General features: G+C 62.0%; 103 protein-coding genes, 1 tRNA gene, 1 pseudogene and 1 riboswitch. Of the genes and pseudogenes, 49 read left to right on the top strand and 56 right to left on the bottom strand.

Going from position 1 to position 115,343, the window contains the following annotated elements; all coding sequences use genetic code 11:
* The first annotated feature begins 248 nt into the window (after positions 1-248).
* Entirely contained in the window at positions 249-758 is a 510-nt protein-coding gene (locus tag BSF79_RS06100; protein ID WP_090268964.1) for a DUF3576 domain-containing protein, read from the top strand.
* Between the two features lie 81 nt (positions 759-839).
* On the opposite strand, the gene BSF79_RS06095 is transcribed toward BSF79_RS06100, so the two are convergent.
* A complete protein-coding gene (locus BSF79_RS06095) occupies positions 840-2,099 on the bottom strand; it encodes a glycosyltransferase (protein WP_090268963.1) in 1,260 nt (419 codons plus the stop codon).
* Positions 2,100-2,276: 177 nt separating this feature from the next.
* Between BSF79_RS06095 and leuS the strand changes: the two genes are divergently transcribed.
* The 4 genes from leuS (at position 2,277) to BSF79_RS06075 (ending at position 7,044) form a co-directional block, all read left to right on the top strand.
* Positions 2,277-4,823 (top strand): leucine--tRNA ligase, encoded by a 2,547-nt coding sequence (gene leuS, locus BSF79_RS06090; protein WP_090268962.1) that lies wholly within the window; start codon positions 2,277-2,279, stop codon positions 4,821-4,823.
* Positions 4,810-5,307, top strand: a complete 498-nt coding sequence (gene lptE / locus BSF79_RS06085) for an LPS assembly lipoprotein LptE (RefSeq protein WP_090268961.1) — start codon at positions 4,810-4,812, stop codon at positions 5,305-5,307. The genes leuS and lptE overlap by 14 nt, the downstream gene beginning before the upstream one ends.
* On the top strand, positions 5,304-6,329 hold the full coding sequence (holA, locus tag BSF79_RS06080) for a DNA polymerase III subunit delta (RefSeq protein WP_090268960.1): 1,026 nt from the start codon (positions 5,304-5,306) through the stop codon (positions 6,327-6,329). The genes lptE and holA overlap by 4 nt, the downstream gene beginning before the upstream one ends.
* 130 nt (positions 6,330-6,459) lie before the next feature.
* On the top strand, positions 6,460-7,044 hold the full coding sequence (locus BSF79_RS06075; RefSeq protein WP_090268959.1) for a glutathione S-transferase family protein: 585 nt from the start codon (positions 6,460-6,462) through the stop codon (positions 7,042-7,044).
* Positions 7,045-7,214: 170 nt separating this feature from the next.
* Here BSF79_RS06075 and BSF79_RS06070 read toward each other — a convergent pair whose 3' ends face one another.
* The 4 genes from BSF79_RS06070 to BSF79_RS06055 all read right to left on the bottom strand — a co-directional run bounded on the left by BSF79_RS06070 (position 7,215) and on the right by BSF79_RS06055 (position 11,218).
* Positions 7,215-8,366, bottom strand: coding sequence for a TIGR03862 family flavoprotein (locus BSF79_RS06070; protein ID WP_090268958.1), 1,152 nt, complete (start codon positions 8,364-8,366; stop codon positions 7,215-7,217).
* A gap of 2 nt (positions 8,367-8,368) precedes the next feature.
* Complete coding sequence (locus tag BSF79_RS06065; RefSeq protein ID WP_090268957.1) at positions 8,369-9,682, bottom strand: mechanosensitive ion channel family protein; 1,314 nt, start codon at positions 9,680-9,682, stop codon at positions 8,369-8,371.
* Between the two features lie 184 nt (positions 9,683-9,866).
* Positions 9,867-10,475 carry an enoyl-CoA hydratase/isomerase family protein gene (locus BSF79_RS06060; RefSeq protein WP_090268956.1) on the bottom strand — a complete coding sequence of 203 codons (609 nt, stop codon included), beginning with the start codon at positions 10,473-10,475 and terminating at the stop codon, positions 9,867-9,869.
* Positions 10,472-11,218, bottom strand: a complete 747-nt coding sequence (locus tag BSF79_RS06055; protein ID WP_090268955.1) for an SDR family oxidoreductase — start codon at positions 11,216-11,218, stop codon at positions 10,472-10,474. The genes BSF79_RS06060 and BSF79_RS06055 overlap by 4 nt, the downstream gene beginning before the upstream one ends.
* A gap of 123 nt (positions 11,219-11,341) precedes the next feature.
* On the opposite strand from BSF79_RS06055, the gene BSF79_RS06050 reads away from it, so the two are divergent.
* The 7 genes from BSF79_RS06050 to lpxK all read left to right on the top strand — a co-directional run bounded on the left by BSF79_RS06050 (position 11,342) and on the right by lpxK (position 19,560).
* Positions 11,342-12,877, top strand: coding sequence for a DUF2125 domain-containing protein (locus BSF79_RS06050; RefSeq protein WP_090268954.1), 1,536 nt, complete (start codon positions 11,342-11,344; stop codon positions 12,875-12,877).
* Positions 12,878-13,012: 135 nt separating this feature from the next.
* Complete coding sequence (locus tag BSF79_RS06045) at positions 13,013-14,359, top strand: TldD/PmbA family protein (protein WP_090268953.1); 1,347 nt, start codon at positions 13,013-13,015, stop codon at positions 14,357-14,359.
* Positions 14,346-15,131, top strand: a complete 786-nt coding sequence (locus BSF79_RS06040) for an inositol monophosphatase family protein (protein ID WP_090268952.1) — start codon at positions 14,346-14,348, stop codon at positions 15,129-15,131. Before BSF79_RS06045 ends, BSF79_RS06040 begins: the two co-directional genes overlap by 14 nt.
* Positions 15,132-15,564: 433 nt before the next feature.
* Positions 15,565-16,698 (top strand): Fic family protein, encoded by a 1,134-nt coding sequence (locus tag BSF79_RS06035; RefSeq protein WP_090268951.1) that lies wholly within the window; start codon positions 15,565-15,567, stop codon positions 16,696-16,698.
* A 397-nt stretch (positions 16,699-17,095) separates the two neighbouring features.
* Positions 17,096-17,338, top strand: a complete 243-nt coding sequence (locus BSF79_RS06030; protein WP_090268950.1) for a DUF4170 domain-containing protein — start codon at positions 17,096-17,098, stop codon at positions 17,336-17,338.
* A 9-nt stretch (positions 17,339-17,347) separates the two neighbouring features.
* A complete protein-coding gene (locus tag BSF79_RS06025; protein WP_090268949.1) occupies positions 17,348-18,565 on the top strand; it encodes a 3-deoxy-D-manno-octulosonic acid transferase in 1,218 nt (405 codons plus the stop codon).
* Positions 18,565-19,560 carry a tetraacyldisaccharide 4'-kinase gene (gene lpxK, locus BSF79_RS06020; protein WP_090268948.1) on the top strand — a complete coding sequence of 332 codons (996 nt, stop codon included), beginning with the start codon at positions 18,565-18,567 and terminating at the stop codon, positions 19,558-19,560. Before BSF79_RS06025 ends, lpxK begins: the two co-directional genes overlap by 1 nt.
* Here lpxK and BSF79_RS06015 read toward each other — a convergent pair whose 3' ends face one another.
* Positions 19,561-20,055, bottom strand: a complete 495-nt coding sequence (locus BSF79_RS06015; RefSeq protein ID WP_090268947.1) for a L,D-transpeptidase family protein — start codon at positions 20,053-20,055, stop codon at positions 19,561-19,563.
* Positions 20,052-21,140, bottom strand: a complete 1,089-nt coding sequence (gene ribA, locus BSF79_RS06010; RefSeq protein WP_090268946.1) for a GTP cyclohydrolase II — start codon at positions 21,138-21,140, stop codon at positions 20,052-20,054. Before ribA ends, BSF79_RS06015 begins: the two co-directional genes overlap by 4 nt.
* A gap of 162 nt (positions 21,141-21,302) precedes the next feature.
* Between ribA and BSF79_RS06005 the strand changes: the two genes are divergently transcribed.
* From BSF79_RS06005 to BSF79_RS05980, 6 genes are all read left to right on the top strand, one after another.
* Positions 21,303-21,989, top strand: coding sequence for a response regulator transcription factor (locus tag BSF79_RS06005; RefSeq protein ID WP_090268945.1), 687 nt, complete (start codon positions 21,303-21,305; stop codon positions 21,987-21,989).
* A gap of 266 nt (positions 21,990-22,255) precedes the next feature.
* Positions 22,256-22,636, top strand: coding sequence for a BrnA antitoxin family protein (locus BSF79_RS06000; protein WP_090268944.1), 381 nt, complete (start codon positions 22,256-22,258; stop codon positions 22,634-22,636).
* Between the two features lie 114 nt (positions 22,637-22,750).
* On the top strand, positions 22,751-23,539 hold the full coding sequence (locus tag BSF79_RS05995) for an exodeoxyribonuclease III (protein WP_090268943.1): 789 nt from the start codon (positions 22,751-22,753) through the stop codon (positions 23,537-23,539).
* 54 nt (positions 23,540-23,593) lie between these two features.
* A complete protein-coding gene (gene trxA / locus BSF79_RS05990) occupies positions 23,594-24,499 on the top strand; it encodes a thioredoxin (RefSeq protein WP_090269103.1) in 906 nt (301 codons plus the stop codon).
* A 27-nt stretch (positions 24,500-24,526) separates the two neighbouring features.
* Positions 24,527-25,171: an LON peptidase substrate-binding domain-containing protein gene (locus BSF79_RS05985; protein ID WP_090268942.1), complete on the top strand. Its 645-nt coding sequence runs from the start codon at positions 24,527-24,529 to the stop codon at positions 25,169-25,171.
* Positions 25,168-25,350, top strand: coding sequence for a Trm112 family protein (locus BSF79_RS05980; protein ID WP_090268941.1), 183 nt, complete (start codon positions 25,168-25,170; stop codon positions 25,348-25,350). Before BSF79_RS05985 ends, BSF79_RS05980 begins: the two co-directional genes overlap by 4 nt.
* An 8-nt stretch (positions 25,351-25,358) precedes the next feature.
* On the opposite strand, the gene BSF79_RS05975 is transcribed toward BSF79_RS05980, so the two are convergent.
* From BSF79_RS05975 to thiB, 3 genes are read right to left on the bottom strand one after another with little or no spacing between them, the layout of a single operon-like run.
* Positions 25,359-26,054 carry a thiamine ABC transporter ATP-binding protein gene (locus tag BSF79_RS05975; RefSeq protein ID WP_090268940.1) on the bottom strand — a complete coding sequence of 232 codons (696 nt, stop codon included), beginning with the start codon at positions 26,052-26,054 and terminating at the stop codon, positions 25,359-25,361.
* Positions 26,041-27,594, bottom strand: coding sequence for an ABC transporter permease family protein (locus tag BSF79_RS05970; protein ID WP_090268939.1), 1,554 nt, complete (start codon positions 27,592-27,594; stop codon positions 26,041-26,043). Before BSF79_RS05970 ends, BSF79_RS05975 begins: the two co-directional genes overlap by 14 nt.
* Positions 27,570-28,547, bottom strand: a complete 978-nt coding sequence (gene thiB / locus BSF79_RS05965) for a thiamine ABC transporter substrate binding subunit (protein WP_090268938.1) — start codon at positions 28,545-28,547, stop codon at positions 27,570-27,572. The genes BSF79_RS05970 and thiB overlap by 25 nt, the downstream gene beginning before the upstream one ends.
* A 35-nt stretch (positions 28,548-28,582) precedes the next feature.
* Positions 28,583-28,694, bottom strand: a riboswitch (TPP riboswitch).
* A gap of 91 nt (positions 28,695-28,785) precedes the next feature.
* Between thiB and aroC the strand changes: the two genes are divergently transcribed.
* Together aroC and BSF79_RS05955 are read left to right on the top strand one after the other, a co-directional pair.
* Positions 28,786-29,901, top strand: a complete 1,116-nt coding sequence (gene aroC, locus BSF79_RS05960) for a chorismate synthase (protein ID WP_090268937.1) — start codon at positions 28,786-28,788, stop codon at positions 29,899-29,901.
* Between the two features lie 90 nt (positions 29,902-29,991).
* On the top strand, positions 29,992-30,882 hold the full coding sequence (locus BSF79_RS05955; RefSeq protein ID WP_090268936.1) for an extracellular catalytic domain type 1 short-chain-length polyhydroxyalkanoate depolymerase: 891 nt from the start codon (positions 29,992-29,994) through the stop codon (positions 30,880-30,882).
* On the opposite strand, the gene BSF79_RS05950 is transcribed toward BSF79_RS05955, so the two are convergent.
* The 3 genes from BSF79_RS05950 to BSF79_RS05940 all read right to left on the bottom strand — a co-directional run bounded on the left by BSF79_RS05950 (position 30,866) and on the right by BSF79_RS05940 (position 33,749).
* Positions 30,866-31,759 (bottom strand): DMT family transporter, encoded by an 894-nt coding sequence (locus BSF79_RS05950; protein WP_090268935.1) that lies wholly within the window; start codon positions 31,757-31,759, stop codon positions 30,866-30,868. The genes BSF79_RS05955 and BSF79_RS05950 overlap by 17 nt on opposite strands.
* An 85-nt stretch (positions 31,760-31,844) precedes the next feature.
* A complete protein-coding gene (locus tag BSF79_RS05945; RefSeq protein ID WP_090268934.1) occupies positions 31,845-32,132 on the bottom strand; it encodes an HU family DNA-binding protein in 288 nt (95 codons plus the stop codon).
* A gap of 132 nt (positions 32,133-32,264) precedes the next feature.
* Positions 32,265-33,749, bottom strand: a complete 1,485-nt coding sequence (locus BSF79_RS05940; RefSeq protein WP_090268933.1) for an AMP nucleosidase — start codon at positions 33,747-33,749, stop codon at positions 32,265-32,267.
* Positions 33,750-34,079: 330 nt separating this feature from the next.
* On the opposite strand from BSF79_RS05940, the gene BSF79_RS05935 reads away from it, so the two are divergent.
* Positions 34,080-34,931, top strand: coding sequence for an SDR family oxidoreductase (locus BSF79_RS05935; protein ID WP_090268932.1), 852 nt, complete (start codon positions 34,080-34,082; stop codon positions 34,929-34,931).
* 76 nt (positions 34,932-35,007) lie between these two features.
* On the opposite strand, the gene dxs is transcribed toward BSF79_RS05935, so the two are convergent.
* From dxs to BSF79_RS05905, 6 genes are all read right to left on the bottom strand, one after another.
* The gene (dxs, locus tag BSF79_RS05930) at positions 35,008-36,936 is read right to left on the bottom strand and encodes a 1-deoxy-D-xylulose-5-phosphate synthase (RefSeq protein ID WP_090268931.1); all 1,929 of its coding nucleotides are present in this window, start codon (positions 36,934-36,936) and stop codon (positions 35,008-35,010) included.
* 21 nt (positions 36,937-36,957) lie between these two features.
* Positions 36,958-37,827, bottom strand: coding sequence for a polyprenyl synthetase family protein (locus BSF79_RS05925; RefSeq protein ID WP_342741845.1), 870 nt, complete (start codon positions 37,825-37,827; stop codon positions 36,958-36,960).
* Positions 37,828-38,070: an exodeoxyribonuclease VII small subunit gene (locus BSF79_RS05920; protein ID WP_090268930.1), complete on the bottom strand. Its 243-nt coding sequence runs from the start codon at positions 38,068-38,070 to the stop codon at positions 37,828-37,830.
* Positions 38,067-39,002, bottom strand: a complete 936-nt coding sequence (locus BSF79_RS05915) for a histone deacetylase family protein (protein WP_090268929.1) — start codon at positions 39,000-39,002, stop codon at positions 38,067-38,069. The genes BSF79_RS05920 and BSF79_RS05915 overlap by 4 nt, the downstream gene beginning before the upstream one ends.
* A gap of 78 nt (positions 39,003-39,080) precedes the next feature.
* Complete coding sequence (locus BSF79_RS05910) at positions 39,081-39,782, bottom strand: response regulator (RefSeq protein ID WP_090268928.1); 702 nt, start codon at positions 39,780-39,782, stop codon at positions 39,081-39,083.
* Positions 39,779-40,276 carry a MarR family winged helix-turn-helix transcriptional regulator gene (locus BSF79_RS05905; RefSeq protein WP_090268927.1) on the bottom strand — a complete coding sequence of 166 codons (498 nt, stop codon included), beginning with the start codon at positions 40,274-40,276 and terminating at the stop codon, positions 39,779-39,781. Before BSF79_RS05905 ends, BSF79_RS05910 begins: the two co-directional genes overlap by 4 nt.
* 173 nt (positions 40,277-40,449) lie before the next feature.
* Here BSF79_RS05905 and BSF79_RS05900 point away from each other — a divergent pair, with 173 nt between their 5' ends.
* Together BSF79_RS05900 and BSF79_RS05895 are read left to right on the top strand one after the other, a co-directional pair.
* Positions 40,450-41,316 carry a branched-chain amino acid aminotransferase gene (locus tag BSF79_RS05900; protein ID WP_090268926.1) on the top strand — a complete coding sequence of 289 codons (867 nt, stop codon included), beginning with the start codon at positions 40,450-40,452 and terminating at the stop codon, positions 41,314-41,316.
* 150 nt (positions 41,317-41,466) lie between these two features.
* On the top strand, positions 41,467-43,023 hold the full coding sequence (locus tag BSF79_RS05895; protein ID WP_090268925.1) for an alkaline phosphatase D family protein: 1,557 nt from the start codon (positions 41,467-41,469) through the stop codon (positions 43,021-43,023).
* A gap of 109 nt (positions 43,024-43,132) precedes the next feature.
* On the opposite strand, the gene BSF79_RS05890 is transcribed toward BSF79_RS05895, so the two are convergent.
* From BSF79_RS05890 to BSF79_RS05870, 5 genes are all read right to left on the bottom strand, one after another.
* Positions 43,133-44,053, bottom strand: a complete 921-nt coding sequence (locus tag BSF79_RS05890; RefSeq protein WP_090268924.1) for an ABC transporter permease — start codon at positions 44,051-44,053, stop codon at positions 43,133-43,135.
* A gap of 3 nt (positions 44,054-44,056) precedes the next feature.
* Positions 44,057-45,352 (bottom strand): ABC transporter permease, encoded by a 1,296-nt coding sequence (locus BSF79_RS05885; RefSeq protein WP_245776331.1) that lies wholly within the window; start codon positions 45,350-45,352, stop codon positions 44,057-44,059.
* A gap of 89 nt (positions 45,353-45,441) precedes the next feature.
* The gene (locus BSF79_RS05880; protein ID WP_090268923.1) at positions 45,442-46,515 is read right to left on the bottom strand and encodes an ABC transporter substrate-binding protein; all 1,074 of its coding nucleotides are present in this window, start codon (positions 46,513-46,515) and stop codon (positions 45,442-45,444) included.
* A gap of 113 nt (positions 46,516-46,628) precedes the next feature.
* Entirely contained in the window at positions 46,629-47,729 is a 1,101-nt protein-coding gene (locus tag BSF79_RS05875) for an ABC transporter ATP-binding protein (RefSeq protein ID WP_090268922.1), read from the bottom strand.
* 227 nt (positions 47,730-47,956) lie between these two features.
* Positions 47,957-49,327 (bottom strand): aspartate aminotransferase family protein, encoded by a 1,371-nt coding sequence (locus tag BSF79_RS05870; protein ID WP_090268921.1) that lies wholly within the window; start codon positions 49,325-49,327, stop codon positions 47,957-47,959.
* Between the two features lie 182 nt (positions 49,328-49,509).
* On the opposite strand from BSF79_RS05870, the gene BSF79_RS05865 reads away from it, so the two are divergent.
* Genes BSF79_RS05865 through BSF79_RS05855 form a run of 3 tightly spaced genes read left to right on the top strand, consistent with a single transcriptional unit; the run spans position 49,510 to position 52,512 of the window.
* Positions 49,510-50,694 carry a M24 family metallopeptidase gene (locus BSF79_RS05865; RefSeq protein WP_090269100.1) on the top strand — a complete coding sequence of 395 codons (1,185 nt, stop codon included), beginning with the start codon at positions 49,510-49,512 and terminating at the stop codon, positions 50,692-50,694.
* Positions 50,691-51,857, top strand: a complete 1,167-nt coding sequence (gene argE, locus BSF79_RS05860) for an acetylornithine deacetylase (RefSeq protein WP_090268920.1) — start codon at positions 50,691-50,693, stop codon at positions 51,855-51,857. Before BSF79_RS05865 ends, argE begins: the two co-directional genes overlap by 4 nt.
* A complete protein-coding gene (locus tag BSF79_RS05855; RefSeq protein ID WP_090268919.1) occupies positions 51,850-52,512 on the top strand; it encodes a GntR family transcriptional regulator in 663 nt (220 codons plus the stop codon). The genes argE and BSF79_RS05855 overlap by 8 nt, the downstream gene beginning before the upstream one ends.
* A gap of 6 nt (positions 52,513-52,518) precedes the next feature.
* Here BSF79_RS05855 and BSF79_RS05850 read toward each other — a convergent pair whose 3' ends face one another.
* Complete coding sequence (locus BSF79_RS05850; RefSeq protein WP_090268918.1) at positions 52,519-53,916, bottom strand: aspartate aminotransferase family protein; 1,398 nt, start codon at positions 53,914-53,916, stop codon at positions 52,519-52,521.
* Between the two features lie 104 nt (positions 53,917-54,020).
* Positions 54,021-54,695, bottom strand: coding sequence for a GntR family transcriptional regulator (locus BSF79_RS05845; RefSeq protein WP_245776330.1), 675 nt, complete (start codon positions 54,693-54,695; stop codon positions 54,021-54,023).
* A 169-nt stretch (positions 54,696-54,864) separates the two neighbouring features.
* Here BSF79_RS05845 and BSF79_RS05840 point away from each other — a divergent pair, with 169 nt between their 5' ends.
* The 5 genes from BSF79_RS05840 to BSF79_RS05820 all read left to right on the top strand — a co-directional run bounded on the left by BSF79_RS05840 (position 54,865) and on the right by BSF79_RS05820 (position 60,174).
* Positions 54,865-55,950: a polyamine ABC transporter substrate-binding protein gene (locus tag BSF79_RS05840; RefSeq protein WP_090268916.1), complete on the top strand. Its 1,086-nt coding sequence runs from the start codon at positions 54,865-54,867 to the stop codon at positions 55,948-55,950.
* Positions 55,951-56,013: 63 nt separating this feature from the next.
* Positions 56,014-57,138 (top strand): ABC transporter ATP-binding protein, encoded by a 1,125-nt coding sequence (locus BSF79_RS05835; protein ID WP_090268915.1) that lies wholly within the window; start codon positions 56,014-56,016, stop codon positions 57,136-57,138.
* Between the two features lie 2 nt (positions 57,139-57,140).
* The gene (locus BSF79_RS05830) at positions 57,141-58,031 is read left to right on the top strand and encodes an ABC transporter permease subunit (RefSeq protein ID WP_245776329.1); all 891 of its coding nucleotides are present in this window, start codon (positions 57,141-57,143) and stop codon (positions 58,029-58,031) included.
* Positions 58,028-58,846: an ABC transporter permease gene (locus BSF79_RS05825; RefSeq protein ID WP_090268914.1), complete on the top strand. Its 819-nt coding sequence runs from the start codon at positions 58,028-58,030 to the stop codon at positions 58,844-58,846. Before BSF79_RS05830 ends, BSF79_RS05825 begins: the two co-directional genes overlap by 4 nt.
* Positions 58,843-60,174 carry an NAD(P)/FAD-dependent oxidoreductase gene (locus BSF79_RS05820; protein WP_090268913.1) on the top strand — a complete coding sequence of 444 codons (1,332 nt, stop codon included), beginning with the start codon at positions 58,843-58,845 and terminating at the stop codon, positions 60,172-60,174. The genes BSF79_RS05825 and BSF79_RS05820 overlap by 4 nt, the downstream gene beginning before the upstream one ends.
* Positions 60,175-60,231: 57 nt before the next feature.
* Here the strand turns inward: BSF79_RS05820 and BSF79_RS05815 are convergent, their stop codons facing one another.
* The 4 genes from BSF79_RS05815 to BSF79_RS05800 form a co-directional block, all read right to left on the bottom strand.
* Complete coding sequence (locus tag BSF79_RS05815) at positions 60,232-61,344, bottom strand: ABC transporter permease (RefSeq protein ID WP_090268912.1); 1,113 nt, start codon at positions 61,342-61,344, stop codon at positions 60,232-60,234.
* 4 nt (positions 61,345-61,348) lie between these two features.
* Positions 61,349-64,084 carry a ribosome-associated ATPase/putative transporter RbbA gene (gene rbbA, locus BSF79_RS05810; protein WP_090268911.1) on the bottom strand — a complete coding sequence of 912 codons (2,736 nt, stop codon included), beginning with the start codon at positions 64,082-64,084 and terminating at the stop codon, positions 61,349-61,351.
* Positions 64,081-65,151, bottom strand: coding sequence for an HlyD family secretion protein (locus BSF79_RS05805; RefSeq protein ID WP_090269098.1), 1,071 nt, complete (start codon positions 65,149-65,151; stop codon positions 64,081-64,083). Before BSF79_RS05805 ends, rbbA begins: the two co-directional genes overlap by 4 nt.
* A gap of 168 nt (positions 65,152-65,319) precedes the next feature.
* Positions 65,320-66,243 (bottom strand): DMT family transporter, encoded by a 924-nt coding sequence (locus tag BSF79_RS05800; RefSeq protein ID WP_090268910.1) that lies wholly within the window; start codon positions 66,241-66,243, stop codon positions 65,320-65,322.
* Between the two features lie 139 nt (positions 66,244-66,382).
* Between BSF79_RS05800 and BSF79_RS05795 the strand changes: the two genes are divergently transcribed.
* On the top strand, positions 66,383-67,888 hold the full coding sequence (locus tag BSF79_RS05795; RefSeq protein WP_090268909.1) for a malonate--CoA ligase: 1,506 nt from the start codon (positions 66,383-66,385) through the stop codon (positions 67,886-67,888).
* 148 nt (positions 67,889-68,036) lie between these two features.
* Positions 68,037-68,624, top strand: a complete 588-nt coding sequence (locus BSF79_RS05790; protein ID WP_090269097.1) for an outer membrane protein — start codon at positions 68,037-68,039, stop codon at positions 68,622-68,624.
* A gap of 70 nt (positions 68,625-68,694) precedes the next feature.
* Here BSF79_RS05790 and msrA read toward each other — a convergent pair whose 3' ends face one another.
* The 9 genes from msrA to BSF79_RS05745 form a co-directional block, all read right to left on the bottom strand.
* Complete coding sequence (gene msrA, locus BSF79_RS05785) at positions 68,695-69,195, bottom strand: peptide-methionine (S)-S-oxide reductase MsrA (protein ID WP_090268908.1); 501 nt, start codon at positions 69,193-69,195, stop codon at positions 68,695-68,697.
* Entirely contained in the window at positions 69,195-69,641 is a 447-nt protein-coding gene (gene msrB / locus BSF79_RS05780) for a peptide-methionine (R)-S-oxide reductase MsrB (protein ID WP_090268907.1), read from the bottom strand. Before msrB ends, msrA begins: the two co-directional genes overlap by 1 nt.
* A gap of 93 nt (positions 69,642-69,734) precedes the next feature.
* A complete protein-coding gene (locus BSF79_RS05775) occupies positions 69,735-71,735 on the bottom strand; it encodes a hydantoinase/oxoprolinase N-terminal domain-containing protein (protein ID WP_090268906.1) in 2,001 nt (666 codons plus the stop codon).
* 45 nt (positions 71,736-71,780) lie between these two features.
* Positions 71,781-72,827, bottom strand: a complete 1,047-nt coding sequence (gene queG, locus BSF79_RS05770) for a tRNA epoxyqueuosine(34) reductase QueG (protein ID WP_090268905.1) — start codon at positions 72,825-72,827, stop codon at positions 71,781-71,783.
* An 84-nt stretch (positions 72,828-72,911) separates the two neighbouring features.
* On the bottom strand, positions 72,912-73,577 hold the full coding sequence (gene fzlA / locus BSF79_RS05765) for an FtsZ-binding protein FzlA (protein ID WP_090268904.1): 666 nt from the start codon (positions 73,575-73,577) through the stop codon (positions 72,912-72,914).
* 61 nt (positions 73,578-73,638) lie between these two features.
* Positions 73,639-74,325 carry a monofunctional biosynthetic peptidoglycan transglycosylase gene (mtgA, locus tag BSF79_RS05760; RefSeq protein WP_245776328.1) on the bottom strand — a complete coding sequence of 229 codons (687 nt, stop codon included), beginning with the start codon at positions 74,323-74,325 and terminating at the stop codon, positions 73,639-73,641.
* A gap of 138 nt (positions 74,326-74,463) precedes the next feature.
* Positions 74,464-79,002: a glutamate synthase large subunit gene (gene gltB, locus BSF79_RS05755; protein ID WP_090268903.1), complete on the bottom strand. Its 4,539-nt coding sequence runs from the start codon at positions 79,000-79,002 to the stop codon at positions 74,464-74,466.
* A 4-nt stretch (positions 79,003-79,006) separates the two neighbouring features.
* Positions 79,007-79,456: a GFA family protein gene (locus BSF79_RS05750; protein WP_090268902.1), complete on the bottom strand. Its 450-nt coding sequence runs from the start codon at positions 79,454-79,456 to the stop codon at positions 79,007-79,009.
* Positions 79,457-79,578: 122 nt separating this feature from the next.
* Entirely contained in the window at positions 79,579-81,012 is a 1,434-nt protein-coding gene (locus BSF79_RS05745) for an NAD(P)-dependent oxidoreductase (protein WP_090268901.1), read from the bottom strand.
* 221 nt (positions 81,013-81,233) lie between these two features.
* Here BSF79_RS05745 and BSF79_RS05740 point away from each other — a divergent pair, with 221 nt between their 5' ends.
* Positions 81,234-82,037 (top strand): undecaprenyl-diphosphate phosphatase, encoded by an 804-nt coding sequence (locus BSF79_RS05740; RefSeq protein WP_090268900.1) that lies wholly within the window; start codon positions 81,234-81,236, stop codon positions 82,035-82,037.
* A 49-nt stretch (positions 82,038-82,086) separates the two neighbouring features.
* Here BSF79_RS05740 and BSF79_RS05735 read toward each other — a convergent pair whose 3' ends face one another.
* Positions 82,087-83,073: a complex I NDUFA9 subunit family protein gene (locus tag BSF79_RS05735; protein ID WP_090268899.1), complete on the bottom strand. Its 987-nt coding sequence runs from the start codon at positions 83,071-83,073 to the stop codon at positions 82,087-82,089.
* Positions 83,074-83,218: 145 nt separating this feature from the next.
* Here BSF79_RS05735 and BSF79_RS05730 point away from each other — a divergent pair.
* A tRNA-Leu gene (locus tag BSF79_RS05730) sits at positions 83,219-83,304 on the top strand.
* Between the two features lie 268 nt (positions 83,305-83,572).
* On the top strand, positions 83,573-84,250 hold the full coding sequence (locus BSF79_RS05725) for a Crp/Fnr family transcriptional regulator (protein WP_175545271.1): 678 nt from the start codon (positions 83,573-83,575) through the stop codon (positions 84,248-84,250).
* Between the two features lie 273 nt (positions 84,251-84,523).
* Here the strand turns inward: BSF79_RS05725 and BSF79_RS05720 are convergent, their stop codons facing one another.
* Both BSF79_RS05720 and BSF79_RS05715 read right to left on the bottom strand, forming a co-directional pair.
* A complete protein-coding gene (locus tag BSF79_RS05720) occupies positions 84,524-87,799 on the bottom strand; it encodes an AAA family ATPase (RefSeq protein ID WP_281248631.1) in 3,276 nt (1,091 codons plus the stop codon).
* Position 87,800: 1 nt separating this feature from the next.
* Positions 87,801-89,396, bottom strand: coding sequence for an FAD-binding oxidoreductase (locus BSF79_RS05715; RefSeq protein WP_175545269.1), 1,596 nt, complete (start codon positions 89,394-89,396; stop codon positions 87,801-87,803).
* A 383-nt stretch (positions 89,397-89,779) separates the two neighbouring features.
* Between BSF79_RS05715 and BSF79_RS05710 the strand changes: the two genes are divergently transcribed.
* Together BSF79_RS05710 and BSF79_RS05705 are read left to right on the top strand one after the other, a co-directional pair.
* Complete coding sequence (locus tag BSF79_RS05710; RefSeq protein ID WP_090268895.1) at positions 89,780-90,172, top strand: VOC family protein; 393 nt, start codon at positions 89,780-89,782, stop codon at positions 90,170-90,172.
* A 3-nt stretch (positions 90,173-90,175) separates the two neighbouring features.
* Positions 90,176-90,427, top strand: a pseudogene (locus BSF79_RS05705) (helix-turn-helix transcriptional regulator); the annotation flags it as partial.
* A gap of 48 nt (positions 90,428-90,475) precedes the next feature.
* On the opposite strand, the gene BSF79_RS05700 reads toward BSF79_RS05705, so the two are convergent.
* The 3 genes from BSF79_RS05700 to BSF79_RS05690 form a co-directional block, all read right to left on the bottom strand.
* The gene (locus BSF79_RS05700) at positions 90,476-91,360 is read right to left on the bottom strand and encodes an acyl-CoA thioesterase (protein WP_090268894.1); all 885 of its coding nucleotides are present in this window, start codon (positions 91,358-91,360) and stop codon (positions 90,476-90,478) included.
* 87 nt (positions 91,361-91,447) lie between these two features.
* Positions 91,448-92,425, bottom strand: a complete 978-nt coding sequence (locus tag BSF79_RS05695; RefSeq protein ID WP_090268893.1) for a cation diffusion facilitator family transporter — start codon at positions 92,423-92,425, stop codon at positions 91,448-91,450.
* A gap of 9 nt (positions 92,426-92,434) precedes the next feature.
* The gene (locus BSF79_RS05690) at positions 92,435-93,361 is read right to left on the bottom strand and encodes an ABC transporter ATP-binding protein (RefSeq protein WP_090269095.1); all 927 of its coding nucleotides are present in this window, start codon (positions 93,359-93,361) and stop codon (positions 92,435-92,437) included.
* 75 nt (positions 93,362-93,436) lie between these two features.
* Here BSF79_RS05690 and BSF79_RS05685 point away from each other — a divergent pair, with 75 nt between their 5' ends.
* Both BSF79_RS05685 and polA read left to right on the top strand, forming a co-directional pair.
* Positions 93,437-93,613 carry a zinc-finger domain-containing protein gene (locus BSF79_RS05685; protein WP_090268892.1) on the top strand — a complete coding sequence of 59 codons (177 nt, stop codon included), beginning with the start codon at positions 93,437-93,439 and terminating at the stop codon, positions 93,611-93,613.
* Positions 93,614-93,753: 140 nt separating this feature from the next.
* Positions 93,754-96,558, top strand: coding sequence for a DNA polymerase I (gene polA / locus BSF79_RS05680; RefSeq protein ID WP_090268891.1), 2,805 nt, complete (start codon positions 93,754-93,756; stop codon positions 96,556-96,558).
* A 13-nt stretch (positions 96,559-96,571) separates the two neighbouring features.
* Here polA and BSF79_RS05675 read toward each other — a convergent pair whose 3' ends face one another.
* The 3 genes from BSF79_RS05675 to BSF79_RS05665 form a co-directional block, all read right to left on the bottom strand.
* A complete protein-coding gene (locus BSF79_RS05675; protein ID WP_090268890.1) occupies positions 96,572-97,087 on the bottom strand; it encodes a DUF1203 domain-containing protein in 516 nt (171 codons plus the stop codon).
* Positions 97,088-97,162: 75 nt separating this feature from the next.
* Positions 97,163-97,546: a histidine triad nucleotide-binding protein gene (locus BSF79_RS05670; RefSeq protein ID WP_090268889.1), complete on the bottom strand. Its 384-nt coding sequence runs from the start codon at positions 97,544-97,546 to the stop codon at positions 97,163-97,165.
* Between the two features lie 8 nt (positions 97,547-97,554).
* Complete coding sequence (locus BSF79_RS05665; protein ID WP_090268888.1) at positions 97,555-99,132, bottom strand: DUF5928 domain-containing protein; 1,578 nt, start codon at positions 99,130-99,132, stop codon at positions 97,555-97,557.
* 143 nt (positions 99,133-99,275) lie between these two features.
* Between BSF79_RS05665 and BSF79_RS05660 the strand changes: the two genes are divergently transcribed.
* Both BSF79_RS05660 and BSF79_RS05655 read left to right on the top strand, forming a co-directional pair.
* Entirely contained in the window at positions 99,276-100,094 is an 819-nt protein-coding gene (locus BSF79_RS05660) for a sulfotransferase family protein (protein WP_090268887.1), read from the top strand.
* 107 nt (positions 100,095-100,201) lie between these two features.
* The gene (locus tag BSF79_RS05655) at positions 100,202-101,017 is read left to right on the top strand and encodes a phosphate ABC transporter ATP-binding protein (protein WP_090269094.1); all 816 of its coding nucleotides are present in this window, start codon (positions 100,202-100,204) and stop codon (positions 101,015-101,017) included.
* A 229-nt stretch (positions 101,018-101,246) separates the two neighbouring features.
* On the opposite strand, the gene BSF79_RS05650 is transcribed toward BSF79_RS05655, so the two are convergent.
* Both BSF79_RS05650 and nth read right to left on the bottom strand, forming a co-directional pair.
* On the bottom strand, positions 101,247-102,233 hold the full coding sequence (locus BSF79_RS05650; RefSeq protein ID WP_090268886.1) for an adenosine kinase: 987 nt from the start codon (positions 102,231-102,233) through the stop codon (positions 101,247-101,249).
* Complete coding sequence (gene nth, locus BSF79_RS05645) at positions 102,230-102,874, bottom strand: endonuclease III (RefSeq protein WP_090268885.1); 645 nt, start codon at positions 102,872-102,874, stop codon at positions 102,230-102,232. Before nth ends, BSF79_RS05650 begins: the two co-directional genes overlap by 4 nt.
* Before the next feature lie 130 nt (positions 102,875-103,004).
* Here nth and BSF79_RS05640 point away from each other — a divergent pair, with 130 nt between their 5' ends.
* Together BSF79_RS05640 and BSF79_RS05635 are read left to right on the top strand one after the other, a co-directional pair.
* Positions 103,005-103,844: a methylated-DNA--[protein]-cysteine S-methyltransferase gene (locus tag BSF79_RS05640; protein WP_090268884.1), complete on the top strand. Its 840-nt coding sequence runs from the start codon at positions 103,005-103,007 to the stop codon at positions 103,842-103,844.
* A gap of 117 nt (positions 103,845-103,961) precedes the next feature.
* The gene (locus BSF79_RS05635; RefSeq protein WP_483887644.1) at positions 103,962-104,630 is read left to right on the top strand and encodes a YiaD family glycine zipper/OmpA-like lipoprotein; all 669 of its coding nucleotides are present in this window, start codon (positions 103,962-103,964) and stop codon (positions 104,628-104,630) included.
* Positions 104,631-104,756: 126 nt separating this feature from the next.
* Here BSF79_RS05635 and BSF79_RS05630 read toward each other — a convergent pair whose 3' ends face one another.
* On the bottom strand, positions 104,757-105,155 hold the full coding sequence (locus BSF79_RS05630; protein ID WP_090268882.1) for a VOC family protein: 399 nt from the start codon (positions 105,153-105,155) through the stop codon (positions 104,757-104,759).
* 44 nt (positions 105,156-105,199) lie between these two features.
* On the opposite strand from BSF79_RS05630, the gene BSF79_RS05625 reads away from it, so the two are divergent.
* On the top strand, positions 105,200-106,006 hold the full coding sequence (locus tag BSF79_RS05625) for an HTD2 family dehydratase (RefSeq protein WP_090268881.1): 807 nt from the start codon (positions 105,200-105,202) through the stop codon (positions 106,004-106,006).
* A gap of 139 nt (positions 106,007-106,145) precedes the next feature.
* Here BSF79_RS05625 and BSF79_RS05620 read toward each other — a convergent pair whose 3' ends face one another.
* On the bottom strand, positions 106,146-107,180 hold the full coding sequence (locus tag BSF79_RS05620; RefSeq protein ID WP_090269093.1) for an NAD(P)/FAD-dependent oxidoreductase: 1,035 nt from the start codon (positions 107,178-107,180) through the stop codon (positions 106,146-106,148).
* 64 nt (positions 107,181-107,244) lie between these two features.
* On the opposite strand from BSF79_RS05620, the gene mnmC2 reads away from it, so the two are divergent.
* Both mnmC2 and BSF79_RS05610 read left to right on the top strand, forming a co-directional pair.
* A complete protein-coding gene (gene mnmC2 / locus BSF79_RS05615; RefSeq protein WP_090268880.1) occupies positions 107,245-107,922 on the top strand; it encodes a tRNA (5-methylaminomethyl-2-thiouridine)(34)-methyltransferase MnmC2 in 678 nt (225 codons plus the stop codon).
* On the top strand, positions 107,919-108,788 hold the full coding sequence (locus tag BSF79_RS05610; protein WP_090268879.1) for a DMT family transporter: 870 nt from the start codon (positions 107,919-107,921) through the stop codon (positions 108,786-108,788). The genes mnmC2 and BSF79_RS05610 overlap by 4 nt, the downstream gene beginning before the upstream one ends.
* 17 nt (positions 108,789-108,805) lie before the next feature.
* Here BSF79_RS05610 and BSF79_RS05605 read toward each other — a convergent pair whose 3' ends face one another.
* Positions 108,806-110,749, bottom strand: a complete 1,944-nt coding sequence (locus tag BSF79_RS05605; RefSeq protein WP_090269092.1) for a lytic transglycosylase domain-containing protein — start codon at positions 110,747-110,749, stop codon at positions 108,806-108,808.
* A gap of 156 nt (positions 110,750-110,905) precedes the next feature.
* On the opposite strand from BSF79_RS05605, the gene dapA reads away from it, so the two are divergent.
* A complete protein-coding gene (gene dapA / locus BSF79_RS05600; protein WP_090268878.1) occupies positions 110,906-111,781 on the top strand; it encodes a 4-hydroxy-tetrahydrodipicolinate synthase in 876 nt (291 codons plus the stop codon).
* 20 nt (positions 111,782-111,801) lie between these two features.
* On the opposite strand, the gene BSF79_RS05595 is transcribed toward dapA, so the two are convergent.
* On the bottom strand, positions 111,802-112,386 hold the full coding sequence (locus BSF79_RS05595) for a DUF2306 domain-containing protein (protein ID WP_245776327.1): 585 nt from the start codon (positions 112,384-112,386) through the stop codon (positions 111,802-111,804).
* A gap of 149 nt (positions 112,387-112,535) precedes the next feature.
* Between BSF79_RS05595 and BSF79_RS05590 the strand changes: the two genes are divergently transcribed.
* Positions 112,536-113,126 carry a TetR/AcrR family transcriptional regulator gene (locus BSF79_RS05590; RefSeq protein WP_090268876.1) on the top strand — a complete coding sequence of 197 codons (591 nt, stop codon included), beginning with the start codon at positions 112,536-112,538 and terminating at the stop codon, positions 113,124-113,126.
* 120 nt (positions 113,127-113,246) lie between these two features.
* On the opposite strand, the gene BSF79_RS05585 is transcribed toward BSF79_RS05590, so the two are convergent.
* Positions 113,247-114,431 (bottom strand): amino acid aminotransferase, encoded by a 1,185-nt coding sequence (locus tag BSF79_RS05585; protein WP_090268875.1) that lies wholly within the window; start codon positions 114,429-114,431, stop codon positions 113,247-113,249.
* A 3-nt stretch (positions 114,432-114,434) separates the two neighbouring features.
* Positions 114,435-115,292, bottom strand: coding sequence for a 3-mercaptopyruvate sulfurtransferase (gene sseA / locus BSF79_RS05580; protein WP_090268874.1), 858 nt, complete (start codon positions 115,290-115,292; stop codon positions 114,435-114,437).
* Positions 115,293-115,343: the final 51 nt, after the last annotated feature.

Genomic DNA, 115,343 nt, shown 5'->3' with positions numbered 1-115,343 from the left:
ATCAGCCCCAAAACGGGGAATCCGATTTGGGTATGAATGTTCTCTCGCTCTTTTCGGGGTCGCATTGCAAGCTCAGCCACCTTTCGTGCCACATTGCCGCCTCGGATGGTGCAGCTTTGCCACACTCTCTCCGTCGCGGCGGCGCAATTCTGCTGCACGACCCGCCCTATATAGCGTAACGCACTAAGTTCTTGCCCCTCGCCGGGCCGTTCGGTAGGACGGTACAAAAGCAGGATTTGGGCGGCGGCATGACCATAAATCGCATTTTCAAGGTAACTCTGGCCTGTCTGGCGCTGACGGCGCTGGTCGCATGTGGCGGGCGCGATCGCGCCCCCGGCGAGCCGCTGATTCCCGGCGACATCGAAGCGTATAACAAGCGCGACGACATCGGGAACCCGCAGAACCGCCCAGGCGAAACGTCGCTGTTCGATATGTTCAAGAAGAAAGACGGCGATACCACCGTCGCGGTGAACCGCTATATCTGGAATGCCTCGCTTGAGGTGCTGAACTTCCTGCCGGTACAGTCGATTGATCCGTTTACCGGCGTGATTGTCATGGGATACGGCACACCACCGGGCGGTGGTCGCGCCTATCGCGCTACGGTCTATGTCAAAGACCCCGCGCTCGAAGCCCGCTCTTTGATTGTTGCCATGCAGACCCGTGGCGGTGCCCCTGTCAGCGCAGGCACCCAGCGTGCCGTCGAAGACGCGATTCTGTCGCGTGCGCGTCAGTTGCGGATTGCCGACAAGAAATACTGATCCGTTCGAGGGCCGCGCCTGCGCCCGCACAACACTCAACGGCGAAGCGCGACAACAGCGCCTTGCCGCAAAGCCCGCGCATCAGTCCCCCACAGTGCCCGCCTGCGTTTGATACAGCCGCTCGATCCACTCCAGTTGCTTCGGCAGGCAGATTGACTTGAGGTCGTAATTCGCCACCACATGTGCCCGCGCCGCCCGGCCCAATGCCGCCCGCGCCTCTGCGTCCTGCAACAGTGCGCAAACCTCTGCCACCAAAGCGTCACCATCAAAGAAATCAACCAGCCGCCCGGTTTCCCCGTGGCGGATCGCCTCGTGCAAAGGCGCGGTATTGCTGGCCACAATCGCCGCCTGCGCGCTCATCGCTTCGAACAGCGACCAGCTCAGCACGAACGGATAGGTCAGATACACGTGCACCCGGCTGACCTGAAGCAGCGTCACGAACTGGTCATAGGGAATCCGCCCCAGAAAATGCACCCGGCTCCAGTTCGGCGTCGGAATGCGCCCGCGCACCTCGTCGATGAAAATCTGCTTCCAGGTCTGCCCCTTGGGCGGCCGCGCGCCATAACTTACGTCGTCGCCCCCCACGATCAGAACCTTCGCATTCGGCCGCTCTTTCAACAGCTGCGGCAGCGCCCGCATGAAGATGTGATAGCCGCGATAGGGCTCCAGATTGCGGTTCACGAAGGTGATCACCTCATCGTCGCGCGTCACCACCGACCCGTCCGGCAGGGTGAATCGCGCGCCCTCATTCGCCACCACATGGTCGGTGTCGATCCCGTCATGGATCACGCTGATCTTCTCGCGGAACTCGGGCGGAAACGTGCCCGCCTGAAACTCGGTCGGGCTGATCCCCAGATCGCCCACCGGAAAATGCACCCGGTTGTTCAGGTTCTTCAGCCGGATCCGCAGATGCTCGGCCTGCCCCACCTTCGCCTGAAACTCTGGGTCAAACCCCAGATGCTCGTCCGATGAGATGTGGTACAGTTCGTAATACAGACCAATCCGCGCCTCGGGCCAGACATCGCGCAGAAACATCGATTCGCCCCATCCCGGATGCGCCACGATGATATCCGGCGAAAACCCCTGCGCCCGCAACCGACAGGCCGCGTTGAAACAGGCCTCGCCCCGGATCACCTTGGTGTCGAAATCCAGTACCCAGGGATGCGCCCCCTGACCCTGCTTGCGCTGCACAGCATAGGGCAGCACCTTCACCCCCTGCCAATCCCCCGGCTTTTTCACCCGCAGCGTCAGCGCCACCACCTCGTGACCCGCCTTGGCCAACGCGGGTGCCAGATGCTTGAACTGACCGGGAAAGTTCTGGTGAATAAACAGGATCTTCATGAATACGCCCTTCTGCCACAATAAATCTCTTATACAGCCTCTGGCGATCCCGCCCAGACCCGCATTTTTCACCCAAACCCCTAGACCAACGCCCCGCGTCCGCCTATCACCCGGTGCGGTGACGCCTGCCCATGCAGTCATGACCACGCCCACGCAGTCAAGAAAGGTTCGCCCCACATGTCGCGCTATTCCGCCGCCGAGATCGAAGCCAAATGGCAAGAGGCCTGGTCACAGGCCGAACTCTTCAAGGCCGTGCGTTCGGCGGACAAGCCGAAGTATTACGTGCTGGAAATGTTCCCCTATCCGTCGGGGCGTATCCACATGGGCCATGTGCGCAACTACACGATGGGCGACGTAATCGCGCGCTACAAACTGGCCACCGGCCATAACGTGCTGCACCCAATGGGCTGGGATGCGTTCGGCATGCCCGCCGAAAACGCCGCCATGGCAATTGGCGGCCACCCCAAGGACTGGACCTACTCCAACATCGCTGACATGCGCGGACAGATGAAGCCGCTGGGCCTGTCCATCGACTGGTCGCGCGAATTCGCGACCTGCGATCCCGAATACTACGGTCAGCAGCAGGCGCTGTTCATCGACTTCATGGACAAAGGGCTGGCGTACCGCAAAAACGCCGTGGTGAACTGGGACCCGGTTGATATGACCGTTCTGGCCAACGAACAGGTGATCGACGGCAAGGGCTGGCGCTCGGGTGCCGATGTCGAACGCCGCGAGCTGACCCAGTGGTTCTTCAAGATTTCCGACTATTCCGAAGAACTGCTCGACGCACTTGATACGCTGGATAACTGGCCCGCCAAGGTCAAACTGATGCAGGCGAACTGGATCGGCAAATCGCGCGGCCTGCAATTCGCCTTTGGCCTGATCGACGGCCCGCATGGCACTGACCGGATCGAGGTGTATACCACCCGCCCCGACACCCTGATGGGGGCCAGCTTCGTCGGCATCTCGCCCGACCACCCGCTTGCCAAACAGCTCGAGCGTGACACCCCCGACGTCGCCGAGTTCTGCGCGCTCTGCCGCAAGGGCGGCACCACCGCCGAAGCGATCGAGACCGCCGAAAAGCTGGGCTATGACACTGGCCTGCGCGTGCGCCACCCGTTTGACACCGCATGGGAACTGCCGGTCTACATCGCCAACTTCATCCTGATGGATTATGGCACCGGCGCGATCTTCGGCTGCCCGGCGCATGACCAGCGCGACTTTGATTTTGCCACCAAATATGACCTGCCTATCAACCCGGTCTTTATCCCCACCGGCGCGGAAGAGGCGCCGCTGACGCAGGCGTTTACACCGCTGAAATCGGAAACCGTCCACTATGTCCGTGGCTTTGCCGGCGAAGCCGCGCAGACTGGCGATGACGCTGTCGCCACCGCCATTGATTTCTGCGAATCCAATGGCGTCGGCCAAGGCGTGACCAAATTCCGCCTGCGTGACTGGGGCCTGTCGCGGCAACGCTACTGGGGGTGCCCGATCCCGATCGTGCATTGCGACACCTGCGGTGTGGTCCCCGAAAAGAAAGAGAACCTGCCGATCGAGCTGCCCTATGATGTCACCTTCGACACCCCCGGCAACCCGCTCGACCGCCATCCAACCTGGCGCAATTGCAGCTGCCCGACCTGCGGCGAACCCGCGCTGCGCGAAACCGACACGATGGATACCTTCGTCGACAGCTCGTGGTACTATGCCCGCTTCACCGCCCCCCACGCCAGCACGCCCACCGATATGGCCGAGGCTGAGTATTGGATGAACGTCGATCAGTATATCGGCGGCATTGAACACGCGATCCTGCACCTGCTCTATTCGCGCTTCTTTGCCCGCGCGATGCAGATCACCGGCCACCTGCCGCCCAAAGCGATCGAGCCTTTCAACGCGCTCTTCACTCAGGGCATGGTCACGCATGAAATCTACCTGACCCGCGACGCAGCAGGCCGCCCGGTCTATCACCTGCCAGAGGACGTCACCGACGGCAAACTCGCCGATGGCACCGCGGTCGAGATCATCCCCTCGGCCAAGATGTCGAAGTCGAAGAAAAACGTCGTCGATCCCGATCAGATCATCGCCCAATACGGCGCCGACACCGCCCGCTGGTTCGTGCTGTCCGACAGCCCGCCCGAACGTGACGTGGAATGGACCGCCTCGGGTGCCGAGGCCGCGTTCAAGCACCTCGCCCGCGTCCACCGCATCGCGACCGAGGCCGCAAGCAGCGACACCGCCGCCAACCCGACCGAAGACGACGCCCTGCTGCGCGCGATGCACAAGGCCATCCACGATGTGACCGGCGGCGTCGAATCCTTCGGCTTCAACGCGTCGATCGCCAAACTCTACGCCTTCACCAACGCCGTGGCGAAATCCAAGGCCGGGGCCGCGACCAAACAACAAGCCGCGAAAACGCTGGCGCAGCTGATGTCGCCCATGACCCCCCACCTCTCCGAGGAACTGTGGCAACTGCTGGGCGGCGACGGCCTGATCGCTTCGGCCCCATGGCCGCAGGCCGACGAGGCGATGCTGGTCGACGAAACCGTCACCCTGCCGATCCAGATCAACGGAAAACGCCGCGCGGAAATCAGCGTGCCCGCCGATATGCCGAAGGAAGAGGTTGAAAAGCTGGTGCTGGCCCACGATGCTGTGATCAGAGCGCTGGACGGGGCCCAGCCGAAGAAACTCATCGTCGTCCCCGGGCGGATCGTGAATGTGGTTGTCTGACCGAAGAAACACCCTTCTGGCCCTCGTCGCGCTGGCGGCGTTGACCGCCTGCGGCTTTGCCCCGGCCTACGGCCCTTCGGGGCAGGCCGATAAACTGCTGGGCGCGATCCTCGTGGACGCGCCCGAAACCCGTGATGACCAATTGCTGGTGCGCCAGATCGAAACCCGGCTGGGCCGCGCCGACCTGCCGCGCTATGCGCTCGGCTATGACCTCAAGGTTGTCGAAGAACGGATGGCGGTTTCAGCCACCAACATCACCACGCGGTTCAACCTGGTTGGATCGGTCCGCTATGCCCTGCGCGATACCGACACCGGCGATATCCTGACCACCGGCACCGTCAGCCACTTCACCGGCTATTCCACCACCGGCACCACCGTCGCCACCCTTGCCGCCGAGCGCGACGCGCATGAACGTCTTTCGTCGATCCTCGCCGATCAGATCGTCGCCCGACTGATTGCCGCCTCGCCGGACCTGCCCGAATGAAACTGACCGGCCGTGATGCCAGCCGCTATTTCACCAAGCCGGACCCAAACCGCGCCGGCCTGCTGATTTCCGGCGTCGACCCGATGCGCGTGGCCCTGAAACGGCAAGAGGTGATCGCCGCCCTGATCGGCCCCGCCGGCGAAGAGGAAATGCGCCTGACCCGCATTCCCGCCTCCGATCTGCGCAAAGACCCCGCCGCCCTGCTTGATGCCATCAAATCCATCAGCTTCTTCCCCGGCCCCCGCGTCGCCTTCGTCGAAGACGCCACCGACGGGCTCACCGATCTGATCTCCGCCGCGCTGAAAGACTGGCAACAGGGCGACGCCCAACTGATCGTCAGCGCGGGCAACCTGACCACCAAATCGAAACTGCGCAAACTGTTCGAAGGCCACTCCAACGCCTTCGCCGCCGCGCTCTATGATGATCCCCCCACCCGCGAAGAGATCGAGGCAGATCTGGCCCGCGCCGGGATCAACGGGCTGGACGGCACCGCCATGACCGACCTGACCACCCTCGCGCGCGAACTGTCCCCCGGCGATTTCCGCCAGACGCTGGAAAAACTGACCCTCTACAAACTGGGTGACACCAGCCCCGCCAGTTCCGCCGATATCGCCGCCTGCGCCCCCGCCACGATCGAGGCCGCGCTGGACGATGTCCTCAATATCGTGGCCGAAGGCCGCTCGACCGAAATCGGCCCGATTCTGCGCAAACTCGAAGCCCAGGGCACGCAACCCGTTGGCCTGTGCATCAACGCCACCCGGCACTTCCGTACGCTCTATGCCGCCGCCTCCGATCCCGGTGGCGCGGCACAGGGCATTGCGCGAATGCGCCCGCCGATCTTTGGCCCGCGCCGCGACCGGATGCTGCGTCAGGCGCAAAACTGGGGCGCGCCCAATCTGGAAATCGCCCTGACCCTGCTCACCGATACCGACCTGCAACTGCGCTCCGCCGGGCAACACGCCCCCGCCATGGCGCTGGTCGAACGCGCCCTGATCCGGCTGGCGATGCTCGCCTCGCGCTAAACCGCCATTTCCCCGGCCAGTACCGGCGAATTGCACGCCATCACGACGCCCCAATCCGGGACTTGCCCGACGGGGCAGCGCCTGCGACACTCCGCTCCGGTCGCCATTTCGCGATGAACGGGAGGAAACTATGTACGAAGTCATTGGCAATGCGCAAAGCCGCGCATTTCGCGTCCTGTGGATGCTGGAAGAACTGGGGCAACCCTATACCCACACAAACGTCAAACCCCACAGCCCCGAGGCGCTGGCCTGCAACCCATCCGGCAAGGTGCCCTCGCTGCGCGACGGCGACGCGGTGCTGAACGATTCCACGGCGATTCTGACCTATCTGGCCGATAAGCACGGCGCCCTGACCTACCCCGCCGGCACGCCCGAACGCGCCCGTCAGGATGCCCTGATCCATGTTGCGCTGGACGAACTGGATGCCGTGCTCTGGACCGCCGCCCGCCACAGCTTCATCCTGCCACCAGACAAACGCGTGCCAGAGATCAAAGACAGCCTGAAATGGGAGTTTTCGCGCAACGCCACCCGGCTGGCCGATTGCATCAAGGGCCCTTTCCTGATGGGCGAGAAAATGACCATCGCCGATCTCATCACCGCCCATTGCCTGAACTGGGCCTATGCCGCGAAATTCCCGATCGAGGACGCGCGCCTGCTGACCTACGCGAAATCCATGCGCGCGCGCGACGCCTATAAACGGGCCGCAAGCAGATAACCCGCAGATCCCCCTGCGGCTTCTTTCTGAGGCAAATACTCAAACAGCGGGCCGTCGCAAAATAGAACGTCACCCAAAGCGGCACGCCACACTTGCAGCCCCACCCAATCCCTCCCTGCCGGATGCCTCCGGCGGGGAGGGATTGGAAAATGTGAAAACCGGGCGTCCGATCACCCCATGCGGCGTGCCGCGGCAATCCCGGCCCAACGCCCCGTGGCCAGACAGGCCGTCAGCAGATACCCCCCCGTGGGGGCTTCCCAGTCCAGCATTTCACCCGCGGCATAGGTGCCCGGGCAGGCGCGGATCATCAATGTATCGTCAAGCGCGTCCAACCGTATGCCGCCCGCCGTCGAGATCGCCTCGTCCATCGGGCGCGGCCCTTGCAACGGGATCGGCAGCGCTTTGAGCAGCGGCGCGATGTCGTCAGGCAGCGGACGGGCAAATTCCATAAGCAGCGCCTGCTTGACCGGATCCAGCTTCAGTGCCTTGCGCAGACGGCTGGACATACTTTGCTTCGCGCCGGTGCGCGCCAGGCGGCTTCGGATCGTGTCCACGTCCAGATCCGGCAGCAGGTCCAGCGTCAAAGCCGCTCCTTCGCGCAGCGGCCTCGACAGCGCATAAATTCCCCCGCCCTCGATCCCGCGCGCAGAGATCACGCATTCGCCCCGGACAGAAACCCCACCGGCGCTCAGCCGGATCGTTTTGACCGGCTGACCAAAGTGGCGCGCCATATGCGCCGACCATGCCACAGCGAACCCCATATTCGACGGCTGAAACGGCGCCAGCGGCACATCGTCCATCCAGTCGGCCCAGGCCCCATCCGACCCCAACCGCGCCCAGCTTGCCCCGCCACAGGCCAGAACACAGACATCAGGCCGCAGCACCTGCCGCCCCTGCGGCGTGTCAAAGGCAAACCCATCCGCCCAGCCGACCCACCGCCAGCGGGTGCGCAGCTCTACCCCCAGCCCCGCCAGCCGCACCAGCCAGGCCCGCAACAACGGCGAGGCTTTCATCGCCACCGGAAACACCCGCCCCGACGACCCGGTGAACACCTCTTGGCCCAGCCCGCGCGCCCAATCCTGCACCTCGCCCGGCCCGAAGGCCTCCAGCATCGGGCGCAACACCGGCGCCGCCGCGCCATAGGCCTTCAGGAACGCCTCGAACGGCTCGTCCTTGGTCAGGTTCAACCCGGATTTCCCCGCCATCAGCAACTTGCGCCCGACCGAGGGCTTGGCCTCGGCCACCACAACAGCATGCCCGGCCCGCGCCAGATGTTCCGCCGCCATCAACCCCGCCGGACCGCCGCCAATGACCAGTGCCATCCTCACGTCAAACTGCCCGATTTGATCTCGACCACGCGGTGCGGGTATGGGATCTCGATCCCGTTCTCCTTCAGCGCATTCCACACGGCGAACAGCACCTGAGAGGTGTATTTGTTGCGCCCGTCGTCAATCCCGTTGACCCAGAACTCCACAGCGAAATCAATGCCGCTGTCGCCAAACCCACGCAGCTCACAATCCGGGCCATCCGGGTCCTGCAACACAAACGGCAGCCGCGCCACCGCCGCCTCGATCAGCGCAGGCACCCGGTTGATATCGGTGTCATAGCTTACGGAAAACGCCGCATCATACCGGTTGGCTGACCCGCTGTCGGAATAGTTGACCACCCGCGTCACGATGAAATCTTCGTTCGGCACCACGATCCAGCGCCCGTCGAAGGTCTCCAGTATCGCCGCCCGCGCCGTCATCTTCACAATCGTGCCCGCCTCACCGCCATCCAGCGCAACATAATCCCCCACCGTCGCCTGCCCTTCCAGCAGCAAGATCACCCCGGAAATGAAGTTCGACGCGATCTTCTGAAGCCCAAACCCCAGCCCCACACCAATCGCCCCCCCCAGAACCGCCAAAGAGGTCAGCGAAATTCCCATGATGTTCATCAGCAACAGAAACGCGAGGCCGAAAATCGTGACCTCCGCCGCCTTCGCCGCCAACGTCCGCGTCGCCGGGCGCAGCTCCTCCTGCTTTCCGATATAAGCCGCCGACTGATCATTCGACCACCGCCCGAACCAGAACAGCAAACTGCCCGCAATCAGCCCCCGCACCAGCGACATCAGCGAGAAACTGATATTGCCCAGATGCACCACACTCTCATTCAGCTTGTCACTGACCAGATCCAGCAGGCCCACCGCATAAATCGCCATCAGCGGGATCAGCACATAGCGCCCCAACAGCTTCAGAAACGGGTCGCGGATGATCTCGCTCACAAGAATCCGCGCCGCCAGAAACAAAAACACCCGCTTGCCAAACGCAATCACCGCGCTCGACCCGAACAGCGTTGCCGTCACGCTCTCGCCGATGGCCGTGAACAAATAGGCCAGCAACGGCAGCAACAATGGCAGAAACGCCAGAACAAACCGCCGCACCGTGGCGATCAGCCCCTCCTGCCCCTCTGCCGGGGCAATCAGCCCCCTCAGCGCCGGGTGCAACCGCCGCGTCGCCAAAACCGCCGCCACATAGGCCACCAGCAACAGACCGAACTGCGACCACGCCGCTGGACTCAGCAGCCACTGCAGCGCCAGATCCCAGCCCCACTGCGCAAATTCCAGCGCCTTCGTCACAATCTCCGGCTGGTTTTCCATGGCTCACCCCTTGCCTTCTGATCCACTGACATTCCTCTTGCCCGCAAGGCCCTGCAAACTCAAGCGTTACCCAAAGCGCGCCACAGCGCCCCCTAAGCCAAGGCACGCCCCGTCCCGCTTCTTTCTGACCAAAATACTCCCGCCGGAGGCACCTCACCCCGCCTCCAGCGCACAGTTTAATGGATCAGCGGCACATCGCCTTGATCCCGGCCGCGATCGCAGGCTTCGCCGCCAGCGTATCGGCCGCAATCGCCCGCGCCTCGGCCATCAAATCGTCGGAGGCCACCACCCGGTCCACCAGCCCAAAGGCCACGGCCTCGTCGGTGCCAACCTTCTGCCCGCCCATCAAAATAAGCTTCGTCCGCGACGGCCCGATCAGCGCCGTCATCCGCGCCGGGTCCGAGGGCTGCGGCAAATATCCAAGCTTCATCACCGGATAGAAAAACTTTGCCCCCGGCACCGCCAGCCGGATATCACAGGCCAGCGCCATGCCATTGGCGCCCCCTGCCAGCGTGCCGTTCAACGCGGCAATCGTCAGCCCCGGCAACGCCGCAATCGCGCCTGACAAACGCTCCCACAGCGGGCTGGTCGCCAACCCGGCCTTGGCGGCCTCCAGATCTGCCCCGGCGCTGAACACCTTGCCACGCCCGGTCAGGATCAGCGCCCGCGCCTCGCCCGCGCTCTCGGCGATCTCGGCCAGTTGCTCCAGCATGGCCCCGGTCAGCGAATTCGCCTTCTCGGGCCGGTTGATCGTCACGGTCCACAGCCCGCCGTCTTTCTCCAGCTCGATCATGCCAGCCCCACCTGTGCCCGGATCCCTGCATCACGCAGCGAAATCTCCTGCCCGACATAGGCATCTGCCTCGGCGCCGCACATCCACAACAGGCACCGCGCCGGCCAGTCGGCGGGAATGTGATCCTCCCACGCCAGCTGTGCCACCGGGTTCACACCACTGGCCTTGATCTCGCGCTGCATCTGCGTCGCCACCGTGCCCGGCGACAGGCCCATGATCCGCAGCCCCTTGTCGCGCGCCTCAAGATCGGCACAGCGCGTCAGCATCGCCACCCCGGCCTTCGAGCTGCAATAATGGCTCCAGCCCTCCATCGGCCCATGCGCGGCACCCGAACTGATGGTCAGGATCGTGCCACGCCCCGCCGCAATCATCCCCGGCAGCGCCGCCCGCATCCCGTTGAAGACACCCTTCAGGTTGATGTCGATCGCCGTGCCCCAGGCCTCGGGATCGGCCTCGGCCAAGCTCGCGACCGGCTCGATCACACCCGCGTTGTTGATCAGCACATCCAGCCCACCAAACCGCGCCACCGTCGCCGCCACCGCCTGCTCCATATCGGCATAGCGCGCCACATCGCCGGTCACGGCAAGGCCACCGATCTCGTCGGCGATCGTGTCAATCTGCGCCCCCGAGCGCGCCATCAGCACCACATTCGCCCCCGCATCGGCAAAGACCCGCGCAGCCGCTTCACCGATTCCGCGGCTCGCACCGGTTATCAGCACAGTTTTTCCCTGAATTTCAGTCATCTTCACCTCCAGTTGCTTTCCCTGTCGTAAACCGCACCCCCATAGGGGTCCAGCAGCTTCGGCCTTGACCACGCCGACACTTCCGCCGAAGCTAGCGCCGATTTTGAAATGGAAAGGCCGATTATGAAACCTCGGACAGCATTTATTACGCCCACCGCAGCGGCCATTGTTATTGCCTCAGGAATTTTCTCCGGAACCACAGCATGCGCCGACGTCACACCTCAGCAGGTCTGGGAAAGCTTTAAAGCCCCCCTGGAAGGGGTCGGCTATACCGTCACCGCGACCGAAAACAGCACCGCCAACAACCTGACCATCTCTGACCTGGAAATGACCTTCCCGTTGCCCGAAGACGACGGCACCGCCCGCATCACGCTGGGCTCGCTGACCTTCCACGACAATCACGATGGCACCGTGGCGATCCAAATGCCCGCCTCGATGCCGGTGCTGATCAACAGCACCCCGCGCAAAAGCAAGCCCTTCAGCGCCAAACTCAGCCTCGACACCGCAGGGCTGGTCACGACCGTTTCGGGGCAACCCGACGATATGACCTACAGCTATTCCGCCCCGTCCCTTGGCCTGGCACTCGATCAGCTGATGGTCGATGGCGCCCCCGTCAAGGTCGATCAGGCGATGCTGTCGCTGACCAATCTCAGCGGCACCTCCGCCATGACCAAGGCCGCCCTGCGCACCGTGCAGCAATCCCTGCGCGCCGATGGATTGACCTATGTGCTCGAATTCACCGACCCCGAAGGCAAAGGCGGTCATGTGCTGATGCAAGGCGACCTGACCGGCCTCAACAGCACCGGCACCTCCGCGACCCCTGAAAACTTCGACCCCAACGACCTCAGCGCCGCACTCAAGGCGGGCCTTGCGATTGATGTCGTCATCACACACACCGGCGGCACCACCGCGTTTGCCTTCACCGATAACGAAGGTCAGGACACTGGCGGACAGACCAGATCAGGGTCAGGCCGCCTGAGCGTGCTGATGAATGCCGATCAGCTCAGCTATGCTGCTGCTGCGACCGACACCAGCGTGGATTTCCAAAGCAGCGACCTGCCGTTCCCCGTTGCGCTGGACATGGCCAAAACCGGCTTCAGCCTGCGGATTCCGGTCGGAAAATCCGACGAGCCACAGGATTTCGCCCTCTCGGTCACCCTTGGTGATTTCACCATGTCCGACGTGATCTGGAGCCTGTTTGACGCTGGCGCGCAACTGCCGCGCGATCCCGCCACCTTCGCCTTTGACCTTGCAGGCAAGGCCAGAATGCTGGTCGATGTCCTGAACTCGAAAGAGATGGAAACACTCGGCGACACCGCTCCGGGTGAACTGCACGCGCTGACCGTCAACAGCCTGACCCTGCGCCTCGCCGGGGCCGAGCTGACAGGCGAGGGTGATTTCACCTTCGACAACACCGACACGACCACATTTGACGGCATGCCCAAACCCACCGGCCTGCTGCATCTGGCCCTGACCGGCGGCAACGCCCTGCTTGATAAAATGGTCGCCATGGGTTTCATCCCCGAGGATCAGGCCATGAGCACCCGCATGATGATGGGCCTTTTCGCGGTGCCCGGCGATGGGCCGGACAGCCTGAAATCCACAATCGAGGTGAACGAGGCCGGTCATGTTCTGGCCAACGGCCAGCGCCTGAAATAAGCGCAACGATCGTCAAACCTGTGAAAAACAGGGCCGCGCGCATCTCGCACGCGGCCCTTTTGCCGACCCACACCTTGCGAAAAGCCCCCCTGAGGGCTACCTGACTGCAATCATATAAAGAATATACAGGCCCCCATGACACAATCGCTCGACACGCTGACCCACGCCCTTTTGCAGGCTGCCCAGAAGGCTGGCGCCGATGCCGCCGATGCCATGGCAGTCGCCAGCACCTCGATCTCGATCGACGTGCGCCACGGTGCGCTGGAACAGGCCGAGCGATCAGAAGGCACCGATATCGGCCTGCGGGTCTTTGTCGGTCAGCGGCAGGCCAATGTCTCTTCCTCCGATACCCGGCCCGAAACGCTGGCCGCCATGGCCGAACGCGCCGTCGCCATGGCCCGCGAAGCGCCCGAAGACGCCTTCATCGGGCTGGCCGACCCGTCGCAGCTGGCCCGTGACTGGGATCTCGACGCGCTCGAACTGTCCGACGCCACGCCCGAACCCGATCCTGCCGCCCTCGAAGAAGACGCCCGCCGCGCCGAAGCCGCCGCACTCGCCGTCACCGGCGTCACGCAGGTGCAATCGGCCAGCGCCGGCTATGGCCGCAGCCAAGTGCATCTGGCCGCGACCAACGGCTTTTCCGGCGGCTATTCCCGCACCGACCGCGCCTTGGGATGTGTGGCCATCGCGGGCACCGGCTCGGGGATGGAGCGTGACCACGACGGCGATATGCGCACCTTCCAGTCCGACCTGCGCAGCCCCGAGGACATTGGCACCACCGCCGCCACCCGCACTGTCGAACGGATCGGCGCGCGCAAGCCCAAAACCGGCAGCTTCCCGGTGCTGTTCGATGAACGCATTTCCTCGTCGCTGATCGGCCACCTGCTGGCCGCGATCAACGGCACCTCGATCGCGCGCGGCTCGTCGTGGCTGCTGGGCGCTCTGGGTCAGCAGGTGCTGCCCACCAGCCTCAGCATCACCGAAGACCCCCACCGCCCCCGCACCTCCGGCTCACGCCCCTTCGATGCCGAAGGCCTGCCCACGCAGCGCCGCCAGATCGTCGACGACGGCATTCTCACCGGCTGGACGCTCGACCTCGCCAGCGCCCGCAAACTCGGAATGCTGCCCACCGGCAACGCCGCCCGCGGCACCTCTGCCCCGCCCGCCCCCTCGTGCTGGAACATCGCCCTGACCCAAGGCACCGCCACCCGCGACGACCTGCTGCGCGACATGGGCACCGGCCTGCTGGTCACCTCGATGATCGGCGCCACCATCAACCCCAACACCGGCGACTACTCACGTGGCGCCGCCGGGTTCTGGGTCGAAAACGGTCAGCTCCAGTACCCGGTGAACGAATGCACCATCGCGGGCAACCTGCGCGATATGCTGCTCGGGCTGACCCCCGCCAATGATGCCCGCCCCTACCTCAGCCGCGTCGTCCCCTCGCTGCTGGTCGAAGGGATGACCCTTGCCGGCGCATGACCTCCAACTGCTGACCGACGCCGCCCGACAGGCTGGCCGCATCGCCACCCGCTACAGCGGCCCGACCGCCAAAACCTGGCACAAACCCGGCGACCTCGGCCCCGTGACCGAGGCCGACCTGGCCGTCAACGCCATGCTGCACGACACCCTCACCGCTGCCCGCCCCACCTACGGCTGGCTGTCCGAGGAGACCGAGGACACCACCACCCGCCTCACCCGTGACCGCGTCTTCATCATCGACCCGATCGACGGCACCCGCAGCTTCATCGAGGGCGCCGACACATGGGCCCACTCGCTCGCCATCGCCGAGCACGGACAGATCATCGCCGCCGCCGTCTTCCTGCCACTGCTCGATAAACTCTATACCGCCGCCAAAGGCTCCGGTGCCTTCCTGAACGGAGAGCCGATCCGCGCCTCCGCCCGAACCGCCCTCATCGGCGCCTCAATGCTGGCCGCCAAACCCAACTACGATGCCCGTAACTGGCGCGGCCCGGTGCCAGACGTGACCCGCGCCTACCGCCCCTCCCTCGCCTACCGCCTCAGCCTCGTCGCCGAAGGCCGCTATGACGCCATGCTCACCCTGCGCGATAGCTGGGAATGGGACATCGCCGCCGGAGACCTCATCCTGCAAGAGGCCGGCGCCATCACCTCCGACAAACGCGGCCACCCCCTGCGGTTCAACAACCCCCGCCCAATGGTCAAAGGCGTCATCGCCGCAGGCCCCGCCGTCCACCACGACCTGACCCAACACCTCGCCCAATGGCCCGGCTGAGCCCCTCCACAACGCTTGCTGCATCGCGAGCGTGAGAGGCGAACGGTCCGAAGTCGGCGTTCACGAGCGTTCACAATGCCACATTGCCGCTTCTCCGAAGCGGGCATTCACCGTGAGTGCAGAACTCAAAAGTGAATAGCTACGGCCTGATCTTTCAGGTTCCAAGTATTCGCACCCACATCTTGCAGTTATTCGACAGGTTATGCATTAACTCGGCGGCAGGCCTTATGACACAAAAACAGCAGAAAAGCTTCCACAACGTTTATTGTGTCGATTACATCTACCACAAAGACCGTTGCGTTGCACAATCAGGAAGATCCTTCACACAACATGTTTTGTAGCGCAAAATTCTTCCACAACCCAACTTGTGTTGCATAATTCCCAAAATTTGTTACACAAAATTCAAGGAAATATTCGAAACAGGGGCCGCACAATGTCGGTGAACATAGAAAATTATAACCTCAACAATGTTGTCGACTACCACTATGGCCGCTTTCCACCTAGTGATCTTAATCTCAGTCACTTGATCGAACCCCTGACACGGGCGCAAGACGCGATCTCGCGCTATGATCAAATGCTGTTATCCCTCCCCAACAGTGAACTTCTTTTGGCACCACTTCGCCAGAACGAGGCTGTTATTTCCTCTCGGATGGAGGGCACGATCTCGACCGTGGATGAGGTCATGATCTACGAGGCAGAAAACGAGGATGACGGAACATCCCGACTGGCGCGAGATGATGTCGTCGAGGTTGCGCTCTACAGTGCAGTGCTTCGCCGCGCCCAAACCGCCGTTGCCGAAGGTGAACCAATCAACGAAGGCCTGATAAAGAACGCACATCGCATGCTGTTGAGCTTCGGTCGCGGGGCCAGCAAATCGCCGGGTCAATACAAAGTCGAGCAAAACTATGTCGGTGATGATCGTCGCAAAATAATCTACTTTAAGCCGATCAGCCCAATACAGCTTCAGCCCGCCATGCATGATTTGCTGAAGTTCATCCAGACTTCACCGATGCTGCCTTTTTTCAAGGTTGCCATTGCCCATGTAGAGTTCGAAGCACTGCACCCCTTCAACGACGGAAACGGGCGTATCGGGCGTCTGCTGATAACCCTTTTGCTTTGGAAGTTTGGCCTAATTCACAAACCACATTTTTATGTCAGTGCGTTCTTCGAAACCCATAAGGAAGAGTACATTGAATTAATGCGTGCTGTATCGCGCGATGATGATTGGACAAGCTGGACGGCGTTTTTCTTGAACGCCATCGCCGAACAGGCTGCAAGCAATCTTCGAACAGCGAAAAGGATCACTGCGCTTTACGATGAGATGAAGGAACCCTTCAGAGAGATGTCTGGTTCGAAATGGCACATTGCGGCTCAAGACAGCATTTTTGAAAACCCTGTTTTCAAAAATAGCCAGTTGATCAAACGCTCTGGCATGCCCAAACATGTAGCCACAAGGATCACGAAACTGCTGCACGAAGGCGGCTTATTGCGAGAGCTACGTCCTGCAAGCGGTCGGCGCGGCGCGCTCTACATGTTCGAACCCTTGATGGAAATTGTGAGAGCGTAAGCCGAAGGCTAAGATTGCGACTTCTCCGGCCCGCGTGAAGCATCAATCCTTTCGAAGCACCGCCATCCGCTCTGAGTGGGCAGAACAGTGCTGGTACCACGAAAATTGGCTTCTGCCCAAACCTCCACGAACACGATCGCGAAACCGATGGCGGCTTCGCCCCGCTATGTAAACAAAACACCCCCACCGCACTCTTACCTCTCCTCAAAACCGCAAAGCCGACCCGGAATCTCCCCCTTTCAACACCCCGAATACACGCCTCGGGGCGTCACCATATCCCAAACCCCATATGCATCGGTTGTGCATGGGATGTGCATGTTCTGTGCATCCGTCTTTTGCCCGTCTTGCGGCGGCCTCGGCAAAGCCTTACCCTGCGCTCATCTGACAGGAGATCCCCATGACCCAGCGCCTGCATCTCGTCTTCGGTGGCGAGCTTGTGACCCCTTCCAAGAATGTTTTCAAGAACGTAGAAGACCTTCATATCGTTGGGATTTTTCCCGATTACGCCACTGCGTTCAATGCGTGGAAGGCCGAGGCCCAGCGCACTGTGGACAATGCCCATATGCGGTATTTCATCGCCCATCTCCACCGTCTGCGCGACGAAGAAGCCCCCGCCTCCTCCACCGAAGAGCTCGGCTAACCCACTGAAATGCCAAGAAACCTTAGCCTGAAAACCTACATGGCCCTCGCCCGCCGCGCGCCGCGAGAGAAGGCTGGGTTTCTTCGCCCCCGTCCCACAGGGGATCTGTTATGGGGGCATGCCACGTCGCTCCCAAAGGCTGCAGCGCTGTTGCAGTTGACGCAAAGGTTGACCGCACAGCGCCCCGGCCTGCACCTGCTGCTGACCACTCCCCCGGATCTGCCGCGCCCGGACCAGCTGAAGTCCAATGTGATCTGGCAAAGCATTCCTGCGGAATCTATTTTGGATATCAAAGACTTCCTGTCGCATTGGCGGCCCGACATCTGCCTTTGGACCGGCGGGTATCTGCGTCCGGCTCTGATCGCCAGCGCCGCCCAGACGGGCATGCCGATGTATCTTGTCGATGCCGAAGAGCCCGGGCTGGACGACGCCCGCTTTCGTTGGTTGCCGGATCTGACCGGCGGCACATTGCGCCTGTTTCGCGGCGTCATGGCCAGTTCCGCCAATGCGGCACAACGCCTGCTCAAACTCGGCGCAAGCGAAGATCTGATCTCGATCACGGGTCCACTACAAGAAGGCCCCGCAGCACTTCCGTGCGACGAGTCCCAGCGCGACGCACTAGCGTTGGGATTGGCTGGTCGCCCGGTGTGGTTGGCGGCTATGGCGCAGCCCGAAGAGGTCGAAACCATTGCGCAGGCCCACCGCGCGTCAATGCGCTTTGCCCACCGGCAGTTGTTGATCCTTGTGCCCGATGACGAAAGCGGCGGCGCGGAAATCGCTGATACGCTGCGCAGCGACGGCTGGTGTATCGCGGAATGGTCAAAGCGCGAATACCCCGAGGAAGCCACGCAGATTCTGCTGGCCGACACACGCGGAGATCTGGGGCTGTGGTACCGGCTGGCCCCGATCAGCTTCATGGCCAGTTCGCTGGCGCCGGGGCATGGCGGGCGCGACCCTTATGAACCTGCGGCACTTGGCTCGGCCATCCTTTATGGACCGAACGTCAGCCGCTATCTGTCCGCCTATTCGCGCTTTGCCAATGCAGGGGCCGCGCGGATCGTCAAGGATACACAAACACTTGCTGCCGCCATCATGCGGCTGTCCGCCCCGGATCAAGCGGCCTCGATGGCCAATGCAGCGTGGGAGGTCAGCTCGGACGGGGCCGAGGTTACGGATGCCCTGATCGAACTGGTGCAGGACGTGCTGGACCTGAAAGAGGTGTCTTGATGCAGCCCCCTCGCTTCTGGTTCACCCCCCCCGACCGCCCCGCGTGGCAGGCACGTATGCTGGCGCCGCTTGGATCAGCATATGCCGCCGCAACCGCCCGGCGGCTTGCCAACACCACGGGCTTTCGCGCGGATGTACCGGTGATCTGCGTCGGCAATCTGAACGCGGGCGGCACCGGCAAGACGCCAACTGCCATCGCACTGGTACAGCGCCTTCGTGATCTGGGGGCCGAACCGTTCGTTGTCTCGCGTGGGTATGGCGGCAAGATCGCGGGCCCGATCGAGGTCGACCCGGCGCGGCATTCCGCCGCTCAGGTCGGGGATGAACCGCTGTTGCTGGCGGCCTTCGCCCGCGTCGTTGTCGCGCGGGATCGGGCGGCTGGCGCGCGGCTGGCCACCTCGTTGGGCGCGGATGTGATTGTGATGGATGACGGGTTTCAGAATCCTGGCCTGCACAAGGATCTGTCGCTTGTGGTGGTGGATGCCGAACAGGGGTTTGGCAACGGCAGGTGCCTGCCTGCGGGCCCGCTGCGCGAACCTGTGGGCGTCGGGTTGGCGCGCGCCGATCTGCTGCTGTCCATCGGCGCCGCCGAGGCACAGGCCAGTTTCGCTGCGCAATGGCGGGAAAAAATCACCGTGCCACATTTGACCGGCCAGCTTGAGACGCTTGAAACCGGGATGGATTGGACCGACACGCCGTTTCTGGCCTTCGCCGGCATCGGCCACCCCGAGAAGTTCTTTCGGACCCTGCGCGGGCTTGGGGCGAACCTGATCCGGGCCGAGGCACTGGATGATCACCAGACGCTGACCCCCGCCCTGCTGACTCGCCTAGAAAAAGAGGCGCAGATGCGTGGGGCGCAACTGGTGACCACAGAAAAGGATGCAGTGCGGCTGCCTTTGTCGTTCCGACTGAAGGTGGTCACACTGCCGGTGCGGCTGGCAATTGCCCAACAAGACATGCTGGATATGCGGCTGAAAGAGCTGCTAGCGCGTTAGTTAACGCACGATCAGCCGCGCGCCGGGGCTCAGCCGCGCCGCGATACGCAACAGGTGGTCGCGACGGAACGCGACGCAGCCTTCGGTCGGGAAACCGGGACGCCGCCATTGATGCAGAAATATCGCCGAGCCTTTGCCCGGCACAGACAGCGGCCAATTCCAATCCGTCAGCAGCACCAGATCATACAGCGGATCGGCGCGCCGCAGCCTTTCGTGGCTGTGCGGATAAGGCGCGCGCACCAACTGATTATACCCCGCATCTGTTGCGTCATCGGACCACAGATCGCCGGGAAAGATCGGGGCCGCCCAATGTGCAGGCCGGGCGATCCGATCCGGGCGGTACAGCATACCCACAATCTGGTGAACTCCTTGCGGCGTGGCCCCATCGCCCTCGTATTTATGGGCAGACACCCCGCCCCGGCCAATACTGCAGGGGTAATACTCGCCGCGAAACCGCAAACCGCGCCCGGTCAGGACCAGATCATCCGGCGTCACAGCAGATGCCCCGACTTGGCGGCTTTTGTCGCCAGATAGCCACGGTTGTGGTGCGTCTCGCCGACCTTCAGCGGCACACGTTCGACCACCGCAATGCCGTTCTTTTCCATCATCGCGATTTTTCGGGGGTTGTTGGTCAGCAACCTCACGGCACTGAACCCCATCGAGGTCAGAATCCGCGCGCCAAGTTTGAAATCGCGCTCATCATCCTCGAACCCCAGGCGGTGATTGGCCTCGACCGTGTCAAAGCCCTGATCCTGCAAGGAATACGCCCGCATCTTGTTGGCCAGCCCGATCCCGCGCCCCTCTTGGTTCAGGTACAGTAGAACCCCGGCGCCCTCGGCCCCCATCTGCGCCAGCGCGCCGCGCAATTGCGGGCCGCAATCGCATTTCAGGCTGCCCATGACGTCGCCGGTGAAACAGGCTGAATGCAGCCGCGCAAGCACCGGTTTGTCACGCGCGGGCGACCCGATTTCAAAGGCATAGTGTTCCTCGCCGCCATCCTCGGGGCGGAAGATATGAAGGCGCCCGGCCTCGTGTGCCTCAACCGGCAGGCGGGCGCTGACCACTGGGTGCGGCTGAGGAGAGGCGGCCAGCAGCGGCCCCGCCAGCGCGGCATTCACCACCGTCAACGCGTTCGCCGCCGCAAAACCCAGCGGGTCGGTCAGCGGCAGAACAATCGCGGCGGGCAGCAGCCGGGCGGATTTGGTCAACGACAGCGCTACGCGGTGCAGGTCCGCCGGACCCTCGCGACTGGTGCGCAGCGGGCCTTTCATTGGCGATTTCAGGTCATCCGCCGGATCGGCCACGCCCAGCACCCACGGCAAAGACACATCCGGCGGCAGGATCACGCGCGCCAGATCATCGTCATAGGCCCGCGCCTTGAGCGTTTCGGCGCGGCGGGCGGTGATGGCCAGAACCGGTGCTCCTCCCAAGGCGCGCAGATCGGCAAGCCGCTGGGCTTCAAGCGTTTCGGCGGCCATCACCAATGCACCGTCTGGTCCGGTCAGCACGATCGGCACCCCCATGCGCAGATCGGCGCGGGCGCGGGCAATGATCTCGGTCACATCTGGGGCGAAGCTCATGTGGGTCTTTCCGGTTGTCTGAACGCAGATGTAGCCCTTTGTGTTGGAATTTGAAACATTACCCCTGCGATTTACACGTCCGCGTGAAACCATTGCAGCAAATCTTGTCGGAACCGGCAGGGGACCGCATGTGTTGATCACAAACCAAGGAGGACCCGCGTGATGGGACAACTGAAGAAAATCCTGCTCGTCGACGACGACGAAGACCTGCGCGAAGCGTTGAGCGAGCAATTGGTCATGACCGAGGATTTCGACGTGTTCGAGGCCGCAAGTGGGTCCGAGGCGATGAAACGCGCCAAAGAGGGGCTGTATGATCTGGTCATTCTGGACGTGGGCCTGCCTGACACCGACGGGCGCGAGCTTTGCAAACTCCTTAGGAAACAAGGCGTTAAAAGCCCAATCCTGATGTTGACCGGGCATGATACGGATGCGGATACAATTCTGGGGCTGGATGCCGGCGCCAATGATTATGTCACCAAACCGTTCAAATTTCCGGTACTTCTGGCCCGCATCCGCGCCCAGTTGCGCCAGCATGAACAATCCGAGGATGCCGTGTTCCAGCTTGGGCCGTACAGCTTCCGACCGGCGCAGAAGATGCTGGTGACCGAGGATGACAAGAAGATCCGTCTGACCGAAAAAGAGACGAACATTCTGAAATTCCTCTACCGCTCGACCGAAGGTGTTGTGGCACGCGAGGTGCTGCTCCACGAGGTATGGGGGTATAACGCCGGTGTGACGACCCATACGCTTGAGACGCACATTTACCGGTTGCGGCAGAAAATCGAGCCTGATCCGTCGAATGCACGGCTGTTGGTGACGGAATCCGGGGGCTACAAGTTGGTGGCGTAAGGTATTCCAGACTTATTTGCGTCAGATCAACGTGGTATTCTGACTGCATCGTTACTAAATACGTATCCCGTCGCATATGCGGGTTATCATATGCACCTCCCTGTTGGACTTACCCGGGCTTCGCGCCCGGGTATTTTTTTGCCCAAAATCGGCCTGCACGCCGCATGCACAGGACATGCACATCCGGTACGCACGCCGGTGCACGGATTTCTTAACGCGCGCGGCGGATGATCGGGGCTGACACAGCGGATCACGGGGCCTGAACCATGCCAAAACCCACAGCCAAAATGACCAGAAAGCAGATCGAATATTTCGACTATATGAAAACCATCATGGCCCAGTTGGAATGGGACATGCATGACGAGATTTATCGCAACGGGCGCATCCCGGCCGCGTGGCACGAGATCGCCCAGACCCGACACGCGGGCAAGAAGACCCGGATCACCCTGTGCGTCGAGGAAAACGTGGTGCGGTTTTTCAAATCGATGGGCGCGGGATATCAGACCCGGATGAACGAGGTTCTGGCGGCCTGGATGTATTCGCGCATGGCGGGCCTGCTGAGCGGGCGCGACACGCTGCCGGAGTTTGTAGATCAGGAGCGACCACAGTTTGCTGCGCCTTCGACGGAGGAGGAGCCGGGGCTGTGACGCCCTTGTTTCGGCTCTGATCGGCGGCGTTGGGCCCCATGCCACGGTTCGGTACTGTGCAATTGCACAGCCTCATGCTACCCCTCTGGCGAGCCTATAATCGCGGAGCCTGTCATGCCCTTTACCCTTGCCACATGGAACATCAACTCGGTCCGGCTGCGCGAACCGATCGTGCTGAAGCTGTTGCAGGAGGAAGCGCCCGATGTGCTGTGCCTGCAAGAGTGCAAAAGCCCGGTCGACAAGATCCCGCTCGAGGGGTTTGCGGCGCTGGGATACACCCACATGATTGCGCGCGGGCAAAAGGGATATAACGGCGTGGCGATCCTGTCGAAGCTGCCGATCAAGGAAGTGGGATCGGAAGATTTCGCCGCTCTGGGGCATGCGCGGCACATCGCGGGGCAGTTGGAAAATGGCGTGACGATCCACAACTTCTATGTGCCTGCGGGCGGCGATCTGCCGGACCGCGAGGTGAACGAGAAGTTTGGTCAGAAGCTGGATTACCTGACCGAGATGCGCGACTGGTTCCACGGTGCCGCGCCCGAGAAGGCGATTTTGGTGGGCGATCTGAATATCGCCCCGCGCGAGGATGATGTGTGGGATCACAAAAAGCTGCTGAAGATCGTCAGCCACACCCCGATTGAGGTTGAGCATCTGGCGCAGGTGCAGGACGCGGGCAACTGGGTGGACATCACGCGACAGGATATTCCCGAGGGGCTGCTGTATTCGTGGTGGTCCTATCGCGCCAAGGATTGGGTGGCGGCGGACAAGGGTCGGCGGCTGGACCATGTATGGGCCACGGGCGACATTGCCAACGCGGGGCATGGCAGCCGCGTGCTGCGCGATGCGCGCGGATGGGAGAAGCCCAGCGACCATGCACCGGTTTTTGCCAGTTTTGACCTTTGATTTCGCGGCGCGTGCCCTCATATATTGCGCAACACTGTAATTAGGATGGACCCGATGCTGGAACTTGGACAAAACACCGCCCCCACTGCTGATCTGATCAAGGACGTGTCTGAGACCGATTTCATGGCCGAAGTCGTGGAAGCCTCGAAAGAGGTGCCGGTGATCGTGGATTTCTGGGCGCCGTGGTGCGGTCCGTGCAAAACGCTTGGCCCGGCTTTGGAAGCAGCCGTGACCAAGGCGGGCGGCAAGGTGCGCATGGCCAAGGTCAATGTCGACGAAAACCAGCAGATTGCCGGGCAGCTGCGGGTGCAATCGATCCCGACGGTTTACGCGTTCTGGCAGGGGCAGCCGGTGGATGGATTTCAGGGCGCCGTGCCCGGATCCGAAATTGACGCCTTTGTGGCGCGCACGGCCGAGCTTGGCGGGGAAGATGCCGGTTTGGCCGAGGCGGTAGAAGCGGCAGAAACCATGCTGGCCGATGGCGACGTGGACGATGCCGCGCAGACCTTTGCCGCGGTCCTTGAGGAAGAGCCCGAAAACGCTGATGCGTACGGCGGGTTGGTGCGCTGTCATATCGCGTTGGGCGAGCTGGATCAGGCCGAGGCCGTGCTGAATGGCGCGCCTGCGGCGATTGCACGCTCGGCCCCGTTGGATGCGGCGCACGCGCAGCTGGAACTGGCGCGGCAGGCGGCCAACAGTGGCCCGCTGGATGAGCTGAAGGCGGCCGTTGCGACGGACCCGGCGGACCATCAGGCCCGGTTCGATCTGGCACAGGCGCTGTATGCCGCCGGTGAGGTGCAGGAGGCGGTGGATGAGCTGCTGGACCTGTTCCGGCGTGATCGCGAGTGGAATGAGGGCGCGGCCAAGACGCAGCTGTTCACGATCTTTGACGCGCTGAAACCGAATGACCCGGTTGTGTTGCACGGGCGGCGCAAGCTCAGTTCGTTGATATTTGCCTGATCGTGGCGGCGGGCTAGATCAACGGACATGACCAGACAGATAGATCTGCCAGATATAATTGCGGTGTTTCCGCTGCCGGGCGCGCTGTTGCTGCCCCGGTCGCGGTTGCCGCTGCATGTGTTCGAGCCACGGTATCTGACGATGCTGGAGGATGCGCTGAAAACGCCGTCGCGGTTGATCGGAATGGTGCAGCCGTGTTTTCACCCCGGATCGGCGTGTTCAGGCCTGCATCAGATCGGCTGCGCCGGGCGGGTGACGCAATTTTCCGAGACCGAGGATGGCCGGTATATGGTCACGCTGACCGGGATTTCACGGTTCCGGATCGTGGCCGAGGTCGAGGGGTTTTGCCCCTATCGCCGCTGCGAAGTGTCGTGGAGCGGGTTCGAGCAGGACCGCGCGGCCGAGGATCAGGATCGCGGGTTCGACCGCGCCGGGTTTATGAAGCTGCTGACGCGCTATTTTCATGCGCGGGAGTTTGAAACCGATTGGGATAGTCTGACGGATGCGGATGATGAGTTGTTGATCAACTCGTTGTCGATGCTGCTGGATTTCGACCCCGAAGATAAGCAGGCTTTGCTAGAGGCGCCGTGCTTGTCGACGCGCCGTGAAACGCTGGTGACGCTGATCGAGTTCGCGCTGCGTGGTGGCAATTCCGAGGAGACGTTGCAATGAGCGAGACCCAATTGTTTGACCGTCGGATGCTGGAGGCACTGATTTGCCCGGTGACCCACGCGCGGCTGGACTATGACGCCGAGGCGCAGGAGCTGATCAGCCGACCGGCGCATCTGGCGTTTCCGATCCGCAATGGCATTCCGATCATGTTGATCGACGAGGCGCGCAAGCTGGACTGAACGGTCCGTTATGCCCCAAGATAGGCCCTGAGCGCGGCGGGCGGTGTTGCCAGAAGTGTTTCGGTGTCCATCGGCGCCGAGACGGTGCCATCGGCGACGACGCTGGCCAGTGGCGCGATGCGGCGGGCATCGTCGGGGTCGTGGCTGACCATCAGCAGGGTGGCGCCGGTTTCGGTCACCAGCGCGGCCACGAGGTCAAGCATCTCGGCCTTGAGCGCGGGGCCGAGCGCCGAGAACGGTTCATCCAGCAAGACAAGGGCGCGGCGCTGTACCAGAACGCGGGCCAATGCGGCGCGGCTTTGCTGGCCACCCGACAGCGTTCCGGGTTTGCGACCGCCAAGCCCATCCAGCCCAACGCGCGACAGCGCCTGAGCGACCTGTTCGTGCTGTGCTGCGCTCAGCCGCAGATCGGGGCGCAGGCCCAGCCCGATATTCTGCGCCACGCTGAGATGCGGAAAATGGTTGTTGTCCTGAAACAGCATCGAGACCGGGCGCTGGCCGGGGGGCTGGCCGGTAATGTCGCGCCCCTGCCACAGCACCCGGCCTGCGGTCGGTTCAAGATAGCCCGCAATCAGGTTTAACAGGGTCGATTTTCCCGCACCCGACGGCCCGATCAGCGCCAGACGCGCGCCTTGCGGGACGCTGAAATCAGCGGTCAGGGAAAAGTCGCCCTGGGTGATCCGCAGCTGTTCAAGCGTCAGCATCGCTGCGCCCTCCTTTGTCGAAAGTCCAGAAGATCGCCAGACTGGCGGCAAGCAGAAGCAGCCCGGCACCGGCGGCGGCCTCCATCCGGTAGGCGCCCATCAGGCGGTACATTTGCAGCGGCAGCGTGGCCTGCTGCGGGTCGGCAAACAGCGTGATGACGCCCAGATCACCCATCGACAGCGCCGCAGACAGCCCAGCGGCAAAGCCAAGCGCGGGCCGGGCGCGCGGCAGATAGAGCCAGCGCAGCCGCGCCCAGCCTGCCATGCCCAACCCGTCGGCGAGCGGGCCGAAATCATGCTCGGCCCGGCGCAGGGCAGGCAGGACGACCCGCAAGGCAAAGGGCAGCGCGGCCAGCGCATTGGCCAGCGCCGTCACCGGCAAGGCAAGGCTGGAGGGGTTGAGCCACGGGTTGATCAGGATGAACAGGCCGGTGCCCAACACCAGTGGCGACATGGCCACACCCAGCAGGCCGATGGCTTCGATCCAGCCGTGACGCAGGGCCGCCAGACCCATGGTGAGCGTCAGCAGCATGGTCAGGCTCATCGACAGCAGAGAGACACAGACCGAGACGATCAGGGCGGAATAGACACTGTTTGGCATGTGCGGCAGGCCTGCCAGCCCTTTGATGACGATCATTGACAGCGGCACCAGAAGGAACAGCGCGGCAAGGGTCAGCACGGTGGCATCTTGCACGCGCAGGGCAAGGCTGTTGGCATCCCAGCGGCGCAGCGCGCGGTCCATGCCTGCGCCCAACCCATCGCCGCGCGACACCCGCAGGGCGGCGAGCGCGGCAGCGCCGACCAGTCCGGTCTGGATCAGCGCCAGCACGGCGGCGCGGCCAAGGTCAAAATCGAAGCGGAATGCCTGATAGATCGCAAGCTCGACCGTGGTGGCGCGTGGGCCACCGCCCAGCGTCAGGGCCACGGCGAAGCTGGACAGGCAGATGGCGAAGATCACCAGAAGCGCGCCGGGCACGGTGGCGCGCAGCATCGGGCGTTCCAGTATGCGGGCGACCTGCGCGGGGCCAAGGCCAAGGCTGGCGGCAAGGCGGAAACGCTCGGCCGGGATCTGTTGCCAGCCTTGCAGCAGGATGCGGGTCGCAAGTGGAAGGTTGAAGAACACATGCGCCAGCACCACGCCGTGCAGGCCATAGATCTGCACCGGTGGCAGGCCAAGCCAGCCCAGCCCGAGGTTGAGCACACCAGAGCGGCCAAACACCGCTAACAGACCCAAAACCGCCACGATGACGGGCAAGATGAACGGGGCGCCCAGCAGGGTGATCAGCACGCGGCGCCCGGCAAACTGTCGCCGGGCCAAGGCGCGGGCGACAGGCACTGCCAACGCAACGCTGAGCCCGGCCGAAAGGGTGGCTTGCAACAGGGTGAAGCGCACGGCGGCCCAGTCGCCGGGGCCGGGCAGAGCGCCGCCCCCGGCAAACCACAACACCGCCAGAACCGGCCCGGCAATCAGGGCAGCGACAGATGCCGCCGCCGCGATGCCGGGCCAGTCACGGGTCATTTGGTCAGGGCCGTCAGCCATTCAGCAAGCGCCTGATCCCGGACCGCGTCGGCCTGATCTGCGGGCACGAGCAGGGCCTTTTGTGGGACGATCATCGTCTCGAACCCGGCGGGAAGGCCGGATTTTGGGGTCACGGCGGGGTACATCCAGTTGGTCGTCGGGATGATCGACTGGAACGCATCCGACACCATGAAGGCAAGGAACTGATCCGCCAGTTCAGGCTGATCGGTGGCCGCGAGTTTGCCTGCGACTTCGATCTGCATGTAGTGGCCTTCGGTGAAGGCGGCCGTGTCTTTGCTGGCGTCTTCTTCGGCGATCAGGTGATAGGCGGGCGAGGTGGTGTAGGACAGGACCATGTCGGCCTCGCCTTCCAGAAACAGGCCGTACGCCTCGGACCAGCCTTTGGTGACGGTGACGATATTGTCGGCCAAACCGGCCCAGATCGCAGGGGCTTCATCGCCGTAAGCGGTTTTGACCCACATCAGCAGGCCGAGGCCGGGGGTGGAGCTGCGCGGATCCTGAATGACGATTTTCAGGTCGCTATCGGCCAATGCGCGGAAATCGGTCGGCGCGCTGAGCGTGGTGTTCTTGACGAAGGCGAAATAGCCCCAGTCGTAGGGCACGAACAGCGGGTCATTCCAGGCGATGGGCAGGTCATAGGCGGCGGTCACGGCATGGGGCGCGAACAGCCCGGTCGCGGCGGCCGCCCCGGTGAGGCTGGTATCGAGGCCCAGAACGATATCGGCGTCAGAGCGCGCGCCTTCGAGTTTCAGCCGCCCCAGCAGGGCCGCGCCATCGCCGGTGCCGACGAATTGCAGGTCGCAGGCGCAGGTTTCCTCGAACGCTTTTTCGACGGCGGGACCGGGGCCCCACTCGGAAACGAAGCTGTCGTAGGTATAGATTGTAAGGACTGGCGTTTCTGCCACCGCTTGGGTGGCCGCGAGCAGTCCCGTGGCAAGTGCAAGATACTTCATGGTATCCTCCTATTTGCGACGGGCGGAGATAGTGTGGAGACTGTCCAGACCTTCCCTCCGCCGGTCTTAACCGGTTCAGGTTCAACGGGTTCACACGATTGCATCTCAGCCAGCTGTTGGTCACATCTGGCACCCCGAGGTGGCGCAACACCTAGCGCCCTGTCCCGGTCCCTTCAAGCCAAAATCGCTTGAGCCATGGCGCTGCCGCCGCTAGACCAGCGACAAAGGAGCCTGCCCCATGAGCATGAACACATTCGGCCATCTTTTCCGCGTCACCACATGGGGCGAAAGCCACGGGCCTGCGTTGGGGGCCACGGTGGATGGATGCCCGCCGGGGGTGGCGATCTCGGAAGAGATGATTCAGCAGTGGTTGGACAAGCGCAAACCGGGGCAGAACAAGTTCACCACCCAGCGGCAGGAAGCCGATCAGGTGCGGATCCTGTCCGGGGTATTCGAGGGCGTGACCACGGGAACGCCGGTGCAGCTGATGATCGAGAACACCGATCAGCGGTCAAAAGATTACGGTGACATCGCCGAGAAGTTCCGGCCCGGCCATGCCGATATCACCTATTGGCAGAAATACGGCGTGCGGGATTATCGCGGTGGCGGGCGGTCAAGCGCGCGCGAAACCGCAGCACGGGTTGCGGCGGGGGGTCTGGCGCGTGAGGCGATCAAGATGCTGGCGCCGGGGGTCGAGATCACCGGTTACATGACGCAAGTTGGCCCGCATGGGATTGATCGGGCACGGTTCGACTGGGATCAGATCGCGCAGAACCCGTTCTGGGCCCCGGATGCGGAAGCCGCCGAGGCGTGGGCCACCTATCTGGGCGAGCTGCGCAAGAGCGGCAATTCGGTCGGTGCCGTGGTCGAGGTGATCGCGCGCGGGGTGCCTGCGGGGATCGGTGCGCCGGTCTATGCCAAGCTGGACACCGATCTGGCCGCCGCGATGATGAGCATCAACGCGGTCAAGGGCGTCGAGATCGGCGAGGGCATGAATGCCGCCACGCTGACCGGCGAAGACAATGCCGACGAGATCTTTATGGGGAACGATGGCCAGCCGGTGTATTCCAGCAACCATGCAGGCGGCATTCTGGGTGGGATCAGCACCGGGCAGGATCTGGTGGTGCGGTTCGCGGTGAAACCGACCTCTTCGATCCTGAAAACCCGGCAGACGATCACCAAATCCGGCGAGGCGGCCGAGATCATCACCAAGGGGCGGCATGATCCTTGTGTCGGGATCCGCGCGGTGCCGGTGGGCGAGGCGATGATGGCCTGTGTGATCCTGGACCATCTGCTGCTGCACCGGGGGCAGGTCGGCGGGCAGATTGGCGAAAATCGCGGCAAGATCGGCTGACTTCCGCCTGCCCGGCCAAAGGGCAATAGAACGGTTACCACGCTGCGCTACAGTCCCCAGTGAGCTGAGGCTGTAAAACGGGGTGGGACCATGATGAGATGGCTTTGGGTTTTTGTTTTGGCCCTGCTGCTTCCGGTGCAGGCCAGTGCCGAGTTGCAACAGCACCGCATTATGGTGGACGGGCTGGCGCGCCATTTTCTGCTGTATACCCCGAAGACGGCGCCGGTGTCGCACACTATGCCGTTGGTGGTTGTTCTGCATGGCGCCGGTGGAACCGGGCAGCAGATAATGAAGAACACGCGCGGGCGGTTCAACGATCTGGCCGAGCGGCACGGGTTTCTGGTCGCCTATCCCGATGCGACCAACAAGGTCTGGGATATTGGCGAGGGGTCGGTCACGGCCCGGACGAGAACCCAGCAGGATGATCTGGCGTTTTTTGCCCACATGGTGGCCGGGATCGCTGCGGCGCACCCCGTTGATCTGCGGCGGGTGTATGCGACCGGAATGTCGCGCGGCGGGCAGATGAGCTATTTCCTGGGGTGTAGTCGGCCGCGTCTGTTTCGGGCGGTGGCCGCTGTTGCAATGCCGTTGCCGGATTTTCTTGAGGGCACATGCCGAGGCGGAGCGCCGCTGCCGGTTCTGGTGATGAATGGCACCGCAGACCCGATCGTGCCCTATGAGGGCGGGCCGCTGACGCTGGGCCGCAAGGACCGCGGGCAGGTGTTTTCGACCGATGCGACGATGCAGATGTTCCGCACGCGCAATCGCTGTGCGAACAAGGTGACCGCGCGGCGCATCGGGCAGGTGCAGCGCTATGACTGGCAGGGATGCGCCGCGCCGACGGTGCTGTACCGGGTCAACGGGGGCGGGCATACGTGGCCCTCGGGCCGGTCGGGGGTGGCGCCCCGCATGGTGGGGCGCACCAATGTCGACATCAACGCGGCTGACGAAATCTGGGAGTTCTTCAGTCAGATCCGCTAGGGGGTGGGGCGATCTGGGGCTGCTTGGACATCTGCACCGCGAGAATGCCTGCGGCGATGACCACGACCCCGATCACATCCAGCGGGCCAAGCTTTTCGCCCAGCAGCGCCGCGGCGATGGCGACGCCAAAGAACGGGTTCAGGAAGTGGAAGGTCGACGCCTTGATCGTGCCGATCTGATTGACCAGCGTGAACCAGACCCAGGTGGCGGCAAGGCCGGGAATCAGCGTGGTGTAAACGAAGGCGACGATCAGTTGCCAGCTCCAGACGATGTGGAAGGGTTCGAACAGGACGGCGGTGACGGCCAGACACGCCGACCCGACCAGCATCTGCAAACCGACGATCATCATCACATTCCCCCCCGAGGAAGCCCCGCGCACCGAGAGCGTGGCCACGGTCAGCGCCGCCGCCCCCAGCAGGCACAGCGCCAGCCCGGTGCGGTCCACGCCCGCCTCGATCCGGGCGCCCATGATCAGCGCGACGCCCGCCACGCCCATCACCAGACCGATGATGCCCAGAAGCGGCAGTTTCTCGCGGAACACAACCCAGCCCGCGAGTGCCACCATCAGCGGCATGGTCGAGGCGATGATCGAGGCCAGCGAAGCCTCGACCCACTGCATGGCGACGAAGTTCAGGCCCAGATAGAGCGCATTCTGGCAGACGCCAAAGATGATCGTGGCGCGCCATTGCGCGCGGGTCAGGCGGAAGGTCTGCCCCAACGCCAGCGCGATCCCGACGCCAAGCACCCCCGACACCAGAAAGCGCAGCGACAACGAGGCCACAGGCGGCGCATAGGCAACGATGACCCGCGCCGACGTGAAGGCCGACGACCACATGAGGGCAAAGGCCAGCCCCATTCCGATTGCACGTAAATTCAAACCCGGCCCCCAACTGCAAAATACGACCAACGAAAAAGGGCCGCCTTGCGGGCGACCCTTTCCGAAACTTGACGTAGATGCAAGCTTAGCCGTTCACGCTGTCTTTCAGCGCTTTGGCGATGGTCATCTTGACCACCTTGTCAGCTTCTTTCTTGATCTGCTCGCCGGTGGCGGGGTTGCGGACCATCCGCTCGGGGCGTTCGCGGCAATAGATTTTGCCAACGCCCGGCAGGGTCACGGAACCACCTTCGGATACTTCTTTGGTGATGATCGCAATGATTGCGTCCAGCGCGGTGCCGGCGGTTTTCTTTTCCGCGTCCATTTCTTCGGCCAGGGCAGCAACAAGCTGTGTCTTGGTCATCGGTTTTGCCATTTCTTGGTCTCCTTTGTCTGCCCGATTACTTGGGCCTCATCGCGCATATTTAACTGTATGTCGTGTGTAAACACAACGAATAGTGGATGCTCGCAAGCCCAAAACAGGTGATTTTTACTTCTTTACGCTAGGTCAGAGGAAGGCAGTTTCGTCAAAACTGCGCAATTTCCGGCTGTGGATGCGCTCCAACGGCATTTCTCTTAACCGCTCCATCGCGCGAATGCCAATCAGCAAATGCCGTGAAACCTGTGTTTTATAGAAATCACTGGCCATGCCGGGCAGTTTCAGCTCGCCGTGCAAGGGCTTGTCCGAGACGCAAAGCAACGTGCCATAGGGCACCCGGAAGCGAAATCCGTTGGCCGCGATCGTGGCGCTTTCCATGTCCAAAGCGACAGCGCGCGACTGGCTGAGGCGTTGCACCGGGCCGGATTGATCGCGCAACTCCCAGTTGCGGTTATCAAGGCTGGCGACGGTGCCGGTGCGCATCACCTGCTTGAGGTCATAGCCTTCGAGCAGGGTTTCCTCGGCCACGGCCTTTTCCAGCGCGATCTGGATCTCGGCCAGGGCGGGCACGGGCACCCAGACCGGCAGGTCATCGTCCAGCACCTTGTCTTCGCGCAGATAGGCATGGGCGAGAACAAAATCGCCCAGGCTCTGGCTGGAGCGCAGACCGGCACAGTGCCCGACCATGATCCAGGCATGCGGGCGCAGCACGGCGATATGGTCTGTCGCGGTTTTGGCGTTCGAGGGGCCAACGCCGATATTGACCAGCGTGATCCCCGACCCATCGGCGCGCTTGAGGTGATAGGTCGGCATTTGCGGCGTCTTTTCAGAGCGCGCAAGCGGCTGGTCGGGGCTGGTGATCTCGACATCGCCGGTCGAAACAAAGCTGCTGTAGCCACTGGCAGGATTGGCCAGCTGACGCCGGGCGTAGGCCTCGAACTCGGAGACATAGAACTGATAATTGGTGAACAGAACGTGGTTCTGGAAATGCGCCGGGTCGGTGGCGGTGTAATGCGACAGGCGGGCAAGCGAATAATCCACCCGCTGGGCCGTGAAAGGCGCCAAGGGTTCGGTGCCGTCCGGGGGCAGCTGAAAGGTGCCGTTGACGATATCATCATTGGTGGTGCTGAGGTCGGGCACGTCAAACACATCGCGCAGGGTGAACTGGGCGGCGCCTTCTTGCGGCACGGTAACCTGACTGTCGCCTGCGACGGCAAAATGCACCGGCATCGGCGTGTCGGACACGCCAATCACCACCGGCACGCCGTGGTTATGCAACAGCAGGCCGATCTGCTGTTCCAGATAATGACGGAACAGGTCGGGCCGGGTGATCGTGGCGGCAAAAGCGCCGGGATGCGACACGTGGCCAAAGCTGAGGCGGCTGTCGATCTTGGCAAAGCTGGTCGTGGTGATCCGCACCTCGGGGTAAAAGGCGCGATACCGGTGCGCGGGCTGGCCGCTTTCCATCGCCTTGGCAAAGTGATCGCACAAAAACCGCGTGGCCCCGCGATACAACGTGATCAGATGCGCCACGGCGGCTTTTGCGTCGTCAAACGCCGTCGCCTCTGGCAGATCAGGCGTCAGGATCTGAATACCCTTGAGATCTTTGGTCAAGACGGGCCTCTTTCTGTGGCATTTACGGTCGCGGCAGTTGCCGTTCAATTGGCCTCAGAACAGGCGGACGTGCAACCCCTCAAACCCACACCGAAGCGTCCGTGTGGCCGCACTCAGGACGCGCGCCAAGGGTGGCGCAGCCCCCCGCCGCCCAAGATTTCCAAGCACACCGGCGCCTGAAACCTGCGCGCTCGGGCTTCTTTCTGACCAAATACTCCCGCCGGAGGCGTCTTCGCATCCTGCCACGCTGAGCTCGCAAAAAAGGCGCGGCCAATCCGAATGGAGGCTTGTAACTCTTGTTCAGAAAGCGATTTCGCGCGATATGGGTACATGGCAAAAACACTTCTTTCTTTTGGGCACGGATATTCTGCGCAGGGGCTGGTACGTCTGCTTGACCCGCGGGGCTGGCGCATCATTGGCACCACGCGCAGCGCTGACAAAGCGGCGGCATTTGCGGCGCAGGGCGTCGAGCCGGTTTTGTGGCCCGATGGCGATCTGACCGAGGCGCTGGCGCAGGCGACGCATCTGTTGATTTCGGCCGCGCCCGATGCGCAGGGCGATCCGGTTCTGGCGCGCTATGGCGCGCAGATCACCACGATTGCCCCGCGGCTGGACTGGGTCGGGTATCTGTCCACAACCGGCGTCTACGGCGATCATCAGGGCGGCTGGGTCGACGAGGCGACGCCGCTTGCCCCCTCGACCAGACGCGGCCAGATGCGGGTCGAGGCCGAGGCGGCGTGGCGCGCCATTCCTGGCCTGCCGCTGCATATTTTCCGGCTGGCGGGCATTTATGGCCCCGGACGTGGCCCGTTCGAAAAGGTGCGCAATGGCACCGCGCGGCGGATCATCAAGGCCAATCAGGTTTTCAGCCGCACCCACGTCGAGGACATCGCCCAGGTGCTGGCGGCCTCGATCGCGCGGCCCAACGCGGGCGCTGTGTATAACGTCTGTGATGACGATGCCGCCCCGCCCGAAGATGTGATCGGCCACGCGGCCGCGCTGCTGGGTCTGCCGTTGCCGCCCGCCGTGGCATTCGAGGACGCCGAGATGACGCCGATGGCGCGCAGCTTTTATGCAGAATCAAAACGGGTGCGAAATGATCGGATCAAGAACGAGCTGGGGGTCACGCTGAAGTATCCCAGTTATCGCGACGGGCTGCCCGCGTTGCTGAAGGCAAGTTAGGTCAGCGCCGCGTCAGTTGGCGGCGGGCAGGATCGCTGTCGGGCAGGCGCGCAGACGAGAAAAGCGAATAAAGACGTCACGCGCGCTTCTCTCCGATATGGGCAATGTTCAACACGTCGAGCACCTTGGTCTCGATATCCGCCGCGTTCATGCCAGCGGTGGTATACATGTCTTCGGGGCTGGCTTGGTCGATAAAGGTATCGGGCAGCACCATGGAGCGGTATTTCAGCCCAGTATCGAACACGCCCTCTTCCGCCAGCAATTGCGCCACATGGCTGCCGAAGCCGCCAATGGCGCCCTCTTCAATGGTGATCAGCGCCTCGTGATCGGCGGCAAGGCCGAGGATCAGATCGCGGTCCAGCGGCTTGGCAAAGCGGGCGTCCGCCACGGTCGGGGTGATGCCGCGCGCGGAAAGCGCCTCGGCGGCTTTTATGACTTCGGACAGGCGGGTGCCGAAGGACAGGATCGCCACGCGTTTGCCCTGCTGGATCATCCGGCCTTTGCCGATCTCGAGCGGTTCGCCGCGTTCGGGCATGGTGACGCCTGCGCCCTCGCCACGCGGAAAGCGAAAGGCGATGGGGCCGTCGTCATGCGCGGCGGCGGTGGCGACCATATGCACCAGTTCGGCCTCGTCCGCAGCGGCCATCACCACCATACCGGGCAGGTTGGCCATGAAGGCCACATCGAACGCCCCCGCATGGGTCGCACCATCGGCCCCGACCAGCCCGGCACGATCAATCGCAAAGCGCACCGGCAGGCGTTGAATGGCAACGTCATGCACCACCTGATCATAGCCACGTTGCAGGAAGGTCGAATAGATCGCGCAGAACGGTTTCATCCCGCCGGCCGCAAGCGCCGCGCTGAATGTCACCCCATGCTGTTCGGCAATGCCAACGTCAAAACAGCGCGAGGGATAGCGTTCGGCGAACAGGTTCAGCCCGGTGCCGTCCGGCATCGCGGCGGTGACGGCAACGATCTTGTCATCGCGCGCGGCCTGATCCAGCAGCGCATCGGCAAAGACGCGGGTATAGGACGGCGCGTTTGACGGGGTTTTCTTCTGCTTGCCGGTGACGACGTCGAACTTGGCGGTGGCGTGGCCGCGGTCGCGGGCCTGTTCGGCCGGCGCGTATCCCTTGCCCTTCTTGGTGATCACATGAATCAGGATCGGGCCGGTGGCGCGGGCCTTGACCGTGCGCAGGACCGGCAGCAGTTGGTTCAGGTCGTGGCCATCAATCGGGCCGATATAGGAAAAGCCCAGCTCTTCGAACAGGGTGCCGCCGACGGCCATGCCTTTCAGCATGTCCTTTGCGCGTTTGGCCCCTTCGCGGAAGGGACCGGGCAGCAGGCTGACGGCGCCCTTGGCGGCGGCTTTCAGGTCTTGAAACGGTTCCTCGGCGTAAAGCCGCGACAAGTAGGACGACAGCGCCCCCACCGGCGGGGCGATCGACATTTCATTGTCATTGAGAATCACGAACAGGCGCTTTTTCAGGTGGCCCGCGTTGTTCATCGCCTCGAACGCCATGCCGGCGGACATCGAGCCATCGCCGATCACCGCAATCGCATCACCCAGCCCGCTTTCGATATTGCCACCCAGGTCGCGGGCCACGGCAAACCCCAGCGCGGCGCTGATCGAGGTCGAGCTGTGCGCGGCGCCGAAGGGATCATAGGGCGACTCGGATCGTTTGGTGAACCCACTGAGGCCGCCTTTCGTCCGCAAGGTGCGGATACGTTCGCGCCGCCCGGTCAGGATCTTGTGCGGGTAACACTGGTGGCCCACGTCCCAGATCAGTTTGTCGCGCGGCGTGTCGAACACCGCATGCAGTGCCACGGTCAGTTCGACCACGCCCAGACCCGCGCCCAGATGCCCGCCGGTGACCGACACGGCTGACACGGTTTCGGCCCGCAGTTCATCGGCGATCTGGTGCAGTTGCGCATCGCTGAACCGTTTCAGGTCGGCGGGGATATGGACCTGATCAAGCAGGGGCGTCTGGGGTGTATCGGGCATTGGCCCCCTCCGGGGTGGCGATTAGCTGTGGCGGGAGATAACGAAACGCGCGGCCTGCCGCAAGCAGTCGCCCTGTTCCCCATACGGATCAAGCGCGGCGCAGGCCTGTTCGGTCAGTTCGGTGGCACGGGCGCGGGCGCCTTCCAGCCCCAGCAGTGACACGAACGTGGCCTTGCCCGCCCCGGCGTCTTTTTGCAAACGCTTGCCTGCGGTCTGTTCGTCGCCGGTCACATCCAGGATGTCATCGGCGATCTGAAACGCCAGCCCCAGCGCGCGGGCATAGGCCCCGAGCGGAGCGGGGTCAGCCCCGGCCAGACGTGGCCCGGCGCAGGCTGACCATTCGATCAGCGCGCCGGTTTTGCCAGCCTGCAAGGCGGTGATCTGATCAAGCGTCAGCGGCGTGGCGGCGGTTTCGGCGGCGATATCCAGCGCCTGCCCCCGCACCATCCCCTGCGCGCCCACAGCGCGGGCCATGCTGAGCACCAGATCGGCACGAATGGCGGCATCGGGGGAGGTTTCGGACCGCGCCAGCAGCTCAAACGCCAGCGATTGCAGCGCATCCCCGGCCAGAACGGCGGTGGCGCTGTCCCATTGAATATGCACCGTCGGCAGGCCGCGACGCAGGTCGTCGTCATCCATGCAGGGCAGATCATCATGCACAAGGCTGTAGGCGTGCAGTGCCTCGACTGCGGCGGCAGGCCAGATCGCCTGCTCTGGGGCGATGCCGTGCAGCCGCGCGGTTTCCAGCACCAAAAAGGCGCGCAGGCGCTTGCCGCCCGCACTGGCATAGCGCATCGCCTGCACCACTGTCAGGTCGCCCATCGGCGCCATAACGGCATCAAGGTGGGCCTGCACAAGGGTCGCGGCCTCTGTCAAGCGCGTGTGGAACACTTACAGGCCTTCGACCGGCTTCAGCCCGGTGGGCTGCCCTTCGGCATCCAGCGTGATGGCCGCAACTTTTTCTTCGGCCTCTTTCAGCTTGGTCTCGCAGCGCTTTTTCAGCTCGGCGCCGCGAGTATAGAGCGCGATCGAATCTTCCAGCGGAACGTCGCCGCGCTCCAACTGGCCAACAACCTGTTCCAGCTCTCGCATCGCTTCTTCGAAGCTCATTTCGCTGACTGCTTTCTCGGTCATGCGCCCTTCTCCATCAATACCGTGACATGTGCGGCAGCCGAAGCCGCCAGCGCCGTCAGATCATATCCGCCCTCTAAAGTCGAGACAACGCGGCCACCGCAATGGGTGGTGGCCAGATCGCACAGGCGTTGCGTCAACCACGTGAAGTCTTCGGTGCGCCAACGCAGTTGCGCCAGCGGGTCGTCTTGATGTGCGTCGAACCCGGCAGAGATCAGGATCAGTTGCGGCTCGAAGGCGTCAAGCATCGGGAAAACCCGGCCTTCATAGGCCTGACGCATCGTGGCGCTGCCGGAATCGGGCGGCAGCGGGATATTGACGATGTTGTCATGCGCGCCACGATCAGACTCGGCGCCGGTGCCGGGCCAGAGCGGCGACTGATGCGAGGAGATGAACAGCGCGCGGGGCTCATCCCACAGCAGATCCTGCGTGCCGTTGCCGTGATGCACGTCGAAATCGACAATCGCCACGCGGGTCAGCCCATGCGCCTGCATTGCGTGTTTTGCGGCGATGGCGATGTTTCCGAACAGGCAGAACCCCATCTGGGTTGCACGCTCGGCGTGGTGGCCGGGCGGACGGCAGGCAACGAAGGCGTTGCTGACCTCGCCCGTCATAACCGCATCCACGGCGGCGATCACGCCGCCAACGGCCCGCCGCGCCGCCTGAACCGATCCGGGCGACATATGGGTATCGGCATCCAGCGCCACGGTGCCCGTGGCGGGTTCAGCCGCAATGATCCGGTCAAGATAGTCGCGCGGATGGCACAGCAGAATGGGATCGTCCCCGGCCAGCGGCGCCTGCCGCCGGTCCAGCGCATCGAATGCAGGCCCCGCAAGCGCGGTGGCGATATGTTCAAGCCGCGCCACCTGTTCGGGGTGACCCGGCGGGGTCACATGCGCCAGACAATCATCGTGAGAATATAAAGCCGTGGCCATGGCGTTTCCTCCCTCTCCTCGTGCCGGATATACGCCGTACGGCGCGTTCTGGCGCAACCGCAGACGCGACGCCATTGGTCAATCTGGCGACAGCATATACCCCGCGCCGCGCACCGTTTGCAGATAGCGCGGCTGCTTGGGGTCCGCCTCGATCTTGCGGCGCAGGCGGGTGATCTGCACGTCGACCGCGCGTTCCTGTGCCTGACCGCGATCGCGGCCCAGATCCTCGACCAGCTTGCTGCGGGTGATCGCTTCGCCGGGGGAAGACGAGAATATCCGCATCAGCTGCGTTTCGGTTGCGGTCAAGCGGATCAGATCGGCCCCGCGCCACATCTCTCCGCGCTCGATGTCATAGCGGATGGGGCCAAGCGTCAGCACTTTGGGGGCGACGTTGACCGGCGCCAGATCCGGCATCCGGCGCAGAATGGCGTTGATCCGCAGCAACAGCTCTTTCGGCTCGAACGGCTTGGCCAGATAATCATCGGCCCCAGCCTCGAGGCCCGCAATCCGGTCTTCGGTTTCGCCGCGTGCGGTCAGCAGCAGGATCGGCGTCGTCATTTCTTCGCGCAGTGACCGGGTCAGGCTGATGCCGTCTTCGCCGGGCATCATCACATCCAGCACGATCATGTCGAAATCCAACCCCGCCAGAAGCCGCCGGGCATGGGCAGCATCGCGCGCCGCCGAGACCAGAAACCCGTGCCGGATCAGGAACTTCTGTAACAGCCCGCGAATGCGTTCGTCGTCATCGACGATCAGCAGATGGGCGTCGACGTCGCTCATGCACCAGACTCCCGCATGGCGTGATAGCGGCGGCGCATGTCGGGGTCCATCATCGCCTCAAGCACCTGCCGAAACCCGGCCACGGCCTGCGGCCCTGCCGTGCGGTAAGCCGTGCGCATCCGCGCGCGCTGCGCGTCCGACAGCCGACGTTCAAGCGCCTCGCCTGCTTCGGTCAGGAACAGATGCCGCTCGCGCTTGTCGACGGTGCCGACACGGCTTTCGACCAGCCCGTCCTCGATCAACGTGCGCAACACCCGGTTCAGTGATTGCTTGGTCACGCCCAGCAACAGCAGCAGGTTGTTGACCGTCGTGCCCGGCGCACGATTGATGAAGTGGATCGCCCGGTGATGCGCCCGCCCATAGGCCATTCCGGCCAGAATGCGGTCTGGATCGGCTGTGAACCCACGATAGGCGAAATACATCGCCTCGATCCCCTGCCGAAGTTGTTCGTCAGTCAGAAACAGCAGGTTTTCCCCGGTGGTCACGTCAGACATCCGCGCCCCTCCCAAGTGATTGAATTGTATGACACGGGCCTCACCTTAAGTCAGTCTTGTTGACATTCCAAGACCGAACTGGTAGCGAATCCCAGTTTCTACGCAATATTATGTCAATATATGACATGAGCAGCGCAACTTTACAAAAGAGTGACGGCGCAAGAAGGAAAGATATGATGAGCTACGATGATCGCGACGGCAAGATCTGGATGGATGGAAAGCTGGTCGAATGGCGCGATGCCAAGGTCCATGTCCTGACCCACGCCCTGCACTATGCCTCTTCGGTATTCGAGGGCGAGCGGTGCTATAACGGCAAGATCTTTCGCGGCGTCGAGCATTCCGCGCGCCTGAAACGGTCGGCCAATCTGCTGGATTTCGACATCCCCTTCTCAGTCGAGGAAATCGAGGCTGCCAAATACGCCATGCTGAAGGCCAACGGCTGGACCGATGCCTATGTGCGCGCGGTCGCCTGGCGCGGCGCGGGCGAGGACATGGGCGTGTCGGCCAAGCGCAACCCCGTTCGGCTGGCGGTGGCCGGTTGGGAGTGGGGCAATTATTATGGCGACGCCAAGATGAAGGGGGCCAAGCTGGATATCGCCAAATGGCGCCGCCCGGACCCGGCCACGATCCCCTGCGAGGCCAAGGCCGCCGGGCTTTACATGATCTGCACCATGTCCAAACACGCCGCCGAAGCGAAGGGCTGTTCCGACGCGATGATGTTCGATTACCGCGGCTATGTGGCCGAGGCGACAGGCGCGAACATCTTTTTCGTCAAGAATGGCGAGGTGCACACGCCGCTGCCCGATTGCTTCCTCAACGGGCTGACGCGCCAGACCGTGATCACCATGTTGAACGAGCGTGGCATCACCGTGCACGAACGCCACATCATGCCCGAAGAGCTGGAAGGGTTTGAACAATGCTGGCTGACCGGCACCGCCGCCGAAGTGACGCCGGTGGGGCAGATCGGCGATTACACCTTCGAGGTCGGCGCCCTGACGCGCGAGATTTCCGAAGGTTATGAAACGCTGGTGCGCAGCTAACCGGCAAGACGCCGCCCCGGTTCTGTGGGCGGCGTCACAAAAGATTTCTGAAAATGTCACCCTCAGGTCAGGGGTGTTTTACCGACTCCCCGCTCTATCCCCTTTGTTGTCAGTCACCCCATTAGCAGGGAAACGCGAAGGGATCGCTCCATGACCAAACTGATCAGACCCAGCCGCCGCGCCGTTCTGGCCGGGGGCACTGCATTTGCCGCCGCACTTGCCATGCCCTCACTCAGCCGCGCCGCGGCGCGGCCGATTTTCACGCACGGCGTTCAATCCGGTGATGTGAACACCTCGTCCGGCATGATCTGGACCCGCACGGATCGCCCCGCCAAGGTGATGATGGAGGTGTCGACCACCGAAAGCTTCGCCGATGCGCGGCGCCTGGCCAGCCTTGACGCGCTGCCGCCAAGCGATTTCGCCGTGAAGCGCTTGGTGGAAGGGCTGCCTGCGGATCAGGACATCTTCTATCGCTTCACCGCCACCGACCTGCACGACATGAACGCCACCTCCGAACCGATCATCGGTCAGTTCCGAACCGCGCCGTCGTCGCGCCGGTCGGTCAAGTTTGCCTGGTCGGGCGATACCGCCGGTCAGGGCTGGGGCATCGACGACGAGGGCATGCGCACCTATGCCACGATGGCGCAGCACCGCCCCGATTTCTTCATCCACTCGGGCGACACGATCTATGCCGATGGCGCGATGCAGGATGAGGTGACGCTGAAAGACGGCAGCATCTGGAAAAACGCCACGCTGATCGACGAAAAGCGCAAAGTGGCCGAGACCCTGAATGAATATCGCGGCCAGTGGAAATACAACCTGATGGACGCGCATATTCTGGCGATGAACGCCGTCTGCCCGACCTTCTTCCAGTGGGATGACCACGAGGTTATCAATAATTGGTCCTCCTCCAAGGACCTGACCGCCGACGACCGCTATACCGAAAAATCGGTGCATGTGCTGGCCGCCAACGCCGCCCGCGCGTTCCACGAGATGACCCCGATCAGCTATACCCCGGCGGAACCCGGCCGCGTCTACCGCACCATCAACTACGGCCCGATGCTCGACGTGTTCTTCCTTGACCTGCGCAGCTATCGCGGCCCGAATGGCGACGGCATGGAAGACACCCTGACCGACGCCAGCCGCATCATGGGCGCCGAACAGGTGGCATGGCTCAAGCGTGAACTGGCCAACTCCAAAGCCACTTGGAAGGTCATCGCCTGCGATATGCCGCTGGGTCTGGTCGTGCCGGATGGTGACAAGATCGAGGCGATCTCGAACGGGGATAACGGTGCCGCCAAAGGCCGCGAGCTGGAGCTGGCCGACCTGCTGCGCTTCATCAAAAACGCTGGCATCAAGAACACCGTCTGGTTCACCGCCGACGTGCACTATACCGCCGCGCACTACTATGACCCGGACAAGGCGCAGTTTCAGGATTTCGATCCGTTCTGGGAATTCGTATCGGGCCCGCTGCATGCTGGCACCTTCGGCCCCAACAAGCTGGACGCCACATTCGGCCCCGAGGTCAAATTCGTCAAAGCCCCGACCGAGGAACAAGGCCCGAATCTGCCGCCTTCGATGGGGCTGCAGTTCTTCGGTCTGGTCGATATCGACGGTGCCACCCAGCAGATGAAAGTCCGCCTGATGGACCGCGCTGATACCAAACTATGGGCGATCACGCTGGACCCGCAGGGCCTGTCACTCTGATACGAAAAGGCCGGGGTGGTTCGCACCGCCCCGGCCTTCTTGTTCTTCGGTTTCTTTCTGACGAAAATACTCCCGCCGGAGGCTCCGATGCTCTCCGCGCGCGTCGACGTTAGCCGGGGCTGACGCCACGCAGTTTTTCCGAACGCCGCCGCAGCAGTTCAACCGTGGTCAGCAGCGCGATCGAGATCAGAACAAGGATCGTCGCCACCGACAGGATCGCCGGGCTGATCTGTTCGCGGATCCCGTTCCACATCTGGCGCGGGATGGTCTGTTCATCCAGACCACCGACAAACAGCACCACCACAACCTCGTCAAACGAGGTGACAAAGGCGAACAGCGCCCCCGAAATAACGCCGGGCAGGATCAGCGGCATCTGCACACGTCGGAAGGTGGTGATCGGGTCGGCGCCCATATTGGCTGCGGCGCGGGTCAGTGAATGGTCGAACCCGACCAAAGTGGCCGTCACGGTGATGATCACGAATGGAATACCCAGCGTCGCATGCGCCAGAACCACGCCCAGATAGGGAATGCCCCAATTCTGGATCCCGATCGACGAGTAGAAGAAAAACAACCCCGTCGCGGTGATGATGATCGGCACGATCATCGGCGAGATCAGGATCGCCATGATCACCCGGCGCGCGGGCATTTCCGGCCGCGACAGGCCAAGGGCGGCCACAGTGCCCAACCCGGTTGCAAGAATGGTCGAGAAGAAGCCGATGATGATCGAGTTCTTCGCGGCACTGATCCAGGCGGCGTTGCTCCAGGCATCGGCCCACCAGCTCAGCCCGCGTGGGGCGTCAGGCTCCAGCATGCCGAAGGTCAGCAGCATGTCATACCAACGCGTGGAATACCCGGTTGGATCCAGCTTGAGCATCTTTTCGGTGAAGGTGAAATACGGCTCGGCGTTGAAGCTGAGCGGCATCACCACAAGGATCGGCGCGATCAGGAACAGAAAGATCGCGGCGCAGATCACCAGATAGGTGTAATGCCAGACCCGTTCCAGCGTGGACGCATGTTTTGGAAGTGCCATGTCTTACCCCAACTTCAGGTTATCGATGCCCACCAGCCGGTCATACAGCCAGTAGAGGATGAGGATACCGCCCAGAAGCAGCGCCGCCAGAGCCGCCGCCAGCGACCAGTTCAGCGATTTCTGCATGTGGAAGGCGATGAGGTTGGAAATCAGCTGCCCATCGGCACCACCCACAAGGGCGGGCGTGATGTAATAGCCAACAGCCAGAATGAACACCAGCAACGCGCCGGCCCCAATCCCCGGCACGGTCTGCGGGAAATAGACCCGGCGGAACGCGGTCCAACTGGTGGCGCCAAGGCTGCGTGCGGCGCGCACATAACTGGGGTTGATCGGGCGCATCACCGAATAAAGCGGCAGCACCATGAAGGGCAGCAGGATATGCGTCATCGCAATCACTGTGCCCAGCTGGTTGTACATCATTTGCAGCCGGTTTTCGTCGCCCAGAATGCCCATGCCGACCAGCGTATCATTGACCACACCTTGTGATTGCAGCAGCACCATCCAACTGGTGGTCCGCACCAGAAGCGAGGTCCAGAACGGCAGCAGCACCAGGATCATCAGCAGGTTGGAGTGGCGCAGCGGCAGCACCGCCAGCAGATGCGCGATCGGATAAGCCAGAACAAACGTCAGGAACGTGATCAACAGCGACAGGAACAGCGTCCGCTTGAACAGCTTGACATAGACCTGCCGGTTTTCGTTGACCATGATCACCTTGCCATCCAGATCGCGGGTGCGGTCCATCGCGGCAAGATAGAAGTTGCTGGTATAGGCCGACGAGGCGTCACGCATGACACGCCAAAGCGCGGGGTCGCCCCAATCCTCGTCCAGATCCAGCAGCGCCTGTTTATACGGCGGCTCGAGTTTATCGGCCTTGCGCGCGGCCTTGGTGAACAGCGAACGCGAGCCTGAAAGTTCATAGTTGATCCGCGTTCCGGCCTGCCCCGGCGCGCGCAGGCGTTTCAGTTCAACCAGATCCGCGGCCAGCGCGGCATATGCGGGTTCGTCCGGCGAGGTGCCTGCGGGGTTGGCTTTGAACCAGCCCTTGAGATTGACCATGATCGGCGTTTCCACGCCCGACCCGATGTCAGTGTGCATCGTGAAGCCGTCATTATGGACAGAGCGTTTCAGCATCTGACCAATCGGGGCCACGAACGTAATAAGGATGAAAGCCAGAAGCGGCAGCACCAGCAAAAACGCGCGGCGTTTGGCATGGCTTTGCGCCCGCGCCAAGGCCTGCTTCAGCGGTTTGCCATCTGCGGTGGTCAGCATTTGCTGCCCGTTCGCCATTGCGTCGCTCATGTGGTGATACCTTTCCCCGTGTCGGATCGGGCCAACATAGGCCCGATCCTGTGGTCTTTTCCGCGCCCGCGTCTGCGGCGGGCGTCAGATTAGTTGGCCAGCCAAGCGTTGAAACGCTCGTTCAGCTCGGCGTCTTTGTCGACCCAGAACTCGAAGTTGTTGACCAGAGCATTGCCAAGGTTGGCAGCTGCGGTGGGCATGTGCGGCGCCATTTCGGTTTTGCCGTCCGAGTATTTGCCAACCAGCGCACCCGAGGATTTACGCGCGGGACCATACGAGATCCACGACGCCTGATCCGCCAGACGCTGCGTGTCGGTTGCGAAGGCAACGAACTTCATCGCCGCATCTTTGTTCGGCGCGCCTTTGGGAACGACAAACAGGTCGAAATCGAGGATCTGACCGTCCCAGACGACGTGCAGCGGCTGACCTTCGGCCACGGCTGCGTTGAAGATACGGCCGTTATACGCGGTCGACATCACAACTTCGCCATCGGCCAGAAGCTGCGGAGGCTGAGCGCCGGCTTCCCACCAGACGATATCGTCTTTGATGCTGTCCAGCTTGGCGAATGCGCGATCAACGCCTTCGTCGGTGTCCAGAATGCCATAGACTTCATCCGACGGTACGCCATCGGCCATCAGAGCCATTTCCAGCGTCGCTTTGGCGGACTTACGCACACCGCGCTTGCCGGGGAATTTGGTGGTGTCGAAGAAATCACCAATGGTGACGGGTTCGCCGGTCACGTTGTCGCTGTTGTAAGCGAAAACAGTCGACCAAACGATGTTGGCCACGGCGCAATCCTGCAACGCACCTTCGATGAAGTCTTCGGTGGCCGGAGTGCCATCCGGAGCGGCGGGCAGCATTGCTACGTCCATCGGCTCCAGCAGGCCTTCGTCGCACAGACGCACGGCGTCCGAGAATTCAACGTCAGCGACGTCGATCGAGACATTGCCCGCTTCGACCTGTGCTTTGATCGGGGTTGCGGGGTTGTCCGCGTCGATCGAGTTGATCTTGATGCCGGTCAGCGCGGTGAACGGCTTGTGGTACGCTTCGACTTGGGACTTGGTGTAAGACCCGCCCCACGACATGACCGTCACTTCCTGCGCTTGCGCAGCATAGGCTGCACTGGTCAGAGCGGTGGCCAGAAGAACTGTTTTGAGTTTCATATCATAACTCCCATTGTTGCCCGTAGTTTGCTTTTCGGAGGCGGCGAAACGGGCAGAATATCCGCCCCCCCTTGTTCATCGTGGCCCCCCAAGGGGGGCACACGACATTCCTGTCACGCATCCAGCGCGCGACAATCCTGCGGCAGCCAGCCGATGTCGATCTGCTGACCGGGCCGCAGTCGTTCCTGATCGGGGGCGTTGCGGGTCTTGACGATGAAGTCGTCGATCCCGGCCACACGCAGGCGAGTGCGGAAAATATCGCCCATATAGATGAATTCCAGCACCTCGGCCTTGAGCGTATGCGCGCCCTCTTGCAGCCGGGACTTGTTGAACTCGACCCGCTCGGGGCGGATCGACACGCGGGTGCGGTCGCCGACCTTGTTGACGTTGACCGGCTTGGCGTCGATCACTTCGCCACTGTCCAGCTGCACCACGCAAAGATCGCCCTTGATCTCTTTTACCACGCCTTCCAGCGCGTTATTCTCGCCGATAAACTGCGCCACGAAGCTGTTCATGGGCTCTTCATACAGCTTGTCTGGCGGGGCCAGCTGCTGAATGCGGCCATCGTCGAACACCGCCACGCGGTCTGACATGGTCAGCGCCTCGGTCTGGTCGTGGGTCACGTAAACCGTGGTGATCCCCAGTTCATGCGCCAGATGGGTGATTTCGAACTGCAGCGTTTCGCGCAGCTGTTTGTCCAGCGCGCCCAGCGGTTCATCCATCAGCACCAGTTCGGGTTCAAACACCAGCGCGCGCGCCAGTGCGATTCGCTGCTGCTGACCGCCCGAAAGCTGCGATGGGCGACGGTTGGCAAAGGCCCCCATCTGCACCCGCTCCAGCCCGCGCATGATCTTTTCCTCACGCTCGGATTTGCCCATGCCGCGCACTTCCAGCGGGAACGACAGGTTTTCGCCGACCGTCATATGCGGGAACAACGCGTAATTCTGAAACACCATGCCGATGCCGCGCTTGTGCGGTGGGATATTGTTGATCGGCTTGCCGTCCAGCAAAATCTCGCCGTGGGTGGCGGTTTCAAAGCCCGCCAGCATCATCAGGCAGGTGGTTTTCCCCGACCCCGACGGCCCAAGCATGGTCAGGAACTCGCCCTTCGGCATGGTCAGGTTAAGGTCTTTTACAACGAGGGTTTCCCCGTCATAGCTTTTTTGCACACGTTCAAATGCAACAAATGCGTCGCTTGTCTGATGATCGGCCAAATCGGCCCCCCGTTGATTGTCTGGCAGTTTATCCGCCTATTTGTGACAAACTAAACCGCGTCCGGGCGCAGGTTGCAACCGGATCGCGGCGATTTTGAGCAAATTACGACCTTCGCCCGCAAAATGTGCAAGCGGAACTGGCGACATTTCATGCAACACCACCGGAATCCCCGGAAGCGGCACCAGATGGCCGCCCCCGGACGTTCGCGAAAGATCGAATTGGTGAATCACCCCAGCACCTTGGCAACGGCACGGGCGGTTTTTTCCACGACCTCATCCGCTTCGGCGCGGGTCAGGCAGAAGGGCGGCGCGAAGCCCAGAATGTCACCCTGCGGCATCGCCCGCCCGATCACACCTTCGGCCAGCAAGGCGCCGGACACTTGCGGGCCGATCTTGTCGGCCGCGTCGAAAACCTCTCGCTTTTCGCGATCCTTGACGAATTCGACCGCGCACAGCATGCCTTCGCCGCGCACATCGCCGACGTTCGGATGATCGCCCAGCGCAGCGGTCATCGCCGCATTCAGATAGGCCCCGACCTCGCCCGCGTTCTGCACCAGGTTCAGATCATCCAGCAGCTTCAGGTTGGCCACGCCAGCCGCCGCACCGATCGGGTGCGCCGAATAGGTCCAGCCATGGCCGATGGCGCCATTTTCATCGGTGCCCTGCTCCAGCACTTTCCACATCCGGTCGCCGACGATGGACCCCGACAGTGGCGCATAGGCCGACGTCAGCCCCTTGGCGATCGTGATCAAATCCGGCGTCATGCCATAGTGATCCGAGCCAAACATCGTGCCCAACCGGCCAAACCCGGTCACGACCTCATCCGCCACCAGCAGGATGTCGTGCTTGCGCAGGACCGCCTGCATCGCGGGCCAGTACCCTTCGGGCGGCGGCACGATGCCGCCAGTGCCCAGAACCGGCTCGCCGATAAAGGCCGCGATGGTATCGGCGCCTTCGCGTTCGATCAGCGCCTCAAGCTCGGCCACCAGATGCGCGGTGAACTGCGCTTCGGTCATGTTGGCGTCGGGACGGCGGAAATAATACGGCGCGTCGGTGTGGATCACCTGCGACAGCGGCAGATCGAATTTCTTGTGAAACAGCTCCAACCCCGTCAGCGACCCGGTGACCAGACCAGAACCGTGATACCCACGCCAGCGGCTGATGATCTTTTTCTTCTCGGGGCGACCAAGGATGTTGTTGTAGTACCAGATCAGCTTGACGTTGGTTTCATTCGCGTCGCTGCCGGACTGACCGAAATACACCTTGCTCATACCCTTGGGCGCGCGGTCCAGAATCATCTTGGACAGGGTGATGCTCGCCTCGGTGCCGTGACCGACATAGGCGTGGTAATAGGCCAGTTCGCGTGCCTGATCCGCGATCGCCTCGGCGATTTCCTGACGGCCATAGCCGACGTTGACGCAATACAGACCGGCAAACGCATCCAGCAGCTTTACGCCATCGCGATCCTCGATATGGCAGCCCTTGGCGGTGCGGATCACCCGTGTCGCCGTCTCGCCGCGGGCATGCTGCGCCAGATGGGTCGACGGGTGGAAAAAGTTCTCGCGGTCCCATTGGGCCAGTTGGTCATTCGTCAGCATAGTGTATTCCTTGGATAAAGCGGCACGGCCATGTTGTGCACAACAACAGCCGATTAAAGTCTTAGGTCAACCTACCAATACTATTTTTTCAGCACTTTCCTAAAAACGACCTCTGGATTTCGCTTTCAGAATTGCGCTGTTGTGCACAATTTCGGCAGATGTTTGGGAACAAGGAGAATGCCATGCACCAAACCCCGGCCCCTTTCACCGCCCCGGAATATGACCGCCGCCTGTCCCTGACCCGCGCAGCCATGACCGAACAGGGGCTTGATGTGCTGTTTGTCGAAGACCCGTCAAACATGGCATGGCTGACCGGATATGACGGTTGGTCGTTCTATGTGCATCAGGGCGTGATCGTGACCCATGACCGCGAACCGGTCTGGTGGGGCCGCAACATTGACACCAACGGCGCGCGCCGCACCGCCTGGCTGAGCGAGGACAGCCTGCGCCCCTATGACGACCAATATGTGCAATCCACCACCCGCCACCCGATGCAACATCTGGCCGCGCTGCTGAAAGAGATGGGGTTTGAAAACGCCCGCGTCGGGGTCGAGATGGAGAATTACTATTTCTCGGCCAAAGCCTATGTCACGCTGCTGGCGGAACTGCCGGGCGCGCAGATTCTGGATGCCACCGCTTTGGTCAACTGGCAGCGCGCGGTGAAATCGCCCGAGGAAATCGTTTTCATGCGCAAGGCCGCGCGGATTGCCGAAAAGATGGTCGATGGCGCGATCGAGCGCACCCGCCCCGGCCTGCGCAAGAACGAGCTGGTGGCCGAGATTTACCGTGATGCGCTGACCGGCGTGGGCGACGATTGGGGCGATTACCCCGCATTGGTGCCGATGTGCCCGTCGGGAGCCGACTCCTCGGCGCCGCATCTGACGTGGGATGGCAACGCGCTTGCGGCCCAGCAATGCACATTTTTTGAACTGGCGGGCGTGTACCGTCGCTATCACGTGCCGTTCTGCCGCACAGTGTATCTTGGCACCCCGCCCGATGACATGAAACGCGCCGAAGCCGCGCTGGTCGAAGGGTTGGAAGCCGGGCTGGAGGCCGCCCGCGCAGGCAACCGTGCCGCCGACATCGCCAATGCGCTGGCCGGACCGCTGGAACGTGCCGGGATCGAACGCGGCGCGCGCTGCGGCTATTCCATCGGGCTGTCCTATCCGCCCGACTGGGGCGAGCGCACCATCAGCCTGCGCTCAGAAGACGAAACCGTGCTGCGCCCCGGTATGACCTTCCATTTCATGCCCGGCCTGTGGGCGCCCAACTGGGGGCTGGAAATCACCGAATCGCTGCTGATCACCGAGGATGGCCCGGCGGAAACCTTCTGCGATCGCCCACGACAGATGTTCGTCAAACCATGACGGCATTGGCCCGCACCCGCGATATTCTGGCCGATCTGATCGCATTCCCCACTGTTTCAGCGGACAGCAATCTGGCGATGATCGTGCACATGGCCCAACTGCTGTCCGAGGTCGGGGCGCGGGTCGATCTGTTTCACGATAGCACCGGCGGCAAGGCCAACCTGTTCGCCACAATCGGCCCCGACCGCGATGGCGGCATCCTGCTGTCGGGGCACTCTGATGTGGTGCCAGTGACAGATCAGGATTGGAGCAGCGATCCCTTTCAGATGATCGAGCGTGACGGCAATCTCTATGGGCGCGGCACCTGCGACATGAAGGGGTTTATCGCCGCCTGTCTGGCGATGGCCCCCGAATTTGCCGCGCGTGAGCTGACCCGTCCGATCCACTTCGCCTTCACCCATGACGAAGAGGTCGGCTGCCTTGGCGCCCGCGCCTTGGTGCCAGAGCTGGCCAAGCGCGGCCTGCGCCCCGCCATGGCGATCATCGGCGAACCAACAAGCATGCAGATCATCGAAGGCCACAAAGGCTGCTGCGAATACAGCGCGCACTTTCAGGGGCTTGAAGGGCACGGATCGCTGCCCGATCAAGGCGTGAACGCGGTGGAATACGCTGTGCGCTATGTGCACCGCCTGCTGGAACTGCGCGAAAGCCTGCAACATCGCGCGCCGGTTGGGGGGCGGTTTCAACCGCCCTGGACCACGCTGAATGTCGGGCGGCTGTCGGGGGGCACGGTGCATAACGTCATCGCATCGCGTGCCGAGGTGGATTGGGAAATGCGCCCGGTGCAACCGGACGACGTCGATTTCGTCAACACCCAGATGGCCGCATTTTGCAACGACGTGCTGCTGCCGCAGATGCAATCGGTGCACCCTGACGCCACAATCACCACCTATGTGATTGGCGAGGTCGAGGGCCTGACCCCGATGGACGATAACGAAGCGCTCCACCTTGTGGCAGAGCTGACCGGCGCCAATACCGCCGATCTTGTGTCCTTCAGCACCGAGGCCGGGCTGTTCCAGACCCTGGGCCTGTCGGCGGTGGTGTGCGGGCCGGGCAGCATCGAACAGGCGCATAAGGCCGATGAGTTCGTCAGCCTGTCGCAGCTTGAGGCGTGCCTTAGCATGCTGCATGGCTTGGCCGAAAAGGTCGAACGCCATGCCTGACTACACTCAAGACACCGACGCCCGCGAACGCTTTCTCCGACTGCATTCCGCGTTGCGCGAACGAATTTGCCTGCTGGATTACCCGCCCGGCGCCCGCCTGTCCGAAGAGGTTCTGGCAGGAGAATTCGGCACCTCGCGCACCCCGCTGCGCCGGGTTTTGGCGCGCTTGGAGGATGAGGGGCTGGTGATCTCGCGCCATGGGGTCGGCACGCTGGTGACCGATGTCGATATCGGCGAGATGGCCCGCACCTATGACCTGCGCCGCGAATTGGCCGGGCTGGTCGGGCGGCTGTCGCCGGTGCCTATGACCGACGCCATCCTTACCGAGGCCCGCCGCTTTGCCGACCGGGGCCGTATGCTGCAAACCGCGCCGGATGCCCGCGAATTCGCCCGGATGAACATGGAATATTTCCACTTCGGCGCCGCGTTGACCACCAACGAGGCGCTGCGCGAAACCTCGGAGCGGCTGTATTATCGCACGGCGCGGATCTGGTTGAAATCCATCCCGCGCATGGATCTGCACGCGGAAGTGGCGATTTTCCTGTCCGAACTGGACCAGAACCTGACCGCCATAGAAAACGGCGACCTGATGGCCGCCGCTCTGATCCGTCAGGCTCATATTTCGATGTGCTTCACCCGGCTGGCCGGGGGCTGAGCCCGCTTAGGACGCGGCCACCATCAGCCCTTCTTTTTTGGCCTGAGCATAGCACTCATCCAACGATTTGGTCGCGCGCTCGATCAGCATATCGGCCTCGGCGGTGGTCATCACCAAGGGCGGGCTGATGATCATCCGGTCGCCGACATGGCGCATCACCAGATTGTTGGCAAAGCACCGCTCGCGACACATATACCCCACGGTGCCCGCGTCGGCGGCAAAGGTCGCGCGGCTTTCCTTGTGCGGCGTCAGGGCGATCGACCCCATCATGCCAACGATATTGGCCTCGCCCACCAGCGGGTGATCTACCAAGGCTTCCCACTTTGTCTTCAGATAGGGGGCGATCACATCACGCACGTGATCAACAATGCCTTCTTCCTGCATGATATTCAGGTTTTCCAGCGCCACAGCCGAAGCCACCGGATGGCCGTTATAGGTGTAACCGTGGTTGAATTCGCAGGCGCCGATCACCTCGGCCACTTCATCACAGACAATCGAGCCACCAATCGGTTGATACCCAGACGACAACCCCTTGGCGATAGTCATGATATGCGGGCGGATGCCCACGGTTTGCGAGCCGAACCAGTTGCCGGTGCGACCAAACCCACAGATCACCTCGTCGGCGATCAGCAGGATTTCGTATTTGTCGCAAATTCGCTGAATTTCTGGCCAATAGGTGGCGGGCGGCACGATCACGCCACCGGCGCCCTGAATCGGCTCGGCAATAAACGCCGCAACCCGGTCTTCGCCCAGCTCGAGAATCGCCTGCTCCAACTGCTGCGCGCGCTCCAGCCCGAATTCCTCGGGCGTTTTATCGCCGCCTTCGGACCACCAGTTCGGCTGATCAATGTGGTGAATATCCGGGATCGGCAGGCCACCCTGCGCGTGCATCCCGCTCATCCCGCCAAGGCTTGCCCCGCCCAGCGTGGACCCGTGATAGGCATTTTTACGGCTGATGATCACCTTCTTGGTCGGCTTGCCCTTTTGCGCCCAATAGGTGCGCACCATGCGGATATTGGTGTCATTCGCTTCCGACCCCGACCCGGCATAGAACACATGGTTCAGATCGCCCGGCGCCAGCTCGGCCAGCTTCTGGCTGAGCGCGATCACCGGCACGTGGGTCGTCATGAAAAACGTATTGTAATACGGCAGTTCGCGCATCTGCCGCGCCGCCACATCGGCCAGCCGGTCACGGCCATACCCGATGTTGACGCACCACAGACCAGCCATGCCATCAAGGATCTCGTTGCCCTCGCTGTCAGTGATGAACACGCCGTCAGCCCGCGTGATAACCCGCGCCCCGCGCGCCGCCAGTTCGGTCTGCGTGGTGAACGGGTGCATATGGTGCGCCGCATCCAGCGCCTGCAATTCCTTGGTGGGCATATGATTGGTGATCGTGGTCATCGCGGGCCTCGCATTGTTCGGGATATCGCGGCATCAAGCTGATATAACAGCCACTGGCCGCCGTCACCGACAGAATATGATCAAATATTCCCGTGTCAATCGAATCAGTTTGGTGCTTCGGAAAACTCCAACATCTCGCGGACCTGCTCCATTCCTTGCAACATATCCTCGCGACTGGCCTTTGCCGCCCCTTCGGCGTCACGGGTGCGCATACAGGCCAAAAGGTCCTTGTGTTTGTCCGGCAGATTCTGGGTTCCGACCCGGCCACAGACCACCCTCAACGACGGTCCAAACCGCAGCCACAGACCCTCGGCCATAGCCGCCAGAATCGGGGCATCGGCCAGGTCATAAATCCGCGCGTGGAAGCGATAGTTATACTCAAGATAGGCCTGCAAGTCGCCCGTGGCGATGGCGGCATCCAGCGTATCGTCGATCCGGGTCAGCTGCGCCAGGTCCTCTGCCGTGGCGCGCGCGGTCGCGCGCAGGCTCAACTCGGACTCAAGCCATTGACGTGCAAAGATAATTTCAGCGATATTTTCCGCCGTCAGCTGGGGCACGATCACCCTGCGATTGCCCTGAAACTGCAACGCCCCTTCGGAGGTCAGCCGCCGGATCGCCTCGCGCACCGGGGTCATTCCGGCGTTCAGCCGATCGGTCAGCCCCTGAATGGTCACAGGCTGCCCCGGAGCGATCTCTCCGAACAGAATTTGCTCGCGCAATTTGCGATAAATCACCTCATGCGCCGGAGGCCGCGCGACACCTGCTTCTGCACTGATCATTTTCCGGGCACTTCCATCCATTCCGCTACTTTTCTCCGCATCCGGCTCACACGCCTGCTTGCGAGTTTAACTGCAGCGTGGAAACATTACCATATTGCCTAAATGGCTGAAACTTGATCAAATTCGGATCAAGGGCAAAAAGACCCGAGATCCAAGGGGAGATACCAATATGAAATTCCGCTTTCTGACCATGACCGCCAGCCTTGCGCTTTTCGCCGGGGCTGCTGTGGCCGAAGAGGTGCGCGTCTATAACTGGTCCGACTATATCGACGAGGCCCTTCTGGCCAAGTTCGAAGCCGAGACCGGCATCAAGCTGATCTACGATGTGTTCGACAGCAACGAGGTTCTGGAAACCAAGATGCTGGCCGGCAGCTCGGGCTATGATGTGGTTGTGCCCACCGGCACCTTCCTGCAGCGTCAGATCACCGCCGGCGCGTTCCAGAAGCTGGACATGTCGAAACTGCCGAACCACGCCAACATGTGGGACGTGGTCGAAAAGCGCACCGCGCAATACGACCCCGGCAATGAATATTCGATCAACTACATGTGGGGCACCACCGGGATCGGCGTGAACGTCGGCAAGGTGACTGAACTGCTGGGCGAAGACGCCCCGATCAACTCGCTGGCTTTGGTGTTCGACCCGGCCAACATGGAAAAGCTTGCGTCCTGCGGTGTGCATTTCCTTGATGCCCCGTCGGAAATGATCCCCGCCGCGCTGAAATATCTGGGCGAAGACCCCGACAGCCACGACCCCGATGTGATCGCCAAAGCCGAAGGCGTGTTCATGCCGGTGCGCCCCTATATCCAGAAATTCCACAGCAGCGAATACATCAACGCGCTGGCCAATGGCGACATCTGCGTTGCTGTCGGCTGGTCCGGTGACATCCTGCAAGCGCGCGACCGCGCCGCCGAGGCTGATAACGGCGTCGAGATCGCCTATAACGCCCCGGTCGAGGGCGCGCAGATGTGGTTTGACCAGATGGCCATTCCTGTCGACGCCCCCAACCCTGATGCGGCGCATGTGTTCCTGAACTTCATCATGGACGCGCAAAACATGGCCGATGCTTCGAACTACGTCTACTATGCCAACGGCAACAAAGCCTCGCAGGCGCTGCTTGAAGAAGACGTGATCGGCGACCCGGCGATTTACCCGGACGAGGCGACGCTGGACAATCTGTTCACCACCACGCCGTACGATTCCAAGGTGCAGCGCGTCGTGACCCGCCTGTGGACCAAGATCAAATCGGGCACCTAAGACCCGCAACATATCAACGGCCCGCGCACCCCTGCGCGGGCCAACTTTTTGACAGGGACCAGCATGGCACAAACAGTTTTCGCCCCGTGGGATGACCCCACCCAGAGACCGCTGATCCAGTTCAAAGGCGTGACCAAGCGCTTTGGCGAATTTGTGGCGATCGACAACCTGACGCAGGATATCTACGAGAAAGAATTCTTCGCCCTGCTCGGGCCGTCCGGCTGCGGTAAGACCACGATGATGCGGATGCTGGCCGGGTTCGAAAACCCGACCGAAGGCCAGATCCTGCTGGCCGGTCAGGACATGGCCCATGTCCCGCCCAACCAACGCGCCGTGAACATGATGTTTCAGTCCTACGCGCTGTTCCCGCACCTGACGGTCTGGGAAAACATCGCCTTCGGACTGAAGCGGCAGAAGATGCCCAGGCACGACCTTGACGAGCGCGTCGATGAAATGCTGCGCCTGACCCGGCTCAGCAAATTCGCCAAGCGCAAACCGCATCAGATCTCGGGCGGTCAGCGTCAGCGAGTTGCCCTCGCACGCTCTCTGGCACGGGCGCCGAAACTGCTGTTGCTGGACGAACCGCTGGGCGCGCTGGACAAAAAGCTGCGGCAGGACACGCAGTTTGAACTGATGGATATTCAGGAAAAGACCGGCACCACCTTTGTGATCGTGACCCATGACCAAGAAGAGGCCATGACCGTCGCCAGCCGCGTCGCCGTGATGGACGAAGGCAGCATCATTCAGGTCGCCACCCCCGCCAATATCTATGAAGCGCCCAATTCGGTCTATGTCGCCGACTTCATCGGCGATGTGAACATCATCGAGGGTGCCGCGACCAGAACCGCCGAAGGCTATGATATCGCATGGGCCGAAGGCCAGCCGCCGTTCCACGCCAAAACCCCCGTGGTACTGGGCAACGGCGGGCCCGCCTATCTGGCGATCCGGCCGGAAAAGATCTCTATCTCGGCCGAAAAGCCCGACGATGCGGGCAATACCGTGCGCGGCAGGATCATCGACATCGCCTATCTCGGCAATATCTCGACCTACCACGTCGAGATCCCCGGCGGCACGATGATCAAGGCGCAATCGGCCAACACGCGCCGCCTGTCGCGCCGCTCCTTCACTTGGGAAGACGAAGTCTGGCTGTCCTGGACGGACACCGCCGGCATCGTATTGGAGCGCTGATCATGCGGCGCTTCACCCTCATCGCGGTTCCGTATCTGTGGCTTCTGGCGCTGTTTCTGGTGCCATTCCTGATCGTGCTGAAAATCTCGCTCAGCGATACCGCGCTGGCGATCCCGCCCTATACACCAACCCTCGATTTCTCGGGCGGATGGAGCGCGATCAAAGATTTCTTCTCGAAACTCGATTTCGAGAATTTCATCTTCCTGACCGAAGACGACCTGTACTGGAAAGCCTATCTTTCCAGCCTGCAAATCGCCGGCATTTCGACCCTGCTGACGCTGCTTGTCGGCTATCCCATCGCCTATGGCATGGTGCAGGCCCCCGATGAATGGCGCCCGACGCTGATGATGCTGGTGATCCTGCCGTTCTGGACCAGCTTCCTGATCCGGGTCTATTCTTGGATGGGCATCCTGTCGAACGAGGGGTTTCTCAATCAGTTTCTGCTGTGGACCGGGCTGATTTCCGAACCGCTGATCATCCTCAACACCAAGATCGCGGTCTATATCGGCATCGTCTATACCTATCTGCCGTTCATGATCCTGCCGATCTATGCCGCGCTGGAAAAGCTCGACATCTCTTTGCTGGAAGCCGCCGAAGACCTCGGCTGCTCGCGGCTTTCGGCCTTCTGGCTGGTCACCATTCCGCTGTCAAAGGGTGGCATCATCGCCGGGTCGTTCCTTGTGTTCATCCCGGCGCTGGGTGAGTTCGTGATCCCCTCGCTTCTGGGCGGCTCGGGCACGCTGATGATCGGCAAGATCCTGTGGGAAGAGTTCTTCTCGAACCGTGACTGGCCGGTGGCCAGCGCCGTTGCCGTGATCTTGCTGCTGATCCTGATCATCCCGATCATCCTGTTTCAGCGCAACGAACAAAAAGCCCGCGAGGCCGACCAATGAGACGCTTTACATGGTTCAACGCCACCTCGCTGACCCTTGGCTTTGCCTTCCTGTACCTGCCGATGATCATTCTGGTGATCTACAGCTTCAACGCCTCGAAACTGGTCACGGTCTGGGCCGGATTTTCGACCAAATGGTATGGCACCCTGCTGCAAAACCAGGCCTTTCTTGATGCCGCATGGGTCACGATCAAGGTCGCCGTGATCAGTTCGACCATCGCCACGGTGCTGGGCACCATGGCCGCCTATGTTCTGGTCCGGGCCGGGCGCTTTGCCGGGCGCACGCTGTTTTCCGGCATGATCTATGCACCGCTGGTGATGCCCGAAGTCATCACCGGCCTGTCGCTGCTGCTGCTGTTCATCGGCATCGGGCTGGACCGCGGGATTTTCACCATCATTCTGGCCCATACCACCTTCGCCATGTGCTATGTCTCGGTCGTGGTCTCATCGCGCCTCGTCAGCTTCGATAAATCGCTGGAAGAGGCCGCGCTTGATCTTGGCTGCTCAGCCTTCGATGCGTTCCGCCTCGTCACCCTGCCGATCATCGCACCCGCCGTGATCTCTGGCTGGCTGCTGGCCTTCACCCTGTCGCTGGATGATCTGGTGATCGCCTCGTTCACCGCTGGCCCCTCGGCCACCACCCTGCCAATCAAGATCTTCTCGGCCGTGCGCCTTGGCGTCAGCCCTGAAATCAACGCGCTTTCGACCATCATGATCGGCCTTGTGTCCATCGGCGTGATCTCGGCCTCGATCATTTCGAAACGCGCCGCCGTGGCGCAACAACGCGATGAACAGGCCGCAGCGCGCACATCATGAAACATATTTTTCCCGCGCACGCTTACGGGCCTGCGCCGCTCGACACATGTCACTGGTCGCAGGCCGTGCCCGACACGCTGCTGGATCGCCCCGCGCTTGAGGGCGATCACAGCACCGATGTGCTGATCATCGGCGCCGGGTTCACCGGCCTGTCCGCCGCGCTGCACCTGGCACAAGACGGCGTCGCCGTCACCGTGATCGACAGCGAGTTCCCCGGCTGGGGCGCATCGGGCCGCAACGGCGGCTTTTGCTGCCTTGGCGGCACCAAAGCCTCGGATTCGACCCTGAACAGGCGCTTTGGCCCTTCCGGCGCGCAAGGGTGGCATCAGGCCGAACGGGCCGCCGTCACGCTGGTCGGCGACTTGCTCACCCAGCATGGAATCGACGCCGACACCCACTCGCAGGGCGAAACCATTCTGGCGCACAACGCCCGCGCCATGCGCGACCTGCGCGCCCACGCCGATCAGATCACCACCAGCTACGGCGCCGCCCCCACCCTGCACAGCCAATCCGACCTGCCCGGCCTTGGCCTTGCCGGGCCGTTCCACGGCGGTATGACCATCCCGATCGGCTTTGGCCTGCACCCGCGCAAATACCTGTCGGGTCTGCTCAGCGCGGCCGAGGCCGCAGGTGCCCGCATCCACGGCCACAGCCCGGCGCAACACATCGCACAGGGCGCCCCGCACACGGTCACAACCCCAACCGCCACGATCCGCGCCAAACGCCTGATCTTTGCCACCAACGGCTACTCGTCCGAGGACACCCCCCCTTGGCTGGCCGCCCGCTATATGCCCGCGCAATCCAACGTGCTGGTCACCCGCCCCCTGACCCCAACCGAGCTTGACGCCGCCGGTTGGACCAGTCGGCAAATGGCCTATGACACCCGCAACCTGCTGCATTATTTCCGCCTGATGCCCGACAACCGCTTCCTGTTTGGCATGCGGGGTGGGCTGCAATCCTCACCGGCCTCTGATGTCGCGCTGAAACAGCTCACCCGACAGCACTTCGACCGGATGTTCCCGGCATGGCGCCACGTTGAAACCCCCGCCAACTGGTCCGGCATGGTCTGCTTTACCGCCAGCCTGGTGCCACATTGCGGCCCGGTGCCGGGGATGCAGAACAGCTTTGCGGGCTTTGCCTATCATGGCAACGGCGTCGCCATGGGCACCTATACCGGTGCCCTGCTCGCGGACCTTGTACAGGGCAAGCCGCCTCGCCACCCGTATCCGGCGGCCCTGCAAACCCCTGCCCCGCGCTTCCCGCTGGGGCGCTTGCGCCGCGCCGTAATGGGGCCTGCCTATGCCCTCAAGGCCCTGCAGGACCTCTGAGCGTTCACATGTCCCAAAATATCCCCGCCAGAGGCTCCAGCCCCCAAGCCCTTGGCCTCAGCGCAGAAAATCCCGGAACCGGTTCAGCGCGAACATAAACAGCAGCGACCCGATGACCAACAACGCCAACAGCTGCGGCCAGACCACCGCCATCCCCGCCCCGCGAAACAGAACCGCCTCGGCCAGAATGCCGAAATGCGTGTTCGGCGCGGCCAGCATGATGAACTGAATGATCTCGGGCATACTTTCGCGCGGCGTTACTGACCCCGAAAGCACCTGCAACGGCAACAACACCAGCATCAGCAACAAACCGAACTGCGGCATCGACCCCGTCAGCGTCGCCAGAAAAATCCCCATCGAGGTCGTCGCGAACAGATGCAGCGCAGCCCCCATCAAAAACAACGACAACGAACCGGGGATCGGAACTTGCAACATCCCCTGCACCACCACACTCAGCGAAAACGCCGTCGCCGCCAGCACCACCAGACCCATCGACCAGACCTTGCTGACCATGATTTCGGCGGCCGTCACCGGCATCACCAGCAAATGCTCCACCGTGCCATGTTCGCGCTCGCGGATCAGCGCAGCACCGGTCAGGATAATCGACAACATGGTCACAGCCATGATGACGTTGGAAATGGCGCCAAACCACGTCTGGTTCATCGAAGGGTTGAACCGCGCCCGCATCGTCAGCGCAACCTGCGATGCCGCACTCTGCTGGCTTCGCGCAAGAAAAGCCGTGATCTCGGTATAGACGATATTCTGAATATAGCCCGCCCCGCTGAACGCCTGCGCCATCCGCGTCGCATCCACGTTCAGCTGAACAACCGGCTGTCGCCCCGCCAGAAGATCCGCCTGAAAATTGGGTGGAAAGTTCAGCGCAAAGGTATCTTTGCCCGCATCCATCCGCGCGTCCATCTCTTCGCGGGTGATCTGCCGCGGCGCGCTGAAATAGGGCAGATAAAACGCTTCGCTGACGCGCTGCACAACCGGCGAGCGATCCTCGTCCACGATGGCAATCGTCGCCTTGTTCAGCGTCTCGGGCACCGCATTGGCCGAAGTATAGATCGACAGCGTAAAGGCATAGACAATCAACCCCGCCAGCATCGGATCCCGCAACAGCCCGCGCAATTCCTTGACACCCAGATGCAGAATAGTCTTCAGCCGCATCGCTCTACCTCGCCTGTTTGCGCAGGAACAGCGCCGCCAACACAATCAAAACTGGGCCTGTGATCAACAGCGGCACCAACTGCGGCCAAAGATCGGCAAACTCCAGCGCCTTGGAAAAGGTCCCGCGCGAGATCGTCACGAAATAGGTCGCCGGATAGATATTCCCGATCACCGCCCCAAACCCCTCAAGCGACGAAACCGGGTCTATCATGCCGGAATACTGTACCGATGGGATCAGCGTCAAAAGCGCAGTACCAAAGATCGCGGCGATCTGACTGTTCATGAAGGCCGAGATCAGCATCCCCATCCCCGTCGTCGCCGTTACAAACAGCAATGCCGCAAACGCCAGCGTTGTCACGCTGCCGGTGACCGGCACGCGAAATATCAACACCGCGAACCCCAACAACAGCACAAAGTTCATCATCGCCAGCGCGATATAGGGCAACTGCTTGCCCAAAACGAATTCCAACCGCGTGACCGGTGTCACATAAAGGTTCACGATCGAGCCAAGCTCCTTCTCGCGCACCACGCTCAGCGCCGCCAGCATCGCTGGGATCAGCACCAGAAGCATCGGAATAACCGCAGGCACCATCGCGTCCAGACTGGCAACGTCGGGATTGTACCGGAACCGCGTTTCCAGCGAATACGCCCCCGCCACTGCGGCATCGCCAAACGTCTCGCGCATCCGCTCGGTCATCCACCAGGCGTGAATACCCTGCACATACCCGCTGACCGTCTCGGCGCGCATCGGCATTGCGCCGTCGATCCAGGCGCCGATCTCGACCGGGCGACCTCTCTCCAGATTTCGGGCAAATCCGCTCGGGATCTCGATCGCAAGGCTCAACTCACCGGTGCGCATCCTGCGATCCAGGTCGTCATAATCCTTGATCGGCTCTTGTTCGATGAAATAGCGCGAGCCCGAAATCTGCGCCACATAGTCCCGGCTTATCACCGTCTGATCTTCGTCCAGCACCGCAAAGGTCAGGTCCTCGACATCCATATTGATGCCATACCCCACCACAAACATCAGCAGAACACTGCCCAGCGTCGCCAATATCCCGCGAATTGGATCCCGTCGCAGCTCCAGCGACTCGCGCTGGCTATAACTGAGCATCCGCCGCAAACTGAAGTATCCGCGCTTTTTCTGGTGCTGCGCCGTGGCCTCGACCACAGGCGCGGCTGCATCAGGCTCGGGCTCGTCGCCGATCGCCTCTTCCAGATACGAGATGAACGCGTCTTCCAGCGTCTTTACCCCGCGCTCCTCCACGATCGCCTGCGGCGCGGCGCTGACCAGAACCTTGCCCGCGTGCATCAGCGAAATCCGGTCACAGCGCTGTGCCTCGTTCATGAAGTGGGTCGAAACGAAAATCGTCACCCCATCCTTGCGCGATAGATCTGACAGGATGCTCCAGAACGCATCCCGCGCCACCGGGTCCACACCGCTGGTCGGCTCGTCCAAAATCAGAATATCGGGTCCATGCACCATTGCCACGGCCAGCGACAGCCGTTGCCGGATCCCCAAAGGCAACGCGCCAGGATAGCTGTCGATCACCTCGTTCAGGTCAAACCGCTCGACCATTTCGACCACGCGCGGCTCGATTGTGTCCGGCGCCATGTCAAACAGCCGGGCGTGCAATTCCAAGTTCTGCCGCACCGTCAGTTCGGTATACAGCGAAAACGCCTGGCTCATGTACCCGATCCGCCGCCGGATCGAGATGTCGCCCGCGTTCAACCCCTGCCCAAACAGCCGGGCCTTGCCTTCGCTCGCCACCAACAAGCCGGTCAGCATCTTCATTGTCGTGGTCTTGCCGCAGCCGTTCGAGCCCAGAAAGCCGAAAATCTCGCCCTTCTCGATCTGAAAACTGACATTTTCGACGGCAGTGAAATCGCCAAACTGCCGCGTCAGCCCCTCGGCTTCGATGACATACCCCGCATCCGCCTGATGCGCTCGGGGTGGAATGATCACCTGGTGGTGCTCCGCCCGCTCTTCCTCGGGCAGCAGCGCGATAAAGGCCGCGTCCAGGTTTGCCGCGCCGGTTTGCTCAAGCAGCTCCTTCGGCGCGCCGGTTGCCAGAACGCGCCCGGCGTCCATCGCCACCAGCCAATCAAAGCGCGCGGCTTCTTCCATATAGGCGGTCGCGACGATCACGCTCATCCCCGGCCGGGCGGCGCGTATCCGTTCGATCAAGTCCCAGAATTGCCGCCGCGACAGCGGGTCCACACCGGTTGTCGGCTCGTCCAAAATCAACAGATCGGGGTCATGGATCAGTGCGCAGCACAGGCCCAGCTTCTGCTTCATCCCGCCCGACAGCTTGCCCGCCGGCCGATCGACAAAAGGCGACAGCCCCGTCGCCAGCAGCAGCTCTGCAATCCGGCGCTCGCGCTCGGCTCGGTTGTGGCCAAACAGCCGCGCAAAGAAATCAACGTTCTCGAAAACCGACAGCGTCGGATACAGGTTCTTGCCCAGCCCCTGAGGCATATAGGCAATCTGCGGGCAGACCTTGTCGCGATGCTCGCGCGCGGTCATATCGCCACCCAGCACATGCACCCGGCCCTCTTGCACGGCCCGTGCCCCGGCCAACAGTGACAACAGGCTGGATTTGCCCACCCCGTCCGGCCCGATCAGCCCCACCATCTGCCCCGCAGGGACATCCAGCGTCACCGCCTCCAGCGCGCGAACAGCCTTATAGGACAGGCTGACGTCCTCCAGCCGTGCAACAGGCTCGATCTGTTGGGTCATTTGATCAACGCCGCCTCAAGATCGGCAGGCCAAGGCGCCTGCGGGTCCATCCGCACATATGCCATCCCCGGCAACCCGGTTTTGACCTGTTGAATATACTCCTGCAGCAACGCCTTATCGATCTGCGCCTTGATCCGGAACATCAGCTTTTCCCGCTCGATCTCGGTCTCGACCGTCTTGGGCGTGAACTGTGCCACATCGGAAACGAACGACACTTTCGCCGGAACCGTTATGCCGGGGGCCGCATCCAGAACGATCCGCACATCGGTCCCGATTCCGATCTGTCCGGCCTGACTGGTTGGCAGGAAGAAGGTCATGTAAACGTCGCCCAGATCCACCAGATTGATGATCCGGCCACCCGCCCCGACAATTTCGCCCTCTTGCGCGACCAGATATTGCACCCGGCCATCGCGCGGCGCGACCAATGTGCTGTCGTCGATCTGTACCTTGATGCTGTCGATCGCGGCCTGCGTCGCCATCACGGCGGCCTCGGCCTGTACAACCATCGCCTTTGCCGACTGGATCGCCGCCTCAGACGCCGCCAGCCCCGCTTCGCCTGCGCTGAAAGCGGCCTTGGCCCCCAGTGCCGCCGCGCGATCGGAATCCAGAACCTGCTCGGAACGCGCGTTGCTCGCCGCCAGCTTTTGCGAACGCTCCAGCTGCTTCTCGACCATATCCAGCGTTGCCTGCCGCTGTGCCAAAGTGGCTTCGGCGGCACGTTTCTCGGCTTCGCGCTGCAGGATCGTGATTTTGGCTGTCTCAACAGAAATCTCGGCCTGCGCCTTTTGTGCTTCGGCCTGCCGCAGTGTCACCTCAAGCTGAGTTGTGTCCACCCGCGCCAAAACCTGCCCGGCGACCACAAAATCGCCCTCATCCACCATGATTTTGGCAATTCGCCCCGGCGTCTTGGCCGCAATGTCGATCTCGACCGCCTCAATCCGCCCGTTTCCCGCAGCAAACCCCGCTGGCACGCCGTCCGCCTTCAGGCTGTCCCAAAGAAAGAATCCGCCGATCGCCGCAACAATAATCACAAGCGGCATGGCCCGTTTCACTGTCTTGAAGTTCATCCCGTTCTCCACGATACCTGTTCCGCATGCGTCACTTTGCAGGCGCAGCATCGGCGCGGCATTGACCTGAGTCAACTTGCGGCAGCAACCTTACCTTTGGTAATGTCAGGGCAAATTGCATATCTGCTGATTTTTCGACTCTGGCTGCGATACCACGCCGAAAACAGGTTACCCCTGCGGGGTCATGCCCGCGCGCGCCTTGCTGCGCCTCAACCCAAGCGCGTGCTCGCGCCAGATGATCAGAACCCCGGCGGAAATCACCAAAGACGCCCCCAGCAACATCTGCGTCGTCGGCACCTCGTCGAAAATGAAATACCCGATCCCGATGGCAAATATCATCGAGGCATAGTCGAACGGCGCCACCACCGACGCCCCGGCAAACCGATAGGCCGAGGTCAGGAAAATCTGCCCCATCCCCCCCAAAATTCCCGCCGCAACCAGCAACAACGCTTCGCGTGCTTCTGGGATCACCCAGCCAAATGGCAGGGTCAACAACGACAACCCGGTCGAGGTCAGCGAGAAATAGAACACGATCGCCGAGGTCTGTTCGCTCTGCACCAGCTTGCGCACATAGATCTGCGCCAATGCCGCGCACACCGCGCCCATCAGCACCAGAACCGCGCCCAGCGCTTCGGTGGTCTGCACCGTCTCGCTTGCCAGCAAGGTCAACCGCGGCGCCAGAACGATCGTCACCCCGGCCATGCCCAGCGCAACCGCGGCCATGCGGAACAACCGCACCTCTTCACCCAGAAACATCGCCGCGAAAATGACCGTCAGCAGCGGCGCGGCGTAACCGATCGCCGTCACCTCTGGCAGCGGCAGCAGCCCAAGCCCGGCGAACATCAACCCCATCGCCGCCGTCCCGACAAACCCACGCCAGAAATGCCCCATGCGCGAGGCCACCTTGAGCCCCGTCGACAGATCACGCCGCAACCACAGCCAGACAAAGATCACCGGGATCGCAAAGAACGAGCGGAAGAACACCGCCTCGCCGGGCGGCACATGCGATGCGGTCGCCTTGATCAAGGCTGACATACTGATGAAAAGAAGCACCGAGCAGAGCTTCAGTAATATTCCCCGAACCGGCTGCATCCGCATTCCCCTGTCGTGCCGAACGATGCTGACGGGCCGCGCGGCAAAGGTCAATCGCGCGGCCCCCCTTGATCTTGATAAAATCCATGCGCACACAAGGATACCGAGTTGCGCATTTAGCATTACAAAGGGGTCCGCCATGTTTGCCACCAACTACCTTGCCACCCGTCTGTCCCTCGGCGCCGAAGCGACACCGGACAAGGTTTTTGCCACGCGGCCCGGCCTGCCCGACGTGACCTATGCGCAGCTTTTCACCGGCGCACAGCAGATCGCCCAGCGCCTGCTTGGCGCGGGCCTGCGCCCCGGCGACCGCGTCGCAGTTCAGGTGGACAAGACCCTCGAGGCGGTACAGCTCTATATCGGCACCGTGCTGGCGGGGGGCATCTTTCTGCCGCTCAACACCGCCTATACCGGGCCCGAGGTCGCCTATTTCCTCTCCGATGCCACCCCTGCCATCGTGGTCTGCGATCCTGCGCGCCTTGCGGAAATCACCCCGCTTGCTGGTGCCGCCACGCTGTTCACCCTCGATAAATCCGGCCACGGCAGCCTGACCGACGATCTGCCCGCCGCCGACCCCGGCTTTCAGCCCGTGCCGCGCGATGGCAGTGATCTGGCCGCGATCCTTTACACCTCGGGCACCACCGGCCGCTCCAAGGGCGCGATGCTCAGCCATGCCAACCTGGCCTCCAATTCCGAAACCCTGCGTGACCTGTGGCAGTTCACCGATCAGGATGTGCTGATCCACGCCTTGCCGATCTTCCACACCCACGGGCTGTTCGTGGCCACCAACGTGGCGCTTCTGGCCGGTGCATCTGTCGTCTTCCTGCCGAAGTTCGACCCCGAGGCCATCTTGGACGCCATGCCAACTGCCACCAGCCTGATGGGCGTGCCCACCTTCTATACCCGCCTGCTCGAAAGCCCCCGACTGACCCCCGAGCACGCCAAAAACATGCGGCTGTTCATCTCTGGCTCGGCCCCGCTGCTGGTCGACACCCACGAGAAATGGCAGACCCGCACCGGCCACCGCATCCTCGAGCGTTACGGTATGACCGAAACCAACATGAGCACCTCGAACCCCTATACCGGCGACCGCCGCGCGGGCACCGTGGGCCTGCCCCTGCCCGGCGTCGAACTGCGGATCATGGAGGGCGACCACCCCGTCGCCCCCGGCAAGATCGGCGTAATCGAAGTGCGCGGCCCCAACGTCTTTCAAGGCTACTGGCAGATGCCCGAAAAAACCGCCGAAGAGCTGCGCCCCGATGGCTGGTTCATCACTGGCGACCTCGCGACTCAGGACAGTGACGGCTATGTCACCATCGTCGGTCGCGCCAAGGATCTGATCATCACCGGCGGCTTCAACGTCTATCCCAAGGAAATCGAAAGCCTGATCGACGACATTCCCGGCGTTCTGGAAAGCGCGGTGATCGGCGTGCCGCACCCCGATTTCGGCGAAGCCGTCGTCGCCGTCGTTGTGCCCGAAAATCCCGCACTGACACTGGCCGATATCGAAAATGTGATCACCACCCAACTGGCGAAATTCAAACAACCAAAACAGACCCTATTCCTGCCCGAACTGCCCCGTAACACCATGGGAAAGGTTCAGAAAAAGGCCCTGCGCGAAACATACGCCAGCGTCTTCAGCTAAACTTGGCCGATGCCTGCGCCGAAATCAGCCAAGTTTGGCCGATGCGTTTCTGCCGCACTAAAAAAGGATGGAACAGAAATTACGTTTCAATCGTTGAATGCATGAAGGCCCGGCAACCGGGCCCGCCACAACGAAAAGGAAAATGGAAATGTCAGTGAAAACGATCGCATTTGCCGTCCTCGGCACCGCCAGCCTCGCAGCTCCGGCAATGGCCGGCACAATGACGCCTCCGCCCGCAGAACCCGTTATCGTCGCCCCCGCGCCTGCGCGCGTCACAGGTGACTGGACCGGCGTGTATGGTGGTGTGGAACTCGGCTACGCCGATGTCTCGACCTCCGGTGCCGCAAGCGTCGATGGTGACGGCGCAATTGGCGGTCTGGTACTGGGTTATGACTATGACTTCGGCGACTGGGTCGTCGGTGCCGGTCTTGACTACGACTGGACCGATGTCGAACTCGGCGGCGTCAAGGCCGACAACCTCGCCCGCCTGAAGGTGCGCGTCGGTTATGACTTTGGCAACGGCCTGCTCTATGGTACCGCCGGTGCGGCCAAGGCCTTCACCGATGTTGCTGGTGATGACACCGGTTATTTCGCAGGCGTCGGTTACGAGCACAAACTGACCGAAAAAGTCACGGTCGGTGGCGAAGTCCTCTACCACCAGTTTGACGACTTCAACGGCTCCGGCGTCGACGCCGAAGCAACCACGGCTCAGGTCAAGGTCAACTACCGCTTCTGATCCAGACCAAAACGGGCGCCCCTGACCGGGCGCCCGCTTCCTTTTCCACCATCTCAGCCAAGGCCCAAGCCTATTTTCGCTGCGGCAGCACCCAATCGGGCCGCACGAAATGGCAGGTATACCCATTCGGCAGCCGCTCCAGATAATCCTGATGCTCCGGCTCCGCCTCCCAGAACGCGCCCACGGGCTCGACCTCGGTCACAACCCGCCCCGGCCACAACCCGCTGGCATTCACGTCGGCAATGGTTTCTTCGGCCTCGGCCTTCTGCGCCTCATCCGCGTAATAGATCGCGGATCGGTACGACAGACCCAGATCATTCCCCTGCCGGTTCAACGTTGTCGGGTCATGGATCTGAAAAAACACCTCCAGCACCCGCCGGTACGTGGTCTTGTCCGGGTCGAAAATGATCTCGATCCCCTCGGCATGGGTGCCATGGTTGCGATAGGTCGCGTTCGGCACATCGCCGCCGGTATACCCCACGCGGGTGCGCAACACGCCGGGCAACCTGCGGATCAGATCCTGCATGCCCCAGAAACACCCACCCGCCAGAACCGCACGTTCTTCAGCCATCAAATATCCTCCACCTGATCAAGATAGGCACCATATCCTTCGGCCTCCATGTCCGCGCGCGCGACAAACCGCAAAGACGCCGAGTTGATGCAATACCGCAGCCCGCCCCGATCACGCGGCCCATCCGGGAACACATGCCCCAAATGACTGTCGCCATGGGTTGATCGCACCTCGACCCGCACCATTCCGTGCGTGGTATCGCGCAACTCGGCCACATGCGCGGGTTCGATCGGTTTGGTAAAGCTGGGCCAGCCACAGCCACTCTCGTATTTATCAGACGACGCAAACAGCGGCTCGCCGCTGACCACGTCGACATAAATCCCCGCCTCTTTGGTCTTGAGGTATTTGCCGCTTCCCGCCCGCTCGGTCCCGCTTTCCTGCGTGACCCAGAATTGCTCGGGCGTCAAAGTGGCCACCACATCGGGGTTTTTCTCGTATTTCGGCATATCGCGCCTCTCATCCTGTTTCCTGCCCTAACATGGCGCATTCTGGCGAAAATCAAACCTGTGTTTCACCCGATGGCGCAGGCGTGATCGCCCCTAATCCGCAATCCTGGGCCGCCCCGAGGCTTCGACCGTGATCTCTGCCTCCAGAAATACCTCGCGCGCCTCGACCCGCGCCATCCGAATGTCACGCGTGGCGTGAATGTGAATGTCCTCCGCGCCTGAGGCCAACGCCTCAGCCCGCACCACCATCCGCAACGCCGCCTCCAGCCGCTCCATCGCATCCTCGGAACTGGCGAAATCCTCTGGCCCGGTCTCCAGATGCACCCGGTATTTGCCCTCGCTGGGGCTGGTCACGCTGCCGGTGCGCCGCATCGACACCCGCCCCACAACCGCGCCAATCGCATTGGCCACACCGCCATGTTTCGGCAGGATCATCTCGCACCGCAACCGCTCCCCCACCGCTGGATAATAGCTCAGGGCCGAGGCGCCCAACCCGATCACCGGCACATTCAGGCCCGCCTCCAGCCGGATCAGCCCCTGGTGCCCCGCCAGCCCCCGGCGCATCAACACATGCCGCGCCAGTTCCTCAGGCGGCAGGCCGAAACTCTCATCCTCCTCGGCAAAAGCAGTCTCTAACAAGGCCAAACTGGTCTGCTCTGTCAGCCGGTCCACGATCATCTGCGCCATCATCAGCGGATCGCGCGCCAGAACCTCCCCTGCTCCAGTGCGCCTGCGGCCAAACAGCAGCATCGCCTTTTCCGCAGCCGCCCTGTCCCACCGGTCCAACCCGCCCAGAACATGGCTCGCGTCCGAGGGCGTGAGCCCCGCCACCTGCACCAGCCCGCGCCCTACCAGACGCTGCAATGCCTGCACATCAACCTGCGCCTTCAGCACGGTGCCCAGCGGGTGCACATCGACCCCAATCCGCTGTAACAGAGCCTGATCCCGCGCGCTCAGCCCGCCCGCATCGACCCCCTCCACCGCACGCACAAACCGCCCGTCATGCTCACCCGGCACCGCGCTGCGCAGCTGCGCTTCCAGCGCCCCATGCACCACCTCCGGCGCGCTGGCCGCCAACAGGCTCACCGGCAGCAAGCGCCGCGGCCCCAGCGTCACACCCCCCTGCAACCCTTCGCTGATGAAATGCACCTCGCTGTCACCACCCAGGCCCGTCGTCCGCATCGCCACCGCCTCGACCATGGTCCGATACGGCCCCACCTGCGCGCCCGCCGGATCAATCGCAGGCCGCCCACCACGCAGCACTGCCACATCCGTCGTCGTCCCGCCGATGTCGGACACCAGGGCCTCTTGCGCCCCTGTCAGCCACCGCGCCCCGACAATACTCGCCGCCGGACCGCTCAAAATCGTCTCTATCGGGCGGTCTTTGGCCATCTCAGCCGAAATCAGCGCCCCATCACCGCGCACCACCATCAAGGGCGCCGTCACCCCGATCTCGGTCAGCACATCCTCGGCCCGCCCGATCAACCGATGCGTCAACCCGATCAGCCGCGCATTCAGCACCGCCGTCAGCGCCCGCTTCGGCCCGTTCAACCGCGCCGACAGATGATGCGAACACGACACTGGCCGCCCGGTCCGCGCCCGGATCACCTCTGCCACCGCCAGCTCATGCGCCGGGTTGCGCGTCGCAAACTGCGCCGCTACGGCAAAACCGGAAATCCCCTCGACAGTGTCTAACCATGCCGAAAGTGCCTCCAGATCCAGCGCCGCCGCCTCGCCACCCGCATGGCTGTGCCCGCCCGCCAGCACCGCCACCGGATCGCCCTTCAGCGCCTCGGTCAGCCCATGCCGCTCCAGATCCCGCGCATCAAACCCGACATAGACCAGCCCCACACGCCCGCCCTGCCCCTCAACCAGCGCATTCGTCGCCAAGGTGGTCGACAGCGACGCCAGCGCCACGTCCTGCGGCGCGATCCCCGCCTCGGCCAGCACCCGCCGCACCGCCTCGCCAATTCCGATCGCCAGATCCTGCCGCGTCGTCAGCGCCTTGGCGCTGGCCATGACCTCGACCTCATCCCGGATCAAAACCGCATCGGTGAAGGTCCCGCCCGTATCCACCCCCAACAGCATCGCCATCCGCTTCTCCTGTTCCGCCGTGCCTAGCTTGGCATAAATCAGAGCCTATTCCGGCCCATTTGCGGTATTCTGCAACCGTTCCACCGCCCATTTCGCCGCATCAACCACCGTCGCATCCGCATCCTCGATCAACCCCTGCGCCACCACCACCAACCCCGGATCACCCGAGTTTCCAATCGCATACAGTACATTGCGCACAAACCGGTCCCGCCCGATGCGCTTGATTGGGCTGCCCGAGAAAAACGCACGAAACCCGGCATCATCCAGCCCCGCCAACTCGGCCAACCGCGGCGCCAACAACGCCTCGCGCGCGTGATACCGCAGCTCGCGTGCCTCGACCGCGAACTTGTTCCACGGGCACACCGCCAGACAATCGTCGCAGCCGTAAATCCGGTTGCCCATCAACGCCCGCAAACTCTCGTCCACCGGCCCGTGATGCTCGATCGTCAAATAGGAAATGCAGCGCCGCGCATCCAACTGATACGGCGCCGGAAACGCCCCCGTCGGACAAATATCCAGACAATTCCGGCACGATCCGCAATGATCCGCCTCCGCCGTGTCCTCCGGCAACTCCAGCGTCGTAAACACCGAGCCCAGGAAAAACCAGCTCCCCAAACCCCGGCTCACCAGATTGGTATGCTTGCCCTGCCACCCCAGCCCGGCGGCCTGCCCCAGCGGCTTTTCCGGCACCGGTGCGGTGTCCACAAACACCTTCACCTCGCCGCCTGCCTCGGCAATCAACCACCGCGCCAGCCGCTTCAGCCGCTTCTTGACCAGATCATGATAATCGCGGTTCTGCGCATAGACCGAAATCGCCCCGCGATCGCGCTGCTGCAAAACCGCCAGCGGATCATGCGCGGGCGTGTAACTCTCCGCCAGCATGATCACCGACCGCGCCTCGGGCCACAGTGCCGCCGGATTGCCGCGCCACGCCACACGCTCGGCCATCCAGCCCATCTGCCCGTGCCGCCCCGCAGCCAGAAACTGACCCAATCGTTCGGGCACATCCGGCACATCCCACGGACGGCAGATCCGACAGGCATCAAACCCCTCGGCCAACGCCTGCTGCACGATCCGCGGCTTAAGGCTCATCCCAAGCCCCCGTTTCTTTCTGATAAAAATACTCCGGGGGGCGGCGCGCATCGCGCGACGGGGGGCAGAGCCCCCAGCGCTGGATCAAAAATCCAGATCGGCATAATGCGGCGGTGGCAGAAATCCGGGCACCTGATCCGCCAGAATCGACCGAAACGCCGGTCGCGACTTGATCTTGGCATACCAATCCTTGACCACCTCGGACCGGTTCCAATCCACGTCACTGATATAATCCAACGAGGACAGATGCGCCGCCGCCGCAAAATCGGCCAGCGTCATCACATCCCCCGCCAACCAGCGCCGCTGATCCAGCAACCACGCCATGTAATCCAAATGATACTTGATCCGCTTCGCCCCGTCCTTGACGTTGCGACTGTCGGGAAATCCCTGCCCCATCACCTTCTTGTTGACCCGCTCGTACAACAGCTTCGAGGTCACCTCGTGATGAAACTTGTCGTCAAACCAGCTCACCAGCCGCCGCACCTCATAGCGCTCCTCGGCGCCCTTCGGCATCAGCGACGGCTCGGGGTACATCTCCTCCAGATACTCACAGATCGCCGCGCTTTCCGACATGACCCTGTCGTCCAGCCGCAGAACCGGCACTTTCGCCGCCGGGTTCCGACGCAGGAAATCCGGGTCCTGCTCCCAATACCGCTCCTCGATCAGCTCGCATTCAATCCGCTTCTCGGCAAGGCTCAGCCGCACCTTGCGACAGAACGGAGACAACGGGACGTGGAACAGCTTGGCCATGATTCAATCTTGCATGTTGGGTTTCGGGTGTCTCCCTCAATGCCCCGAGCGGTACGGATTTTCAATCCTCGAAACATCCGGCGCGCCCATCCGCGCGGATCGTAGCCGCCCCATCCATGATCCGTGCGGCCCGACGTCGGACATAATCCGCCGGGTGAACCGCCGAACGCGCCTTGGGCGACGGCAGGATCGCGGCAAGCCGTGCCGCCTGCACCGGGCTCAGCGCCTCCGGCCCCACGCCGAAATATCGCCGGGCTGCGGCCTCGACGCCGAAAATCCCTTCGCCGAACTCGGCCACGTTCAGATAAACTTCAACGATCCGCCGCTTTGACCAGGTCAGCTCCACCAGCGGTGTGATCAAGGTCTCCAGCGCCTTGCGAACCCAGTTTCGCCCATGCCAAAGAAACGCGTTCTTCACCACCTGCTGCGTCAGGGTCGACGCGCCACGGGTGCCACCTTCGTTGATCGCCGCCCGAATCGCGGCCATGTCGAACCCCCAGTGGTCGCAGAAATTCGCATCCTCCGCCGCCACAACCGACCGCGCCATCACCGGCGCAATCGCATCCAGCGACACCCACTGCCGGTCCAACTCGCCCAGCCGCCGTTGCTCGGCCAGGATGTAAAACGTCGTCGGCGGGTTGATCACCGCGTAACTGCCAACCCACAGCGCCAGCGCCAGCACCACCGCCAAAAGCCCCCGCAAGGCCCAGCGCACAAGCCGCCGCACCGGCCGAACCGGGGGCGGCACGACCGTCTTTTTCTTCCGCGGGGGTGTTTTTTTCGTCTTGCGTGCCACGCCCCAGCTATAGGCAGGCACGCGCCACAAGAAAAGCCCCGCAAGCACGAAGCTGCGGGGCCAATTCAGTCTTGGTTCAGGATGCCTGCCTTATTCGGCGGGCATTGCCTTGGCTTCCACGCTCAGCGGGTGTGGAATATGGATCAGCATCTCTTTCGGGCAAACTTGCACGAAATTCTCCCGCTCCAGATCCCAGTGCTGCAGAATCTCGGCGGCCTTGCGGCTTCCGGTCTCTTCCAGATGCCGCTCGATCAACCCTTCCAGCTGCTGCACCCAATAGGGCACCGTGACCGGGCAGGTCACCAGCGTTTCCATGTTCATCATGTCTGCCACCTTGCCATCGGGGTCATAGAGATAGGCCATGCCACCCGTCATCCCGGCACCAAAGTTGGCCCCGATCGACCCCAGGATCACCGCCACACCACCGGTCATATATTCACAACCGTTGCTGCCGCAGCCCTCGATCACCACCGACGCGCCCGAGTTGCGCACCGCGAACCGCTCGCCCGCGCGACCCGCCGCAAACAAGAAGCCGTCCGTGGCGCCATACAGAACCGTGTTGCCGATAATCGTGTTCTCGCTCGCGACCAATGGGCTGTTCATCGGCGGACGCACCACAATCGTGCCCCCCGACAGACCTTTGCCAACATAGTCGTTGGCATCGCCCGACACTTCCAGCTTCAGCCCCGGCGCGGCAAACGCACCCAAAGACTGCCCCGCCGACCCGGTCAGCTTCACCGTCAGATGGTTGGGCTGCAACGCATTGCGCATTCCGAAATTGCGCACGATATGGCTCGAGGTCCGCGTGCCCACCGTGCGGTGCGTGTTCTGCACCGCATAGCTCAGCTGCATCTTCTCGCCATCCTCAAGGAACCGCGCCGCATCGCGCACGATTTCCGCGTCCAGCGTATCGGGCACCACGTTGCGCGGCTTGTTGCGATCGTAAACGATCTCATGCGCGCCATCGACCGTGATCAGCAGCGGGTTCAGGTCCAGATCGTCCAGATGCGCATTGCCCCGGCTGACCTGATGCAACAGGTCCGCCCGACCAATCACCTGATCCAACGAGGTCGCCCCGATGCTGGCCAGAATTTCCCGCACTTCCTGCGCATAGAAGGTGATCAGGTTTACCACCTTGTCCGCATTGCCGGTAAACTTCGCCCGCAGCGCCTCGTCCTGGGTACACACGCCCACCGGGCAGGTGTTGCTCTGGCACTGACGCACCATGATACAGCCCATCGCGATCAATGCCGCCGTGCCGATACCGTATTCCTCGGCCCCCAGCATCGCAGCCATCACAATGTCGCGCCCGGTGCGCAATCCGCCATCGGTCCGCAGGGTGATCCGGTCGCGCAGGTTGTTCATCGACAACACCTGATGTGCCTCGGTCAGCCCCATTTCCCACGGCAAACCCGCATATTTGATCGAGGTCGCCGGGCTTGCACCCGTGCCGCCATTGTGACCCGAAATCAGGATGATATCGGCCTTGGCCTTGGCCACACCGGCGGCAATCGTTCCGACACCGCTGGATGCCACCAACTTGACCGTCACCTTGCAGCGCGGGTTGATCTGTTTCAGATCGTAAATCAGCTGCGCCAGATCCTCGATCGAGTAGATATCGTGGTGCGGCGGCGGCGAAATCAGCATCACCCCCGGCGTCGAATGCCGCAACCGCGCGATCAGCTCGGTCACTTTCATGCCCGGCAGCTGCCCGCCTTCACCCGGCTTGGCGCCCTGCGCGACCTTGATCTCCAGTTCTTCACACTGGTTCAGGTATTCGGCGGTGACGCCGAACCGGCCCGAGGCCACCTGCTTGATCTTGGCACTGGGGTTGTCGCCATTCGGCTCGGGCACGAAATGCGCCGGATCTTCGCCGCCCTCGCCACTGTCCGACTTCGCGCCAATCCGGTTCATCGCCACGTTCAGCGTCTTGTGCGCCTCGGGGCTAAGCGCGCCCAAAGACATGCCCGGCGTCACGAACCGCTTGCGGATCGAGGTGATCGATTCCACCTGCTCGATCGGCACCGCATCGCCCAGCGGCTTGATCGCCAACAGGTCGCGCAGATGGATCGGCGGATTCGACTGCATCTTGGCCGAATACTGCTTCCACATCTCAAAGCTGGCCTTGTTGCAGGCCATTTGCAGCAGATGCATTGACTGCGCTTCCCATGCATGGGTCTCGCCCGACTTGCGCGCCTTGTAGAACCCGCCAATCGGCAGAACATCACGCCCGCCAAGCCAGCCCTGCGCGTGCACCGCTTCGGCTTTCTTCTGAATGCCATGTACCCCGATGCCGCTGATCCGGCTGGTCATGCCGGGGAAATACTCGGCACACATGGCGCGGGACAGCCCCACCGCCTCGAAGTTCAGCCCGCCGCGATAAGACGAGATCACCGAGATCCCCATCTTCGCCATAATCTTCAACAGACCCTGATCAATCGCATCCCGGTACCGCCGCACCGCCTCGGTCAGAGAGACATCCAGCAGCCCCTTTTCAACCCGGTCCGACAGCGAATCCTCGGCCAGATAGGCGTTGACCACCGTCGCGCCACAGCCGATCAGCACCGCAAAGTAATGCGGATCAATGCATTCCGCCGACCGCACGTTCAGCGAACAGAAGGTCCGCAGCCCCTTGCGTGTCAGATGGCTGTGCACCGCGCTGGTCGCCAGAATCATCGGCATCCCGATCATCTCGGCGTTCTGGCTGTGATCGCTCAGCACCAGATGGCCCGCGCCACTGCGCACCGCATCCTCGGCCTCGGCCCGGATCCGCGCCAGCCCGACATGCAGCGCCTCCTGATCGCCCCCCGCCATGAAGGTACAATCGATCTCGACCAGATCGGCGTTGAACTGCCGGGTCAGCTCGTCCCACTGCGCATTGCCCACAAACGGGCTGTCCAGCACCAAAATCTCGGTCTGCGCACTGCTTTCGTCCAACACGTTCTTCAGGTTGCCGAACCGCGTCTTCAGGCTCATCACGCGGTATTCACGCAGGCTGTCGATCGGCGGGTTCGTCACCTGGCTGAAGTTCTGCCGGAAGTAATGGCTCAAAGGCCGGTACTTCGACGACAAGACAGCCGCCGGCGTGTCATCCCCCATCGAGGCGAGCGCCTCTTTGCCATCCTCGGCCATAGGCGCCAGAATCTGCTCCAGCTCCTCCATCGTGTACCCGGCCGCGATCTGCCGCTTGCGCAGCTCCGCCCCGGTGTACATCGGCTTTTCCACCAACCCGGCCAGCGCACCGTCCAGCTCGTTGATCTTGCCGACCCACTCGCCAAACGGCAGCGCCGCCGCCAGCTTGTCCTTGATCTCGGTGTCGTGGAACAGCAGACCCTTTTTCATGTCCACCGCCAGCATCTGACCCGGCCCCAACGCGCCCTTTTCCTTCACGTTGGTCTCGTTCACCGGCACCATTCCGGCCTCAGAGCCCGCAATCAGCAATCCCTCGCCCGTCACGACATAGCGCATCGGCCGCAGACCGTTGCGGTCCAGCCCGGCACACACCCAACGCCCGTCGGTCATCGCCAACGCCGCCGGGCCGTCCCATGGCTCCATCACCGAGTTGCAATAGGAATACATGTCGCGCCACGACTGCGGCAGCTCGACCGCCTGCTTGCTCCACGATTCCGGCACCAGCATGGTTTTCGCCATCGGCGCTGACCGCCCGGCCCGCACCAACACCTCGAACACCGAATCCAGCGCCGCCGAATCCGAACTGCCCGGCTGAATGATCGGCTTGATGTCCTCGGCCAGATCGCCAAACGTCGATGACGCCATGCGGATCTCGTGGCTCTTCATCCAGTTGACGTTGCCCTTCAGCGTGTTGATCTCGCCGTTATGCGCCAACATGCGGAACGGCTGCGCCAACCACCACTGCGGGAAGGTGTTCGTCGAATACCGCTGGTGATAAATCGCAAACGCGCTCTCGAACCGCTCATCCATCAGGTCGGGATAGAACACCGCCACCTGCTCGGCCAACATCATGCCCTTGTAGATGATCGACCGGCACGACAGCGAACACAGATACAGATCGCGCACCCCGGCGGCATTGGCCGCCTTCTCGATCCGGCGACGGATCACATACAGCTCGCGCTCGAATGCCTCTTCGTCAATGTCCTTGGCGTTCGAAATCAGGATCTGCTCGATCTCGGGCCGCGTCGCGTTGGCCTTCTCGCCCAGACAGGTGATATCCACCGGCACATGGCGCCAGCCATAGATATGATGCCCCATCCGCAGCACTTCGGTTTCCACGATCGTCCGGCAGGTCTCCTGCGCGCCAAAATTCGTGCGCGGCAAGAACACCTGCCCCACCGCCATCAGCGTATCCTTGCGCGGCTCGTGGCCGGTGCGACGGATCTGATCGTAAAAGAACGGCACCGGGATTTGCACGTGAATACCCGCGCCATCGCCGGTCTTGCCGTCGGCATCCACCGCACCGCGATGCCAGATCGCCTTCAGCGCGGTAATCCCGCTTTCCACGACTTTGCGGCTGGGCTTGCCGTTCAACGACACCACCAACCCAACCCCGCACGAGGAATGCTCCTCGGCTTCGGAATACAGGCCATTCTCGGCCATCCACTGACGCTTGGCTTCTTCGGCCGCAACCCAGTTTGCATCATATGTTGTCATGATTTTAACCCTTCGTGTCGGTTGGGGCGTCGGGGGCGGCAAACATTGCCCGCACCTGAGCCTCTGTAAATTTTTCTATGTCGTTATTCGGCTGATAGGCACATGTGCGTCTGTCCGAATAGAACTCGCGCACCGGCACCATATCATCGGTCTCGTTCAGCACCCCAACCCCAAGGCTGAGCTTCGCCGCATAAGGCCCTTCAGTCACATGATACCACAGGCTGGACCCGCACTTGTTGCAAAATGCCCTCTCGGCCCAGTCCGAGCTTTGGATCGTGGTGATCGCATCGGTCCCGGTGATCTCCAGATCCTCCGGCGCCACGCTCACCCCCATGAAGAAAGAGCCGGTCCAGCGTTTGCACATGTCGCACAGGCATTGGCCGAATGTGGTCGGCACGTTGCGCGCGGTCAGCTGCACCGCACCGCACATGCATTGCCCCGTTTTCACACTCATCGCGTTAACCCTCTCTTCACCTGATGGGTCAGACCCTATGCCCCATCGCTCTTTTGCCGTCTCACCCGCCGGTGCACAGGCGGTGCACACATGGTGCACGCCTATCACACACCGAAAATGGCTTACTCGGCGGCCACCGCGCGGGTCTCGTTCAGATATTCCAGAACCGCCTCGGCACTGTCGCGCCCGTCCTTGATGGCCCAAACCACAAGGCTCGCGCCGCGCACGATATCACCCACCGCATACACCCCCTCAAGCGAGGTTTTGCCGCTTGTGAACTCGGCCCGGACGGTGCCCCAACGGGTCACTTCCAGACCGTCAACGCCCCAAAGCTTCGGCAGGTCTTCCGGCTCGAACCCCAGCGCCTTGATCACCAGCTCGGCAGGCTCCAGATAATCCGCGCCATCAATGATTTCAGGTGATTGCCGCCCCGAGGCATCCGGTGCCCCAAGCCGCATTTTCTGCACGACAACCCCGTCCACCGGCGTCCCCATGAAGCCTTTGGGCGCGCTCAACCACTCGAACACAACGCCTTCTTCTTCGGCGTTCTGCACTTCGCGCTGCGACCCCGGCATGTTGGCGCGGTCCCGACGATACAGGCATTTGACGCTTTCGGCGCCCTGCCGGATCGCGGTCCGAACACAGTCCATCGCCGTGTCGCCGCCGCCGATCACGACCACCCGCTTGCCCGCGGCATTCAGCGACCCGTCTTCGTATTCCGGCACCTCGTCACCGAAGTTCAGCTTGTTGGACACCGTCAGATAATCAATCGCCCGCACGATGCCGTCAGCATCGGAACCGGGGCCTTCCAGATCGCGAGTCTTGTAGACACCCGTGGCGATAACCACAGCATCGTGTTTTCCACGGATCGCATCAAAGCTCAGATCCTCGCCGACGGTACAGTTCAGAACGAACTCCACACCCGACTGCTGAAGCTGATCAATCCGCCGCATCACCACGTCTTTCTCCAGCTTGAAACCGGGGATGCCATAGGTCATCAACCCGCCCGCGCGGTCGTAGCGGTCGTATACCGTCACCTGCACACCGGCCCGGCGCAGCACATCCGCCGCCGCCAGCCCGCCGGGGCCTGCCCCGATGATGCCCACCGACTGATCGCGCTCCATGCTTGGTATGATCGGCTTGACCCAGCCGTTTTCCCACGCGGTATCGGTGATGTATTTTTCGACCGCGCCGATGGTCACGGTGCCGTGGCCCGACTGCTCGATCACGCAGTTGCCTTCGCACAGCCGATCCTGCGGGCAGATACGGCCACAGATCTCTGGGAACGTATTGGTCGCCTGGCTGATCTGATACGCCTCTTCCAACCGCCCCGTCGCGGTCATGTTCAACCAGTCGGGGATGTTGTTGTGCAGCGGGCAATGCGACTGACAATAGGGCACGCCGCATTGGCTGCACCGGCTGGCCTGCTCCTTGGCCTTGGTATCAGCGTACTCCGCATAGATCTCATGGAAATCTTTATTGCGTAGGTTGGGCACACGCTTTTCCGGCATGTCCCGTTCCACAGTCACGAATTTCAGCATCGGTTGCTTGGCCACAGCGCTGCCTTTCTGAGAAAAATCAAGTCGCGCCTCTTTACGGCAGGTCGAATTCAAATAAAAGTCAGAATGAGTTACCTATTATCACAATTTTTGCCGCAAAATCGGCCCGCGCCCGATCAAAAGGTGTGATTTTGGGTCCGATACGGTCCTTATTGAAATCTTTCTTTTTAATCTCAGCAGTTTATACAAACGTCAGCGAACAATTACCGGACAATCTCATGCCGCTGCTTCACCTGCTGATTATTGCCGTTATTCAGGGTATTACCGAGTTTCTTCCCATTTCTTCCTCAGGTCACCTGATTCTTTTGCCGAATCTGTCGGGAATGCAGGACCAGGGGCAAGTTGTGGACGTAGCCGCCCATGTGGGCACACTCGCCGCTGTCGTGGCGTTCTTCTGGGCAGATGTGCGGCTGGGCTTGGCTGGCGTTCCGCGCATGGTCAGCGGGCGCATCGACACCCCCGGATCAAAGCTAGCCTTCCTGCTGGCCGTGGCCACCGTGCCGGTGGTGATCGTCGGGCTGGTTCTGAACCTCACCGGACTGGACGAGGCGATGCGCGGCATTGCCGTCATTGGCTGGACCATGCTGATTTTCGGCATTGTACTCTATTTCGCCGATCAACGTGGCCCGGTGACCAAAACGGATCAGGACTGGTCGCTAAAAGACGCCATCATCATGGGCCTGTGGCAGGCCGTGGCGTTGATCCCCGGCACCTCACGTTCGGGCATCACCATCACCGCCGCGCGCGGACTGGGCTATGCCCGCCATGATGCCGCGAAAATCTCGATGCTGATGTCGATCCCGACCATTCTGGCCAGCGGCCTGCTGCTGGGGGCCGAGGTCGCCGCGACCGCCAACGCCGCCGCCGCACGTGACGGCGCGATCGTCGCCGTGCTATCGTTCCTGTCGGCGCTGCTGGCGCTCAGCCTGATGATGCGCCTTCTGCGCAGCGTCAGCTTTACACCCTATGTGATCTACCGGGTGATTCTGGGCCTGATCCTGCTCTGGATCGCCTACGCATGAAAAAAGGCGGGCACCCGGCCCGCCTTCCAAATGTCATCAAGAACCGCGTTTACTGAATGCGCAGGTTCTTGGCCGATTCCTTGATCGCCGTGTATTGCCCCGATGGGCGGAACCGCCACAGGTAGTCCGGCAGAACTGCCTCCAGCGGCACCGGCTTGATCCCCAGATCGGCAAAGCCCATGGCCCCCTCGGACACCACATTGTCGTGCCTCAGGTTCTTCACCTGATCACGCGTCAGCACGCCATTTCCGATCAGCCCACCGGTGAATTTCTGCACCATGTCCAATCCAAACGCCATGATCCGCGCCAACCAGAACGGCAGGTTCACGATCAGCTTGCGACGCCGAATAACCGACAGCATATCGACCATCAACTCGCGGAATGTCGCCACTTCGGGTCCGCCCAACTCGTACACACCCGCGCCAGCCACACCATCGACCGCCAGCACAGCCGCCTGCGCCACGTCATCGACGTAAACCGGTTGAAACCGCGTTTCGGCCCCGACCACATTCAGGATCGGCCCCATGCGTGACATGCTGGCGAACCGGTTGAAAAACTGATCCTCGGCCCCGAAAATCACCGACGGCCGCAAGATCACGGCATTTGGCATATGCTCCAGCACTGCCGCCTCTCCCAGCGCCTTGGTCCGTGCATAATCACTGTCCGCCTCGGCATCCGCGCCGATGGCCGATACATGCACCATCCGCGCCACACCGGTTTCGGCCGCAATCCGTGCGATCCGCTCTGCACCTTCGTGCTGAACCGCGTCAAAGCGGTTCTTGCCGCGCTCGTTCAGGATACCGACGCAGTTCACCACCGCATCCGCCCCCTGCATCACCGCGCGCACGCTTGCGTCATCGCGAATGTTGCATTGAACCGGCTCGACCTGACCGGGCACACCGTATGGCTTCACATGCATCGCCTCGTTCGGGCGGCGCACAGCCACGCGCACGCGCCAGCCGTCTTTTGCCAGGCGCCGCGCAATATAGCGGCCAACAAAGCCCGACCCGCCATAGATGGTCACGAGTTTCGACATGGGAATGACTCCGGCTATGAAAATCCTCTCTGTTCCTAGCCCCCTACGCCCCGTTCGACAAGGAGATATGGCGTCGCACGAAAAAACCCGAAAATCTCCGTTGACACCACTGAACGGCACAGATACATCGCCCCTCACGACACCTGCCCAGGTGGCGGAATGGTAGACGCGCTAGCTTCAGGTGCTAGTGTTCGCAAGGACGTGGAGGTTCGAGTCCTCTCCTGGGCACCATCACTCTCTGATCAGGGATTGGTTTCGTTCCGGTCGATATTTTCACAAATATGACCCGCCCCCTAGCCCCAAGGCCACGATGAAATTTGCAGCGCATTTGAGCAATCAATTGGCGCGCGCCCGGTGTCTGCTCCGACTTTATGCAACAGACCGTTCAGTTGCCGTAAGGTCCTGCTGATCTGCCCCATCCGCAACAGCTAGCCTCGACCGATGACTTGGCTTATCATGCAAATATGACCAGCATTGCGTGCCGCGGAGGCACATGGGGATGACCATCAAAGAAAAAAGCGTTCTCCTTGCCACCTTGAGCGCGGAAGACCGGCAGAAACTACGCGGTTTGGCGCAGCCGGTACGTTTTGCTGCGGGACAACAGATATTTTACGCGGGCGATCCGGGCGATACCCTTCTGATGGTCGACAGCGGGCGGTTGGAAATTTCGATCACCTCGCAGTCGGGACGCAAGTCGGTCCTGAATCATATGGGTCCGGGCGAAGTACTGGGCGAAATCGCGATTCTGGACGGCGGCCTGCGCAGCGCCGATGTGACAGCCGCAACCGACGTCACTGGCCTGTCGCTACACCGACGCGAGCTTTTTGCCTTTCTCATGGACCAGCCCGAGGCAGTATTTGGCCTGATACGCGAGCTCTGCGAAAAAGTGCGCAACGCGTCAGAGATGTTTTCCGTTCAGTCGCAGACCAATGCCCAGGTGCGACTGGCACGGTGCCTATTGCGGCTGGGTGCCAAGTGGGGCGTGCGATCCCCAGACGGAACCGTTTGTATTGCAGGTTCGTTTTCGCAGTCGGATCTGGGCGAATTTTCGGGCCTCGCGCGCGAAAACGTCAACCGACAGCTCAAAGCGTGGAGCGCAGACAAGCTGGTTGAGATAACGAATTCAGGCATCACACTGAAAAACATCGAGGCGCTGGAAAGCCTCGCGCAGATCTGAAAAGCGCGGCCAATCCCGCACCTCAAGTTTTGATGCTACGACATCGATTCCCGGTCGTCTTGTGCTCAAAAAGATCAGAAATCCTAATTTTTACAATGGGCATGTGACGGACGTCACAGCGCTGTCTGCACAAAACTGGCAGTGTGTTCATACGGTCTAGACTGAGTATTTTGATTGGGCCGTTCGCTTCTCGCCGATTTAGAGAAGTGGTGTAGCGATTATTCGGTTCCCCAATTTTACCGTGAGTGGGGCGCGGTCTCTTCGGAGACCGCGTCAATTCATTTTAAATTTTTTGTCTGCGGACGAAACAAACGATGCCTGACGCGACCTTCGGGGCGGCAGGTCTTCGCGTGCCTCCACGTCAGAAAGTGTCGCCAAATCCGCCTGGATACGATCCCGAAACAGCCTTGCCGCCTGTGATTCGGCCAACATCAAGGCCGCTTCAAGCTCTGCACGCACCACCGGCGGCGGCACCCCGGTCGCAAAAGCAACCCGCGCGTTAAGTCGCTTCAGCTCGGCGGACATCCATCTGTAACCCTCGTGATCAGAAATCGACAAAGACAGCACTTCGGAAGCCTCCTCAAAGCGCCCCGAATCGACGCAGGCAGAGGCGTAGAGCACAAACCAGCCGCTCGTGAATGTGCTTGCGGCCTTCAGCCCATCCAACCCTTGCCGCGCCTGTGCAAAGCCCTGTTGCACATCGCCTTTCCCGATCTTTACCAACCCCGAAAACAGCGCGGTGTAATCCCGCCAGATCAACAGATCATGCGCTTCGGACAGGCTGCGCAATTTCTCTGTGTATTCTTCGAGCTTGTCGATTTGCCCCGACAGCGCCGCCAAGAAGCAACCCGAGAACACAGTCGAATTGCACATGTCATGTGCCGTGCCCAACTCGGCCGCGCGCAAGGCTTTGTCACGCCAAGCTGCGGCGGCCTCTGGATCGCCATAAAGCGTGTGGATCTGCGCCAGCCCCACCATCGACATGGTCGCGTGATTGGACGGGCCAACGGTGCTCAGCCGTTCCTCATGGCTCTCTCGATCGTATTTCTTCAGGAATTGAAACAGCTCATCCGCAGCCGCTTCGAAGTTGCCCACAAACAAGTGCGACGTCCCCAATACACGGTGCGCAAACAGCCGGTCCACTTCGTCCCCGCCTTGGGCAAGGTCATGAATGCGAAGCGCCAGTTGATGCGACGCAATCGAATTGCCGCTGGCCCCCAGAACAATCCACTTGGTGACGAGGGCCGGGATAAGCCCGGCACGCTCCCCAAACTTGTCGCTAAGCGCCTGCGCTCGTTCCATTTCTTGCGAAACGCTGTCTGCGGTGAAACCGCGCGCCGCAATCATCGCGCTGGTAAGGCTAAGTCGGAAAGACAGCTCGCGACGGTCTCGGTCGTCGCATTCTTCGCAGTCCGCATTGACCTTGATTGCCTTTGAAAAATACGTAATCGCTTCGGCATAGGCGGACCGTTTCGCCGCCTGTTCACCCGCAACATGGTATTCAACCGCAGCATTCAGCGCATCACCGCTATTTTCCAAGTGGAAGGCGGAAATATGGGGTGCGAACTCAGCGATCCTTGGGAAGTCCTGCTTGATCACCCGTGCGACACGGGCATGCAGATCTTTCCGGGTTTTGCGCAACAGAAGCTGATAACCGGTCTCGCGCAACAGCATGTGCCGGAACGAAACCGCCTCGCCAAAGGCACTCTGGCCAAGCTGCAGAACATTCGTTTCCAGCAGCTCCTTGATGCCCTCCTGCGCCTTTTCCTTGGGCAAGCCAGACACGGCAATCAGCAGATCAATCGGAAATTCAAACCCGATAACCGCCCCCACCAAGGCCAGTTCGCGGCCTTTTTCCAAACGGTCGATGCGCGCATTCAGGGATTCCGCCAACGTTGCGGGAATCCTGCCAAGTGCATCATCGCCAACATTTGCGCGGTCTTCGTTGTTGATCACACTATAGGTCAGCTCTTCGGCATAAATCGGGATGCCGTTGCAGCGTGCCGCAATACCATCAATGACCTCTTCCGAAAGCCGGACCTTGCCAGCAACATTTTGAATAAGCCCGCGAATGGCCTGATCGGGCAGCGGCTTGAGCTGCAACATCGTGGTTTGATCCCGGCAGAGCCAATCCGGAAAGTTGTTGGTCCGCATCGTGAAGAACACGATGATCGAAAAATCCGCCAGCCGAGGCAGAATGCCCTTCAGCAATTCCGAAGACGAAGGGTCAATCCATTGAATATCTTCAATGATGATTGCATCGGTCTGCTTCGCGACCCCCTCGATCAGCCCGCCCAGCAAAGCCATCAGGCGGCTCCGCTGATCTTGCGAGCTGATACCGCTGAGCACCGATAAATCTGCCTCGGAACACCGAACAAATTCAGCAATGAGAGCCACGTTTATTTTTGAAAACAGGCCGTGGTCATTCAGAAGATTGGCCAGCCGCAGAAGAATCTTCGAGTTGTCGTCCTTTGGGGTGATGCCGCTGCATCGCTGCACGAAAGCGCGGATCACGTGATAGGGCGAACTGATGTTTTTTGGCGAGCATTGCAGCACTGGCCGTTCGTGTTCGCGGTGCGGCCTGGCCCCCAACACATGCCGCGCAAGCCGCGATTTGCCGAAACCTGCCTCGCCCTCGATCAGAACATACTGCGCTGCGCCGCATGCTGATCGGTCATAGATCTCAAGCAGCGCGGCCACTTCGGCGTCGCGTCCGAAATAGGTGCTGCTGCGCGACACCGTATGCAACGCCTCAAAACGGCTCGCCTCGGTGTTATACCCCTCGACCTGCCAAACTCTTACCGTCTTCTCGAACCCCTTGAGCGTATGCCGCCCGAGATCGGTACACTGGAACAGACTGCCGACAAGCCTGCGGGTCGAAGGCGACAACAGAACCGTATTCACCTTGGCAAGCGCCTGAAGGCGCGCGGCAAGATTTGGCGTCTCGCCAATGATCGTGTCCCCGACAATGATACCCTGCTTGTCCGCGATCGTCACAACCGTCAGCCCCGTGGCAATTGCGATCCTGACCTGCGGCTGACTGCCGGGAAACGAGGCCATATTGCGAACATGCTGCACAACAGCAAGCCCCGCAGACACCGCGTTTTCGGCATCGTGTTCGGTGGCACGGGGATAGCCGAAATAGACAAAGATACCATCGCCGACAAACTGCGCGATATGCCCGTTGAACGGGGCAATCGCCGCGGCAATTTCTTCGCGGTAGCGTGAAATATAGTGCCGGTAATCTTCCGGGTCTGCCCCAACTGACAGCGCGGTGGACCCCACCAGATCGCAAAACATGACGGTCAGATCGCGCCGCTCTGCCGGCTTGTTGGCGGCGGGGTCTGAAACGGCCCCCGCCTCTGCGGCAGCACTCAAAATACGGCGCCTGTGCCCGATGGAAGCCACCCCCATCTCGCGCAGGTCGTCCGAGGTCAGCGTACCAAGCACCTCCATGTCGATGTCATTCTGGGTGAAGACATTAAGATATTTGGACATTCCTATCCCGGCAAGCCAAACGTCCAATTCAAATGGCTTGTCGTTACTCATTTCAATCCGCTGACTTGGACGCCAAAAGAGAGGCATTCGCCCCCATAACGCCACCGGCAAAGTTGATGTCGCCGCGTGCGGCCTTGACCAGATGCTCGGGAAAATCGCTCAGGTCCGGGGCGGCATCCCCCAAAACACTCACCTGCGGCACCTGCTGCGCGAAGGTGAACACGTTGTTCGGATCGTACTTGGTCTTGATCAAGCTGAGAAACGGCACTGCCCCACCCCAATAGTTCACCGTATAGTCCGGCGCGCTGAGGCTGGCGTAGTTTTGATAAATCTCGCCATTCCAATGCGGCTCCATCAAGGCCTTCCAGCCATCAAGGAAAGCCTCGCATTTGGCTTGATCGTCAGAATCGACCCAATAAACATCCATCACCGCATCATAGGCCGCATTGCGGTGAACAAAGGCGGTGTCATACGTCGGCACGCTGTTGATCGCTCCACCGTAGAATTCAAGATACATGTAAGCCATGTTCACCGGCGCGAGTGTGAAATATGCAATCAACTCATACCAATCGGCATTTGTCAGCATCGCCTCCACATAGCGCGATGCCTTATCCTCGAAGGGGATCTGGTCCAGCATCGGCATCGATTGCGGCACGTTCAGCAGCTCGTCATTCAGCACGATATAGCGCGCCGTTTTGGTCCACTGGGTGATACAGCCCGGCAGGGCCTGCAATGGGGCAATCGCTTGGGCGCCATCCTCGGACGATCCAACATACAGACCCCGCACCATGAAAAACGGCGTCAACGGCGTGTTGGGGGGCGGCGGCTGGTCCACATAGATCTGACTTTGGAAACACAGCGACACCTGAATCGTCATATTCGGATCGCAGTTCCCCGACAGCATGTAATCGGACTGCAACAGCATCATCGCATCTGCGGCTTTCTGGATATCGTCAGGCGTGTCCAGCTTCCAGATCAACGCCCAGCCGTAAGCCGTGTCCAGATCGTGCAACTGATAGGTCACGCTTAAAAGCACACCAAAGTTGCCGCCCGTTCCGCCCAGCATGGCCCACATCAGGTCGACGTTCTGCTGCTTGCTCGCCGTCACGATAGACCCATCCGCCAGCATGACCCGCATGCTCAGGACATTGTCGCAGTTCATCCCGTATTTGACCGAGGTAAAGCCGTACCCACCACCCTGCACATAGCCGCCGATGCAAACGTCCGGGCATTCGCCGCCCGGCACATGCAGGCCGTATTGGTTCAGGGTCTTGTTGAAGCTGCCAAAATCCACACCGCAACCAACCGTTGCGGTTTTGACAAGCGGATCAATATGCACCGAATCCAGCGATTTCACATCGATCAGAACACCCGGCCCGGTCGAGAATCCCGCCGTGCAATGCCCCCCCGAACGCAAACAGAACAGCAGCCCGCAAGTGGTTGCATAGTCCAGCGCGATCGCCACATCGCTTTCGACCTCGCAATAGATAATCATGACCGGATAGCTGTCAAAAATCGGGTTAAAAATCTTACGGTCTTCGTTGTAATCCGGCATCCCCGGCAGCACGATATAGCCTTGCAGACCGGTTTGTGCGGCCTTGGTCGCCTCCAGAGAAACATTCAGCGTATCGAATACCTTAGGATCCAATTTCTCCCACGCTGCGAACAAATTCTGATTGCGTTCCCGCGTTCTGGAATAGCTTGAGACCATTTGGACCTCCTGTTTGAAAAGATAAAATATTCTCGCAAAACAGACGCACTAATACTCCACCCTATTTGGCGGCTTTACCAAACTTGAATCAACGTCAGTAAACACGCGCATTCAAGCCCGTATTTCACTGGATGTCGAGCGGTCAGTGTCGGCTCGTTCTTCGATCTTGGCGCACGGACCGCTCAGAAAAATGACAAAACGCGTTACACCACCCCCGAAGCCTGACCAACACGGGGGCGATCACGCGCAAAATCCTGAGCAGTACTGACAGAAGGCTCTCAGCATCCCTGTGCCATATTGGCTCAACTGCAACTCACCTGATGGAGACCAAAATGACCTTCGCCCCCAAAGACCCGGTTGTCTGGACCGAGATTCGCATGTCCGACCTTGTCAAAGCCACCGCCTTCTATGGCACCGTGCTGCAAAACGGCATGCGTATCACCACGGATATGGGCCCCACGCCCATGGCCGTATTCCCCGCCGCCGAACAATCCGGCGTCGCCGGAAACCTGGTCGAAGGCACACACGCCGCCCCCGGCACCGGCAACATCATCCACTTGGCCATCCCCGATACACTGGCCGAGGTCCGCAAACGCGTGATCGCCGCTGGCAGCACCGCCTCGGACGACGACATGACCATCCCTTCGGGCACATTTTTTTACGCCAGCGACCCGGACGGGAAGACAACCGGGTTCTACCGGCCCAAAGGATAGCCCATGCGCCGCGCCGACCGCCTGCTTCAGATCGTTCAATATCTCAGGGGCGGTCGGCTGCTGATGGCGGCACAGCTGGCAGACAAGCTCGAGGTCACCCCGCAGACGATTTACCGCGACGTGGCTGACCTGATCGGCGCGGGCGTGCCGATCGAAGGCGAAGCCGGCGTCGGATACCTGATGCGCGACGGCTATGACCTGCCGCCGCTGATGTTCACCTCGGATGGAATTGTGGCGCTGGTCGCTGGCGCGCGGCAGGGCAACAGCCTGCGACAACCGCCACAGGCCACCGCACAAATCAGCTCAGCCTTTGGTGTCGTAGTGGCGCACCAGCCCCTCTTGCGCCACGCTCGCCACAAGGCGCCCATCGCGCGTAAACAGCTGCCCGCGGTTGAACCCGCGCGCGCCACCGGCCCAAGGGCTGTCCATCGAATACAAAAGCCATTCGTCCATGCGGAAATCATCATGGAACCACAGCGCGTGATCCAGGCTGGCGAACTGCATGTCCCGGTCAAGAAAGGTCTTGCCATACATCAACATACAGGTGCTCAGCAGCCCGAAATCCGAGGTATAGGCCAACGCCGCCCGGTGCATCGCCGGGTCATCCCCAAATGCGCCCCGTGCCCGGATCCAGATATTCTGGTTTGGCTCCTGTGCCTCGCGCACAAAAGGCGGGCGCAGTTGAACCGGGCGCATTTCGATCGGGCGCGGCGTGTCCAGCCAGTTCAAAAACACTTCGGGCAACTGGTCCCGCATCCCTGCGGCAATCTGTTGCTCGCTTTCCAGATCCTCGGGCATTGGCACGTCGGGCATCTTGTCCTGATGATGGAACCCTGACTCTTTCCCATGGAACGACGCCGCAAGGTTCAGGATCGGCTTGCCCGCCTGAACCGCCACCACCCGCCGGGTGGCAAAGCTGCGCCCGTCTCGGTCGCGCTCGACCTGATACAGCACGGGCTGTGTCGCATCGCCGGGGCGCATGAAATAGCCGTGCAGCGAATGCACCGGCCGATCCTCGCCCACGGTCCGGATCGCCGACATCAACGCCTGCCCGATCACCTGACCGCCAAAAGACCGCCCCTGCCCCTCAGGCGTCGCAATGCCAAGGAAATAATTATCCTCGACCCGCTCCACACCCAACACGCTGTGCAGCCACCCGGCCATATCTGTCTCGTCGCCCTGCGTCATTCACTCTGTCCTTTCGCCATTCTTCCCCCGAACCGATCCCATCGGCTGCCGGGGTTCAAGCGTTTTGTTGCACCTGCCGCAAAGCTTTCAGTGCCCGATCACCTGCTGGTCCATGCACTGCGCCCCGGGTTCTTCCAGCTCCAGCACGGTGTGGGAAATGTCGAACCGACTGCTCAACACCTGCTTGACCGACGCCTTGACCACCTCGGCCGGGTGCGATCCATCCAGCACCACATGCGTGTCCAGCGCGACCTCATGCTCCTGCATCCGCCACAGATGCAGGTGGTGCACACTGTCCACGCCCTCGACCGCGCGCAGGCTGTCCAGGACCTGATCCAAATTGGTATCCTCGGGGCTGGCCAGCATCAGAATGCGGATCACCGGCATGATCCCCTGCCAACTGTGCCACAAGATATACCCCGAGATCAGCAGCGTCACTATCGGGTCCACCAGCCGCCAGTCGTACAGCAGGATCAGCGTCCCGCCCACGATCACCGCGACCGAGCCCATCGCGTCCGCCACATTGTGCAGGAACGCCGCGCGCATATTGGCGCTTTCCTTGCTCAGCCGGAACACCAGAAGCGCCGTCACCGTGTCGATCAGCAACGCCACCGCCGCGACCACAACCACGATCCAGCCCTCGACCTCGGCCGGGTTGAACAACCGCTGCACGCCCTCAGCCGCCAGATAGACCGCCACCACGATCAGCGTGGTATAGTTGATCAGCGCCGCCACCACCTCGGCCCGGCCATAGCCAAAGGTCATGGTTTCATCCGCCGGGCGCTTGCCGATCCGCCGGGCGAAAAACGCGATCACCAACGACAAGGCATCGCTCAGGTTGTGGATCGCATCCGCAACCAGCGCCAGTGAGCCGGAAATGACCCCCGCCACGATCTGCGCCAGCGTCAGCAGGATATTGACCACCACCGCCGCGACGACGCGCTTGTCGCCACCGTCCAGATCGGGGTGATGGTGGTGATGCCCGTGACCGTGGCCATGCCCCTTGCCACCCCCGTGGTCATGTTTGTGGTCATGTCCGTGGTCGTGGTTATGGTCATCCGCCATGGTTCATCCTCAGCTTCGGGTCAGCTCCAGGAACACATCCTGAAGATCTGCCTCTTCGGTTTTTACGTCGCGAATGCGAATCCCGGCGTTACGCACGGCTTCAAGCACCTGCTCCGCCGAGGTTTCATGCGCATGATAGTTCAGCACAAGCGCCCCGTCAGCGCGCTGCTCGACCACGATCCCCGGCGCCTGCGGCAGGGTGGTCGGGGCGGTTTCAGGGTGAATGACCATGGCCTTGGCGTCAATCCGGCCCAGCAAGTTGGCGGTGCTGTCGCGCGCCACCACCTCGCCCTGATTGATGATGGCGATCTGGTCGCACATCTCTTCGGCTTCTTCCAGGTAATGCGTCGTCAGAATGATCGTCATGCCCTGTTCGTTCAGCTTGCGCACATTGGCCCACAGCATCTGCCGCAGCTCGATATCCACCCCCGCCGTCGGCTCGTCCAGCACCAGAATATGTGGATGATGCACCAAGGCCTTGCCCAGCAGCAACCGCCGCCGCATTCCGCCTGACAGGGTGCGGGCATAGGCATCGGCCTTGTCCTCCAACCCGATCAGCGCCAGAATTTCGTCGCTTTTGCGCTGTGCCTTCGGCACGCCGTACAGACCGGCCTGAACCTCCAACGCGCCACGCGGGCTGAAGAATGGATCAAGATTCAGCTCCTGCGGCATCACCCCGATCGAGGCGCGGCTCTGACGCGGGTTCACATCCTGATCGAAGCCCCAGATCGTCACATGCCCCGCCGTCTTGGTCACCAACCCGGCCAGAATGTTGATCAGTGTCGATTTCCCGGCGCCGTTCGGCCCCAACAGGCCAAAAACCGACCCCTGCGGAATATCCAGATCAATGCCCTTGAGCGCCTCTTTGGCCGGTTGCCCCTTGGCCCCACCATAGGTCTTGCGCAGACCTCGGATTTCGATCGCATTGTCGCCCATGCCACTCTTGCCCCTGCCGGTTTGATCGCTCATAAATGCACCTAGAACTTTTGCAGCCAAAAGGAAACGTCCCAGATGACGACCCAAGCGCCGGAAACCAAGATTGTGGAAAGCTCCAAGATCGCCTGTGACGGTGGGGACGGCGCGCTTGGCCACCCTCGCGTCTGGCTGCATATTCCCGAAGATACGGGCTATGTCGAATGCCCCTATTGCGATGCGAAATATGTGCTCAAAGGCTCTGAGGCCGCATAACCCGCGACACCGCGCGGCGGTTCAGCGTGGCGCAGTGAGTATTTGCATCAGAAAGAAACACAGGATGTGATGCCATCTGGCCGTGGCGCGCGCCGCGTGGCAGGCATTGGCCGCGTCGCACACACAGGGAGACACGTGTGATGGATTTCGGAAAAGGTTGCCACCTGCACCTGATCGACGGCTCGGCCTTCATCTTTCGGGCCTATCATGCGTTGCCGCCCCTGACGCGTAAATCCGATGGCCTGCCGATCGGTGCCGTGGCCGGGTTCTGCAACATGTTGCAGCGCTATATCGACGGCAACAATGGGTCAGACGCCCCCACCCATGTCGCGGTGATTTTCGACAAGGGCAGCCACACGTTTCGCAACGACCTTTACGACCTCTACAAGGCCAACCGCGAAGCCATGCCCGAGGATCTGCGCCCGCAGATGCCCCTGACCCGGCGCGCGACCGAAGCGTTCAACATCGCGTGCAAGGAGCTTGAAGGGTTCGAGGCCGACGACATCATCGCCACCCTGTCCTGTCAGGCGCGCGATGCCGGTGGGCAGGTGACAATCATTTCCTCGGACAAGGATCTGATGCAGCTGGTTGGCGGCGGTGTGGAAATGTTCGACGCCATGAAGAACAAGCGCATCGACCGCGATGGCGTGATCGAGAAATTCGGCGTGCCGCCGGAACGCGTGGTGGATGTTCAGGCGCTGGCCGGCGACAGCGTCGATAACGTGCCCGGCGCGCCCGGCATTGGCATCAAAACCGCCGCCTTGCTGATCAATGAATACGGCGATCTGGAAACCTTGCTTGACCGCGCGGGTGAAATCAAACAGCCCAAGCGCCGCGAGACCCTGATCGAAAAGCGCGCCCAGATCGAGCTGTCGCGCAAGTTGGTCGAACTGGACTGCAACACGCCGCTGGACTTCACCCTGGATGATCTTGAGGTCCGCGAGCCCGACCCCGAAACCCTGCTGACGTTCCTGACCGAAATGGAATTCCGCACCCTGACCAAGCGGATTTCCGACGCACTTGGCGTGGCCGCCCCCGCCATCCCTGACACCGACCCCGCAGGTGCCGAGCCCGGTGCGCCGGATACGCCCTCCGCCCTGCCCTTTGCCCCCGATACCTATGCCCGCATTGCGGATATGCCCGCGCTTGAGGGCTGGATCGCGCAGGCGTATGAGCGGGGCTATGTCGCAGTCGATACCGAAACCACCTCGCTGGACGAAATGCGCGCCGAACTGGTGGGCATTTCGCTGTGTATCGAGGCCGGGCAGGCCTGCTATATCCCGCTGACCCACAAACAGGGCGCCGCCGACGACCTGTTTGGCTCTGACACGCTGGCCAAGGGGCAGTTGAACAGCGATGCGGTTCTAGCCGCGCTAAAGCCGCTTCTGGAAGATCCCTCAGTTCTGAAAATCGGCCAGAACATGAAATACGACGCCAAGATTTTCGCCCGCCGCGGCGTGCGCGTGGCCCCGATCGACGACACCATGCTGATGTCCTATGCGATGAACGCGGGCCTGCATGGCCACGGCATGGATACGCTCTCGGAACGCTACCTGAACCACACGCCGATCCCGATTAAATCACTGCTCGGCTCGGGCAAATCCATGATCACCTTCGACCGCGTGCCGATCGACGACGCCGTGAAATATGCCGCCGAAGACGCCGACATCACCCTGCGCCTGTGGCAGCTTTTCAAACCACAGCTGCACCAAACCCGCGTCACCACCGTCTATGAAACCCTCGAACGCCCGCTGGTGCCGGTGCTGGCCCAAATGGAAATGGCAGGCATCAAGGTCGACCGCGATACACTCAGCCGCATGTCCAACGCCTTTGCCCAGAAAATGGCCGGGCTCGAGGCAGAAATTCACGAGCTCGCGGGCGAGACGTTCAACGTCGGCTCCCCAAAACAACTGGGCGAAATTCTGTTCGACAAAATGGCCCTCGAGGGCGGCAAGAAAGGCAAGACCGGCGCCTATGCCACCGGTGCCGACGTGCTCGAAGACCTCGCCACCGAACACGACCTGCCCGCCCGCGTGCTCGACTGGCGCCAGCTCAGCAAGCTGAAATCCACCTATACCGACGCGCTTCAGGACCATATCAACCCCGAAACCGGCCGCGTCCACACCTCCTATCTGCAAACCGGTGCCAATACCGGCCGTCTCGCCTCCTCCGACCCGAACCTGCAAAACATTCCCGTCCGCTCGGAAGAAGGCCGCCGCATCCGCGAAGCCTTCATCGCGGGCGAAGGCAAAACCCTGATCAGCCTCGACTACTCTCAGATCGAACTGCGCATTCTGGCGGAAATGGCCGACATCGACGCCCTGAAAGAGGCGTTCAAACAGGGGCAGGACATCCACGCCATGACCGCCTCCGAAATGTTCGGCGTCCCGATGGAGGACATGACCCCCGACATCCGCCGCCGCGCCAAGGCGATCAACTTCGGCGTGATCTACGGGATCTCTGGCTTCGGCCTCGCCCGCAACCTGCGCATCCCGCGGGCCGAGGCGCAGGGCTTCATCGACCGCTACTTCGAACGCTTCCCCGGCATCCGCAGCTATATGGATGCGACCAAAGCCTTCGCCAAAGAGCACGGCTATGTCCAAACCATGTTCGGTCGCAAGATCCACACACCAGAGATCGCCGCCAAAGGCCCCCGCGCCGGTTTCGCACAGCGCGCCGCGATCAACGCACCGATCCAAGGCACCGCCGCTGACGTGATTCGCCGCGCCATGGTGCGCATGCCCGCAGCCATCGCCGATCTGCCCGCCACGATGCTGCTACAGGTGCATGACGAATTGCTGTTCGAGGTCGACGAAAACGCCACCGATCAGGTCATCGCCGTCGCGCGCGAGATCATGGAAGGCGCCGCCGCCCCCGTCCTGCACCTCTCGGTGCCGCTGACCGTGGACGCAGGCCAAGGCCACAACTGGGCCGAGGCGCATTAACCCCACATCAAGGTTAACGCGCCTCGCGTTTCTTTCTGATCAAAATACTCTCGCCGAAGGCGTCCTGAGCCCGATCAACCCGCAGCTGATAACAATTGTTGCGCGCCGATCGCACATGCACATAGGCCACACGCGGATCCGCCAGATGCGCCTCGGCCCGCGCGCTGATCGCCTCGGTCGGGACCACCGCCCCCGTGCCATAAATGATCCGGTCATCCGGGCCATAGCCACGCACGATATACTCGGGCGAGGCCAGCATCTCGGGCACAGCTTCGCCCCCACCACGCGCGCAGGGCTCAGCACACAGGAAAATCGGGCCGACTTCGGCATAGGGCTGCGGTGCCGGGAACGGTCGATGCGCCAAGATCAGCATCCCGGCCCCCTCTGCAATCATCCGCAGGCAGTGACGGCAAGGATTGCCGCCCCCCTCTGATACGGCGCGCTCGGGCACCTGTCCGTTGGCGTCGTGCGCCCCTTGTTGATAGGCGCGCACGACCTCGGTCGGCAAAGCGACAAAAGTCATGGCCATTGCAGGGTTTCCTTTCGGCCCCACCCTGCCGCACGCACACCCCCGAAAACGACCCGGTTCCTGCGCAATCGCGCCTTACTCGGCTTTCGGCACCATCCGCCCCATCCAGCGACCACCCAGAATATGGATATGCAGATGCGGTACTTCCTGCACCCCGGCCTCGCCCGCGTTCGAAATCATCCGATACCCGCCGCCGCCCATGCCAGGCTGCACGTCCATCATCTTGCAGACCTCGCCCACGGTGCGGTTGAAATCCACGATCTCGTCGGCCTCAGCCTCCAGCGCGAAATGATCATAGGTCACATACGGCCCCTTGGGGATCACCAGCACATGCACCGGCGCCTGCGGGCGAATGTCGTGAAACGCCAGCGAGTGCTCGGTCTCCAGCACTGTCTTGTTAGGAATCTCGCCGCGCAAAATCTTGGCGAAAATGTTATTCTCATCATAGGCATAAGCCATCGCGCACCTCAGTCTGCAAAAAGGTAATCCGTCGAAACGATCTCATGCGCCTTGTCCTGAGAGATGCCCAGAAAACGGCTCACGCTGACCGCGTTGCTCTCGAAACTGTCAGTCTCCCGCATCCGGTTCAAGTTTTCAAAACTCGCGTCCCGGATCGCGTCGCTTTCAAATGTCATGTCATGGCGGATCGTCGGCAGCAACCGCTCCAACGTCTCCGGCGAGGTCTGCTCGCCCGCCAGCCCCACCCGCATGGCATGACCGGTCAGGTATTCGTCGGAAAACCGGCATTCCACTTCCAACAGGCGCGTCGTGGACCGGTCACCACAAAAATCATGCAACAGGTCAATCGCGCCCGGATCCAGACAGATGATCAGACGGTCACTGTCGAAATAATCAAACAGCATCCGCATCAGCGCCCGCCGGTGCCGCGTCCGCTTGCCCAAAGTCGACTGGATCCCGCCCAAATCGGGCAGTGGCGTGCTTTCTTCGTTGAACAGATACTCGATGGCCGGAATATTCGTCACCTGACGTACATTCTCCAGCAGCCGCTTTGCGACGTGCCATTTCTTGCAGATCACGATCAGCAACTCGCGCTCGCGGCCCAGCGTGCTTTCGGTTTCCCAGAACCGCATCCCGAACCGCCGCCCCATCCGGCCGCGCCCGGTCAGAAACTGATACAGGCTGCGCCCCTCGTTCGAGACCTTGAACTCCACGCCCTCCGCCGCATACAGCGCCCCCAGCCGCGATTTCAGCTCTTTCGCCTCGGGGCTGATTTTGCGCGCAAACAGGAAATCCTGACTCAACAACAGATCATAGTGGTCGTTGTAAAACGTCACCGGCATTCCGTAATCCGAGAACAGCAAAAACGTCAGCGTGCGCGCCTTGATCTCATCTTCGGGCACCAGATGCCGCACCAGCGTCTGGAAAAATGTCTCATCCGGGATCCAGGTCGTGCGGAAAAACGCCATCACATCCTTGCGCGTCCGGGTAAACTCCATGATCCACTCGATTGTCCGGCGGCGCAGGCACCACCACTGACTGCCGATCTGCACTTGAATATCCGCCGGAACATCGCGCGTCAGCCCCAGCTTTTTCTGCGCCATATAGCTCCAGTAATAGCGCTTGGGCTGGGTGCGTTCATTGAAATAGTGCCGGTAAACCAACCGGTCTTCCTTCATCCCGGTTTTGATCCAGTCGCTTTCGAAGAAATCGAAACTTTCGACATAGTCGCAGTCGCGTTCGTCCAGAAACTCATGGACGTATTCCGCCGACTTGATCGCCATGCAGTCGCCCGACAGCATATAGAAATGCGTTGCCCGCGGAAACGCCTCCAACGCCGCGCTGACGGCGTTCAGCGTCGCCTGCACCAAGGACCACTCCCCCCAGCCGCATTTGATTCGCTTGCGCGCGAAGGTGACGTTGGGATTGCCCGCCAAAGCCTGACGGATCGCCCAAAAATGCGCGGGCTTGGCACGCGCATCGAAATGGATCGCCATGTAGTCACCGGCCGCCGTCAGACGCTCGGCCTGCTTGATGATGGCATCCGGGTCCTTGTGGCACAGAAGGATGAACGCAATTCTTGCCATTTCGGAAACGACGACCCCTGCTTTTCGCTATTGTTTACCTAGATAAAGGTGAACCGAGATTGAATAAACCGACTTTCTTTGCTTTTTTACAAGTTGTTATAAACAACCATACTAAAAGACGCACCAATTGGAGGCATTGTTTCATGGGTTTTCCCGGCACTTGGATGACCGAAAGCGAAAGCGTGGTCTACCGCGTCGTTCCGAAATGCGCCTGCTCGACCATCGGGCAGATCATTTATTATTCTGATCACGGCAAGTTTTTCGATGGCGATATCCACGATGCCAAGGACGGAATGCACAAATGGGCCTTCGACGACAGCCAGTCCCTGATCGAAGAGACCGTGAAGACCCACAGCTCCTATGCCTTCACCTGCGTGCGCAACCCCTATACCCGCATCCTGTCCAGCTTCTTTGACAAGATCTGCGGCATTCAGCGCAACGGCAAACGCTATCGCGGCAACCTCGTGCCGCTGCTGATTCAGAAATACGGGATCGAGGTCGGCGGCGATGACGGCAAAGACGACTTCGATCAGATAAAAAGCTTCCGTCGCTTCCTGCTGTTCGCGCGCGATACCATCCGCTGGCGCAAACCGATGGACCCGGACATTCATTGGTCAGCCATGTCTGGCCATGTCTCGACCTTTATCGCCAACGGCGGGCAATACGACCGCATCATCTGGACCGAAAAGTTCAACGATGGCATGCAACAGGTGCTGGACGCCATCGAGACCCCGAAAAAGGTCGATCTGGCCAAAATCCCGCGCTTCAACGAATCCGAAGGCCACGGCCCCAAACGCGCCCACCCAGTCGAGGATTACTTCGACGACCTGTCGATGCACCTGATCTATGAAATCTACAAACGTGACTTCGACCTGTTCAAATATGATTTTCAGGATCCCTCGAACAAAATGCCAATCGGCGAGATCGACCTGGACGAGGTGCACGCCAAGCTCGGCGGGTAACAGATTCATGAATTTTTCATGAAGATTTACCGAAACACGACCCAGATCAAATAGCGCCCCCGCGATCTGTGGCCTCCTGCCCGCGACACACCGGACAGGAGGCCATGATGCTTGATGAATTCACTGCCCCGAATACCCCGACACACCCGCCCCGCTCCAACCGCGCACCGATCTTGTCGGTTCGCGACCTCAACCTGTGGTACGATGAAAAACAGGCGCTGGAAGACGTCAATTTCGACCTCTTCCCAAGCGAGATCCTCGCCTTCATCGGCCCCTCGGGCTGCGGCAAATCCACCGCGCTGAAATGCCTGAACCGCATGCATGACGATGTGCGAAGCGTGCACTGCACCGGCACCATCACCCTGCACGGCGAAGACATCCGCGCGCCTTGGGTCGACCCGCCGATGCTGCGCCGCCGCTTCGGTTGGGTGGCGCAAAAGCCCAACCCCTTCCCCGCCACGATCTGGGACAACGTCGCTTACGGCCCACGCATCCACGGGCTGATGCGCACCCATGCGGATATGGAAGCCCATGTCGAAGACTGCCTGCGCCGCGCCCACCTGTGGGACGAGGTCAAGGACGAGCTGCACACCAAGGACGGCACTGACCTGTCCGGCGGCCAGCAGCAACGCCTGTGCATCGCCCGCGCCCTGTCCACACAGCCCGAGATCCTGCTGATGGACGAGCCCACCGGCTCCATCGACCCGATCGCCACCGCCAAGGTCGAGGAATTGATGCTGACCCTGCGCCCCGATCATTCAGTTGTCGTCATCACCCACTCGATGAACGAGGCCCGCCGCGTCGCGGACCGGGTTGCCTATTTTCACCTCGGTCGGTTGCTGGAAATCGGCCCGACGGAACAGATATTCACCGCCCCGAGCCACGAAGAAACGCGCCGCTTCATCGCTGGTGAGTTTGGCTGACCCTGCGCAGTGAGTATTTCTGTCAGAAAGAAACCAGTAACGGCCCATTAAGGTTAATGCGCGATGATGACGTCGCGGTACAGGCTGGAGAGCCGATGACCGCTCAGAGAGAAGCCGCCCTGCCCTCCCCCCGATCCATTCCGATCGGCCCGGAGAGCGGGGCGCACATCTGTTTCTTTCTGATTCAAATACTCACTGCGAACCGGCGAGCCAAACGCCGCGCCAGTTGTTATCCGATCAGGCCCGCCTTGCGGAAAAGTGCTTTCAACTCGGCTTCGGGTCGCGCGCCGAAATGACTGATCACCTCGGCCGCTGCCACGCAGCCCATCCGCCCTGACACCTCAAGCGTCTGCCCGGTCGCATAGCCATAGAGGAACCCCGCCGCGAACTGATCGCCTGCGCCGGTTGCATCCACCGGCACGATCTCTTGTACCGGCACCACGGCCTTTTCGTCACCCTGCACCAGTACGACGTCGTGCCCGGAACGAGTGCACACCACCAGCCCGGCGTCCGTCGCCGCCTGTTCCAGAGCCGAAGACAGGTCCGTCTGATACAGCGCTTCCCACTCGTGCTGATTGCCGATCACATAGTCCAGTTCCTTGACCAGCTCGCGGAAACTGTCCCGGTGCCGGTCGACACAGAACGGATCGGACAGGGCGATCCCCGCCTTGCCGCCGCCCTTGCGGCACGCCCGTGCCGCGGCCTCGAATGCCTCTTTCCCCTTGGGCTTATCGTACAGATACCCTTCAAGGAACAGGATCGCCGCCTGCCCGGCGACATCCTCGGACACGTCCTCCGGGCCCAGATCGGACGAAATCCCCAGATAGGTGTTCATCGACCGCTCGCCATCCGGCGAGACAAAGATCATCGAACGCGAGGTCGGCAATTCGCCCCCCGGCACCGGCGCATTGACGAACTCGGTGCCGCCCTGCGCCATCTCGCTGGCATAAAATCGGCCCAACGCATCGTCATGCACCCGGCCAATGAACGCCGTCGACAGCCCCAGATTGCCCAGCCCCGCCAGCGTATTCGCGACCGAGCCGCCGGGCATCTGCCGCCGGTTCTGCATCGCACCATACAGCAACTCGCCGCGCTCGCGCTCGACCAGTTGCATGATGCCTTTCTGAATACCCATCAGCTCCAGGAAACTGTCGTCGGACTGACTGATTACATCGACGATGGCATTGCCGATCCCGACAACCTGATATTTCTTCATGGGGTCTTATCCTCAAATTCGCACAGATCACGGATCAGGCATGCATTACATTTCGGTTTACGCGCGACGCAGATATAGCGCCCGTGCAGGATCATCCAGTGGTGCGCATGGCGCTGAAAATCGGCTGGGATATTGTCTTCGATGGCGCGCTCGACTGCGATGACATCCTTGCCGGGGCACACGCCGCTGCGATTGCCGAAGCGGAAGATATGCGTATCCACCGCCTGTGCGGGCATCCCCCACCACATGTTCAGCACCACATTCGCGGTCTTGCGCCCCACCCCCGGCAGCGATTGCAGCGCCGCGCGAGAATTTGGCACCTCGCCATCGTATTCATCGACCAGGATCTGGCTCAACTTGATCACGTTCTTGGCCTTCTGGCGGAACAACCCGATTGTCTTGATATGCTCGGTCACGCCTTCCAGCCCCAGCGCCAGCATCTTTTCCGGCGTGTCGGCCACCGCAAACAACCCGCGCGTGGCCTTGTTCACCCCCGCATCGGTCGCCTGCGCGCTCAGCGCCACCGCCACCACCAGCGTATAGACGTTCACATGCTCCAACTCGCCCTTGGGCTCGGGCTCGGCCGCGTGGAACCGGGTAAAGATCTCTCGGATCGTGTGATAATCAAGCTGCTTGGCCATGTTTCCCCGTATGCCCAATGCCACGCGCCCGAACAAGTCCGCACACCTCTTTTGCGCAGTTTACCGCAACATTCGGGTCGCAGGGCCACAGCGCACTGCGCTATTGTCGCCATAACGACAGGAGGCCCCGATGCTGCACCAGCCGCCCGAACAGGGATACCACTACAACGTCATGCGCCGCGCGATCGACCTGATCGACGCGGGCGGGCCATCGCTGACCCTTGATCAGCTGGCCAATCAGATGGGGATGAGCCCCGCGCACTTCCAGCGCCTGTTCTCGCAATGGGCCGGGGTCTCGCCCAAGCGGTTTCAGCAATACCTGACGCTGGGCCACGCCAAGGCCCTGCTGGCCGCGCATTTCACCACCCTTGAGGCCGCCCACGCCACTGGTCTGTCCGGCACCGGGCGCCTGCATGACCTGTTCCTGCGATGGGAGGCCATGAGCCCCGGCGATTTCGCCCGCCGCGGCGCAGACCTGACCATTCACTTCGGCTGGTTCGACAGCCCGTTTGGCGAGGTGCTGGCAATGGGCACCGGTCGCGGCCTGTGCGGGCTGGGCTTTACCGCCGAATCCTCGCGCGGCCTTGCCATGGCCGACCTGACCGCCCGCTGGCCCAACGCGCAGTTCACCGAAAACCCCAACGCCATCGCCGCTTGGGTCGAAGCGGCCTTCGCGGGCAAAGGCGAAACCGCCCTGCACATGATCGGCGCACCCTTCCAGATCAAAGTCTGGGAGGCCCTGCTGCGCATCCCCTCAGGCCAGGTCACCACCTATTCCGAGATCGCACAAAGCATCGGCACCCCCCGCGCCGTGCGCGCCGTCGGCACCGCCGTGGGCCGCAACCCGGTCAGCTGGCTGATCCCCTGCCACCGTGCCCTGCGCAAATCCGGCGGGCTTGGCGGTTATCACTGGGGCCTGCCGATGAAACGCGCGATGCTGGCCTACGAATCCGCCCGCGCCGAAGGCTAATCCACGCCCCAATACGCGAAAAATCGCCGACCGCCCGATATTCAGGTCTTGGGATGGAACCATTGCGCCCATATATTCGTTGGTGATCCGATCCGTTCGGAAAAACCAATGAGGCAAATGTCCATGATCACCACCCGAGTTTCCAAAGCAGCCCTGCTTCTGGCAGGCGCATCGCTTCTGACCGTCACCGCCTGCACCGATCCCTCGCAGGTCGGCGGCACAAACCCCAACCAGAACACACAGCAAGGCGCCATTCTCGGCGGCGTTCTGGGGGCCGTCACCGGCGCCATGGTCAGCAAGGACGAGGGCAAAGGTGCCGTCATCGGCGGCCTGCTCGGCGCAGGCATCGGCGCGGGCATCGGCTATAACATCGACAAGCAAGAGGCCGAACTGCGCCAAAGCCTCGACAGCAACGTCCAGATCACCAACACTGGTGACCGCCTGATCGTGACCATGCCGCAAGACATCCTGTTCGCGACCGACAGCACCTATGTCCAGCCGATCCTGCAAGACGACCTGCGCGCCGTCGCCGCCAGCCTCAACCGCTATCCTGACTCGCGGGTTCAGGTCGTTGGCCACACCGACAACACCGGCTCGGCCGCTTATAACCTTGACCTGTCTCAGCGACGCGCCTCGTCGGTCTCCAGCATCCTGATCAACTCGGGCGTGTCGGCAAACCGGGTGCAGACCATTGGCCGGGGCGAGGATCAGCCCATCGCCACCAACCTCACCCCCCAAGGCCGCGCGCAAAACCGCCGCGTCGATATCGTGATCCTGCCGAACTGATCACCCAAAACCACCTGACCAAGGCGCGCCCTCCCCGGCGCGCCTTTTTCATGCCGGATCACCGCCAGCCCAACCAAAGGGCAGCCTCCGGCTGCCGATCCTCAGCGCGCCACCCCGGCGCGCACCTCACACCCGGTTCGACACCTCAATCAGGTTGCCATCCGGGTCCCGCAGATACAGCGACACAATCGGCCCGCCCGCCCCCGTGCGCGCCACCGGCCCGGCCTCAACCGCCACGCCCTGCGCTGCAAAATGCGCCTGCCACTGCGCCACCGCCACATCGCTCAGGAAACACAAATCAGCCGACCCCGCTGTCGCCCGCCGCGCCTTCGGCTCAAACTCCGCGCCCAACTGATGCAGGTTGATCTTCTGCGCGCCGAACCCCAGCGCCCACCGCATGCCGCCATCCGCCGCCACGAAACTCTGCGCCGTCATCCCCAGAACCGCCTCGTAAAACCGAACGGTCTCGGCAATATCCGCCACCGTCAGAACCAAATGATCCAAACCGCTCACCGCTGGCTGCATTTTCCCGATTGCTCCTGTTGCTGCGGCTCAGTACCGTCCCGCCCATGCAGAATGACGCCCCCAAACCGCTCCGTCAAACCGATGCCATGGACCCGGCCCGCGCCGCCGCGCTACACGTCAGCCTTGGCCAGCCCGCGACCGTCACGACCGGCACGCCCCTGCCGCCCTTCTTTCACCAGATCTACTTCTGGCACCCCGAGCCCGCCACCAACCTGGGCCGCGATGGCCACCCCGCCACCGGCACCGGCCTGATCCCCGACCTTGGCCTGCCGCGCCGGATGTGGGCCGGTGGCCGCCTGCACTTCGCCGCGCCGCTCTTGGCGGGCGTCCCGGCCATCAAAACCACCACCGTCGAAAGCACCACCCGCAAGGCTGGTCGCAGCGGCCCGCTCGGCTTCGTCACCCTGCGGCACGAAATCACCCAGAACGAAACCCTCTGCCTGACCGAGTGGCAAGACCTCGTCTACCGCGAGGATCCCACCCCCGGCGCCCCCACGCCCACACCGCCACAAGCCCCCACAGATGAGGACCTGTCCGAAACCGCCCACTTCGACTCAACGCTGCTGTTCCGCTACTCCGCGCTCACCTTCAACGGCCACCGGATCCACTACGATCTCGACTACGCTCGCACCATCGAAGGCTATGCCGGGCTGGTCACCCACGGCCCGCTGCTGGCACAACTGCTGATGCTGCAGGCCCAACGCCAACTCGGCAGCCTCACCACCTTCAGCTTTCGCGCCACCGCCCCCTTGATGCACACCGAACCGGCCACCCTGTGCTGGCGCAACGATGGCCAGATGTGGGTGCGCGGCCCCGACGGCAGACAAAACATGACCGCCACCGCCAGCTAACAGTCAGTTGTCAGACCGCGCGACACAGGCCCCATGCCCCACAGCGCACAACTCCACGCCAACCGAAGCACACACACCCGGCTTCTTTCTGATCCAAATACTCACCCGCAACACCGGCCCCGAACACACGGCCTGCGGATCAGAAACTGGCCTCTGCCCGAAACCCTTCCGGGATCGTATCCACCCCCTCCAACACCAGATCCGCCATCACCCGCGCCACCTTTGGTGCCATGCCAAATCCGATCTTGAAGCCACCATTGGCAATAAACTCTCCGGCCCGCACCGGATGCGCGCCCAACACCGGCGCACGGCTGCGCGTGCGCGGCCGCACCCCGGCCCAGCGTTCAATCACCTCAGCCCCCCGCAACGCAGGCACCGCCGCAAAGGCCCGCGCCAACACGTCGTCCAGCCGCCCGTCCACACTGTGGCCGTCCGCATAGTCCCGCTCGCTGGTTGACCCGATCGCCACCGTGCCATCCGCATGCGGCACCACATGCACCGTATCGGCAAACAACTGCGGTGCATCGCGCCGCTCCAGCCGCAACAGCGCCGCCTGCCCCTTGACCCCATTGCCAAAAACACGCGGGCGCACGGCGCTGATCTCTTCCAACCCGGCCACACCCGTGGCCCAGACAACCCGCCCCGCCGCCGCGCCCTCGGCCACAACCTCGACACCGCGCGCCCGCAACGCCGCGACCAACGCGGCACAGGCGCGGCGCGGATGCATCCGCCCGCTCAAACTGTCGCGGATCATCCAACCGGTCGGGCTGTCCGGCGCCCAGTCGCCACACTCCGCCGCCGGGATCACCTCCCACACCGCCTTGCCCTGCCACAGCGCCTCGGCACTCACCGCCCGCGCCCGCGCCAGCTCCAGCCCGCGCTCATCCGCCACCGGCTGCACCCGCCCGGTCCGGCCATAGCCCGCCGTGACCCCGCCCGCGACCTCGACCCCGGCCCAGAACGCTTCGGCCAACATCAGACTCTCGAACTGAAACTGCTTTTTGTCGTTCCAGTTCTCCGGCACATGCGGCGCCAGCGCGCCAACAATGCCACCACTTGCCCCGGCGCCCGGCCCGAACGGATCAATCACCTGCACCCGCGCCCCGCGCTGCACACAGGCCCAAGCCACCGACAGGCCAAACACCCCGGCCCCGTAAACGGTCACGTCCACCATTGCCATTCCCCCGGCCCCTCTGCATTGTCGCGCGGTATCCACCCGCGTTCTAAGGGATCCCCCCATGCAAGACCAGCGTGCCCAACTGACATGGCGCGACGAGGCGATCCCCGTCTCCACCCGCTTTGACGACCCATATTTCTCGCTCGACAATGGCCTTGCCGAAACCGCTTACGTGTTTCTGGGCGGCAACGACCTGCCCGCGCGCTTCACCCCCGATTTTCACATCGCCGAACTGGGCTTCGGCACCGGCCTGAACCTGCTCGCCGCGCTGAAACTCTGGCGCGACACCAACCAACCCGGCACGCTGCACTTCACCACGTTCGAGGCGTTTCCGATGCGCCCCGCCGACATGTTGCGCGCCCAAGCCGCCTTTCCCGAAATCGCCGAGGTTGCCGCCGACCTCGCGCCGCAGTGGTCCGACGAGCTGACCACGATCACCCTGCCCGACCTGCACTTCACGATGATCCGCGGCGATGCCCGCGAAACCCTGCCCAATTGGCCGGGCCGCGCCGATGCCTGGTTCCTCGATGGCTTCTCCCCCGCCAAAAACCCCGAGCTGTGGGAACCCGCCCTGATGACACATGTCGCCAACCATACGGCACCGAACGGAACGGCCGCCACCTATACCGCCGCCGGTTTTGTCCGGCGCGGGCTGCAAGATGCCGGTTTCATGGTGGACCGCCGCGCCGGTTTTGGCAGAAAACGTCACATGACGGTCGCGCGAAAGGCCCCCCAATGACCCAGAACAACACGCGGCTCGGCATCATGCTGATGATCGCCACCACCTTCGTCTTCGCCATGCAGGACGGGATTTCCCGCCACCTTGCTGCGGAATACAACGTGCTGATGGTGGTGATGATCCGCTACTGGTTCTTCGCCGCCTTCGTGGTCGCCGTCGCCGCGCGCAAGGCAGGCGGGCTGAGCAAGGCCGCGAAAACCAAACAACCCCTGCTGCAAGCCTTCCGGGCGGTGCTGCTGGTGGCTGAAATCTGCGTCGCCATCTGGGGCTTTACCGTGCTGGGGCTGGTCGAAAGCCACGCCGTCTTTGCCTGCTACCCGCTGCTGATCGCCGCGCTGTCTGGCCCGGTCCTTGGCGAAACTGTCGGCTGGCGCCGCTGGGTTGCCATCGGCGTCGGCTTTACCGGCATCGTGATCATCCTCGAACCCGGTTTTGGCGTATTCCAACCCGCCGCCGTGATCCCGCTGGTCTCGGCGCTGATGTTCGCCCTTTACGGCCTTCTGACCCGCTATGTCGCGCGGCAAGACAGCGCCACCACCTCGTTCTTCTGGACCGGCACCGTCGGCATGGTCGCCATGACCGCCGTCGGCGCGTGGTTCTGGGAACCGATGAATGCCCCCGACTGGATCTGGATGGCGGTGCTTTGCGTCACCGGCGCGCTGGGGCACTTCCTGCTGATCAAATGCTACGAGGTCGCCGAGGCCAGCGCCGTACAGCCCTTCGCCTATCTGCAACTGGTCTTCGCCTCGGTGCTGGGGGTCTTCGCCTTCGGTGAAACCATCCGCCACAACGTCGCCATTGGCACCGGGCTGATCGTCGCCGCCGGGCTGTTCACCCTGTGGCGCGAACGCCAAAGCACAACCTGACGGCCCGCTCACCCAACTCAGTCAGCCAGCAATGTCCGCCCTGACAACTCGGCGCTGAACGGCACCGGCAACGGATCGCGCCCCAGCCGTGCGCGGTAAATCGGCAAGGATTCCGCCACCCGCATCACATAATTCTGCGTCTCCCGGAACGGGATCTCCTCGATCCAGTCGACCACATCCACGCCACCCACGCGCGGATCACCGCGTTCCTGCATCCAGCGCGTGGGCCGCCCCGGTCCGGCATTATACCCCGCCGCCACCAGCACCACATTGCCACCGAAATCCTCGGCCAGCCCCGCCAGATAAGCACTGCCCAACACCGCGTTATAGCTCCAGTCGCTCAGCACCTTGCCCGGCTCATGCTCCAGCCCCAGCCGCTTCGCCACCAAGGTCGAGGTCCCCGGCATCAGCTGCATCAGCCCCTGCGCCCCGGCCCCGCTGACCACGCCTGCATCGAATTCGCTCTCGCGCCGCGCGATCGACAGCGCCAACTCCATCGGCACCGGCAACGTCAACTTCCGCATCGGGTGCAGCGCATAATAGGGCCGCGACAACGTGATCCCCTTCTTCGCCGCCTCCTTGCCGATCATCACCGCCAGATGCGGCTGATCCAACTCAATCGCCATCTCGCCCATCTGGCCCAGCTCGGCCCGGTCCAGCCCTTCGGCCAGATGCGTCAGGAACTGTTCGGCCAGCGCGATCTGCCCCGCGTTGATCAGCAAGATCCCCGCTTCAAACACCGAAGACTTGGTAAACGCCGCCTGCCGCCAGCCCGGAAACGCCTCTTCCCCGGCCAACGTGGTGTCAAACGCCACCCCACCACGCTCGGCGGCCAGCAATCCGTAAAAACTCGTCTGATATTGCGCGCCCTCGGCATAGGCCAGCTTGGCCGCTTCGCCATCCCCCAGCGCCTCTTGCGCCCGGCCAATCCAGTACCCCGCCCGACCCAGTGAAATCGGCGTCTCCACCGCCGCGCGGAACCGTTGGAAATGGTCCAGCGCCAGCGCCGGGTCGTTCAGGAACCGCAGCGCCAGATACCCCGACAACCACTCCAGATCGGCATAGCTCGACCCCTCCTGCAACCCGTGATGCGCCGCCAGCCGATATGCCTCCTGCGCCTTGCCGTCGCGCATCCGGTCGCGCGCCAGATACCGCCGCCACCCCGCCCAGCGTTCCGGCTCGCCCAGCAACTCCGGCGTCGCACTGCGCTCCAGCATCAACGCCACGGCATCATCAGTGCGCCCCTTGCGCAACCGCCACTCGAACCGCGCATAGGCCAGGCCCGCATCACCGCGCAGCGCCTCGGGCACCGCCTCGATCAGTTGATCAACCCCGTCCCGATCCGCCGCCAGCCCCAGCCGCGCCGCCGCCAACCGCCGCTGCCCGTCCGTCACCAGCGGCAGCATCCGCGCCACATTGCTGGCCCAGCCGCGCCACAGCGCCATATCCAACCGCGCCGCATGATGCGGTGCCAACAACGCGCCATGCCGGGCCAGAAACGCATCCTGCTCGCCCGGCTCCAACGCCATCACCCGCCACGCCAGTACCAACTCGGCCTCGGCATCGCCCCGGCTTCCGGTCGTCGCCAACGCCTCGGCATGGGCCAGAACCCCGGCTCCGGTCTGCGCCGCCTCGTCTTGAAAAAACGCCAGAACCTCCGCCGGGCTTGCGCCCTCCAGCATCCCCTCGCTGCGCTTGCGCAACAGCTTCAGCCCCGGCCAGTCGCTGCGCCGCTGCAAAAACCCGCGCACCTCGGCCAGATCACCCTGCCCGGCCCGCAACCGCTGCCACTCGACAATGTCGCCGGCCACGCCGCCCGCCCGCGCCGCCAGCCGCTCTGCATTTTCCCAATTTCCCGCCCGCGCCGCCTCCAGCGCATTGGCCAACGGCCGTGGCCCATCGGCTCCAGCGCCCGAAGCAAAGAGGGAAATGGCAATCACAAAGGGAATCACGCGCAACATCTCTTGCTTTTCCAAAGGGACAAGGGATAGACAGCCCAAGCTTAATTGCGCATTCCCTTGTCTGCAATTCACGAACTTGGCAGATCGGCAAACCGCCGCTAGGGTGCGCGACCTCGATCCGGGCAGTCGCCCGCCACAACGCGAAAGGAGCGTGTCATGTTCAAAGGGTCATTCCCTGCCCTGGTCACGCCGTTCAAGAACGGCGAGCTGGATCTGGAAACGCTTAAAAAGCTCATCGAGTGGCATATCGGCGAAGGCAGCAACGGCTTTGTTCCCGTCGGCACCACCGGCGAAAGCCCCACCCTGACCCACCGCGAGCATGAAATCGTGGTCGAGGAAACCGTTCGCGCCGCCGCCGGCCGCGTGCCGGTGATCGCGGGTGCCGGCTCCAACAACACCCTCGAAGGCATCCGCCTGATTCAGCACGCTGAAAAGGTCGGCGCCGATGCCGCCCTCGTGGTCACGCCCTATTACAACAAGCCCACCCAGCGTGGCCTGATCGCGCATTTCACCGCGCTGCATGATTGCTGCACCCTGCCGATCATCATCTACAACATCCCCGGCCGCTCGGTCGTGGACATGTCGCCCGAAACCATGGGCGTGCTGGCCGAACTGCCGCGCATCATCGGCGTCAAGGATGCCACCGGCGATCTGGCCCGCGTTTCGCAGCAGCGCATCACCTGCGGCGCTGATTTCATTCAGCTCTCGGGCGAAGATGCCACCGCTCTGGGCTTCAACGCCCACGGCGGCGTCGGCTGTATCTCGGTCACCGCCAACGTCGCGCCGAAGCTGTGTGCCGAGTTTCAGGCCGCCACCCTGCGCGGCGATTACGCCACAGCCCTCGACTATCAGGACCGTCTGATGCCCCTGCACGAGGCGATCTTCCTCGAGCCCGGCCTCGTCGGCGCCAAATATGGCATGTCCCGTCTTGGCCTATGCTCAGAAGAGGTGCGCCTGCCGCTTTCCGGCCTGACTGACACCACCAAGGCTCGCATTGACGCCGGAATGCGCCACGCCGGGCTGATCAACTGATCCCCCGACCATAGGTGCCATCAAAGCCCGCCTTTGGCGGGCTTTTTGCTGCGCAAAAGCCAGTATTCGACCACCAGCGCATTCGGCACCCAGCACGCCCACGAGATCACCGTATAAGACAGATCGAAGGGCCAACCCAAAATCTGCGAGACCGCCAGATAAATCCGCAATGTGACCGCCGCAAACGTCAGCGCGGCCGACCGGATCATCCAAACCCGGTGCTCTGCAATACGCTTTTCGCGCGCCAGCCAAACCGCGCGCGCCGTAACCGACACCCACACAACCCCCAACAGCCCAAAGCCGAGCCCCGCAACCGTGCCCGCCTCGGTTTGGCTCGCCAGCAACATGCCCCCGATCCCCGACAACAGCACCGACACAGCATATACCCGCCCGATCCAGCGATGCACTGCGGGGCGACGGCGGCGCAGATCCGTCCAGAATTGCACCGGCATCAGCAACAGCGCCAGCGGCGCAAACCCGACATGCGCGAAAAAGAACAGGGGCCGCTGCTGCGCGTGGTACAGCATGAAATTCATGCTCGCCTCGACCCCGAATGCGATGAACCGCCATGACGCAAGCGCGACAAGCAGGCTTAAGATCCACAAGAGCGATCTGGAAAGAACGGAAGAAGACATATCAGGCCTCGCTATTTACCACTGAATACTGCGCGCGCCTCAACGGCGCCCACGTGAACTTGACACTGTCAAAATACAAATAAACTTGACGACGTCAAGTTGGCAAGACACAAGTGCAGATGTCTGCAAAAACGCCCCATCACCACGGCAATCTGCGCCCCGCCCTGATCGCCGCTGGAATTACCGTGCTGGAAGAGGACGGAATGGCCGGGCTGTCCTTGCGAAAAGTCGCGGCAAAGGTCGGCGTATCACACGCCGCGCCGGCGCATCACTTCAATGGCAAAAACGGGCTTCTTCTGGGGATCGCCGCCGAAGGGTTCCGCACCTTCGTCAAGTTGATGCAAGAGGGCCGCGATACCGCCGCCCCCGATCCTCAGGCGCAGCTTCTGGGCCTGTGTCATGGCTACCTGAAATTTGCCGACGAACATCAGGCGCTTTTTCAGCTGATCTTCTCGACGGAAATCAAAAATGACCCTGACGAGGATCTGCGCAAGGTCTCGCTACAGGCGTTCGATATGTTGGTCGACACCTGCGCCCTGTTCGAACCCTCGCCCCAGCACGAGCGCGCCAACGAAGTCATGATCTGGTCGCTGGTGCACGGCTATGCCACCTTGCGCCGTTTCAATCGCATGATGGCATCCGAGCGTAACGTGGTGATGCCGTTTGACCTGATCCTGCCCAAGATGACCCCAAAAGCACCGCCGGGCTAGCGTGGTTCACGGACAGAAAAGGGCGGGCAAATTGCCCACCCTCTGTCGTTCTCAACCCTCAAACCATACGCTGCCGTATATGCATGTCATGTGCATGCGTTGTGTATCGGTTGTGCAGGTTCAAATCCCGGTGTCGATGATTGCCTTGGCCAGGATCGGTACCGTGGTTGCGTTCAGCCCGGCGATGTTCAACCGGCTGTCCCCGACCATGTAAATCGCATGCTCCGCCCGCAGCCGTTCGACCATCTCCGGCGTGGTGCCCAACCGCGAAAACATGCCGCGATGCTGCGCGATAAAGCCGAACCGATCCGACCCCGACAGCCGTTGCAGCTCATCCGCCAACTGCTGCCGCAGCCCCAGCATCGACAGCCGCACATCTTCCAGTTCCGCCGCCCAATCGGCCCGCAAATCCGCATCGTTCAGGATCATCGTCACCAACCGCGCGCCATGGTCCGGCGGGAAAGAAAAGTTCTGCCGGTTCAGATAGTTAAGCGATCCTTGCGTCAGCCCCCGCAGGCTCTTGTCCTGCGCCACGGCCATCAAGATCCCGGTGCGTTCGCGGTAGACACCGAAGTTCTTGGAACAACTTGCCGCAATCAGGCATTCCGGCACCGACGAGGCCACCAACCGCGTCGCCGCTGCGTCCTCTTCCAGCCCGTCTCCGAACCCCTGATAGGCAATGTCGATCATCGGCATCGCGCCGGTTTTCAACAACATATCAATCACTTGCTGCCATTGCGTCAGGTTCAGGTTGGCCCCCGTCGGGTTGTGACAGCAGCCATGCAGCAACACCACATCGCCCGCTTTCATCTGCCCCAGATCGGCCAGCATCCCCTCGAAATCCACACCCCGGCTTTCACTATCGAAATAGCGATATTCAACCACCGGCATCTCAAGATGTTTCAGGATACTCAAATGGTTAGGCCAAGTCGGGTTGGACACGAAAATCCGTGCCTCGGGATTAGCCATGCGGATCATCTCGAACGCCTGCCGCACCGCGCCGGTGCCGCCCGGCGTTGCCGCCGCAGCCACCTGATCACGCGCTACCGCGTTGCCTAGAACCAGATCGAACATCGCATCCGAAAACGCCGGATCCCCCGCCAAAGCCACATAGCTCTTGGTGGTTTCCTGTTCCCAAAGCTGCTTTTCCGCCGCCTTCACCGCCCGCATCACCGGCGTGATGCCCTCGGCGTTTTTGTACACTCCGACACCCAGATCAATCTTGGTCGGGCGCGGGTCATCCTTGTAAAGCTGTATTAACGCAAGGATTTTATCGGCGGGGTGGGTTTTCAGGGTGCTGAACATGTTTCAGGCTTCTCCGGTGGCGACGGGCACAGTGGGGAAGGCCCCCCATTCTGACCATGATCCGTCATAAAGCGAATGATCTGTTTTGCCGATCCGTTCCAGCGCAAGGCTCAGCACGGCCGCCGTCACCCCTGATCCGCACGAGGTGATCACGGGCTTCGACAGATCCACCCCTGCGGACTGAAACGCGGCGCGCAGTTCGTCAGGCGCTTTCATCGTGGAATCGGCGTTCAGAAGTGTTTTGAAATAAACGTTTTTTGATCCGGGGATGTGCCCCTTGCGCAGCCCGGCGCGCGGCTCGTCAACCTCGCCACGGAACCGTTCGGGCGCGCGGGCATCGACGATGACATAATCGCCCAGCTTCGAGGCAGAGGCCACCTGTGTGACATCCTTGACCATGTGATTCTGCCGCCGCACCGTCATGTGGCGATCGCGCACGACGGGGGGCAGATCTTCGGTGTCGCGGCCCTCGGCCTGCCATTTCGGCAAGCCCCCGTCCAGAACGGCGATGTTGTCCTGCCCCATCAGCCGGAACAGCCACCACACACGCGCGGCAGAAAACAGCCCCTCGCTGTCATAGACCACCACCTGATGCCCATCGCCCACACCCATCGCCCGCATCCGAGACATGAACTTTTCGACCGGCGGCACCATATGCGGCAGGTCCGAGCGCAGATCGCTGATCTCGTCGATGTCAAAGAACCGCGCATTCGGGATGTGGGCCAAGCCATAATTCGCGCGCGCGTTGCGCGGATCGCCGGGCAAGTAACAGGTCGCATCCAGCACCCGCAGGTCGGGATCTTTCAGATGCGCCGCCAGCCAGTCGGTTGAAACCAGAGTTTTCGGATCATCCTGTGCCATATGGACCCCCCTTATTGCTATAGGCCTGACTACATCGCGGGGGGCATACTG

This window comes from Thalassovita taeanensis (assembly GCF_900110775.1).
GTDB classification, from domain to species: Bacteria; Pseudomonadota; Alphaproteobacteria; order Rhodobacterales; family Rhodobacteraceae; genus Litorimicrobium; species Litorimicrobium taeanense.
Note: the sequence above shows the minus strand (reverse complement) of the source record. Positions and strands in the feature narration are given on the sequence as shown.

Bases quoted from the DNA above. Each gene is read 5' to 3' on its own strand.
- BSF79_RS06065 (WP_090268957.1), bottom strand. From the start codon at position 9,682: ATGGAAAACCAGCCGGAGATTGTGACGAAGGCGCTGGAATTTGCGCAG.
- BSF79_RS05585 (WP_090268875.1), bottom strand. From the start codon at position 114,431: ATGTTCAGCACCCTGAAAACCCACCCCGCCGATAAAATCCTTGCGTTA.
- BSF79_RS05650 (WP_090268886.1), bottom strand. From the start codon at position 102,233: ATGAAGAAATATCAGGTTGTCGGGATCGGCAATGCCATCGTCGATGTA.
- rbbA (WP_090268911.1), bottom strand. From the start codon at position 64,084: ATGACCCAACAGATCGAGCCTGTTGCACGGCTGGAGGACGTCAGCCTG.
- mnmC2 (WP_090268880.1), top strand. From the start codon at position 107,245: ATGCAAGACCAGCGTGCCCAACTGACATGGCGCGACGAGGCGATCCCC.
- BSF79_RS05920 (WP_090268930.1), bottom strand. From the start codon at position 38,070: ATGACCGAGAAAGCAGTCAGCGAAATGAGCTTCGAAGAAGCGATGCGA.
- BSF79_RS05835 (WP_090268915.1), top strand. From the start codon at position 56,014: ATGGCACAAACAGTTTTCGCCCCGTGGGATGACCCCACCCAGAGACCG.
- msrB (WP_090268907.1), bottom strand. From the start codon at position 69,641: ATGCCGAAATACGAGAAAAACCCCGATGTGGTGGCCACTTTGACGCCC.
- gltB (WP_090268903.1), bottom strand. From the start codon at position 79,002: ATGACAACATATGATGCAAACTGGGTTGCGGCCGAAGAAGCCAAGCGT.
- BSF79_RS05795 (WP_090268909.1), top strand. From the start codon at position 66,383: ATGTTTGCCACCAACTACCTTGCCACCCGTCTGTCCCTCGGCGCCGAA.
- BSF79_RS05870 (WP_090268921.1), bottom strand. From the start codon at position 49,327: ATGCTGACGAATGACCAACTGGCCCAATGGGACCGCGAGAACTTTTTC.
- BSF79_RS05685 (WP_090268892.1), top strand. From the start codon at position 93,437: ATGACGACCCAAGCGCCGGAAACCAAGATTGTGGAAAGCTCCAAGATC.
- BSF79_RS05775 (WP_090268906.1), bottom strand. From the start codon at position 71,735: ATGGCGATGCTGTTGGGGGTGGATACGGGCGGGACCTTCACCGATGCG.
- BSF79_RS05890 (WP_090268924.1), bottom strand. From the start codon at position 44,053: ATGGCACTTCCAAAACATGCGTCCACGCTGGAACGGGTCTGGCATTAC.
- polA (WP_090268891.1), top strand. From the start codon at position 93,754: ATGGATTTCGGAAAAGGTTGCCACCTGCACCTGATCGACGGCTCGGCC.
- BSF79_RS05790 (WP_090269097.1), top strand. From the start codon at position 68,037: ATGTCAGTGAAAACGATCGCATTTGCCGTCCTCGGCACCGCCAGCCTC.
- BSF79_RS05855 (WP_090268919.1), top strand. From the start codon at position 51,850: ATGCCTGACTACACTCAAGACACCGACGCCCGCGAACGCTTTCTCCGA.
- BSF79_RS05605 (WP_090269092.1), bottom strand. From the start codon at position 110,749: ATGTTGCGCGTGATTCCCTTTGTGATTGCCATTTCCCTCTTTGCTTCG.
- sseA (WP_090268874.1), bottom strand. From the start codon at position 115,292: ATGGCACAGGATGATCCGAAAACTCTGGTTTCAACCGACTGGCTGGCG.
- BSF79_RS05825 (WP_090268914.1), top strand. From the start codon at position 58,028: ATGAGACGCTTTACATGGTTCAACGCCACCTCGCTGACCCTTGGCTTT.
- BSF79_RS05690 (WP_090269095.1), bottom strand. From the start codon at position 93,361: ATGGGCGACAATGCGATCGAAATCCGAGGTCTGCGCAAGACCTATGGT.
- BSF79_RS05740 (WP_090268900.1), top strand. From the start codon at position 81,234: ATGCCGCTGCTTCACCTGCTGATTATTGCCGTTATTCAGGGTATTACC.
- BSF79_RS06100 (WP_090268964.1), top strand. From the start codon at position 249: ATGACCATAAATCGCATTTTCAAGGTAACTCTGGCCTGTCTGGCGCTG.
- BSF79_RS05885 (WP_245776331.1), bottom strand. From the start codon at position 45,352: ATGAGCGACGCAATGGCGAACGGGCAGCAAATGCTGACCACCGCAGAT.
- BSF79_RS05820 (WP_090268913.1), top strand. From the start codon at position 58,843: ATGAAACATATTTTTCCCGCGCACGCTTACGGGCCTGCGCCGCTCGAC.
- BSF79_RS05880 (WP_090268923.1), bottom strand. From the start codon at position 46,515: ATGAAACTCAAAACAGTTCTTCTGGCCACCGCTCTGACCAGTGCAGCC.
- BSF79_RS05655 (WP_090269094.1), top strand. From the start codon at position 100,202: ATGCTTGATGAATTCACTGCCCCGAATACCCCGACACACCCGCCCCGC.
- lpxK (WP_090268948.1), top strand. From the start codon at position 18,565: ATGCAGCCCCCTCGCTTCTGGTTCACCCCCCCCGACCGCCCCGCGTGG.
- BSF79_RS05995 (WP_090268943.1), top strand. From the start codon at position 22,751: ATGCCCTTTACCCTTGCCACATGGAACATCAACTCGGTCCGGCTGCGC.
- dxs (WP_090268931.1), bottom strand. From the start codon at position 36,936: ATGCCCGATACACCCCAGACGCCCCTGCTTGATCAGGTCCATATCCCC.
- fzlA (WP_090268904.1), bottom strand. From the start codon at position 73,577: ATGGCCAAGCTGTTCCACGTCCCGTTGTCTCCGTTCTGTCGCAAGGTG.
- dapA (WP_090268878.1), top strand. From the start codon at position 110,906: ATGTTCAAAGGGTCATTCCCTGCCCTGGTCACGCCGTTCAAGAACGGC.
- BSF79_RS05955 (WP_090268936.1), top strand. From the start codon at position 29,992: ATGATGAGATGGCTTTGGGTTTTTGTTTTGGCCCTGCTGCTTCCGGTG.
- BSF79_RS05670 (WP_090268889.1), bottom strand. From the start codon at position 97,546: ATGGCTTATGCCTATGATGAGAATAACATTTTCGCCAAGATTTTGCGC.
- BSF79_RS05895 (WP_090268925.1), top strand. From the start codon at position 41,467: ATGACCAAACTGATCAGACCCAGCCGCCGCGCCGTTCTGGCCGGGGGC.
- BSF79_RS05625 (WP_090268881.1), top strand. From the start codon at position 105,200: ATGCAGAATGACGCCCCCAAACCGCTCCGTCAAACCGATGCCATGGAC.
- BSF79_RS05850 (WP_090268918.1), bottom strand. From the start codon at position 53,916: ATGACCACGATCACCAATCATATGCCCACCAAGGAATTGCAGGCGCTG.
- BSF79_RS06050 (WP_090268954.1), top strand. From the start codon at position 11,342: ATGAAACCTCGGACAGCATTTATTACGCCCACCGCAGCGGCCATTGTT.
- BSF79_RS06070 (WP_090268958.1), bottom strand. From the start codon at position 8,366: ATGGCACTGGTCATTGGCGGCGGTCCGGCGGGGTTGATGGCGGCGGAA.
- BSF79_RS06095 (WP_090268963.1), bottom strand. From the start codon at position 2,099: ATGAAGATCCTGTTTATTCACCAGAACTTTCCCGGTCAGTTCAAGCAT.
- BSF79_RS06075 (WP_090268959.1), top strand. From the start codon at position 6,460: ATGTACGAAGTCATTGGCAATGCGCAAAGCCGCGCATTTCGCGTCCTG.
- BSF79_RS05915 (WP_090268929.1), bottom strand. From the start codon at position 39,002: ATGGCCACGGCTTTATATTCTCACGATGATTGTCTGGCGCATGTGACC.
- BSF79_RS06000 (WP_090268944.1), top strand. From the start codon at position 22,256: ATGCCAAAACCCACAGCCAAAATGACCAGAAAGCAGATCGAATATTTC.
- BSF79_RS05700 (WP_090268894.1), bottom strand. From the start codon at position 91,360: ATGACGCAGGGCGACGAGACAGATATGGCCGGGTGGCTGCACAGCGTG.
- BSF79_RS05800 (WP_090268910.1), bottom strand. From the start codon at position 66,243: ATGCAGCCGGTTCGGGGAATATTACTGAAGCTCTGCTCGGTGCTTCTT.
- BSF79_RS05845 (WP_245776330.1), bottom strand. From the start codon at position 54,695: ATGATCAGTGCAGAAGCAGGTGTCGCGCGGCCTCCGGCGCATGAGGTG.
- lptE (WP_090268961.1), top strand. From the start codon at position 4,810: ATGTGGTTGTCTGACCGAAGAAACACCCTTCTGGCCCTCGTCGCGCTG.
- BSF79_RS05900 (WP_090268926.1), top strand. From the start codon at position 40,450: ATGATGAGCTACGATGATCGCGACGGCAAGATCTGGATGGATGGAAAG.
- nth (WP_090268885.1), bottom strand. From the start codon at position 102,874: ATGGCCAAGCAGCTTGATTATCACACGATCCGAGAGATCTTTACCCGG.
- BSF79_RS05610 (WP_090268879.1), top strand. From the start codon at position 107,919: ATGACCCAGAACAACACGCGGCTCGGCATCATGCTGATGATCGCCACC.
- BSF79_RS06030 (WP_090268950.1), top strand. From the start codon at position 17,096: ATGACCCAGCGCCTGCATCTCGTCTTCGGTGGCGAGCTTGTGACCCCT.
- leuS (WP_090268962.1), top strand. From the start codon at position 2,277: ATGTCGCGCTATTCCGCCGCCGAGATCGAAGCCAAATGGCAAGAGGCC.
- BSF79_RS05635 (WP_483887644.1), top strand. From the start codon at position 103,962: ATGTCCATGATCACCACCCGAGTTTCCAAAGCAGCCCTGCTTCTGGCA.
- BSF79_RS06025 (WP_090268949.1), top strand. From the start codon at position 17,348: ATGCCAAGAAACCTTAGCCTGAAAACCTACATGGCCCTCGCCCGCCGC.
- BSF79_RS06055 (WP_090268955.1), bottom strand. From the start codon at position 11,218: ATGACTGAAATTCAGGGAAAAACTGTGCTGATAACCGGTGCGAGCCGC.
- BSF79_RS05945 (WP_090268934.1), bottom strand. From the start codon at position 32,132: ATGGCAAAACCGATGACCAAGACACAGCTTGTTGCTGCCCTGGCCGAA.
- BSF79_RS05840 (WP_090268916.1), top strand. From the start codon at position 54,865: ATGAAATTCCGCTTTCTGACCATGACCGCCAGCCTTGCGCTTTTCGCC.
- BSF79_RS05665 (WP_090268888.1), bottom strand. From the start codon at position 99,132: ATGGCAAGAATTGCGTTCATCCTTCTGTGCCACAAGGACCCGGATGCC.
- BSF79_RS05735 (WP_090268899.1), bottom strand. From the start codon at position 83,073: ATGTCGAAACTCGTGACCATCTATGGCGGGTCGGGCTTTGTTGGCCGC.
- BSF79_RS05710 (WP_090268895.1), top strand. From the start codon at position 89,780: ATGGAGACCAAAATGACCTTCGCCCCCAAAGACCCGGTTGTCTGGACC.
- BSF79_RS05590 (WP_090268876.1), top strand. From the start codon at position 112,536: ATGTCTGCAAAAACGCCCCATCACCACGGCAATCTGCGCCCCGCCCTG.
- BSF79_RS05805 (WP_090269098.1), bottom strand. From the start codon at position 65,151: ATGAACTTCAAGACAGTGAAACGGGCCATGCCGCTTGTGATTATTGTT.
- BSF79_RS05830 (WP_245776329.1), top strand. From the start codon at position 57,141: ATGCGGCGCTTCACCCTCATCGCGGTTCCGTATCTGTGGCTTCTGGCG.
- BSF79_RS05640 (WP_090268884.1), top strand. From the start codon at position 103,005: ATGCTGCACCAGCCGCCCGAACAGGGATACCACTACAACGTCATGCGC.
- BSF79_RS05910 (WP_090268928.1), bottom strand. From the start codon at position 39,782: ATGAGCGACGTCGACGCCCATCTGCTGATCGTCGATGACGACGAACGC.
- msrA (WP_090268908.1), bottom strand. From the start codon at position 69,195: ATGGCTGAAGAACGTGCGGTTCTGGCGGGTGGGTGTTTCTGGGGCATG.
- BSF79_RS05815 (WP_090268912.1), bottom strand. From the start codon at position 61,344: ATGCGGCTGAAGACTATTCTGCATCTGGGTGTCAAGGAATTGCGCGGG.
- aroC (WP_090268937.1), top strand. From the start codon at position 28,786: ATGAGCATGAACACATTCGGCCATCTTTTCCGCGTCACCACATGGGGC.
- BSF79_RS06005 (WP_090268945.1), top strand. From the start codon at position 21,303: ATGGGACAACTGAAGAAAATCCTGCTCGTCGACGACGACGAAGACCTG.
- BSF79_RS05985 (WP_090268942.1), top strand. From the start codon at position 24,527: ATGACCAGACAGATAGATCTGCCAGATATAATTGCGGTGTTTCCGCTG.
- BSF79_RS05970 (WP_090268939.1), bottom strand. From the start codon at position 27,594: ATGGCTGACGGCCCTGACCAAATGACCCGTGACTGGCCCGGCATCGCG.
- BSF79_RS05935 (WP_090268932.1), top strand. From the start codon at position 34,080: ATGGCAAAAACACTTCTTTCTTTTGGGCACGGATATTCTGCGCAGGGG.
- BSF79_RS05675 (WP_090268890.1), bottom strand. From the start codon at position 97,087: ATGGCCATGACTTTTGTCGCTTTGCCGACCGAGGTCGTGCGCGCCTAT.
- argE (WP_090268920.1), top strand. From the start codon at position 50,691: ATGACGGCATTGGCCCGCACCCGCGATATTCTGGCCGATCTGATCGCA.
- thiB (WP_090268938.1), bottom strand. From the start codon at position 28,547: ATGAAGTATCTTGCACTTGCCACGGGACTGCTCGCGGCCACCCAAGCG.
- BSF79_RS06060 (WP_090268956.1), bottom strand. From the start codon at position 10,475: ATGATCGAGCTGGAGAAAGACGGCGGGCTGTGGACCGTGACGATCAAC.
- trxA (WP_090269103.1), top strand. From the start codon at position 23,594: ATGCTGGAACTTGGACAAAACACCGCCCCCACTGCTGATCTGATCAAG.
- BSF79_RS05750 (WP_090268902.1), bottom strand. From the start codon at position 79,456: ATGAGTGTGAAAACGGGGCAATGCATGTGCGGTGCGGTGCAGCTGACC.
- BSF79_RS05905 (WP_090268927.1), bottom strand. From the start codon at position 40,276: ATGTCTGACGTGACCACCGGGGAAAACCTGCTGTTTCTGACTGACGAA.
- BSF79_RS06035 (WP_090268951.1), top strand. From the start codon at position 15,565: ATGTCGGTGAACATAGAAAATTATAACCTCAACAATGTTGTCGACTAC.
- BSF79_RS05725 (WP_175545271.1), top strand. From the start codon at position 83,573: ATGACCATCAAAGAAAAAAGCGTTCTCCTTGCCACCTTGAGCGCGGAA.
- BSF79_RS05720 (WP_281248631.1), bottom strand. From the start codon at position 87,799: ATGAGTAACGACAAGCCATTTGAATTGGACGTTTGGCTTGCCGGGATA.
- BSF79_RS05620 (WP_090269093.1), bottom strand. From the start codon at position 107,180: ATGGTGGACGTGACCGTTTACGGGGCCGGGGTGTTTGGCCTGTCGGTG.
- queG (WP_090268905.1), bottom strand. From the start codon at position 72,827: ATGAGCCTTAAGCCGCGGATCGTGCAGCAGGCGTTGGCCGAGGGGTTT.
- BSF79_RS05865 (WP_090269100.1), top strand. From the start codon at position 49,510: ATGCACCAAACCCCGGCCCCTTTCACCGCCCCGGAATATGACCGCCGC.
- BSF79_RS05630 (WP_090268882.1), bottom strand. From the start codon at position 105,155: ATGCAGCCAGCGGTGAGCGGTTTGGATCATTTGGTTCTGACGGTGGCG.
- holA (WP_090268960.1), top strand. From the start codon at position 5,304: ATGAAACTGACCGGCCGTGATGCCAGCCGCTATTTCACCAAGCCGGAC.
- BSF79_RS06045 (WP_090268953.1), top strand. From the start codon at position 13,013: ATGACACAATCGCTCGACACGCTGACCCACGCCCTTTTGCAGGCTGCC.
- BSF79_RS05975 (WP_090268940.1), bottom strand. From the start codon at position 26,054: ATGCTGACGCTTGAACAGCTGCGGATCACCCAGGGCGACTTTTCCCTG.
- BSF79_RS05660 (WP_090268887.1), top strand. From the start codon at position 99,276: ATGGGTTTTCCCGGCACTTGGATGACCGAAAGCGAAAGCGTGGTCTAC.
- BSF79_RS05695 (WP_090268893.1), bottom strand. From the start codon at position 92,425: ATGGCGGATGACCATAACCACGACCACGGACATGACCACAAACATGAC.
- BSF79_RS05980 (WP_090268941.1), top strand. From the start codon at position 25,168: ATGAGCGAGACCCAATTGTTTGACCGTCGGATGCTGGAGGCACTGATT.
- ribA (WP_090268946.1), bottom strand. From the start codon at position 21,140: ATGAGCTTCGCCCCAGATGTGACCGAGATCATTGCCCGCGCCCGCGCC.